The organism is Terrabacter sp. 01T434 (assembly GCF_056398545.1).
On the sequence record NZ_JBFTPP010000006.1, the window covers coordinates 56,943 to 171,166 of the forward strand.

The 114,224-nt window shown below is 70.9% G+C and carries 104 protein-coding genes, 6 tRNA genes and 1 pseudogene (2 of these 111 cut by a window edge); 39 read left to right on the top strand and 72 right to left on the bottom strand.

Annotated elements, in window-relative coordinates; genetic code table 11:
- Window positions 1–1,274 carry the 5' portion of a glutamate-5-semialdehyde dehydrogenase gene (locus tag AC1DIW_RS14110; protein WP_478108942.1) on the bottom strand. 10 nt of this gene lie to the left of the window's left edge, so the window shows 1,274 of its 1,284 coding nt (coding positions 1–1,274); its start codon is at window positions 1,272–1,274; the stop codon falls past the left edge of the window.
- A gap of 190 nt (window positions 1,275–1,464) precedes the next feature.
- On the opposite strand from AC1DIW_RS14110, the gene proB reads away from it, so the two are divergent.
- Window positions 1,465–2,577, top strand: a complete 1,113-nt coding sequence (gene proB / locus AC1DIW_RS14115; RefSeq protein WP_442280312.1) for a glutamate 5-kinase — start codon at window positions 1,465–1,467, stop codon at window positions 2,575–2,577.
- Between the two features lie 120 nt (window positions 2,578–2,697).
- Here the strand turns inward: proB and AC1DIW_RS14120 are convergent, their stop codons facing one another.
- From AC1DIW_RS14120 to AC1DIW_RS14175, 12 genes are all read right to left on the bottom strand, one after another.
- Window positions 2,698–4,356, bottom strand: a complete 1,659-nt coding sequence (locus tag AC1DIW_RS14120; protein WP_478108944.1) for a solute symporter family protein — start codon at window positions 4,354–4,356, stop codon at window positions 2,698–2,700.
- Window positions 4,353–4,640, bottom strand: a complete 288-nt coding sequence (locus AC1DIW_RS14125) for a DUF485 domain-containing protein (RefSeq protein WP_442280399.1) — start codon at window positions 4,638–4,640, stop codon at window positions 4,353–4,355. The genes AC1DIW_RS14120 and AC1DIW_RS14125 overlap by 4 nt, the downstream gene beginning before the upstream one ends.
- Window positions 4,641–4,823: 183 nt before the next feature.
- Window positions 4,824–6,497: a sodium/solute symporter gene (locus tag AC1DIW_RS14130; RefSeq protein WP_478108946.1), complete on the bottom strand. Its 1,674-nt coding sequence runs from the start codon at window positions 6,495–6,497 to the stop codon at window positions 4,824–4,826.
- 16 nt (window positions 6,498–6,513) lie between these two features.
- Window positions 6,514–6,894: a hypothetical protein gene (locus tag AC1DIW_RS14135; RefSeq protein WP_478108947.1), complete on the bottom strand. Its 381-nt coding sequence runs from the start codon at window positions 6,892–6,894 to the stop codon at window positions 6,514–6,516.
- On the bottom strand, window positions 6,891–7,631 hold the full coding sequence (locus AC1DIW_RS14140; protein WP_478109194.1) for a LytR/AlgR family response regulator transcription factor: 741 nt from the start codon (window positions 7,629–7,631) through the stop codon (window positions 6,891–6,893). The genes AC1DIW_RS14135 and AC1DIW_RS14140 overlap by 4 nt, the downstream gene beginning before the upstream one ends.
- 59 nt (window positions 7,632–7,690) lie before the next feature.
- A complete protein-coding gene (locus AC1DIW_RS14145) occupies window positions 7,691–8,815 on the bottom strand; it encodes a sensor histidine kinase (protein WP_442280316.1) in 1,125 nt (374 codons plus the stop codon).
- A 90-nt stretch (window positions 8,816–8,905) separates the two neighbouring features.
- The gene (obgE, locus tag AC1DIW_RS14150) at window positions 8,906–10,438 is read right to left on the bottom strand and encodes a GTPase ObgE (RefSeq protein WP_442280317.1); all 1,533 of its coding nucleotides are present in this window, start codon (window positions 10,436–10,438) and stop codon (window positions 8,906–8,908) included.
- A gap of 131 nt (window positions 10,439–10,569) precedes the next feature.
- Window positions 10,570–10,839, bottom strand: coding sequence for a 50S ribosomal protein L27 (gene rpmA / locus AC1DIW_RS14155; protein WP_030200289.1), 270 nt, complete (start codon window positions 10,837–10,839; stop codon window positions 10,570–10,572).
- Window positions 10,840–10,878: 39 nt separating this feature from the next.
- Window positions 10,879–11,187 carry a 50S ribosomal protein L21 gene (rplU, locus tag AC1DIW_RS14160; protein ID WP_028785644.1) on the bottom strand — a complete coding sequence of 103 codons (309 nt, stop codon included), beginning with the start codon at window positions 11,185–11,187 and terminating at the stop codon, window positions 10,879–10,881.
- 125 nt (window positions 11,188–11,312) lie between these two features.
- Entirely contained in the window at window positions 11,313–14,630 is a 3,318-nt protein-coding gene (locus AC1DIW_RS14165; RefSeq protein WP_478108949.1) for an Rne/Rng family ribonuclease, read from the bottom strand.
- 209 nt (window positions 14,631–14,839) lie between these two features.
- On the bottom strand, window positions 14,840–15,613 hold the full coding sequence (locus AC1DIW_RS14170) for a TIGR03936 family radical SAM-associated protein (RefSeq protein ID WP_442280319.1): 774 nt from the start codon (window positions 15,611–15,613) through the stop codon (window positions 14,840–14,842).
- 69 nt (window positions 15,614–15,682) lie between these two features.
- Window positions 15,683–16,456, bottom strand: coding sequence for a lysophospholipid acyltransferase family protein (locus tag AC1DIW_RS14175; RefSeq protein ID WP_442280320.1), 774 nt, complete (start codon window positions 16,454–16,456; stop codon window positions 15,683–15,685).
- 244 nt (window positions 16,457–16,700) lie between these two features.
- Here AC1DIW_RS14175 and valS point away from each other — a divergent pair, with 244 nt between their 5' ends.
- The 8 genes from valS (at window position 16,701) to AC1DIW_RS14215 (ending at window position 26,072) form a co-directional block, all read left to right on the top strand.
- On the top strand, window positions 16,701–19,367 hold the full coding sequence (gene valS / locus AC1DIW_RS14180) for a valine--tRNA ligase (RefSeq protein ID WP_478108952.1): 2,667 nt from the start codon (window positions 16,701–16,703) through the stop codon (window positions 19,365–19,367).
- 103 nt (window positions 19,368–19,470) lie between these two features.
- Window positions 19,471–20,226, top strand: a complete 756-nt coding sequence (locus AC1DIW_RS14185; RefSeq protein ID WP_478108954.1) for a DUF4129 domain-containing protein — start codon at window positions 19,471–19,473, stop codon at window positions 20,224–20,226.
- The gene (locus AC1DIW_RS14190; RefSeq protein ID WP_442280323.1) at window positions 20,223–20,774 is read left to right on the top strand and encodes a hypothetical protein; all 552 of its coding nucleotides are present in this window, start codon (window positions 20,223–20,225) and stop codon (window positions 20,772–20,774) included. The genes AC1DIW_RS14185 and AC1DIW_RS14190 overlap by 4 nt, the downstream gene beginning before the upstream one ends.
- Window positions 20,775–20,777: 3 nt before the next feature.
- On the top strand, window positions 20,778–21,770 hold the full coding sequence (locus AC1DIW_RS14195) for an AAA family ATPase (protein ID WP_478108956.1): 993 nt from the start codon (window positions 20,778–20,780) through the stop codon (window positions 21,768–21,770).
- A 6-nt stretch (window positions 21,771–21,776) separates the two neighbouring features.
- The gene (locus AC1DIW_RS14200) at window positions 21,777–23,090 is read left to right on the top strand and encodes a DUF58 domain-containing protein (protein WP_478108957.1); all 1,314 of its coding nucleotides are present in this window, start codon (window positions 21,777–21,779) and stop codon (window positions 23,088–23,090) included.
- 2 nt (window positions 23,091–23,092) lie between these two features.
- The gene (locus AC1DIW_RS14205; protein ID WP_478108959.1) at window positions 23,093–23,662 is read left to right on the top strand and encodes a hypothetical protein; all 570 of its coding nucleotides are present in this window, start codon (window positions 23,093–23,095) and stop codon (window positions 23,660–23,662) included.
- Between the two features lie 132 nt (window positions 23,663–23,794).
- Entirely contained in the window at window positions 23,795–24,463 is a 669-nt protein-coding gene (locus AC1DIW_RS14210; RefSeq protein ID WP_478108960.1) for a TetR/AcrR family transcriptional regulator, read from the top strand.
- A gap of 61 nt (window positions 24,464–24,524) precedes the next feature.
- Complete coding sequence (locus AC1DIW_RS14215; RefSeq protein ID WP_478108962.1) at window positions 24,525–26,072, top strand: MFS transporter; 1,548 nt, start codon at window positions 24,525–24,527, stop codon at window positions 26,070–26,072.
- Window positions 26,073–26,108: 36 nt separating this feature from the next.
- Here AC1DIW_RS14215 and AC1DIW_RS14220 read toward each other — a convergent pair whose 3' ends face one another.
- The 9 genes from AC1DIW_RS14220 to tig form a co-directional block, all read right to left on the bottom strand.
- Complete coding sequence (locus AC1DIW_RS14220) at window positions 26,109–26,762, bottom strand: hypothetical protein (RefSeq protein ID WP_478108963.1); 654 nt, start codon at window positions 26,760–26,762, stop codon at window positions 26,109–26,111.
- A 45-nt stretch (window positions 26,763–26,807) separates the two neighbouring features.
- The gene (clpX, locus tag AC1DIW_RS14225) at window positions 26,808–28,085 is read right to left on the bottom strand and encodes an ATP-dependent Clp protease ATP-binding subunit ClpX (protein ID WP_442280330.1); all 1,278 of its coding nucleotides are present in this window, start codon (window positions 28,083–28,085) and stop codon (window positions 26,808–26,810) included.
- Window positions 28,086–28,231: 146 nt separating this feature from the next.
- Window positions 28,232–28,885, bottom strand: coding sequence for a hypothetical protein (locus tag AC1DIW_RS14230; protein WP_442280331.1), 654 nt, complete (start codon window positions 28,883–28,885; stop codon window positions 28,232–28,234).
- A 152-nt stretch (window positions 28,886–29,037) separates the two neighbouring features.
- Window positions 29,038–29,991: a DUF559 domain-containing protein gene (locus AC1DIW_RS14235; RefSeq protein WP_442280332.1), complete on the bottom strand. Its 954-nt coding sequence runs from the start codon at window positions 29,989–29,991 to the stop codon at window positions 29,038–29,040.
- A gap of 161 nt (window positions 29,992–30,152) precedes the next feature.
- On the bottom strand, window positions 30,153–30,407 hold the full coding sequence (locus tag AC1DIW_RS14240; RefSeq protein ID WP_478108965.1) for an acyl-CoA-binding protein: 255 nt from the start codon (window positions 30,405–30,407) through the stop codon (window positions 30,153–30,155).
- Between the two features lie 137 nt (window positions 30,408–30,544).
- Window positions 30,545–31,198: an ATP-dependent Clp protease proteolytic subunit gene (locus AC1DIW_RS14245; RefSeq protein WP_442280334.1), complete on the bottom strand. Its 654-nt coding sequence runs from the start codon at window positions 31,196–31,198 to the stop codon at window positions 30,545–30,547.
- Between the two features lie 30 nt (window positions 31,199–31,228).
- Window positions 31,229–31,831 (bottom strand): ATP-dependent Clp protease proteolytic subunit, encoded by a 603-nt coding sequence (locus AC1DIW_RS14250; protein ID WP_478109196.1) that lies wholly within the window; start codon window positions 31,829–31,831, stop codon window positions 31,229–31,231.
- A 254-nt stretch (window positions 31,832–32,085) separates the two neighbouring features.
- Window positions 32,086–32,385, bottom strand: coding sequence for a hypothetical protein (locus AC1DIW_RS14255; RefSeq protein WP_478108966.1), 300 nt, complete (start codon window positions 32,383–32,385; stop codon window positions 32,086–32,088).
- Between the two features lie 166 nt (window positions 32,386–32,551).
- On the bottom strand, window positions 32,552–33,898 hold the full coding sequence (gene tig, locus AC1DIW_RS14260) for a trigger factor (RefSeq protein ID WP_442280336.1): 1,347 nt from the start codon (window positions 33,896–33,898) through the stop codon (window positions 32,552–32,554).
- 139 nt (window positions 33,899–34,037) lie between these two features.
- On the opposite strand from tig, the gene AC1DIW_RS14265 reads away from it, so the two are divergent.
- Window positions 34,038–34,553 carry a hypothetical protein gene (locus tag AC1DIW_RS14265; protein WP_442280337.1) on the top strand — a complete coding sequence of 172 codons (516 nt, stop codon included), beginning with the start codon at window positions 34,038–34,040 and terminating at the stop codon, window positions 34,551–34,553.
- A 33-nt stretch (window positions 34,554–34,586) separates the two neighbouring features.
- On the opposite strand, the gene AC1DIW_RS14270 is transcribed toward AC1DIW_RS14265, so the two are convergent.
- Window positions 34,587–34,883, bottom strand: coding sequence for a DUF2087 domain-containing protein (locus AC1DIW_RS14270; protein WP_442280338.1), 297 nt, complete (start codon window positions 34,881–34,883; stop codon window positions 34,587–34,589).
- A 128-nt stretch (window positions 34,884–35,011) separates the two neighbouring features.
- On the opposite strand from AC1DIW_RS14270, the gene AC1DIW_RS14275 reads away from it, so the two are divergent.
- Window positions 35,012–35,962, top strand: coding sequence for a DUF1996 domain-containing protein (locus AC1DIW_RS14275; protein WP_478108968.1), 951 nt, complete (start codon window positions 35,012–35,014; stop codon window positions 35,960–35,962).
- Between the two features lie 142 nt (window positions 35,963–36,104).
- On the opposite strand, the gene AC1DIW_RS14280 is transcribed toward AC1DIW_RS14275, so the two are convergent.
- Window positions 36,105–36,175: transfer RNA gene (locus AC1DIW_RS14280), tRNA-Gly, on the bottom strand.
- 108 nt (window positions 36,176–36,283) lie between these two features.
- Here AC1DIW_RS14280 and AC1DIW_RS14285 point away from each other — a divergent pair.
- Window positions 36,284–36,357, top strand: a tRNA-Pro gene (locus AC1DIW_RS14285).
- Window positions 36,358–36,444: 87 nt separating this feature from the next.
- Here AC1DIW_RS14285 and trmB read toward each other — a convergent pair.
- From trmB to AC1DIW_RS14305, 4 genes are all read right to left on the bottom strand, one after another.
- Window positions 36,445–37,206 (bottom strand): tRNA (guanosine(46)-N7)-methyltransferase TrmB, encoded by a 762-nt coding sequence (trmB, locus tag AC1DIW_RS14290; RefSeq protein WP_478108969.1) that lies wholly within the window; start codon window positions 37,204–37,206, stop codon window positions 36,445–36,447.
- 52 nt (window positions 37,207–37,258) lie between these two features.
- The gene (locus tag AC1DIW_RS14295) at window positions 37,259–38,320 is read right to left on the bottom strand and encodes a PP2C family protein-serine/threonine phosphatase (RefSeq protein WP_478108971.1); all 1,062 of its coding nucleotides are present in this window, start codon (window positions 38,318–38,320) and stop codon (window positions 37,259–37,261) included.
- 97 nt (window positions 38,321–38,417) lie between these two features.
- Window positions 38,418–38,900 carry a ribose-5-phosphate isomerase gene (locus AC1DIW_RS14300; RefSeq protein WP_478108973.1) on the bottom strand — a complete coding sequence of 161 codons (483 nt, stop codon included), beginning with the start codon at window positions 38,898–38,900 and terminating at the stop codon, window positions 38,418–38,420.
- A gap of 74 nt (window positions 38,901–38,974) precedes the next feature.
- The gene (locus AC1DIW_RS14305) at window positions 38,975–39,610 is read right to left on the bottom strand and encodes a mycothiol-dependent nitroreductase Rv2466c family protein (RefSeq protein ID WP_442280343.1); all 636 of its coding nucleotides are present in this window, start codon (window positions 39,608–39,610) and stop codon (window positions 38,975–38,977) included.
- A gap of 137 nt (window positions 39,611–39,747) precedes the next feature.
- On the opposite strand from AC1DIW_RS14305, the gene pepN reads away from it, so the two are divergent.
- The 4 genes from pepN (at window position 39,748) to AC1DIW_RS14325 (ending at window position 44,702) form a co-directional block, all read left to right on the top strand.
- Window positions 39,748–42,330, top strand: coding sequence for an aminopeptidase N (gene pepN / locus AC1DIW_RS14310; protein ID WP_478108975.1), 2,583 nt, complete (start codon window positions 39,748–39,750; stop codon window positions 42,328–42,330).
- 209 nt (window positions 42,331–42,539) lie between these two features.
- Window positions 42,540–43,463, top strand: coding sequence for a mechanosensitive ion channel family protein (locus tag AC1DIW_RS14315; protein ID WP_442280345.1), 924 nt, complete (start codon window positions 42,540–42,542; stop codon window positions 43,461–43,463).
- 87 nt (window positions 43,464–43,550) lie between these two features.
- The gene (locus AC1DIW_RS14320; RefSeq protein WP_442280346.1) at window positions 43,551–43,937 is read left to right on the top strand and encodes a globin; all 387 of its coding nucleotides are present in this window, start codon (window positions 43,551–43,553) and stop codon (window positions 43,935–43,937) included.
- A gap of 144 nt (window positions 43,938–44,081) precedes the next feature.
- Complete coding sequence (locus AC1DIW_RS14325; RefSeq protein WP_478108977.1) at window positions 44,082–44,702, top strand: hypothetical protein; 621 nt, start codon at window positions 44,082–44,084, stop codon at window positions 44,700–44,702.
- Between the two features lie 50 nt (window positions 44,703–44,752).
- On the opposite strand, the gene AC1DIW_RS14330 is transcribed toward AC1DIW_RS14325, so the two are convergent.
- Together AC1DIW_RS14330 and AC1DIW_RS14335 are read right to left on the bottom strand one after the other, a co-directional pair.
- Window positions 44,753–45,160 (bottom strand): NUDIX hydrolase, encoded by a 408-nt coding sequence (locus tag AC1DIW_RS14330; RefSeq protein ID WP_478108978.1) that lies wholly within the window; start codon window positions 45,158–45,160, stop codon window positions 44,753–44,755.
- Window positions 45,161–45,214: 54 nt separating this feature from the next.
- Entirely contained in the window at window positions 45,215–46,069 is an 855-nt protein-coding gene (locus AC1DIW_RS14335; protein WP_478108979.1) for an LLM class flavin-dependent oxidoreductase, read from the bottom strand.
- Window positions 46,070–46,177: 108 nt separating this feature from the next.
- Between AC1DIW_RS14335 and AC1DIW_RS14340 the strand changes: the two genes are divergently transcribed.
- The 5 genes from AC1DIW_RS14340 to AC1DIW_RS14360 all read left to right on the top strand — a co-directional run bounded on the left by AC1DIW_RS14340 (window position 46,178) and on the right by AC1DIW_RS14360 (window position 52,534).
- Complete coding sequence (locus AC1DIW_RS14340) at window positions 46,178–47,998, top strand: glycoside hydrolase family 13 protein (RefSeq protein ID WP_478108981.1); 1,821 nt, start codon at window positions 46,178–46,180, stop codon at window positions 47,996–47,998.
- 126 nt (window positions 47,999–48,124) lie between these two features.
- Window positions 48,125–48,475, top strand: a complete 351-nt coding sequence (locus tag AC1DIW_RS14345; RefSeq protein ID WP_478108982.1) for a hypothetical protein — start codon at window positions 48,125–48,127, stop codon at window positions 48,473–48,475.
- Window positions 48,472–51,228 (top strand): hypothetical protein, encoded by a 2,757-nt coding sequence (locus AC1DIW_RS14350; protein ID WP_478108984.1) that lies wholly within the window; start codon window positions 48,472–48,474, stop codon window positions 51,226–51,228. The genes AC1DIW_RS14345 and AC1DIW_RS14350 overlap by 4 nt, the downstream gene beginning before the upstream one ends.
- 26 nt (window positions 51,229–51,254) lie before the next feature.
- Entirely contained in the window at window positions 51,255–51,659 is a 405-nt protein-coding gene (locus tag AC1DIW_RS14355; RefSeq protein WP_478108985.1) for a hypothetical protein, read from the top strand.
- 83 nt (window positions 51,660–51,742) lie between these two features.
- Window positions 51,743–52,534, top strand: a complete 792-nt coding sequence (locus AC1DIW_RS14360) for a glycerophosphodiester phosphodiesterase family protein (protein WP_478108987.1) — start codon at window positions 51,743–51,745, stop codon at window positions 52,532–52,534.
- 62 nt (window positions 52,535–52,596) lie between these two features.
- Here the strand turns inward: AC1DIW_RS14360 and AC1DIW_RS14365 are convergent, their stop codons facing one another.
- Window positions 52,597–53,235, bottom strand: a complete 639-nt coding sequence (locus tag AC1DIW_RS14365; RefSeq protein ID WP_478108988.1) for a DUF8185 domain-containing protein — start codon at window positions 53,233–53,235, stop codon at window positions 52,597–52,599.
- A complete protein-coding gene (locus AC1DIW_RS14370) occupies window positions 53,232–53,747 on the bottom strand; it encodes an acyl-CoA thioesterase (RefSeq protein WP_478108990.1) in 516 nt (171 codons plus the stop codon). The genes AC1DIW_RS14365 and AC1DIW_RS14370 overlap by 4 nt, the downstream gene beginning before the upstream one ends.
- Before the next feature lie 123 nt (window positions 53,748–53,870).
- Here AC1DIW_RS14370 and AC1DIW_RS14375 point away from each other — a divergent pair, with 123 nt between their 5' ends.
- Entirely contained in the window at window positions 53,871–56,024 is a 2,154-nt protein-coding gene (locus tag AC1DIW_RS14375; RefSeq protein ID WP_478108991.1) for a RecQ family ATP-dependent DNA helicase, read from the top strand.
- A gap of 52 nt (window positions 56,025–56,076) precedes the next feature.
- Window positions 56,077–57,045 (top strand): acyl-CoA thioesterase, encoded by a 969-nt coding sequence (locus AC1DIW_RS14380; RefSeq protein ID WP_442280358.1) that lies wholly within the window; start codon window positions 56,077–56,079, stop codon window positions 57,043–57,045.
- A 125-nt stretch (window positions 57,046–57,170) separates the two neighbouring features.
- Here AC1DIW_RS14380 and treZ read toward each other — a convergent pair whose 3' ends face one another.
- From treZ to AC1DIW_RS14405, 5 genes are all read right to left on the bottom strand, one after another.
- Entirely contained in the window at window positions 57,171–58,997 is a 1,827-nt protein-coding gene (gene treZ / locus AC1DIW_RS14385) for a malto-oligosyltrehalose trehalohydrolase (RefSeq protein ID WP_478108993.1), read from the bottom strand.
- On the bottom strand, window positions 58,994–61,420 hold the full coding sequence (gene treY / locus AC1DIW_RS14390; protein ID WP_478108994.1) for a malto-oligosyltrehalose synthase: 2,427 nt from the start codon (window positions 61,418–61,420) through the stop codon (window positions 58,994–58,996). Before treY ends, treZ begins: the two co-directional genes overlap by 4 nt.
- Window positions 61,417–63,588, bottom strand: a complete 2,172-nt coding sequence (gene glgX / locus AC1DIW_RS14395; protein WP_442280361.1) for a glycogen debranching protein GlgX — start codon at window positions 63,586–63,588, stop codon at window positions 61,417–61,419. The genes treY and glgX overlap by 4 nt, the downstream gene beginning before the upstream one ends.
- 283 nt (window positions 63,589–63,871) lie before the next feature.
- Window positions 63,872–64,648, bottom strand: coding sequence for an SDR family oxidoreductase (locus AC1DIW_RS14400; protein ID WP_478108996.1), 777 nt, complete (start codon window positions 64,646–64,648; stop codon window positions 63,872–63,874).
- The gene (locus AC1DIW_RS14405) at window positions 64,648–65,793 is read right to left on the bottom strand and encodes an acyl-CoA dehydrogenase family protein (RefSeq protein ID WP_478108998.1); all 1,146 of its coding nucleotides are present in this window, start codon (window positions 65,791–65,793) and stop codon (window positions 64,648–64,650) included. Before AC1DIW_RS14405 ends, AC1DIW_RS14400 begins: the two co-directional genes overlap by 1 nt.
- 98 nt (window positions 65,794–65,891) lie before the next feature.
- Here AC1DIW_RS14405 and AC1DIW_RS14410 point away from each other — a divergent pair, with 98 nt between their 5' ends.
- Complete coding sequence (locus tag AC1DIW_RS14410) at window positions 65,892–66,518, top strand: TetR/AcrR family transcriptional regulator (protein WP_442280364.1); 627 nt, start codon at window positions 65,892–65,894, stop codon at window positions 66,516–66,518.
- A 65-nt stretch (window positions 66,519–66,583) separates the two neighbouring features.
- Window positions 66,584–66,955: pseudogene (locus tag AC1DIW_RS14415) on the top strand (2'-5' RNA ligase family protein); the annotation flags it as partial.
- Here AC1DIW_RS14415 and yczE read toward each other — a convergent pair.
- Window positions 66,930–67,700, bottom strand: a complete 771-nt coding sequence (gene yczE, locus AC1DIW_RS14420) for a membrane protein YczE (protein WP_478109000.1) — start codon at window positions 67,698–67,700, stop codon at window positions 66,930–66,932. The pseudogene AC1DIW_RS14415 and the gene yczE overlap by 26 nt on opposite strands.
- Window positions 67,701–67,762: 62 nt before the next feature.
- On the opposite strand from yczE, the gene yczR reads away from it, so the two are divergent.
- Together yczR and AC1DIW_RS14430 are read left to right on the top strand one after the other, a co-directional pair.
- Window positions 67,763–69,208 carry a MocR-like transcription factor YczR gene (yczR, locus tag AC1DIW_RS14425; RefSeq protein ID WP_478109002.1) on the top strand — a complete coding sequence of 482 codons (1,446 nt, stop codon included), beginning with the start codon at window positions 67,763–67,765 and terminating at the stop codon, window positions 69,206–69,208.
- A gap of 64 nt (window positions 69,209–69,272) precedes the next feature.
- The gene (locus tag AC1DIW_RS14430; RefSeq protein ID WP_478109003.1) at window positions 69,273–70,313 is read left to right on the top strand and encodes a magnesium transporter CorA family protein; all 1,041 of its coding nucleotides are present in this window, start codon (window positions 69,273–69,275) and stop codon (window positions 70,311–70,313) included.
- Between the two features lie 67 nt (window positions 70,314–70,380).
- Here AC1DIW_RS14430 and ettA read toward each other — a convergent pair whose 3' ends face one another.
- From ettA to AC1DIW_RS14465, 7 genes are all read right to left on the bottom strand, one after another.
- A complete protein-coding gene (gene ettA / locus AC1DIW_RS14435; protein WP_442280368.1) occupies window positions 70,381–72,063 on the bottom strand; it encodes an energy-dependent translational throttle protein EttA in 1,683 nt (560 codons plus the stop codon).
- Window positions 72,064–72,132: 69 nt separating this feature from the next.
- A complete protein-coding gene (locus tag AC1DIW_RS14440) occupies window positions 72,133–72,735 on the bottom strand; it encodes a single-stranded DNA-binding protein (RefSeq protein ID WP_478109005.1) in 603 nt (200 codons plus the stop codon).
- 189 nt (window positions 72,736–72,924) lie between these two features.
- Window positions 72,925–74,634, bottom strand: coding sequence for a GTPase (locus tag AC1DIW_RS14445; protein ID WP_478109007.1), 1,710 nt, complete (start codon window positions 74,632–74,634; stop codon window positions 72,925–72,927).
- Entirely contained in the window at window positions 74,631–76,298 is a 1,668-nt protein-coding gene (locus AC1DIW_RS14450) for a dynamin family protein (RefSeq protein ID WP_478109198.1), read from the bottom strand. Before AC1DIW_RS14450 ends, AC1DIW_RS14445 begins: the two co-directional genes overlap by 4 nt.
- Window positions 76,299–76,392: 94 nt before the next feature.
- A complete protein-coding gene (locus AC1DIW_RS14455; RefSeq protein ID WP_478109008.1) occupies window positions 76,393–78,126 on the bottom strand; it encodes a SulP family inorganic anion transporter in 1,734 nt (577 codons plus the stop codon).
- A 150-nt stretch (window positions 78,127–78,276) separates the two neighbouring features.
- Window positions 78,277–78,349, bottom strand: a tRNA-Arg gene (locus tag AC1DIW_RS14460).
- 54 nt (window positions 78,350–78,403) lie between these two features.
- Window positions 78,404–79,594: a PrsW family intramembrane metalloprotease gene (locus AC1DIW_RS14465; RefSeq protein ID WP_478109010.1), complete on the bottom strand. Its 1,191-nt coding sequence runs from the start codon at window positions 79,592–79,594 to the stop codon at window positions 78,404–78,406.
- Window positions 79,595–79,688: 94 nt separating this feature from the next.
- Between AC1DIW_RS14465 and orn the strand changes: the two genes are divergently transcribed.
- The 3 genes from orn to AC1DIW_RS14480 all read left to right on the top strand — a co-directional run bounded on the left by orn (window position 79,689) and on the right by AC1DIW_RS14480 (window position 81,005).
- Complete coding sequence (gene orn / locus AC1DIW_RS14470; RefSeq protein ID WP_442280373.1) at window positions 79,689–80,330, top strand: oligoribonuclease; 642 nt, start codon at window positions 79,689–79,691, stop codon at window positions 80,328–80,330.
- Window positions 80,331–80,456: 126 nt separating this feature from the next.
- Window positions 80,457–80,532, top strand: a tRNA-His gene (locus AC1DIW_RS14475).
- A 400-nt stretch (window positions 80,533–80,932) separates the two neighbouring features.
- A tRNA-Lys gene (locus tag AC1DIW_RS14480) sits at window positions 80,933–81,005 on the top strand.
- An 89-nt stretch (window positions 81,006–81,094) separates the two neighbouring features.
- Here AC1DIW_RS14480 and AC1DIW_RS14485 read toward each other — a convergent pair.
- The 4 genes from AC1DIW_RS14485 to AC1DIW_RS14500 form a co-directional block, all read right to left on the bottom strand.
- A complete protein-coding gene (locus AC1DIW_RS14485; protein WP_442280374.1) occupies window positions 81,095–81,436 on the bottom strand; it encodes a GroES family chaperonin in 342 nt (113 codons plus the stop codon).
- 41 nt (window positions 81,437–81,477) lie between these two features.
- Entirely contained in the window at window positions 81,478–81,729 is a 252-nt protein-coding gene (locus AC1DIW_RS14490; protein ID WP_478109012.1) for a DUF3618 domain-containing protein, read from the bottom strand.
- Between the two features lie 28 nt (window positions 81,730–81,757).
- Complete coding sequence (gene bcp, locus AC1DIW_RS14495; RefSeq protein WP_442280376.1) at window positions 81,758–82,231, bottom strand: thioredoxin-dependent thiol peroxidase; 474 nt, start codon at window positions 82,229–82,231, stop codon at window positions 81,758–81,760.
- A gap of 91 nt (window positions 82,232–82,322) precedes the next feature.
- Window positions 82,323–82,403, bottom strand: a tRNA-Leu gene (locus AC1DIW_RS14500).
- 109 nt (window positions 82,404–82,512) lie between these two features.
- Between AC1DIW_RS14500 and AC1DIW_RS14505 the strand changes: the two genes are divergently transcribed.
- Window positions 82,513–82,752, top strand: coding sequence for a hypothetical protein (locus AC1DIW_RS14505; RefSeq protein ID WP_478109014.1), 240 nt, complete (start codon window positions 82,513–82,515; stop codon window positions 82,750–82,752).
- Between the two features lie 40 nt (window positions 82,753–82,792).
- A complete protein-coding gene (locus AC1DIW_RS14510) occupies window positions 82,793–83,221 on the top strand; it encodes a RidA family protein (protein ID WP_478109016.1) in 429 nt (142 codons plus the stop codon).
- Here the strand turns inward: AC1DIW_RS14510 and AC1DIW_RS14515 are convergent.
- The 7 genes from AC1DIW_RS14515 to clpS all read right to left on the bottom strand — a co-directional run bounded on the left by AC1DIW_RS14515 (window position 83,208) and on the right by clpS (window position 89,144).
- Complete coding sequence (locus AC1DIW_RS14515) at window positions 83,208–84,773, bottom strand: molybdopterin-dependent oxidoreductase (protein WP_442280379.1); 1,566 nt, start codon at window positions 84,771–84,773, stop codon at window positions 83,208–83,210. The genes AC1DIW_RS14510 and AC1DIW_RS14515 overlap by 14 nt on opposite strands.
- Window positions 84,770–85,390: an RdgB/HAM1 family non-canonical purine NTP pyrophosphatase gene (rdgB, locus tag AC1DIW_RS14520; protein ID WP_442280380.1), complete on the bottom strand. Its 621-nt coding sequence runs from the start codon at window positions 85,388–85,390 to the stop codon at window positions 84,770–84,772. Before rdgB ends, AC1DIW_RS14515 begins: the two co-directional genes overlap by 4 nt.
- Window positions 85,387–86,172, bottom strand: a complete 786-nt coding sequence (rph, locus tag AC1DIW_RS14525; protein ID WP_478109018.1) for a ribonuclease PH — start codon at window positions 86,170–86,172, stop codon at window positions 85,387–85,389. Before rph ends, rdgB begins: the two co-directional genes overlap by 4 nt.
- A gap of 115 nt (window positions 86,173–86,287) precedes the next feature.
- Window positions 86,288–87,157, bottom strand: a complete 870-nt coding sequence (locus tag AC1DIW_RS14530) for an aldo/keto reductase (protein ID WP_442280382.1) — start codon at window positions 87,155–87,157, stop codon at window positions 86,288–86,290.
- Between the two features lie 135 nt (window positions 87,158–87,292).
- Entirely contained in the window at window positions 87,293–88,060 is a 768-nt protein-coding gene (locus AC1DIW_RS14535) for an MBL fold metallo-hydrolase (protein ID WP_442280383.1), read from the bottom strand.
- Between the two features lie 56 nt (window positions 88,061–88,116).
- Window positions 88,117–88,839, bottom strand: coding sequence for a DUF2017 domain-containing protein (locus AC1DIW_RS14540; RefSeq protein ID WP_478109020.1), 723 nt, complete (start codon window positions 88,837–88,839; stop codon window positions 88,117–88,119).
- Window positions 88,839–89,144 (bottom strand): ATP-dependent Clp protease adapter ClpS, encoded by a 306-nt coding sequence (clpS, locus tag AC1DIW_RS14545; protein WP_344255443.1) that lies wholly within the window; start codon window positions 89,142–89,144, stop codon window positions 88,839–88,841. The genes AC1DIW_RS14540 and clpS overlap by 1 nt, the downstream gene beginning before the upstream one ends.
- A 73-nt stretch (window positions 89,145–89,217) precedes the next feature.
- Between clpS and AC1DIW_RS14550 the strand changes: the two genes are divergently transcribed.
- Window positions 89,218–90,531, top strand: coding sequence for a nicotinate phosphoribosyltransferase (locus tag AC1DIW_RS14550; RefSeq protein WP_478109022.1), 1,314 nt, complete (start codon window positions 89,218–89,220; stop codon window positions 90,529–90,531).
- A gap of 3 nt (window positions 90,532–90,534) precedes the next feature.
- Complete coding sequence (locus AC1DIW_RS14555; protein ID WP_442280386.1) at window positions 90,535–91,149, top strand: isochorismatase family protein; 615 nt, start codon at window positions 90,535–90,537, stop codon at window positions 91,147–91,149.
- 53 nt (window positions 91,150–91,202) lie between these two features.
- On the opposite strand, the gene AC1DIW_RS14560 is transcribed toward AC1DIW_RS14555, so the two are convergent.
- The 5 genes from AC1DIW_RS14560 to AC1DIW_RS14580 all read right to left on the bottom strand — a co-directional run bounded on the left by AC1DIW_RS14560 (window position 91,203) and on the right by AC1DIW_RS14580 (window position 95,457).
- Window positions 91,203–91,568, bottom strand: a complete 366-nt coding sequence (locus AC1DIW_RS14560; RefSeq protein ID WP_442280387.1) for a hypothetical protein — start codon at window positions 91,566–91,568, stop codon at window positions 91,203–91,205.
- Between the two features lie 25 nt (window positions 91,569–91,593).
- A complete protein-coding gene (locus AC1DIW_RS14565) occupies window positions 91,594–92,976 on the bottom strand; it encodes a DUF4331 domain-containing protein (protein ID WP_478109024.1) in 1,383 nt (460 codons plus the stop codon).
- A gap of 2 nt (window positions 92,977–92,978) precedes the next feature.
- Window positions 92,979–93,245, bottom strand: a complete 267-nt coding sequence (locus AC1DIW_RS14570) for a hypothetical protein (RefSeq protein WP_478109026.1) — start codon at window positions 93,243–93,245, stop codon at window positions 92,979–92,981.
- A 255-nt stretch (window positions 93,246–93,500) separates the two neighbouring features.
- A complete protein-coding gene (locus AC1DIW_RS14575) occupies window positions 93,501–94,178 on the bottom strand; it encodes an IclR family transcriptional regulator (protein WP_478109027.1) in 678 nt (225 codons plus the stop codon).
- A gap of 4 nt (window positions 94,179–94,182) precedes the next feature.
- The gene (locus AC1DIW_RS14580) at window positions 94,183–95,457 is read right to left on the bottom strand and encodes a homogentisate 1,2-dioxygenase (protein ID WP_442280391.1); all 1,275 of its coding nucleotides are present in this window, start codon (window positions 95,455–95,457) and stop codon (window positions 94,183–94,185) included.
- An 81-nt stretch (window positions 95,458–95,538) separates the two neighbouring features.
- On the opposite strand from AC1DIW_RS14580, the gene AC1DIW_RS14585 reads away from it, so the two are divergent.
- Entirely contained in the window at window positions 95,539–96,408 is an 870-nt protein-coding gene (locus AC1DIW_RS14585) for a hypothetical protein (protein ID WP_478109029.1), read from the top strand.
- Window positions 96,405–97,640, top strand: coding sequence for a fumarylacetoacetase (gene fahA / locus AC1DIW_RS14590; protein WP_478109030.1), 1,236 nt, complete (start codon window positions 96,405–96,407; stop codon window positions 97,638–97,640). The genes AC1DIW_RS14585 and fahA overlap by 4 nt, the downstream gene beginning before the upstream one ends.
- A gap of 22 nt (window positions 97,641–97,662) precedes the next feature.
- On the opposite strand, the gene AC1DIW_RS14595 is transcribed toward fahA, so the two are convergent.
- The 3 genes from AC1DIW_RS14595 to hppD all read right to left on the bottom strand — a co-directional run bounded on the left by AC1DIW_RS14595 (window position 97,663) and on the right by hppD (window position 101,561).
- A complete protein-coding gene (locus tag AC1DIW_RS14595) occupies window positions 97,663–99,225 on the bottom strand; it encodes a DHA2 family efflux MFS transporter permease subunit (protein ID WP_478109032.1) in 1,563 nt (520 codons plus the stop codon).
- A 160-nt stretch (window positions 99,226–99,385) separates the two neighbouring features.
- Entirely contained in the window at window positions 99,386–100,240 is an 855-nt protein-coding gene (locus tag AC1DIW_RS14600; RefSeq protein ID WP_478109033.1) for an RDD family protein, read from the bottom strand.
- An 88-nt stretch (window positions 100,241–100,328) separates the two neighbouring features.
- Window positions 100,329–101,561 (bottom strand): 4-hydroxyphenylpyruvate dioxygenase, encoded by a 1,233-nt coding sequence (hppD, locus tag AC1DIW_RS14605; RefSeq protein ID WP_478109035.1) that lies wholly within the window; start codon window positions 101,559–101,561, stop codon window positions 100,329–100,331.
- 107 nt (window positions 101,562–101,668) lie between these two features.
- On the opposite strand from hppD, the gene AC1DIW_RS14610 reads away from it, so the two are divergent.
- Together AC1DIW_RS14610 and AC1DIW_RS14615 are read left to right on the top strand one after the other, a co-directional pair.
- Entirely contained in the window at window positions 101,669–102,178 is a 510-nt protein-coding gene (locus AC1DIW_RS14610) for an Lrp/AsnC family transcriptional regulator (RefSeq protein WP_442281117.1), read from the top strand.
- Between the two features lie 61 nt (window positions 102,179–102,239).
- Entirely contained in the window at window positions 102,240–103,550 is a 1,311-nt protein-coding gene (locus AC1DIW_RS14615) for an alpha-amylase family glycosyl hydrolase (RefSeq protein WP_478109037.1), read from the top strand.
- 280 nt (window positions 103,551–103,830) lie between these two features.
- Here the strand turns inward: AC1DIW_RS14615 and AC1DIW_RS14620 are convergent, their stop codons facing one another.
- The 8 genes from AC1DIW_RS14620 to AC1DIW_RS14655 form a co-directional block, all read right to left on the bottom strand.
- Complete coding sequence (locus AC1DIW_RS14620; RefSeq protein ID WP_478109038.1) at window positions 103,831–105,681, bottom strand: bifunctional metallophosphatase/5'-nucleotidase; 1,851 nt, start codon at window positions 105,679–105,681, stop codon at window positions 103,831–103,833.
- 135 nt (window positions 105,682–105,816) lie between these two features.
- Window positions 105,817–107,577, bottom strand: coding sequence for a DEAD/DEAH box helicase (locus AC1DIW_RS14625; RefSeq protein ID WP_478109040.1), 1,761 nt, complete (start codon window positions 107,575–107,577; stop codon window positions 105,817–105,819).
- Between the two features lie 138 nt (window positions 107,578–107,715).
- Window positions 107,716–108,684, bottom strand: a complete 969-nt coding sequence (locus tag AC1DIW_RS14630; RefSeq protein ID WP_478109042.1) for a zinc metalloprotease — start codon at window positions 108,682–108,684, stop codon at window positions 107,716–107,718.
- Between the two features lie 139 nt (window positions 108,685–108,823).
- Window positions 108,824–109,147: a DUF3039 domain-containing protein gene (locus AC1DIW_RS14635; protein ID WP_442281122.1), complete on the bottom strand. Its 324-nt coding sequence runs from the start codon at window positions 109,145–109,147 to the stop codon at window positions 108,824–108,826.
- Window positions 109,148–109,156: 9 nt separating this feature from the next.
- On the bottom strand, window positions 109,157–110,074 hold the full coding sequence (locus tag AC1DIW_RS14640; RefSeq protein ID WP_478109043.1) for a glutamate racemase: 918 nt from the start codon (window positions 110,072–110,074) through the stop codon (window positions 109,157–109,159).
- A gap of 1 nt (window position 110,075) precedes the next feature.
- Window positions 110,076–110,636 (bottom strand): YqgE/AlgH family protein, encoded by a 561-nt coding sequence (locus tag AC1DIW_RS14645; RefSeq protein WP_442281124.1) that lies wholly within the window; start codon window positions 110,634–110,636, stop codon window positions 110,076–110,078.
- A gap of 28 nt (window positions 110,637–110,664) precedes the next feature.
- Window positions 110,665–112,896 (bottom strand): DEAD/DEAH box helicase, encoded by a 2,232-nt coding sequence (locus tag AC1DIW_RS14650; protein WP_478109045.1) that lies wholly within the window; start codon window positions 112,894–112,896, stop codon window positions 110,665–110,667.
- A gap of 289 nt (window positions 112,897–113,185) precedes the next feature.
- Entirely contained in the window at window positions 113,186–113,554 is a 369-nt protein-coding gene (locus AC1DIW_RS14655; protein WP_442281126.1) for a VanZ family protein, read from the bottom strand.
- 71 nt (window positions 113,555–113,625) lie between these two features.
- Between AC1DIW_RS14655 and AC1DIW_RS14660 the strand changes: the two genes are divergently transcribed.
- Window positions 113,626–114,224, top strand: the 5' portion of a protein-coding gene (locus AC1DIW_RS14660; protein ID WP_478109046.1) for an SIMPL domain-containing protein. Its footprint extends 19 nt past the window's final position; only the first 599 of its 618 coding nucleotides appear in the window; the start codon lies at window positions 113,626–113,628; its stop codon lies beyond the right edge, outside the window.

Genomic DNA, 114,224 nt, shown 5'->3' on the forward strand with positions numbered 1-114,224 from the left:
TGACCGTCGCCCTCGACGACCCACTTCGTCGTCGTCAGCTCAGGTAGCGCCATCGGGCCCCGGGCGTGCAGCTTCTGGGTCGAGATGCCGATCTCGGCGCCGAAGCCGAACTCGCCACCGTCGGTGAAACGGGTGCTCGCGTTGACCATGACGACTGCGGCGTCGACCTCCGCCGTGAAGCGTCGGGCGACCGCACGGTCCTCGGTGATGATCGCCTCGGTGTGCCCCGTGCCGTAGCGACGGATGCGGCCCATGGCCTCGTCGAGGTCGTCGACCAGCGCCACGCTCATCTCCAGGCCGTGCCACTCCGTCCCGAAGTCCGCCTCGCTCGCGAGGGCGTATGCCGCCCCGGCCGCCTCGGCATACTCCGTGACCTCGGGCGCCACGTGCAGTCGCACACCAGCCCCGGCGAGGTCGGTCAAAGCCTTGGGCAGGAAGTCGGCGGCGACGTCGCGGTGGACGAGCAGCGACTCGGCGGCGTTGCAGACGCTGGGCCGCTGCGTCTTGGCGTTGAGGGTGATCGCCTGCGCCTTGTCGAGGTCGGCCGCGCGGTCGACGTAGACGTGACACACCCCGACGCCGGTCTCGATGACGGGGACGGTGGACTCGCGGACGACGGTCTGGATGAGATCGGCTCCCCCACGCGGGATGACGAGGTCGACGTAGCCACGCGCCGTCATGAGGGCACGAGCAGCATCATGGCCACCACCCTCGAGGAGCGTGACTGCGTCTGCTGGGAGTCCTTGTGCCGCAAGGGATCCGCGCATCGCCTCGACGAGGGCGTGGTTGCTGCTCGCTGCCGCGGAGCCACCGCGAAGGATGACGGCGTTCCCGGACTTGAGGGCGAGGCCTGCGGCGTCGACGGTGACGTTGGGACGCGCCTCGTAGATCATCCCGATGACGCCCATCGGCACCCTCACCTGACGGATCTGCAGGCCGTTGGCGAGCGTGGACCCGCGCACGATCTCCCCGACGGGGTCCGGCAGGGCCGCCACGTCACGCAGCGCCTGCGCCACGGCCGCCACCCGCGCGTCATCGAGCCGCAGGCGGTCCTGCAGGCTCTCGCTCATCCCCTTGGCGCGGCCGCGTTCGAGGTCCTCGCCGTTGGCGGCGATGACCTCGGCGACCGCGGCGTCGACGGCGTCGGCGAGCTGCAGCAGCGCCGCGTCCTTCTCGGCGCGTGACATCAGGGCGAGGCGGCGCGAGGCCACGCGCGCGCGCTCGGCGAGGGTCGTGACGTGCTCGACGACGGCGGGATCGATGGTCTGGGACATGCCTCAAGCGTAGGTCGTGCAGCTCTGACCGGACCGCCCGTTCCCGGGGGCCGGACCGACGGACCGTCACGAACCTTCGGCCATCGGGGCACCGCCGCACGGTCCGGCCGCGGCACAGCCGTTCGTGGCGGTCGGACGGGTCGGATGGACGCCCCTGCGTGAGCCGCGGTCCGTCACTAGAGTTCGAGATGTGTCGCCTCACTCCGTCATCAGCACCGCCCGACGGCTCGTCGTCAAGGTCGGCTCGAGCTCCCTGACGGGCACCGACGGTGGCCTCGACCACGCCCGGCTCGTCGCCCTCGTCGATGCCCTGGCCCACCAGCACCTCGGCGGCACCCAGGTCGTCCTCGTCAGCTCGGGCGCGATCGCGGCCGGCATCCACCCCCTCGGGCTCAGCGCGCGCCCCCGCGACCTGGCGACGCAGCAGGCCGCGGCCTCCGTCGGGCAGGGCGCCCTGCTCGCCGCCTACACCCAGGCCTTCGGTGGCCACGACATCACCGTCGGCCAGGTGCTGCTCACCGCCGACGACGTGACGCGTCGGACCCACTACGCCAATGCCCGGCGCACGCTGGAGCGGCTGCTCGACCTCGGCGTCATGCCCATCGTCAACGAGAACGACACCGTCGCGACGAGCGAGATCCGCTTCGGCGACAACGACCGGCTGGCCGCCCTGGTGGCCCACCTCATCGACGCCGACGCACTCGTGCTGCTCTCCGACGTCGACGCCCTCTACGACGCGCCGCCGAACCGGCCGGGTGCGAAACGCATCCCCGTCGTGCGCGGCCCCCACGACCTCACCGACATCGAGGTCGGCGGCACCGGGTCCAAGGTCGGCACCGGCGGCATGGCGACGAAGATCGAGGCCGCCCGCATCGCCACGGCCGCCGGCGTCGTGACGTCCGTGACGGCCGCCGACAGGGTCGTGGAGGTGCTCGCGGGTCAGGACGTCGGCACCGTCTTCCTGCCCATCGGCGTCCGGGGTCGCTCGCGGCGGCTGTGGCTCGAGCACGCGACCACGGCCCGCGGACGGCTCCTCATCGACGCCGGGGCCGTCACCGCGCTCGTCCACCGGAAGAAGTCACTCCTGCCCGCCGGCATCACGGCAGTCGAGGGCACCTTCCACGACGGGGACCCCGTCGACGTCTGCGGCCCGGACGGGGCGACGGTGGCACGTGGCCTCGTCAACTACAGCTCGAACGAGCTGCCGTCGCTGCTCGGACGGTCGACGAAGGAGCTCGCCCGCGACCTCGGACCCGAGTACGAGCGCGAGGTCATCCATCGCGACGACCTCGTCGTCCTCTGACCGGCGCGACGCGTCCCGGGGTCGCGACGGCATACACCCTGACAGCGCCAGATCGTGACGCGCGAGTGGCCACGCATCCCGTGGGTGCGTGGCCACTCGACGGACGAGGTTCGCTTCGGGTCAGTGATGGGTCGCCGTCTCGGCGCCGTGACCAGTGAGCGAGCGGACCTCCATCTCGGCGTACTTGGCCGCGTTGTACTCCTTGCTCGTGACCGTCCCGATGTAGCCGAGGACGAACCCGAGCGGGATCGAGACGATGCCCGGGTTGTCGAGCGGGAACCAGTGGAAGTCGACGCCCTGGAGCATCGACGGGCTCTTCTTCGTCACCGCGTCGACCGCCTTGCCCGAGACGACCGGGCTGAAGATGATCAGCGTGATGGCGCTGACGAGACCGCCGTAGATGCTCCACAGCGCGCCCCGGGTGTTGAACCGCTTCCAGAAGAGCGAGTAGAGGATCGTCGGCAGGTTCGCGCTCGCCGCGATGGCGAAGGCGAGCGCCACGAGGAAGGCGATGTTCTGCCCCAGGGCGAAGATGCCACCGATGATGGCGATGGCGCCGAGGACGAGCGCAGCGAGCCGTGCGACCTTGACCTCCTCCTCGGGTGTGGCCTTGCCCTTCTTGACGACCGTGTTGTAGATGTCGTGCGAGAGCGAGGCGCTCGCCGTGATCGTCAGGCCGGCGACGACCGCGAGGATCGTCGCGAACGCCACCGCCGAGATGATCCCCAGCAGGATCTCCCCACCGAGCTCGAACGCGAGGAGTGGAGCCGCCGAGTTGACACCGCCGGGTGCGTTCTTGATCTCCTTGGCGCCCACGAGCTCGGCGGCCCCGAAGCCGAGCACGAGGGTGAAGAGGTAGAAGATGCCGATGAGCCAGATCGCCCACACGACCGAACGGCGGGCCTCGCGCGAGGTCGGCACCGTGTAGAAGCGCATGAGCACGTGCGGCAGGCCCGCCGTGCCGAGCACGAGCGCCATCGAGAGCGAGATGAAGTCGACGGGGTTCTTGTACTGCAGTCCCGGCTGGAGCAGGTCCTTGCCGCCTGCGTCCTGCGAGGCCGTCGTGGCGTCGCCGAGCAGCGTCGAGAGGCTGAAGCCGAACTTGCCCAGCACCCAGACCGTCATGATCGCCGCGCCGATGATGAGCAGCACGGCCTTGATGATCTGCACCCAGGTCGTGCCCTTCATGCCGCCGTAGATGACGTAGAAGATCATCAGGATGCCGACGACGACGATGACCAGCCGCTGGCCGAGCGCGCCCTCGATGCCGAGCAGGAGGGCCACGAGACCGCCGGCTCCCGCCATCTGGGCGAGCAGGTAGAAGAACGAGACGACGAGCGTCGAGATCGCTGCCGCGATGCGCACCGGGCGCTGGCGCAGTCGGAAGCTGAGCACGTCGGCCATCGTGTACTTGCCGACGTTGCGGAGCAGCTCCGCGACGAGGAGCAGGGCGACGAGCCAGGCGACGAGGAAGCCGATGGAGTAGAGGAACCCGTCGTAGCCGTTGATGGCGATGGCGCCCGCGATGCCGAGGAACGAGGCCGCCGAGAGATAGTCGCCGGCGATGGCGATGCCGTTCTGGCGACCCGTGAAGGCCCGGCCGCCGGCGTAGTACTCGGCCGCACTCCGGTTGTTGCGCGAGGCCCGGATGACGATCGCGAGGGTGACGACGACGAAGAGGGCGAAGATGCCGATGTTGATCGCCGGGTTGCCCACCGTCGTCGCAGCGGGCGCGACCGTTGGAGCGAGCGACGCGGCCGATGTGAGGAGCGCGCTCACTTCTCCCCTCCCATCTTCCGGGCGAGGGCTTCGGCCTCGGGGTCGAACACGCGGTCGGCCCAGCGGGCGTAGATCATCGTGATGGCAAAGGTGGAGACGAACTGGAGGAGCCCGAGGATCAGGCCCCACGTGATGTTGCCGGCCACCCGCGTCCCCATGAAGTCCTTGGCGAAGACGGACATCAGGACGTAGAGGAAGTACCACGCGAGGAACAGCGCGGTCAGCGGGAAGACGAACTTGCGGAATTTGCTGCGCAGCTGGTCGAACTCGGGCGAGTTCTGCATGACGACGTTCGGATCGTCCACCACGCGCTCTGGAGCCTCTTTGCTCACCGGGCCACCTCCGGGCGGTTGGTCGCTGCCGGCCGCGCGGCCGGCGAGAGCAAAGGTAGGAGTTGTCGCGCGTGCCCGGCAGGGACACCGCCCCCGGCATCGCTCAGTGGCGCCGACCGCTCGCCGTGCGTGGACTCAGTCGCGACGAGCGGTCTGCTCGGAGCGACGAGCGGTCACGTCCGTGCTGGCGTATGCCGCGTGCTGCGCGCCGCCGACCGCGCCCTCCGTCGTGGTTGCCGTCGGGGCTGTCGTCGGGGCTGTCGTCGGGGCCGTCGATGGGCGACGGTCCCATCGTTCGGGGTGGAACGATCCCCGGTTGAGGTCGATGTGCTCCGGCGCGTGCAGCCGGACCATCGTCTGGGCGACGTGCTCGGGGGCGCTCGCGCGGGTGGCGACCGACACGAGCACCATCGTCGCGAACGACAGCGGGACGCTCACGGCCGCCGGTTGCGTCATGACGACGCCGAACCAGCCGCCGGTAGCGATGCCGAACGTCGTCGCCACGACGGCCCCCATCGCCAGGCCACCGCCCACGACGATGCCGGCGATCGCACCCCGCGCCGTGAGGCCTCGCCACCAGATGCCGAGCAGCAGCATCGGGCAGAACGTCGAGGCCGCCACGGCGAACGTCAGTTCCACTGCATGGGCCACGGGCACGCCCGCCGACACGACCGTGAGGACCAGCGAGACCGCGACGACGACGACCGTCGAGAGCCGGAAGGTGCGGATGCCCTGTCGGTGCCCGGCTCCCCAGCGCACGAGGTCCTGGCTCACGACGCCGGCCACCGAGACCACGAGCCCGGTCGACGTCGACAGGAACGCCGCGAAGGCGCCGGCGGCGAGCAGCGCCGTAAGGCCCTCGGCGAGCGGGCCGTCGAAGAGGCGGCTCGGCAGCTCGAGCACGACCGAGTCGGCGCGGCCCGCGGCGACGAGGTCCGAGGCGACGTAGCGACCGATGACGCCGTAGGCGACGGGCAGCAGGTAGAAGGCCGAGAGCAGGACGAGGACCGCCAGTGTCGCTCGCCGTGCGGCTCGGCCGTCCCGGTTGGTGTAGAAGCGCACGACGACATGAGGCAAGCCCATCGTGCCGAAGAAGGTGGCCAGCACGAGCGAGTAGGTCAGGTAGAGCGCATGGTCACCGCGCAGCGGCTCGACCCAGTCGGCGACGAGGACGGCGCCGACGTCGGGGTCCGCACTCCGGTCCCCGAGCGCCCCGAGGAGGAAGAAGAGCGGCGTCAGCAGGGCCAGCAGCTTGAGCCAGTAGTGGAAGGCCTGCACGAGGGTGACGCTCCGCATGCCACCGGGAAGGACGTTGAGGCACACGACGACCGCGACGGCCAGCTGACCCACCCACGACGGGGCCCCGGTGAGGGTGCGCAGGGTCAGGCCGGCACCCTGGAACTGCGGGATGAGGTAGAGCAGGCCGATCGCGACCACGAGCAGGCTCGAGACTCGCCGTGCCCCGGCGGACTCGAGCCGCAGCTGGGCGAAGTCGGGCAGCGTGTAGGCGCCCGACCGCCGGAGCGGCGCAGCGACGAACACGAGCAGCAGAAGGTAGCCCGCGGTCCAGCCGACGGGCAGCCACACCATGTCCACACCGCGGGCCAGGATGAGACCCGCGACCCCGAGGAACGATGCGGCAGAGAGGTACTCGCCGCTGATGGCCGACGCATTGAGCACCGGGCTCACACCGCGCGATGCGACGTAGAAGTCGCTCATCGTGCGCGAGAGCCGCAACCCGAAGGCGCCGACGGCGAGCGATGCGAGGGACACCAGGATGACGGCGACGATGCTGGCCGTGTTGCTCACCGGTCGCGCACCCCGCTCACCTGCCGTCGAGAAGGTCGCTGAAGTCGTCCTCGTTGCGCTCGGACTGGCGCACGTAGAACCAGCCCAGGGCGATGATCTCCGTGAAGGCGACGGCGGTGAGCAGGACCCAGGGCAGCGGAACCGCGACGACGTCGACGTCGGCGATGCCGGGGACGGCCCGGAAGAGCAGCGGCAGCAGCCCGAGCGTCGCGGCCAGGACGAGCAGGACCGCGAGGGCCAGACGGAGCTGGCTGCGCATGAGCGAGGTGATGTAGACCTCCCCGAGGCGTGTCTGCTCGTCGATCTCGGAGGCGATCGAGACGTTCCGGGTGCGCGCGGCGGACGTGCGGGGGCTCGTGACCCGGACCCGGGCGCGAGGCGGGTCCTGGGGTCTCATGAGCCACCGCGTCCGAGTGGTTGGGCACGTCGGACGAGGAGGTCGCGGAGCGCGCGGGTGTGACGGCGGCTCACGACGAGCTCGTGTCCGCCGACGACGACCGTCGTGCGTCCGCTCTCGGTCCGCCACTCGGTGATGTGGCCCAGCGCGACGAGCGAGGACCGGTGGATGCGCACGAACCCCGCGTCGTGCCACTGGTCGGCGAGCGTGGTGAGCGGGACGCGCACGAGGTGGCTCTCGGTGGCCGTGTGGAGACGGGCGTAGTCACCCTGCGCCTCGACGAAGAGCACGTCGGAACGCGGCACGAGCCGGCTCACCCCCGCCAGCTCGACGACGATGCTCTCGTCGGCCGGCGACGCAACGGGCTCTCGGCCGTGGATCTGGCGCACGACGCGGCGCACGGCCTGGTCGAGCCGCTCGTCCCGCACGGGCTTGAGGACGTAGTCGACGACGTTGAGCTCGAAGGCGTCGACAGCATGCTGCTCGTGCGCCGTGACGAAGACGACCGGTGGCTGCGTGGTGAACCGCGACAGCACGCGCGCGAGGTCGAGGCCGTTGAGGCCCGGCATCTGCACGTCCATGAAGATCGCGTCGACCTGCTCGTCGTGGAGCACCCGCAGGGCCGCCTCCCCCGACCGGACCGGCACGACCTGTCTGACGCAATCGTGCCGACCGAGCATCCAGGCCAGCTCGTCGAGAGCCGGAGCCTCATCGTCGACGGCGAGCACTCGCAGCAGTGGTGATTCGGTCGTGGCAGCCGAATCACCATGCGTCTCATGGCTGCTCGCGGAGCCGCTCACACGTGAACCCCCGGCCGGAACTTGGGCAACCGCACGATGACCTTCGTGCCGGCGCCGGGGGCGGTCTCCACGACGAGGCCGTAGTCGTCGCCGAAGGCCGTGCGTAGCCGCTCGTCGACGTTGGCCAGTCCCACCGACTCGCTGCTCGGGTCACCGGCCAGCACGCGCCGAACGCGTTCGGGGTGTTCCCCCACGCCGTTGTCCTCGATCGTCACGAGGCACTCGTGCTCGGCGTCCTGCGCCAGGATGCTGATCTCGCCCTGCCCCTCGCGGCCCTCGATGCCGTGCTGGACGGCATTCTCGACGAGCGGCTGGAGGCACAGGAACGGCACGACGACCGGAAGCACTTCCGGGGCCACCCGCACGGTCACGGTGAGGCGGTCGCCGAAGCGCGCCTTCTCGATGACGAGATAGGCCTCGATGGACCGCAGCTCCTCGGCGAGCGTCGTGAACTCGCCGTGCCGCCGGAAGGAGTAGCGCGTGAACTCGGCGAGGTCGAGGAGCAGCTCGCGCGCCCGTTCGGGGTCGGTGCGGGTGAAGGACGCGATCGCCGTCAGCGAGTTGTAGATGAAGTGCGGGCTGATCTGTGCGCGCAGGGCCCGGACCTCGGCTTCCATGAGGCGGGTGCGCGAGGCGTCGAGCTCGGCGAGATCGAGCTGTCCGGAGACCCAGCGAGCGACCTCGTTCGTGGCCCGGACGAGTCCCGCCGAGGCGCGGCCTGTGAAGACCTGCAGGGTGCCGACGACCTTCTCGTCCACGTCGAGCGGCGCGACGATGGCCTGGCGCACCACGCACGACGGCTCCGCGCAGGCGACGTCGGCGCCGTCGACGACGGTCGTGCGTCCGTGGGCGAGGGTGCCGGCCGAGATCACAGCCGGTTGGTGGGCGTGGTGCGAACGACCACCGTCCCAGGCGAGCAGACCGGTGGTGTCGGTCATCGCCACGGCGGTCGCTCCGAGGAGCGATCGCAGGTGCTTGAGGGACTTCTCGGCAGCGGCCGGCGTCAGGCCCATCCGCAGCGGCGGCGAGGCGAGCAGGGCGGTGTGCAGTGTGCGGTAGGTCGCGCGGTCGGCCTCGGTGCCGAGATGACCGCGACGCAGCAGCGCGCCCCACGAGCTCATGCCGACACCCTATGCGCCGACACCTGCCCGGACCCCAGGTCGATGTATTCGCGCGTCACCGGGGCCGCGCAGATACATCGACCCGGGAAGTCAGGCCTTCTGGTCGTCGTCCTCGTCGGCGGCGACGTGCCACAGGCCAGAGCGGCGCTCGGCGTCGAGCTCCTCCTGCGTCGCGGCCCGAGCCGCGTAGCGGTCCTTCTGCGCCTCTCGCTTCTCGTCACGGGTCGGGCGCGAGGACTCGGACAGGCGCAGGTCGGTGCCGCGTGAGCCGAGCAGCTCCGCTCCGGCCTGCAGCGTGGGCTCCCAGTCGAAGACGACCGCGTCGTCGGTGGCACCGATGACGACGGTGTCTCCGGCGACCGCGCCGACCTTGTAGAGCTCTTCCTCGACACCGAGCCGGCCGAGCCGGTCCGCGAGGTAGCCGACGGCCTCGTCGTTGCTGAAGTCGGTCTGGCGCACCCAGCGCACGGGGCGCGCGCCGGTGACGCGGAAGAAGACGCCGTCGGGACCGTTCTCCTTGGTCACCGTGAAGCCCTGGTCGTCGACGGACCGCGGTCGCAGGACGACCCGCTTGGGCACGGCCTCGCCGATCTCCTTGCGGGCGGCGTCGACGTGGCGGGCCATCGCGAAGCTCAGCTCGCGCAGACCCTCGTGCGCCACGGCGGAGACGATGAAGACCTCGATGCCCCGGGCCTCGAGGTCGGGCTTGACCATCTCGGCCAGCTCGCGGGCCTCGGGGACGTCGGCCTTGTTGAGCACGACGATGCGGGTGCGCTCGGAGAGCGGGCGACCGCCGAGGTCGGCGTCGGGGACGTAGAGCGAGAGCTCGTTCTCGATGACGTCGAGGTCGCTCATCGGGTCACGACCCGGCTCGAGGGTCGCGCAGTCGATGACGTGGACGAGCACCGAGCAGCGCTCGACGTGGCGCAGGAACTCGAGTCCCAGGCCCTTGCCCTCGTGGGCGCCAGGGATGAGCCCGGGCACGTCGGCGACGGTGAAGCGGCTCGACCCCGCGGTCACGACACCGAGGTTGGGCACGAGCGTCGTGAAGGGGTAGTCGGCGATCTTCGGCTTGGCCGCGGACAGCACCGAGACGAGCGAGGACTTGCCCGCGCTCGGGAAGCCGATGAGGGCCACGTCGGCGAGCGACTTCAGCTCGAGCACGACGTCGACGTCCTCGCCGGGCTCGCCGAGGAGGGCGAAGCCGGGCGCCTTGCGGCGGGCGCTCGAGAGGGCCTTGTTGCCGAGGCCGCCTCGGCCACCAGCGGCGATCACGTGCTCGGTGCCCATGCCGACGAGGTCGACGATGATCTGCCCCGAGGCGTCCTTGACGACGGTGCCCTCCGGAACCGCCAGCACGAGGTCGTCACCGTCGGCGCCGTTGCGCTCGTCACCGGCACCGGGTGCGCCATTGCCGGCCTTGCGGTGCGGGTGGCGGTGGTAGTCGAGCAGCGTCGTCGACGACGGGTCGACGCGCAGGATGACCGAGCCTCCCCGCCCCCCGTTGCCACCGTCGGGTCCGCCGAGCGGCTTGAACTTCTCGCGCTTGACGGAGGCGACACCGTGCCCGCCCGCCCCGGCGCTGAGATGCAGCACCACGCGGTCGACGAAGGTCACTGCCATGGGAGGTCACTCTTCCAGATCAGGGTGGGCGGACGGCATACGCAAGATCGCGAATGCCGTGTCGCCCGGAAAGGCGGAAGGGCGGGCCGCACGGGCCCGCCCTTCCGGTGAATCAGTGGTGATCACGTCGATCACTCAGCGGCAGCGGTCTCCGGCTGCTCGATGTTGACGGTCTTGCGGCCGCGCTTGGTGCCGAACTTGACGGCGCCGGCGACGAGGGCGAACAGCGTGTCGTCGCCACCGCGACCCACACCCTCACCCGGGTGGAAGTGCGTGCCGCGCTGACGGACGAGGATCTCGCCCGCGTTGACCTTCTGGCCACCGAAACGCTTGACGCCGAGGAACTGTGCGTTCGAGTCGCGACCGTTGCGGGTCGAGGACGCACCCTTCTTGTGTGCCATGTCAGTCCTTCTCTCGTGAGTCTCTGGGTTCCGGGCAGATCACGCGTTGATGGCGGTGATCTTGACCTGGGTCAGCGGCTGACGGTGGCCCTGACGCTTGCGGTAGCCGGTCTTGTTCTTGTACTTCATGATGACGATCTTGGGGCCCTTGGCGGCCTTGACGACCTCGGCCTTCACCGACACCTTCGACAGCTTGTCGGCGTCGGACGTGACGGTCGTGCCGTCCACGAGGAGCAGCGGCGTGAGCTCGATGGCATCGCCGGGCTGACCCGTCACCTTGTCGACGAGCAGGACATCGCCCACCGACACCTTCTCCTGGCGACCGCCAGCGCGAACAATCGCGTACACAGTGAAACTCACTCTCTCATCAAGGGGTGGTATCGCCACTTTCGGCACCGGCCCGTCAACACGGGCCCGGTGGGCGCACCAAGGACAGAGATTACCGGCTGGAAGCGCCCAGCTCCAAACCGAGGTCAGGCGCCGTCGGCGGGACCGGACTCGCTGCTGGCGCGGGGCGGGCCGGCCGGGGCGACGACCCGTCCACGACGGCGGCGCCCCCGGGCGGCGGGCTGCACCGTCGGATCGACCGGGGACGTCCCGGTGGTGTCGGTGGTCCCAGTGGTCTCGACGGTCGACTCGGGCTGCGTCGCAGCGACTGCGGGTCCCGAGCCCTGGGTGCCGTCTGTGCCGGCGGTGCCATCGGTCGCGGCCGTGACGTCGGACTCGAGCTCCACGTGCACGCCCCCAGCGGTGGCCTGCCTGTTCGCGCGGTCCCCGTCATGGGCGTCGTCACCGGACCAGGGGCCGTTGTCCTCGGGGAAGCCGTGGCCGACGCTGACCTCGCTGCGGGCCTCGCCGTGGACCTCGCCGTTGACCTCGGCGATGGCCTCGGCCGCCGCCTCGCCAGCGGGCTGGCCGGACGCGCTCTTGAGCGCGGCCGCGTGGGCCGCCGCGGCGATCTGTGCCGCGGTCGGACCGTTGCTCTTCGACTCCGGATGGGAGGGCTGCTGGCCGGCCTGCTGGCCGGACTGCTGGCCACCGGCGCCGTTCCCGTTCTGGGCACCGCCGCCCTGGCCGGAGCCCTGGCCCCGGCCGCGACGGCGGCTGCTGCCGCCGGAGTCGCCCTGGCTCTGCTCCTGCGGGTGCGCGCCCTTGTCGACGGGGTCGGTGTGGATGATGAAACCGCGTCCGTTGCAGTGGTCGCAGGTCTCCGAGAAGACCTCGATGAGTCCCGAGCCCACGCGCTTGCGGGTCATCTGGACCAGGCCCAGCGAGGTGACCTCGGCGACCTGGTGCTTGGTCCGGTCGCGGCCGAGGCACTCGAGCAGGCGGCGCACGACGAGCTCGCGGTTGCTCTCGAGCACCATGTCGATGAAGTCGATGACGATGATGCCGCCGATGTCGCGCAGCCGGAGCTGCCGCACGATCTCCTCGGCCGCCTCGATGTTGTTCTTCGTCACCGTCTCCTCGAGGTTGCCGCCCGAGCCCACGAACTTGCCGGTGTTGACGTCGACGACGGTCATCGCCTCGGTGCGGTCGATGACGAGGGAGCCGCCGCTCGGCAGCCAGACCTTGCGGTCCATCGCCTTGGAGAGCTGCTCGTCGACCCGGTGGTGGGTGAAGAGGTCCTCCTCGGCCGTCCACTTGCTGACTCGGTCGGCGAGGTCGGGGGCGACCGAGCTGATGTAGGGGTGGATCTCGTTCCACGCCTGGTCCCCGGCGACGACGAGCTGCTTGAAGTCCTCGTTGAAGACGTCGCGGATGACACGGACCGTGAGGTCGGGCTCACCGTGCAGGAGCATGGGGGCCTGCCCGCCCGTCGCCGAGCCGGCCGCACCGTTCTTCTTCTTGCCCTTGCTCTTGCCCGCCCGTGGGCTGGAGGCCTCCTCAGCCTTGGCCTGGATGTCCTCCCACGTCCGGGTGAGGCGCTCGACGTCGGCGCGCAGCTCCTCCTCGCTCGCCCCCTCCGCGGCGGTGCGGACGATGACGCCGGCGGAGTCCGGCACGACGTCGCGCAGGATCTTCTTGAGGCGGGCGCGCTCGGTGTCGGGCAGCTTGCGGCTGATGCCCGTCATCGAGCTGTTGGGAACGTAGACGAGGTACCGGCCCGGCAAAGAGATCTGCGAGGTGAGACGCGCACCCTTGTGGCCGATCGGGTCCTTCGTCACCTGGACGAGCACGGTCTGACCGGAGCCGAGGGCGTTCTCGATGCGCTTGGGCTGGTTGGTCTCGAGGCCGGCGGCGTCCCAGTTGACCTCACCGGCGTAGAGCACGGCGTTGCGGCCCTTGCCGATGTCGACGAAGGCGGCCTCCATCGAGGGCAGGACGTTCTGGACCCGACCGAGGTAGATGTTGCCGGCCATCGAGACGTTCGTGGCCTGGTCGATGTAGTGCTCGACGAGGACCCCGTCCTCGAGGACGCCCATCTGGGTGCGCCCGTCCTTGTTGCGCACGACCATGACCCGGTCGACGGCCTCGCGGCGGGCGAGGAACTCGGCCTCGGTGATGATCGTGCGACGCCGGCCGGCCTCGCGACCCTCACGACGGCGCTGCTTCTTCGCCTCGAGACGGGTCGACCCCTTGACGGCGACCGGCTCGTCGCTCTGGGTGCGCGGCTGACGCACGCGGGTCGACACGTTGGGGGTGTCGTCGCCGGCCTCGGCGGCGGAGCCGGCGCGGCGGCGCCGACGGCGACGGCGGCTCGAGCCACCCTCGTCGTCGGCCTCACCCTCGGAGTCGGCGTCGATCTCCGCCTCGCGGTCGGCCTCCGCCTCGTCCACGGTCTCGGCGGACCCTCGGCGTGCCCCACGCGAACCTCGGGAGTCGTCGGTGTCGGCCTGCTGGTCCTGGGTCTCGTCCTCGTCGTTGCCGCGCCCACGGCGGCCCTTGCCGCCACGGCGGCGGCGCGAGCGGCGCGGGCTGCCCTCATCGTCGGACTGGGCGTCGGGCTGCTCGTCCGTCTCGGACAGGTCCTCGTCGGTGGCGACGGGCTCCTCGACGTCCTCGGCCGGCTCCTCGACCTCAGGCGGCGGCGTGCCCCGGCGGCGACGGGTCGGCACGGCCTGGCTCGCGTCGGGCGCCTGGAACAACACGCTGAAGCTGGGGACCGCAGCGGTCGGGCGGTCGTCGTCCGAGTCGGAGATGCCGACGGTGGGCAGCTCCTCGGCCTCGTCGAGCGCCTCGACGTCGATGACGGCGGTGCGGTCGACGGTCGCGGCCACGGACCCAGCGGCGGGGTCCTGCTCCGGCTCGGTGGCGACCTCGTCGTCGCCGGTCAGCGCCCCGGCCACGAGCTCCTCGACGGCGGCGCTGGCTCGGTCGGCCTTCGTGGTGCGCGACCCGCGCTTCGCGGCCCGTGGGGCCGCGGCCGAGTCGCCGGAGTCGACCTTCTTGCGGGTGGCCCGCTTGCGGGCCGGACGCTTCGTCTCGGAGGCCTCAGTGGCGCCGGCATCGTTGGTAACGGCCTCGTTGGTGACGGCCTCGTTGGTGACGGCCTGGGCCTCGGCGCCCCCGATGGTGGCGCCGGACGTGTCACCCGAGTCGCCGGCGGAGACGGGTGCCGCGGCTGCTTCCTCGTGCGCGGAGGACACCTCGGCAGCGGCGGCGGGCTCGATGGTGGTGGCCTTCTTCGTCGAGCGACGCGGCGCGCGACGGCGCGGGGCAGGCGCGCTCGCAGCCGTAGGGGCCTCCGCGGTGGGGGCCTGGGCGTCCTGCCCGGCACTCCCGTCATGACCGTGCTCGGCGGGGAACAGCGTCGCGTCGGCGCCGGAGGTGGTGTCGTTGGGTGCCATCAGGCAGCCTCCCGTCAGGTGCGGTGTGACCCACACCCGGCCGGAGCCGCCGACACCGCACGAGTGCGGTTGCAGTCGTCGCGCCGCGTGTGCGACGGAACGGAAGTCGTCTCGCTACACCCGAAAACGGTTCGCGCTGGGCGCGGCCCCGTGATCGAATGCCGTCGGCGTTCTGGTCGGCAACCCTGTCGCCGTCATGACCTGGCAGGTCATTCCAGCGGGTCGGTCACCCTCACGTTTACGGTGTCGAGCGGTCCCTGCGCCAGTCGCGTCACCAGTGGGGGGCGCGGAGGCTGCAGGTCGGCGATCTCACGCAGCGCGGTCAGAATGTCGTCGGGGCGTACAGCCGGTGTGGTGTGCCGTACGACCATGCGAAGTATCGCACAGTCGGCCCCGACTTCGTGAGTCGTGACCGTGTCGGTGAGCGCGTCGCTCGGCGCGAGCACGCGGGCAGAGACGATCGAGCCACGCACGTCGAAGGTGCGCGGACCCGACTTCGTCAACCGGGTCACTTCAGCCGTGTCGCGCGCCAGCAGGGCCGCCACGGCCGCGTCGAGGACTTCCAGCGGCACGCCGGCGAACTCGAGCAGCCAGTCGCTGGCCTCGAGGCGGTCGGCGAGCGCCCCCGGCGGCGCCTCGACGACCTGGAGGATGTCGATCCCCCGGGGCAGGGCCTCATCGAGCGCGACACGCACGGAGTCGGGCTCGACGCGCTGGGTCACCGAGATCTCGAAGTACTCCGCCTCGCTGCCCGTGCCGGTGGCGGCCGCATTGGCATAGCTGATCTTCGGGTGCGGGTGGAAGCCTGCAGAGAAGGCCATCGGCACGTCCGCCCGCCGCAGCGCCCGCTCGAGCGCGCGCTGGAAGTCGCGGCTCGAGGTGAACCTCAGCCGCCCCCGCTTCGTGTAGCGGATCCGGAGCTTCTGGACCGCGGGATCCGGTGCCGGACCCTCGGGGACGCGCTGACGTGCCTGACGAGCCATGCCCGGAAGGCTAGCCCGTGGGGGCTCGCGGCCCCAGCCGGGCCGCAGCCCGACGCAGCGTCGGCGAGGTCAGTCGGTGGAGAAGCCTCGTCGCTCGTCGGCGCGGCGCTGCCGCTCGGCGGTGTCGGCCTCGTCGAGCCGGGTCGCCTCCGCGAGGGTCGGGGCCGTGCCGCCCAGACTGGCCGGGAGGTACTTGAGGTCGGGGCCGGTGAGCGGCTCGTAGGCCGCTCTCGCGACGTCGAGCAGGTCGGCCATGACCGCCTTGTACTGCCCGGTGACCGCCTCGGGGTCGGCGTCGGGCGCGACGGGGATCGGCTCACCCACGTTGATGAGGATCGGCACGTTCGTGCGCCCGAGACGCTTGGGGTGACCCTTCGTCCAGACCCGCTGGGAGCCCCAGATCACGACGGGCAGGATCGGCACGCCCGCCTCGATCGCCATCCGCGCCGCGCCGGTCTTGAAGTCCTTCAGCTCGAAGGAGCGGGAGATCGTCGCCTCGGGGAAGACCCCGACGATCTCGCCGGCCCGCAGCGCCGCAACCGCGGCGGCATACGACGCCGCGCCGGCGGTGCGGTCGACGGGGATGTGGTGCATGCCGCGCATGAGCGGGCCGCTCACCGGGTGGGAGAAGACGCCGTCCTTGGCCATGAAGCGCACGAGCCGGTCGGACTTCTGGGCGGCGAGGCCGGCGTAGGCGAAGTCGAAGTAGCCGGTGTGGTTGATGGTCATCACCGCTCCCCCGGTGCGCGGCACGTTGTCGTCGCCGAGGATGGTGAACTTCAGTCCCTGCATCGCGAAGACCCCACGGGCGACACCGATGACGGACGAGTAGACGGGCTCCATGGGGGACACTCTGCCCTGCGTCGCCACGCTTCGGCACGCCGATGCCGGCAACCCGGCGTGCCGTGGACCAGGGATGACCGTGAGCACGAGCGCTGCGGTGACGCACGCCACGCAGGCGACGGGTGCGACCTGCCCGATTGCGACGTCTGACTCGGGTACCCGGGGCGCCGGCGGAGCCGGCCACCCGGCATACGCCCCGAAAGGCGGTCGAGGGCACCCCGGCGGCCATGGAAGGATTGGGCGCATGACTGACACGCCTGCCACCACGACCTCGCGGATCCCCGAGCGGCCCTCGCTCGACGGGCTCGAGGAGAAGTGGATGCAGGTATGGGCCGAGCAGGGCACCTACTCCTTCGACCGCGAGAAGGCACTCGCCCTCCCGCGCGAGCAGGTCTTCGCCATCGACACCCCGCCGCCGACGGCGAGCGGCAGCCTGCACGTCGGCCACGTCTTCAGCTACACGCACACCGACTGCATGGCCCGCTACAAGCGCATGCAGGGCCTCGAGGTGTTCTACCCGATCGGCTGGGACGACAACGGGCTGCCGACCGAGCGCCGCGTGCAGAACTACTACGGCGTGCGCGGCGACGCGAGCCTGCCCTACGAGGCGGGCTTCACCCCACCCTTCGAGGCGGGCGTGGACGCGAACGGCAAGGCCATCAAGGCGGCCGACCAGCGCCCGATCAGCCGCAAGAACTTCATCGAGCTGTGCGACGTGCTCACCGTCAAGGACGAGGTGACCTTCGAGTCGCTCTTCCGTCGCCTCGGCTTCAGCCTCGACTGGAACATCACCTACCGCACCATCGACGAGCGGTCGCGCGCCGTCGCGCAGCAGGCGTTCCTGCGCAACCTCGAGCGCGGAGAGGCCTACCAGAGCGAGGCCCCGGGCCTCTGGGACGTGACGTTCCAGACCGCCGTCGCGCAGGCCGAGCTCGAGGCGCGCGACTACCCCGGCGCCTACCACCGCGTCGCGTTCCACCGTGACGGCGGCGAGCCCGTGTACATCGAGACGACGCGACCCGAGCTCATCCCGTCGGTCGTGGCGCTCATCGCGCACCCCGACGACGAGCGCTACCAGCCGCTCTTCGGCACGACGGTGACCTCGCCGCTCTTCGGCGTCGAGGTGCCGGTGGTCGCGCACCACGCCGCCGAGATGGACAAGGGCGCCGGCATCGCCATGTGCTGCACGTTCGGCGACCTCACCGACGTCATGTGGTGGCGCGAGCTCCAGCTGCCGATCCGCTCGCTCATCACCCGCAACGGCCGGCTCCAGGCCGAGACGCCAGAGTGGCTCGTCGGTGGCCCGGGCGAGGAGCTATATGCCGGGTCGCTCGCGACCAAGACGACGTTCAGCGCCCGTGAGGCCGTGGTCGCCGCGCTGCGCGAGTCGGGTGACCTCGACGGCGAGCCGCAGAAGACCCAGCGCAAGGCCAACTTCTACGAGAAGGGCGACAAGCCGCTCGAGATCGTCACCTCGCGCCAGTGGTACATCCGCAACGGCGGCCGCGACGAGGCGCTGCGCTCCAAGCTCGTCGGCATGGGCGAGACGGTGGACTTCCACCCGGCCTTCATGCGCTCGCGCTACAAGAACTGGGTCGAGGGCCTCAACGGCGACTGGCTCATCTCGCGCCAGCGCTTCTTCGGCGTGCCCTTCCCGGTCTGGTACCCCGTGACCGCCGACGGCGAGACCGACCACGACCACCCGATCGTGGCTCCGGAGTCTGCGCTGCCCGTCGACCCGCAGATCGACGTGCCGCAGGGCTACGAGGAGAGCCAGCGCGGCGTGCCCGGTGGTTTCGTCGCCGACCCCGACATCATGGACACGTGGGCGACCTCGTCGCTGACGCCTCAGATCGCCGCCGGCTGGCCGGTGCGCGAGGGCGCGGCAGAGGCCGACCGTCTCGGCTCCGACGAGGCGCTCTTCTCGTCCCTCTTCCCCTACGACATGCGCCCGCAGGCACACGACATCATCCGCACCTGGCTCTTCGCCACGGTGACGCGCTCCTACCTCGAGCACGGCGTCGCGCCCTGGAAGCACGCGGCCATCAGCGGCTGGATCCTCGACCCGGACCGCAAGAAGATGAGCAAGTCCAAGGGCAACGCCGAGACGCCCGAGGACGTCGTCAAGGCCAACGGCGCCGATGCCGTGCGCTACTGGGCGGCCTCCGGCCGCCTCGGCACGGACGCCGCGTACGACACCGGTCAGATGAAGGTCGGCCGTCGGCTCGCGATCAAGGTGCTCAACGCCAGCAAGTTCGCCCTCGGCTTCGGTGACGTCTCGGGCGACCTCCGTGCCGCGGTCACGAACCCTCTTGACCTGTCGATGCTCGCGGCGCTCGTCGACGTCGTCGACAAGGCCACCCAGGGTTTCGAGAGCTGGGACTACACTCGCTCGCTCGAGGCCACCGAGACCTTCTTCTGGACCTTCTGCGACGACTACCTCGAGCTCGTCAAGGACCGTGCCTACGGCGGCCAGGGCGACGAGGCGGCCGCGAGCGCCCGGGCGGCGCTCCGCCTCGCCCTCGAGACCCTGCTGCGCCTGCTCGCCCCGTTCATCCCGTACGCGACCGAGGAGGTCTGGTCCTGGTTCGGCCAGGGCTCGGTGCACCGCCAGTCCTGGCCGACGCGCGACGAGCTCCCGGCAGGTGGGGACCCGGCGCTCCTCTCGTCCGTCGGTGCGGCCCTCGCCGGGGTGCGCAAGGTCAAGTCCGAGGCGAAGGTCGGCATGCGCGCCGAGGTGCGCACCATGACCCTCGTCGCCCCCGCCGCGTCCGTCGCGCACGTGCGGGCCGCCGAGTCCGACCTGCGCGCCAGCGGACGCATCAGCGAGCTGGCGTATGCCGAGGGTGACGTCGTCGAGGTCCGCGACGCCGAGCTCGTCCCCGTCGAGAAGGCGCCGAGCAAGGCCTGATCGTCCCGCGGCACCACGGAGCGTTGCCGTCCTGACTTCTCAGGACGGCAACGATCGGACCGCTAGCCGGGTGCCGACGACCCCGCTGGCATAGGGTCTCCGCATGTCGAGACGGGGGCTGCAGACCGCCATCCTCGGTGGTGCCGTCGTCATGGCCGCACTGGTCGTGGCTGCGCTGGGCCAGCCCGTGCCCCTGCTGTCAGGCCCAGCAGAGGTGCAGACGATCCCGCCCCTGCCCACGGTGACCTCCCCGCAGCCGTCGGCGACGACCCCGCTGCCGACGGCGACATCGACGGCGACACCCTTCGACCCCTCGCCCGTGCTCATCGTCCTCGTCCAGGTCATCCTCGTCCTGGCGGCGCTCGCGGTCGTCCTCGCCCTGGCCCAGCTCCTCCGGTCCCTCCTGCGACGACGGCCGCACCTCGAGCTCCACGAGGAGCCTGACTTCGCCATCCCGCTCGTGCCGAGCGAGCTGCTCGAGGCTGCGCGGGAACGGTTGCAGGACCTCGAGTCCGGCGAACCGCGCAACGCCATCGTGGCGGCGTGGCTCGGCCTCGAGACGTCGGCAGCCGCGACCGGACTGCCCCGGCTCGCGGCCGAGACGTCGACCGACTACACCGAGCGGGTCATCGGCGTGTGGCCCGTGGACTCGGAGCGGCTGGGCGACCTCGCGGCGCTCTACCGGGAGGCTCGCTTCTCCGTCCACGAGCTCGGCGAGACCCACCGTGACCGCGCCATCAACGATCTCCGGGTGCTCATCGCCGACCTCGAACAGGTCGCCACCCGGCAGGCGGCCGAACGGGCCCCGCATCCGGTCGAGCCGGCGATCCCCCGCGGCACACGAAGGGAGGGGGCGTGACCAGCTCTCCGGACGGCATACCCCCACGGTCGCGCACCCTCCTGACGGCGCTGCGTCCCTGGCGGCGGCGGCTCGTCGGCCTGCTCCTCACGTGGGTCGTCCTCTCGGCGCTGACGGCCGCGCTCGGCCTCGCCCCGGACGTGCCCGTGCTCCTTGCGATCATCGTCGCCACGGCCCTGCTGCTCTGGCACCTCCTCGACCACACCGCGCCGCAGCACCTCACGGTGTGGCCTCTCGTCGACGGCGACTTCGCGAGCCCCTCGAGGGGCAACGACTTCCGCGTCACCAACCTCGCGGCTCGGCTCGAGGCCGCCGACACCCGCAGGGAGGGGCGCGAGAGCGTCGTGCACGACGTGCACCTGCAGCTGCAGGTGCTCATCCGCGAACGGCTCTACGCCAAGCACGGGATCGTCGCGGAGGAGGAGCCCCGCTGGGCCCAAGGGGCCACGCCGCCCGAGCTGTGGGACCTGCTCGTCGGACTCCCACCGCCAGACCTCTACCGCCCGCAGCGCCTGGACCCCATCCTCCGACGAATCGAGCAGTGGTAACGCATGACCGAGATGAACCTGGCCCGCGTCAGTGAGCTGAGCAGCGCCGTCCTCGACGAGGTCGACCGCGCGGTCGTCGGCAAGCGCGAGACGCTGCGGCTCGTGCTGTCGGGCATCCTCGCCGGCGGGCACGTCCTCATGGAGGACTTCCCCGGACTGGGCAAGACGCTTGCCGCGCGCAGCTTCGCCCAGACGCTCGGACTCGACTTCAAGCGCGCCCAGTTCACCCCCGACCTCCTGCCCGGGGACATCACCGGGTCGTTCGTCTACGACCAGCGCGCGGGCGAGTTCGAGTTCCGGGCCGGTCCGCTCTTCGCCGGCCTGCTCCTCGCCGACGAGATCAACCGCACGCCTCCGAAGACCCAGGCGGCGCTGCTCGAGGCGATGCAGGAGAAGCAGGTGACCGTCGAGGGCCGGACGTTCCAGCTGCCGCGCCCCTTCCACGTCCTCGCGACCGCGAATCCCGTTGAGTACGAAGGGACCTACCCCCTGCCCGAGGCGCAGCTCGACCGCTTCCTCATGCGCATCTCGTTCGGCTACCCGACGCCCGACGAGGAGTGGGAGATCCTGTCGAACCGCATGGCCCGTCAGCGCGAGGAGCAGGAGCTGTCCCCCGTCGTCGACGCCGAGCAGCTGCTCGCCATGCAGGCCGCCGTCGAGGCGACGGCCGTCGACGAGTCGGTCGGCCGCTACTGCGTCGCGCTGGCCGCGGCGAGCCGTGTCCACGGCGACGTCCTCATGGGCGCCTCCCCGCGCGGCTCGCTCGGCCTGCTGCTCTGCGCCCGGGCGTATGCCGTCGTCGACGGCCGCGACTACGTGACCCCCGAGGACGTCAAGGCCGTCGCGGTGCCCGTCCTGGCGCACCGCATCACCGTCAAGCCCGAGCTGTGGATGAGCAACGCGTCCGGGCACAGCATCGTCGAGAGCCTGCTGCGGACCGTCGCGACCCCGTCGGCGCGCGAGCACCTCGCCGCCGGCCCGACCGCGGGCGCCTGACCGACCATGCAGCCGTGGCACCCCCATCGGACCGCGACCCGTCGACTCGGCGGGTGGGAGCCCACGGCTGCCCACCAGCGCGCCATCGTCCTCGCGGCCGCGGGCGCCATCGTCGCGGTCATCGGCCGGCGTGCGGACCTCCTCGTCATCGTCACGCCGCTCGTCGTCGCCGCCATCTGGGGGCACCTCGTGCGGCCGCGGGACGAGGTCACGGGCACGGCACGCCTCGGGGACACGACGCTTCGGGAGGGCGCGGTCACCGGCCTGCAGGTGACCGTCGAGCCGCCCCTGCCGGATCTCCACGGCGTCGTCACCCTGGCCCAGGCACCGTGGGTGGAGCGCAAGCCCTCGAGCGGGATCGCCGAGCTCGAAGGAGGCGCAGCCGCTCTCGGGGTCCGGTCGACCCGCTGGGGCCGCCGCCGGGTGGGCACCGTCAGCATCGCGGTCGCCAGCACCTGGGGAGCCTTCCGCGCCGGTCCGGTCGACCTGCCGGACCTCGACGCCGCCACCCTGCCCGTGCCGGCGTCCTTCGACGCCAGCGCGCCGACCCCGCACCCGCGTGGCATCGTCGGGCTCAACCGCTCGAACCGGCCGGGGTCCGGCTCCGAGTTCAACACGATCCGCCAGTTCCATCCCGGTGACCGGCTGCGCCGCATCCACTGGCCCGTGTCGATGCGCACCGGCACCCTGCACGTCACGTCGACGTTCACCGACGAGGACGCCCACGTCTTCCTGCTCGTCGACTGCTTCAGCGACCTCGGTCCCAGGGAGGGCATCGACGGACGCCCGACGAGCCTCGACGTCACGGTGCGTGCTGCGGCCGCGATCAGCGAGCACTTCCTGCGGAGCAGCGACCGCCTGACGCTCCGCACGGTCGGCGCGGCCGAGGTCCCCACGCTCGGGGTCGGGTCCGGCACGAACCACCTCCGTCGCGTGCTCGACACCCTCGCCGCCATCTCGCCCGCGACGGAGCGCCGTGACACCGGCGACCGCGCCGTCCGGGGCGTCGACCCGAATGCCCTGTGTCTGGTCCTGTCGCCGCTCATCGACCCGACGATGGTGACGATGGCGCACACCCTCGCCGCCCGCGGGATCACCGTCGTCGTCGTCGACACCTTCCCCGAGCACCTCGTCGCCGACCCGACGAACGTCTACCAGGCGCTGGCCTGGCGGATCCGGCTGCTCTCCCGCGACGCCGAGGTCCATGCCCTTCGGCTGCGCGGCGTCCCCGTCGTGCCGTGGCGCGGTCCCGGGTCACTGGACCAGGTGCTGCGCGACATCGCCCGGCGCGCCTCCGCCCCGCGGATGGCGAGGCGGTGACCGTGTCCGATCGTGACCGGCAGCGGGTCCGGGTGCGCCGCGCCGTGCACTTCGGCGCCGGCCCAGAGTGGTCGCTGAGCCAGGTGGGTGCGACGGTCGCGGCGATGGGTGGCGTCGCCGTCTACCTCGGTAGCCTGTCCCTGGCGGTCGGTGGGTTCGACGCCGTGTGGTGGGCGCTCGTCCTGCTGCCGTTGCTCACCATGGCCTGGGCGGGCTCGGCGGCTCCCCTCGTCTACTGGGCACTGCTGCTCTACGGCTGGTTCAACCTCGCCCCGGCAGGGAGCTTCTCCTGGTGGTCGCTGCCGGCGGCCGCAGGGTGCGTCGTGGGGCACGCCGCGACCGCCTTGTCCGCCTCGTCGCCGCCGGCCGGGTCGTTCACCTCGCGGACGGCCCGTCGCTGGGCGCGCCACACCGGCCTGGCCTTCGCTGCGGCCGTGCCCGTCGCCGTGCTCGCCGGACTCCTGGCCGGGCGTCCGCTGGGACTCGTCCCCGCGGCATACGTCATCGGGCTCGGAGGGGTCGCGGTCGGCCTGTGGGTCGTGCGCACGAGCCCGCCCGTCGAGCGGGAGTGAGCCGGGCCGGACGTCCCCGCGGTCGGCAGGGCACGGGCTCGGACACGACGTTTGCCTTTCGCCGGAAGGCGACCTATGGTTTCGATGAAACGAAACAGTTTCGTTTCATCGGGGGCAGGGTCGGGGGTGAGCATGAGCACTACCAGCGCGAGCACGACCAGCGCGAGCACGACCAGCGCGAGCACGACGGACGCAGCGCACGCGAGCCGCCCGCGCGTCGCCGGTGACCGCGAGGTCGAGATCCTCGAGGCGGCGATCGACGTCCTGCGCGAGTCCGGCTACGACCGGCTCACGTTCGACGCCGTCGCCAGCGCCGCCCGGGCGTCCAAGGCGACGCTCTACCGACGCTGGCCGCACAAGCGCGACCTCGTCATCGACGCCGTCGGACTGTTCATCGACTGCCCCGCCGAGCAGGACCCCGACACCGGGAACCTCCGCGGCGACCTGCTCGCCCAGGCCTGCGCCGACGGGGGCCTCGACGACGAGGTCGTCATCGGCACGTGGGGGGCACTCCTTCCCGTCATCCACCGTGAGCCAGAGCTGGCGAACGGCATCCACGAGCGGTTCCTGGCCCCCAAGCTCGAGGCCACCCGCACCATCTTCGAGCACGCCCGACAGCGAGGTGAGATCGGCGCCGACGCCGACCTCGACACCCTGCTGATGATCCTGCCGTCCCTGTCGATCCACGAGGCACTGCTCTCCGGACGTCGACCCGGGCCGGACCGCATCGCCGAGTTCGTGGACAGCGTCGTCCTCCCGGCGTGCGCCGCCACCCTCGCAGCCGCGCCCAGCACCCGCTGAGCCGGACCGCGACCAGGCGTCCACACACCACCATTCCCGCATGCCTTCGAGAGGAACGCCCATGTCTTCGACCACGGTGGAGCAGGTGAACGAGCCCACGGGCGAGTTCACCTCCCACGACACCCCGCCGAAGCGCCTCGGCCTGGCGCTCTTCGTCATCTGCGCCGCGCAGCTCATGATCGTGCTCGACGGCACCATCGTGAACATCGCACTCCCCCACATCGAGACCGACCTCGGCTTCAGCCAGGCCAACCTCCAGTGGGTCATCACGATCTACACGCTCGCCTTCGGTGGCGTGCTGCTCCTCGGCGGCCGCCTCGGCGACCTCTACGGTCGTCGACGCATGTTCGTCTGGGGCATCGTGCTGTTCACGCTCGCCTCGCTCGTTGCCGGCGTCGCGCAGAACGAGACGATGATGCTCGCCGCCCGCGCCGTGCAGGGCCTCGGCGGCGCGCTCGCCGCGCCCAACGCCCTCGCGCTCATCACGACGACCTTCCCGGCCGGCAAGGAGCGCAACCGCGCCATGGGCGTCTTCGCGGCCATGTCGGGCGCCGGAGCCGCCATCGGCCTCATCCTCGGTGGTGCCCTGACGGAGATCGACTGGCGCTGGAACTTCTTCATCAACCTGCCCATCGGCATCGTCGTCGCGTTCCTCGCGCAGCGCATCCTCACCGAGTCCGAGGACGGCCGGGGCTCGCTCGACGTCCCCGGCGCGATCACCTCGATCGTCGGCCTGTCCACGCTCGTCTACGGCCTGACGCATGCCGCGAGCACCTCGTGGGGCGATGCCACGACGATTGCCTACCTCGCCGTCGGTGTCGCGCTGCTCGTCGCGTTCGTCGTCATCGAGACCCGTGTCGCGCACCCGCTCCTGCCGATGCGCATCCCGGGTGACCGCACCCGCGGCACGTCGTACTTCGTCATGCTCATCGTCGGCGCCGGCATGTTCGCGATGTTCTACTTCCTCGGCATCTACATCCAGAGCATCCTCGGCTACTCCCCGCTCAAGACCGGCCTGGCGTTCCTGCCGTTCTCGGTCGGCATCGTCGTCGCGGCGCAGGTCGCGAGCTTCCTCATCGCCAAGGTCGACCCGCGCTGGATCTCGGGCGCCGGCGCGGGCTTCGCGACGCTGGGCATGTGGGGCTTCACGCACCTGACGCCGCAGAGCACGTATGCCTCGGGCCTGCTCCCGTGGATCGTCGTCCTCGCGTTCGGGCTGGGACTGATCTTCGTGCCGCTGACCCTCACGGCGGTGCACGGCGTCGCTCACGAGGACTCCTCGGTCGCCTCGGCCGTGCTCAACACGATGCAGCAGGTCGGTGGCACCCTCGGCCTCGCGACGCTGAGCACGATCTTCGTCAACAACATGGGCGACAAGGTCGCCGAGCTGACCGCGAAGCTGCCCCAGGGCGGCCCCGCGCCGACGAAGGACCAGCTCGCCGCGGCGCAGAAGATGATCGCCGACGAGGCGTTCACCTACGGCGCCAGCAGGGCCTACCTCGTGGCCGCGATCATGATCGCGGTCGGCGGCATCGTCACGCTCGTCGCGCTGCACGTGCGGCACCAGGAGCTCGCGACCGACGGCGCAGCCCCGGCGCACATGGGCTGACCCCCACACCAATCGAGAGAGCAATCCGTCCCCGCGTCAGGCGGGGACGGATTGCTCTTTCGATTCTGCCCAGACGACGGCCCACGGGACGTCCCAGCCGGCGATCGCGAGCCTGCGCTCGACGAAGGCCTGCTTCGGCAGGTCGACGACCCGACCGACCGACGGCTCGTAGACGTCGAGCTCCTGCTCCCCCGTGGGCGGCATGACGAGCACGACGTGCCGCGGAGTCCAGGCGTTGCCGACGTAGAGCAGCGCGGGACGGCCGGCACGCACCCGGGCCTGGAGCCCGGCATACGCACGCTCGAGACCCGCGCGGCCGCGGTGGCGCACCCACGCGACGGTGTAGTCGGCCGCCGGGTCGGCCGCGCCGAACTCGAGCTCGTTCAGCGCTCCCCACGGTGGCGTGCCGAGGGCCCGCGGCCACGGCAGCTGCAGGCGGCGACCGGCGCCCACGAGGGCATTGGTGCGGGACGCGACGACCTGCTCGTACGCCGCGAACCGCTGCGCCTCGGTGCCGTGGTCGGGCCGGTCACCGTCCTGGGCATCCTTGCGTATGCCGTCCCGGATCCACCCCGCGAAGGCGGGGTTGGCGAGCATGCGGGCGACGGTCAGGGACGCCGACCCGCACGTGGTGCTCGTCTGCTGCACGGGCGCGTGATCGCCGGCGACGAGCCGGAAGGGAGCAACCACGACGGGCCTCCGTTCACGCGAGAGTGTGCCGCGCGTCCCTCAGGATCAGGCGGATTCCTTGCGCGGGCGCTTGGCGCGGGGCTCGGCCTCACGGCGGACGATCGTCGGGTTGACGTTGTCGAGGACGACCTCGCGGGTCACGACGACGCGGGCGATCTCGTCGTCGCTGGGCACGTCGAACATGACGGGCAGGAGGACTTCCTCCATGATGGCGCGCAGGCCGCGGGCACCGGTGCCGCGCAGCAGCGCCTGGTCGGCGACCGCCGCGATGGCGTCCTCGGTGAACTCGAGGTCGACGCCGTCGATCTCGAACATCTTCTGGTACTGCTTGACGAGCGCGTTGCGCGGCACCGTGAGGATGTTGACGAGGGCCTGCTGGTCGAGCGGCGCGAGGGTCGTCAGGACGGGCAGTCGGCCGATGAACTCCGGGATGAGGCCGAACTTCAGCAGGTCCTCCGGCATGACGTCCTGGAAGCTGTCGCCGAGGTCCTTCGGGTTGTGCAACGGCTGGCCGAAGCCGAGGCCCTTGCGACCCGATCGCGACTCGATGATCTTCTCGAGACCAGCGAAGGCGCCGCCGACGATGAAGAGCACGTTGGTCGTGTCGATCTGGATGAACTCCTGGTGCGGGTGCTTGCGCCCACCCTGCGGCGGGACCGACGCGGTCGTGCCCTCGAGGATCTTGAGCAGCGCCTGCTGCACGCCCTCACCGGAGACGTCGCGGGTGATCGACGGGTTCTCGCTCTTGCGGGCGATCTTGTCGACCTCGTCGATGTAGATGATGCCGGTCTCGGCCTTCTTGACGTCGTAGTCGGCCGCCTGGATGAGCTTGAGGAGGATGTTCTCGACGTCCTCGCCGACGTAGCCGGCCTCGGTCAGGGCCGTGGCGTCGGCGATGGCGAACGGCACGTTGAGCATCTTGGCCAGGGTCTGGGCGAGGTAGGTCTTGCCCGAGCCGGTGGGGCCGATGAGCAGGATGTTGGACTTCGCGATGTCGATGTGGTCGCCGTCGCGCTTCACGCCCTCACCGGCCTGGATGCGCTTGTAGTGGTTGTAGACGGCGACGGCGAGGGACTTCTTCGCGACGTCCTGCCCGATGACGTAGTTCTCGAGGAAGTCGAAGATCTCGCGCGGCTTCGGCAGGTGGTCGAGGCCCAGCTCGCTGCTCTCGGCGAGCTCTTCCTCGATGATCTCGTTGCAGAGGTCGATGCACTCGTCGCAGATGTACACACCGGGACCGGCGATGAGCTTCTTGACCTGCTTCTGGCTCTTTCCGCAGAAAGAGCACTTGAGGAGGTCTCCGCCTTCTCCGATGCGTGCCACCGATTCGCTCCTGGTTCGTCGGCGCCGAACGCTGGGGTGCACCCGGCCAGCCCCACAGGAGGGCCGACTCCATTAGACGACGAAGGGGGCCACCCTCGCTCGCGCAACGCCGTTTGTCCGCTGATGGCGGACAAACGGCGGCGCGGTCACATATCCGGCATTTTCGTCGAATCGGGCCCTGCCGAACCGTCCTCGCCCGGCCGGCCACGCCGCCTGCCGGCGAGGAGGCCAAGGCCGACCGCCAGCGCGAGACCGCCGACGATCACGACGAGCAGACCCACGAGCGCGATGACGAGCATCGTCGTCAGCGACATCCCACCGCCACCGAGATCGGGGGCGACGCTCCCCACCAATCCCGGCGCAGCCGTACTCGGCGGGGATGCCGTGCCCGCGGCCGCGAGCAGGGCACGTCCGGAGGCTGTCGAGGGATCCTCCAGCCCTTGGCAGGTGTCGAGCACGAGCCGGCCGTCACGCGCCGACGCCGCGAAGACCTGGAGCCGGCCGTGCTCCGGAGCGACCGGGCCGCACGCGTCCTGGGCGATGACGTAGGTCGTGGTCGCCGCCCGGCCCTTGAAGACCTGGGCCACGTCCAGCGCCCAGACGACGTCATGTGGGCTGCTCGAGCCGCCAGGGTCGTCGACGTCCGCGACCGCCCCGGTGACGATGACCGCGTTGCGGCTGACGACCTCGTCCGGTGTCGCGGCGGCGCAGGAGCACGCCGCGGCGACGGATGCCGGCGCGACCACCGAACCGAGCAGCAGACCCAGCACCACGAGGACGCGGGCGACCGGTGACCTCATGCGCTGCAGCGTACGACGCGACAGTCCGCCATCTGGCGCGGTGTCGTGGCGCGAAGGACCCGTCTCACGCAACAAGTGACCAGATGGCGCGGGTCGGCGGTCCGCGCGGCCGCTTGGACGCAACAACCGACCAGATGGCCCCGTGTCTCGGTTCACGCGGGGACCGCGACATCGCCCGGCAGGCTCGGGAAGTGCCGTCGCCACTCGTCCGACAGCCGCGGAACGCGCATGCCGCGAGCCCGCATCACTCCAGTGATCCGACCGAGCGTGCGGGCGGGCGTGCGGTGGACGTCCTTGGAGCGCACGACGACGAGGCGCACGCCGTTGCCGTCCATCCACTCGCGCCGGTCGATGTCGTGGTCCCACTGCTCGTCCGACTCCGCGTGCTGGCGGCCGTCGTACTCGATGACGACCCCGTGGCTCGGATAGGACAGATCGAACCGGAACCGCACCGTGCCGTCTGCCCACCGGACCTTGTGGTTGACCGTGGGCTCGGGCAGACCGGCCAGCACCATGAGGAGGCGGAGCCGGCTCTCCATCGGAGAGTCCACCTCGGCGCGGACCAGCGCTGCCGCTCTCCGCGCGAGCAGGCACCCCCTGCCCCGGCGCGTCCGAGCGGCTTCGAGGAGCTGCTCGACCGTACAGCGCCCCTTGCGCACGAGAGAGTCCCCGAGGACGACGAGATCCACCAGCCCCAGGTGCGTACTCAGATCGAGGAACGTGTCGACGGGTGTCGTGACGAGGACGCCCTGTGTCGTCGTGCCCCGCTGGCCCGCCCGCGGCCGATGGGCCTTGAGGCCGCTGCCGCGCGGCCGCCCGACGCACGTCACGTGGATCAGCCCGTCGTCGGGGACGATCGCGCCCCACAGACGTGCTGCCGTGTGGTGCGACACGACACCCTTCCCGCCTGCGGCGAGCAGCCCGGCCTGAGCGAGCAGCAGCGGCGTGAGCGGCGCTGTCGCCGCCACGTAGACGCCGCGCAGCAGGCGACGGAACCGGCCCGAGCGCAGATCCCACGGTGTGATCCCGTCCGGTGGCGAGAGCACCCGGCGCCCTGTCGACGGATCGGTCGTGGTGCCGACCCGGAACGGCTGTCGTGACGACATGGGTCGATCGTGGCTTGCCGCTCGGCCTCGGGACGGCCGGCATCCACAGGCACGCCCAGGTCCCCCAGCGACCCGGCGCCACGTGGCGACTTGTCGCGCTGGCACCGTCGGACGCACCACGACAACCCGCCAGGTGGCGGTGAACGGCGGACGGAACCGAGTCAGGCGGCGGTCAGGTCGCGGACGATCGCGACGTACTGCTCCTGCGCTGCCTCGGTCGACGTGCCCGACAGCTTGGCCCACGCGTCGTACTTGGCGCGCCCGACGGGGTTCGTGAAGCCGGGGCGCGAGCCGGTCGCGTCACCGGCCGTGGCCTGCTTGAACAGCCCGTAGAGCTTGAGCTTGACGTCGTTCCCCGGGTCGGTCGACAGCCCCTTGACCGCCTCGACCGCCTGCTCGAACTCCGCACTCGCCATGACTGGACCTCCACGCTCGACGCCGTGTTCACGTCCATCCAAGCAGGTGCGCAGAATCGAAAGAGCAGTTCGTCCGCCTCAGCGCCCACGCGGGGCGCCGACCAACGGCGGACGAACTGCTCTTTCGATCGGGAGAGTCAGACCTCGAGGGAGGCCTTGCGCGAGGCGAGGACCTCGTCGATGAGGCCGTAGTCCTTGGCGTCCTCGGACGAGAGGATCTTGTCGCGCTCGATGTCGGTGCGGACCTGCTCGGACGTGCGGCCCGTGTGGTGCGCGAGGGTGTCCTCGAGCCACGTGCGCATGCGGAGCACCTCGTTGGCCTGGATCTCGATGTCCGAGGCCTGGCCGTAGTCGCCGCCCGAGAGCGCCGGCTGGTGGATGAGGATGCGGGCGTTCGGCAGGGCGAAGCGCTTGCCCGGCGCGCCGGCGCCGAGGAGCACCGCCGCGGCCGAGGCGGCCTGGCCGATGACGAAGGTCTGGATGTCGGGCCGAACGAACTGCATCGTGTCGTAGATCGCCGTCATGGCGGTGAACGAGCCACCCGGGCTGTTGATGTACATGAGGATGTCGCGGTCGGGGTCGAGCGACTCCAGCACGAGCAGCTGGGCGATGATGTCGTCGGCCGACGCGTCATCGACCTGCACGCCGAGGAAGATGATGCGGTCCTCGAAGAGCTTGTTGTAGGGGTCGGACCGCTTCATGCCGTACGAGGTGCGCTCCTCGAACTGCGGCAGGATGTAGCGGCTCGACGGTGCGGCGACCGCGAGGCGGTTGGTGGGTTCGATGTTCATGCGTGTCTCCAAGTCCTGTTCAGGCCGCGGTCAGTTCTCGCCCTTGGCATCGGCCTGGCCGACACCCTTGCCCTCGACCGCCTGGTCGGACCGGCTGAAGACGTGGTCGACGAAGCCGTAGTCCTTGGCCTCCTCCGCGCTGAACCAGCGGTCGCGGTCGGAGTCCTTCTCGATCTGCTCGACGGTCTGGCCGGTGTGCTCGGCGATGAGCTGCGCCATCTGCTTCTTGACGTAGAGCATCTGCTCGGCCTGGATCTTGATGTCGGTCGCCGTGCCGCCGATGCCGCCCGAGGGCTGGTGCATCATGACGCGGGCGTGGGGCGTGGCGTAGCGCTTGCCCTGCGTGCCGGCCGAGAGCAGGAACTGGCCCATCGAGGCGGCCATGCCCATCGCGACGGTGGCGACGTCGTTGGGGATCCAGTTCATCGTGTCGAAGATGGCCATGCCGGCAGAGATCGATCCGCCGGGGCTGTTGATGTAGAGCCAGATGTCCTTCTCGGGGTCCTCGGCCGAGAGCAGCAGCAGCTGCGCGGCGATGGCGTTCGCGTTGTCGTCGCGGACGTCGGACCCGAGGAAGATGATCCGCTCCTTGAGCAGGCGGTTGTAGATGTGGTCGTCCAGACCACCCGGCATGCCGTTGCCGTTGGCGGAGGTCTCCGAATTCACCGTGTCTCCATCGTCGAAGTGGTCCAGCCTCTCGCCACGGGAGGTGGCGCCGGCTGGCTCGTCACTGACCCTAACGCCCCACCCCTCGGGCAGATTTCCCGAACCGCGCCGTGTTCGCCGTGAGCGCACAAACCTGAGCCGGTCCGACGCAACCACTCGCGCCCGCACGCGCGGACCCCGCCCTGCGTATGCCGCCGGGCGGGGTCCATGGGAACGCGCGGTCACTCGTTCAGGCCGTTGTCCTGCCCTGCGTCCACGGCGTCGGACTCGGCACCGTTCGTCTCTGGCGCGGCCTCGTCGAAGGAGCCGTTGCCACCTCCCTCGGAACCGGCCTGGTCGAGGGAGCGGTCGCGCGGCTCGGCGACGGGGTTGCTGCCGTCGAGGTTGCCGCGGTCCGCGTCGTCACCCGAGCCCTGGGCCGCAGCGCTGCCGCTGTCGCGGCGGGGGACGTTCGTGCCGTCGGGGTCGGTGCTGTTGATGTCGGTGTCCGCCATGCCGGCGGACTCGTCGGTGCTGCTCATCTCTGGCTCCCTCGTCGAGGTGCGAGCCGCCGGGCGGCGACCGTCCGTCACGTACCCGCGCCACCCGCCCGACAACCCGCAGGTCACCCGACGGTCGGGACCCGGGTACACGTGAGGCCGGCTCCCGCGCGGGAGCCGGCCTCACGGCATTCGTGGTGTCAGACGGTCAGGCGTCGGCCTTCTCGGCCTGCGCGTCGTCGGCAGCCTCGTCGGCGTCGACAGCGGCGTCGGCCTCGTCACCCTCGGTGCCGGGGACGGCCTCGTTGAGGTCGATGACGTTGCCGGCGGTGTCCTTGACGGCGACCTTCTCGAGGACCGTGGCGAGCGCCTTGCGGCGGGCGACCTCGGCGACCATGGCGGGGATCTGACCCTCCTGGTCGAGCGACTGCGCGAACTGGTTGGGGTCCATGCCGTACTGCTGCGAGCTCATGACGAGGAACTCGATGAGCTCCTGCTGCTCGACCTTGACCTCTTCCTTCTCGGCGATGGCGTCGAGCACGAGCTGGGTCTTGAGGCCCTTGCGGGTGCTCTCGCCGACCTCGGCGCGGTGCTCGTCGTCCTCGAGACGACCCTCGCCCTCGAGGTGGCTGTGCACCTCGGCCTCGACGATGCTCTCGGGGATCGGCACCTCGACCTTCTCGAGGATGGCCTCGAGGAGCTTGTCACGGGCCGCAACACCCTGGGCGAACTTGGCGTCGACCTCGGCCTTGGCGGTGAGGTCGGCCTTGAGCTCCTCGAGCGTGTCGAACTCGGAGGCCAGCTGGGCGAACTCGTCGTCGAGCTCGGGGAGCTCGCGCTCCTTGACCGCGGTGACGGTCACGGTGCAGTTGGCGTCCTGGCCCTCCTGGTCGCCACCGGCGAGGGGGGCGGTGAACTGCTTGGTCTCGTCGGCCGTCATGCCGAGGAGGGCCTCGTCGAGACCGTCGAGCATGTTCTTGCTGCCGACCTCGTAGGAGACACCGGTCACCTCGTCGATCTGCTCGCCGTCGATCTCGGCGGACAGGTCGATGGAGACGAAGTCGCCGTCCTGGACGGCACGGTCGACGCCCTTGAGCGTGCCGAAGCGGGCGCGGAGGTCGGTGAGGCGCTGCTCGACCGCCTCGTCCTCGACCTTGGCCTCGTCGACGGTCAGCTCGATGTCGCTGAAGTCGGGCAGCTCGATCTCGGGCCGCTTGTCGACCTCAGCGGTGAAGACGAAGTCCTCGCCGTCGGTCGCGGGCACCTGGAGGTCGGTGATCTCGGGCTGGCCGAGCGGGCGGACCTCGTTCTCCTCGAGGGCCTGGCCGTAGAACGTCGGGAGGGCGTTGTTGACGGCCTCCTCGAGGACGGCCGCGCGGCCGACGCGCTGCTCGATGATGCGAGCGGGGACCTTGCCCTTGCGGAAGCCGGGCACCTGGATGTGCTCACCGATGTGCTTGATGGCCGCATCGAGGCTCGGCTTGAGCTCCTCGAACGGGACCTCGACGGTCATCTTGACCCGGGTCGGGCTGAGGGTCTCGAGCGCACTCTTCACTGCGGGTTACTCCATTGGGGTGGTGCCGACGTGTCGTCGACGGTGAATGGACGGGCCAGCGCACCATGCTATCGGGCGCGCGGCCGATGGCTAAATGCGCGGATCGTCCGCGGACGCCGCCCGCCTATGCTCGGGACCCATGAGCACCTCTCCCGGACCGTTCACCTCCCCCGAGAGCGCTGCCCTGCGGCCGATCCAGATGGTCTCGGTCGCGGTCGGCATGGGGGCCCTGATGCTGAGCGTGGTGCGCATCCTCGTCGACCCGTCCGCGCCGATGCCGTCGCCGTGGGCGGTCGGCATCGTGCTGGCCACGCTCGTCGCCTCGGCCACGCTCATCCGCTACGTCGGGTATGCCGTCCCGGCCCTCCCGCACGGCCTGCCGCGGGAGAACGCCGAGACCACGAGCCTGCGTTACTTCACCTCCACGACGACCCTGCGGGTGGCGCTCGCCGAGGCTCCGGTGCTCGTCGCGTTCGCGTGCTCGTTCGCGTTCACGCCGCACTCGTGGCTGCCGTTGCTCATCGCGCTTCCGGGCGGCCTGGCGCTGTTCTGGGTCCACGGGTGGCCGTCGGCCCGCACGGCGGCCGCGGTCGAGGCCGGCCTCGAGGCCGACGGCGCGGAGAGCTGGCTCAGCGAGACGCTCGGCTTCCGCTGAGCTCGGTCTCGATGGCGTATGCCGTGTGGCCGGTCAGGCGACCGTGCCGCCGCTGCGCCAGTACTGCCCGTCGGCCCGGTCGAGGAAGCCCTCCTCGACGAGGTAGCGACGCAGTGCCGCGACATCGGGGTGGAAGGCACGCAGCCGGTTGTTGACCTGCGTCTCGTCGTAGCGCTCCCCCGGGTCGAACTCCTGCGCGAGCAGGTCGAGCACGACGAGGCGCTTGCGGATCTTGGTGGGGATGCTCGTCAGGGTGCCGTCGGGAGCAAGGAAGGCGCGGAGCACGGCGTCGCGGTCGCGTAGGGCCTCGTGCAGGTCGGGGCGGAACATGCCAGCCACCGTAGGAACGCACGGGTTGCGAGGTCCAGTCGTTTGTGCTGCAGGGACACTGAACGCCACCCCAGTCCCACCCGCCACAAAACGGGTGATATCACACGATGTCCGGTAGCCTCCGCCGCATGAACCATGCAACACCTCCCTCCATCGCACCATCCCGGCGCGTCCTCCTGCCGATCGCCATCGTGGTCGGCCTCATCACGGCACTGCTCCTGCCCGCCGGCGCGGCGTCCGCGCTGGGCAAGGTCAAGTGCGACGTGTCCGGGCAGCCGGCGGTGGCGGTCGGCTCCTACGACCCCATCGTCAACCACAACTCCCCCGGCCCGTCGATGCACGAGCACCAGTTCTTCGGGAACATCGCCTGGCACTCGCTGGCCAACCCCAACGCCGCGAACTACGCCGACCTCGTCGGCAAGGCCACCAACTGCCGCAACGTCCTCGGCCTGTCGTACAGCGCCGACTCGGCCGGGTACTGGACCCCCACCCTGCGCTACGTCTCCGGCCCGAAGGCTGGGCAGCTGATCCCCGCGCAGCAGTTCACCGCCTACTACCGCAGCGCGTCGGGTGACACGTTCGGCGCTGCGCAGCCGATCCCGGCAGACACGCGCCTCATCGGCACCCGCTACAACTGGTCGTGCGGGATGAAGTCCGGCGCCCGCTCCGCGCCGGTCCAGAGCATCCCCGACTGCACCGGCCTGTCGGGCAAGCCGGGGCTGACGCTGACCGCGCACATCGACTTCCCCTCCTGCTGGGACGGCGTCAAGCCGAACCACACGGCGGCCCAGAACGGTGACACCAGGGACAACGCGCACTACGCGTACGCGGTCGCGAAGAAGTGCCCCGCAGGGTTCCCCATCGGTGTGGCCGAGCTGCGCGAGACGATCCAGTTCCCCTATGTGGGCAACGGCACGGACGTGGCGCTGTCCTCGGACAAGATGATGGGCACCAGCGACGGCCGCTCCCTGCACGCTGACTTCTGGCAGACGTGGAGGGACAAGGAGTTCGGCGACTTCCTCAAGACGTGCATCGTCTCCCAGACCGCCGCGTACAGCACCTCCAAGTGCGACCCGTGACCTGACCCGCCCGGAGACCCCTCCACCGCGACACTGACTGAGCCCCGCTCACCTTCGGGTGAGCGGGGCTCAGGACGTCTTGAGGGTTGGATGCCGACCTGCAAAAGCGTTCAGCGCCAAGCTGTTTCGTGCTGACAATCGGAGCGGGCGACGAGAATCGAACTCGCGTGATCAGTTTGGAAGACTGAGGCTCTACCATTGAGCTACGCCCGCAAGGCGCCGGTCGTGCCGGCGACCCGCTGCGCTAGCCTACTGGTTCGCGTCCGGTCCGCTGAAATCGACCCGCCCGCGGGCGCGTTCGCGTCCGGCACCCGGACGCGACGGGGCATGGCGCAGTTTGGTAGCGCGTCCGCTTTGGGAGTGGAAGGTCGCAGGTTCGAATCCTGTTGCCCCGACCGTGTGATGTCCCGGGACATCGAGACGAGCCGGACCTACGCAAGGTAGGTCCGGCTCGTTCGTTGCCGGGCTGCGCCCGGGCGGCGTCAGTCGGTGAGGTCCAGACGGAGCTCGTTGATGGCGCGCCCCACGGCAATCCCCTTGGCCTCGAAGCCATCTCGCGGCCGCCACTGGGGACGGTCGACCCGGTGGGCCTCGAAGCGCGGATGAGCGGCAACCTCGGCCAGCGCGTGCTCGGCGTAGAAGTCCTGGTCGGTGGCGATGAGCACGTGCCCACCGGGCTTGAGGGTGCGGGCGAGCAGGTCGAGGTTCGCGGGACTGACGAACCGCCGCTTCGTGTGCTTCTGCTTGCGCCACGGGTCGGGGAAGAAGAGGTGGACGGCGTCGAACGTGGCGTCGTGTACCCGCTCCTCGAGGAAGAGCACCGCGTCGCCGATCTCGACGCGCAGGTTGGGCACCCCGGCCTCATCGGCGTCGGCGAGCATCCGGGCGAGTCCGGGGGTGTGGACGTCCATGGCGACGATGTCGTGCTCGGGGAAGGCCGCGGCATACGCGATCGCCGCATGCCCGTGCCCGCAGCCGATCTCGAGGACGACGGGCGCCCTTCGCCCGAACGCGGCCGAGGCGTCGAAGGGGCCCTCGGGCAGGGACCGGGACGGCGCGAGGCGCTCGACGCGTTCCCTGGTCAGGGACGACAGCCGCCCACGGCGGACGAACGTGCGCACCCGTGCCGGCGTGACGCCCGGCGGCAGGTCGGGGACGGCGTGCTCCTTGCGGCCCGTCGACGCGGCCGGCGCGCTCGCCGTCCGGATGGGCACGGCATCGGTTGAGTCTGGCTGTTGGCTCACCCCGGCATCGTAGTGAGCGGTGGCGATGGCCGACGCACGCGCCGGCGACGGCTCAGGTGCGCCAGATGGTGACGACGGCGCGGTCGTCGCCGAGGCCGGCCGCGGCCTGGTCGCAGAGCCGCTGGGCGAGCCCCTCGAAGCCGGTGCGGACGAACGACTCGGCCCGGCCGAGCATGCGGTCGATGCCGTCGACCAGGGTCTTGTCGCGGGCCTCGATGACGCCGTCGCTGTAGAGCACGAGCGCGTCACCGCGACGGAGCGTGCCCGTCTCGCGGGGGTAGGTGGCATGGTCGATGACACCGAGCAGCGGCCCCCGCCCACCGGAGAGCATCCGCCACCGGCCGGAACCCGCCGCGAACTGGGCGGCCGCCGGGTGGCCGGCGTACCCGATGGTGAAGTTGCCGGTCTCGAGGTCGACGGCGAGGTGCACGGCCGTGGCGAAGCCCTCGTCCCAGCGCAGCCGCAGCAGGTGGTTGTTGGCGGACTGGAGGAAGCGCCCCTCGCTCATCTCCCCCAGCAGGCCGCCGAGCGCACCGGAGAGCAGCAGCGAACGGGTGCCTGCCTCACGGCCCTTGCCCGACACGTCGACCAGGGCGATCTCGAGGGTGGCGCCATCGGTGGAGCGGCTCGCCACGACGAAGTCACCGGCGAACCCGTCGCCGTAGGCGGACTCGAGGGCGACCTCGGCCCGCCACGAGGGTGGCAGGGGCGGCAGCTCGCCCTGGGCCCGGAGCCGGTCCCGCATGTCGACGAGCATCGACTCGCCGCTGACACCGACGACGCCGACCTGGGCGCGGGCGTGCGAGAGCCACAGCATGAGCGTCATGATGGCGACGGTCACGATCTGCGCGCCGGTGTTCGCGGGCTTCAGCTCGCCGAGGTAGGCGCCGAGGATCGACATGGCGAGGAAGAGGCCGATGTAGACCACGAGCAGCAGACGGGGCTCGAGGAAGAGGCCCGAGAGCACGACGACGAACGCATACACGCCCCACGGCACGTAGTCCGGCCAGAGGACGACCGACACCGTCGCCGCGACGCCCAGGGCGAGGAAGGCGCTGACGAGAACCCACGGTGCTCGGCCCAGCCACGCGCCCAGCTGACGGAGGCGTCGCACCGGTCCGGCAGCGTAGTGAGAGCGCCGAGAGACGACGCTCTCGATCCTGGACACGTGCCTCCTCGCCGTGATGGAGGGGACGGCGGACGCCAAGCAGTCAGCCCGCGGACGAATCCGGCAAAGCCGGCAAGTCCCCCGTGTTCTCGTACGCCGAAACCATACCCAGACGCCGGCTGTGGCGCGCCTCATCGGTGAAGTTCGTCGCGACGAAGGTGTCGACGATCTCCTTGGCGACGTCGTCCGGCGTGAACCGGGCGCCGATGGAGACGACCTGGGCGTTGTTGTGCTCGCGCGCCAGGCGTGCCAGCTCGGCGCTGTAGGCCAGGGCCGCCCGGATGCCCGAGACCTTGTTGGCGGCGATCTGCTCGCCGTTGCCCGAGCCGCCGAGCACGACACCGAGGGATCCCGGGTCGGCCGCGACGGCCTCGGCCGCCCGCAGCACGAAGACCGGGTAGTCGTCCTGCGCGTCGTAGCCGAACGGGCCGTGGTCGACGACGTCGTGGCCGGCGTCGCGCAGGTGGGCGGCGAGGGACTGGTGGAGCTCGTATGCCGCGTGGTCGCCGCCGATGTGGATGCGCATGTCCGTCCTTGGGTGCGTCGGAGTGGTGTCTTGAGGAACCGGGGTGCTGCGGGGTGGAAGGAGCGAGGTCCGTCTCAGGTGAGGATGGGGCCCTGGGTGCGGCTGCGCTTCAGCTCGTAGAAGCCGGGGATGCCGGCGACGAGCACGCAGCCGTCCCAGAGTCGCGCGGCGTCCTCGCCCTTCGGGGCGGGCGTCACGACCGGGCCGAAGAACGCGACGCCGTTGACGGCGATGATCGGCGTGCCGACGTCGGTGCCGACGAGGCTGATCCCGCGCTTGTGGCTGCGGTGCAGCGCCGCGTCGTGCTTCTTGTGGTGGGCCTCCTTGGCGAGCGCCGCGGGCAGGCCGACCTCCTCGAGCGACTCGCGGATGACCTGGTCGAAGTCGGCGATCTTGCGCAGGTGGATGCGGGTGCCCATGGAGTCGTAGAGGGGCTTGATGACGGAGTCTCCGTGCGCCTCGGCGGCGGCGATGATGACGCGGACCGGGGCCCACGCCTCGTCCATGCGCGCCCGGTAGGCGGCGTCGAGGTCGTGCCGGTGCTCGTTGAGCACCGCAAGACTCATGACCGACCACGTCACGTCGAGGTCGCGCAGCGTCTCGACCTCCATCAGCCAGCGCGACGTCATCCACGCCCACGGACAGATCGGGTCGAACCACATCTCGACGGTGTCACCGCTCGTCTTCGGGCTGTCCTTCACATCGACCATGCGGCCCATCATGGCACTGCCCCTGACGCACCGATTGCGGTGGTGGACCGGTGGGGGTTCCGTGCGAGGATGGCCCGCGACGACGCCGTCCACCGACGCACCGTCGCGCCCCCGAACCCTTCCCAGGAGGTCCCTACGTGCCCGGCAAGAACCTCACCCGCGACGAGGCGGCCAGCCGCGCGGGCATCCTGCGCGTCGATGCCTACGACGTCCGCCTCGACCTGACCACGGGCCCGGAGAACTTCCACACCGTCACCACGGTCGCGTTCACCTGCTCCGAGCCCGGCGCCGACACGTTCATCGACCTCATCGCCGACTCCGTCGAGAAGGTGACGCTCAACGGCGTGGACCTCGACCCGGCCGAGGTCTTCGCGGACTCACGCATCGCCCTGCCCGGCCTGGCCGCCGAGAACGAGCTCACCGTCGACGCGACGGGCCGCTACACCAACACCGGCGAGGGACTGCACCGCTTCGTCGACCCCGTCGACAACGAGGTCTACCTCTACACGCAGTTCGAGGTCCCGGACTCCCGGCGCATGTATGCCGTGTTCGAGCAGCCGGACCTCAAGGCGTCCTTCCGCTTCACGGTGACCGCGCCCGCGCACTGGAAGGTGATCAGCAACTCCCCCACGCCCGCCCCCCAGGCCGCCGGCGTGGCGGACGGCGTCGAGCGCGCGACGTGGTCGTTCGAGCCGACGCAGCGCATCTCCTCGTACATCACGGCGCTCATCGCCGGCCCGTACGACGAGGTCCGCGACGAGGTGCAGACGCGCAAGGGTGTCGTGCCGCTCGGTGTCTACTGCCGCAAGTCGCTGACGCAGTACCTCGACGCCGACAACATCTTCGACTGCACGAAGAAGGGCTTCGCGTTCTTCGAGGCGGAGTTCGACCAGCCGTACCCGTTCGAGAAGTACGACCAGATCTTCACGCCCGAGTACAACATGGGTGCGATGGAGAACGCCGGGGCCGTCACCTTCGTCGAGGTCTACGTCTTCCGGTCCAAGGTCTCCGAGGCCAAGATCGAGCGCCGCGCCCTGACGATCCTGCACGAGCTGGCCCACATGTGGTTCGGCAACCTCGTGACGATGAAGTGGTGGGACGACCTCTGGCTCAACGAGTCCTTCGCCGAGTGGGCGTCGACGACGTGCCAGGCCGAGGCCACCGAGTGGACGAGCGCGTGGACGACGTTCGGCACCGCGGAGAAGGCGTGGGCCTACACCCAGGACCAGCTCTCCTCGACCCACCCCATCGCCGCCGACATGCGCCACCTCGAGGACGTCGAGGTCAACTTCGACGGCATCACGTATGCCAAGGGCGCGTCGGTGCTCAAGCAGCTCGTCGCGTACGTCGGTCGTGAGCCGTTCGTCGCCGCGCTGCGCGAGTACTTCCGCAAGCACGCGTGGGGCAACACGACGCTCTCCGACCTGCTCGGCGAGCTCGAGAAGGCCTCCGGCCGCGAGCTGACCGAGTGGAGCAAGCTGTGGCTCGAGACGGCCGGCGTCAACACGCTGCGGCCCGTCTTCGAGGTCGACGCGGACGGTCGCTACAGCTCGTTCGCGATCACGCAGACCGCGACCGAGGAGCACCCGACGCTCCGCCCGCACCGCATCGGCATCGGCCGGTATGCCGTCCGACGCGATGGGGCGGGGGCGGCCGGCGACGTGCTCGAGCGGGTCGGCTACGACGAGGTGGACATCTCCGGGGCGCGCACCGATCTCGCGGAGCTCGTCGGCCAGGAGCAGCCCGACCTGCTGCTGGTCAACGACGACGACCTCGCCTACGGCAAGATCCGCCTCGACGAGCGCTCGCTCGCGACGGCGCTCTCACTGCCCCGCGGCTTCCAGGACTCGCTGCCCCGCTCGCTCGTGCTCGGCGCGACGTGGGACATGACCCGTGACGGCGAGATGCCGGCCCGTGACTTCGTCCGCTTCGTCCTCGAGTCGATGCCGGGCGAGACCGACTCGACCCTGCTGCGCGTCCTCCTCGGTCAGGTCTCGACGGCCGCGCGCCTCTACACGGCACCGGAGCACCGCGCCGAGGTCTCCGCGCTGCTGTCGTCCTCGCTGCGATCGCTGGCCGAGACGGCCGAGGCCGGCAGTGACGCCCAGTTCCAGCTCGTCGAGGCCTGGGCGGGCACGACGTCCGACCCGGCCGACGAGGCGCGGCTGCGGGCCTTGCTGTCGGGCGCCGAGTCCCTCCCGGAGCTGACCGTCGACACGGAGCTGCGGTGGACCTTCATCAAGGCTCTCGCGGCTCTCGGTGCGGCCGATGATGTCGAGATCGCGGCCGAGCTCGACCGGGACCCCACGGCCACCGGCAAGGAGCGAGCCGCCGAGGCGCTCGCCGCACGGCCCACCGCAGAGGCCAAGGCCGACGCCTGGGCCAAGGCCGTCGAGCGCAACGACCTGTCCAACCAGATGGTCGAGGCCATCAGCGCCGGCTTCCGTCGGAGCGCCGACCTGTCGCTGCTCGAGCCCTACGTCGAGAAGTACCACGCGATGCTCGTCGACGCGTGGGCCGAGCGCAGTGTCGCCATCGGCGAGCGCGTCGTGGGCGGCTTCTACCCGTTCTCGCTCGCGAGCCAGCAGCTCAAGGACGCCTCGGACGCCTGGCTCGCCGCCAACGCGGACGAGGCGCCCGGCCTGGTGCGCACCGTCGCCGAAAACCGCGACACGATCGCCCGCGCGCTGGTGGCGCAGGAGCGCGACCGCCGCGGCTGAGCCACGGGTGCGGGGCCGCCTCGCGAGGCGGCCCCGCACCACGGCTCTGCCGGCTCCCGGCTGAGGCCTCACCGACCACCTGACCGACCACCTGACTGAGAACCTGCTGAGAACCTGTGATCGACGCCTTCACGAACCTGACCGCTGTGACCCCCCTGACCTCCACGCCCACACCGACACCGAGTCCGTCTCCCTCGCAGGAGCTGCCCGTGAACCTCTCGATGCCCGACCTCTCCAACCTCACGTGGGCCGGGGTCGGGGACTGGCTCGTGGGCACACCGCTGCTCATCATCACGGTGGTCGTCGTGGGTCTGCTCGCGCGCTTCGTGCTGCACCGGCTCATCAACCGGGTCGTCGCGACGGCGACGTCGCGGCGCGCGGAGCGTCTCGCGAGCATCCCCGGCGCGGGCCGCGCCCTCCAGGCCGTCCGTGGCGCGAACGTGCGACACGTCCAGCGCACCCAGACGATGGGCGCCCTGCTCAAGAGCATCACGACGTTCGTCGTGCTCGGCATCACCGCCCTGACCGTCCTGTCGCTGGTCGGGATCCCGCTCGGGCCGATGCTCGCCTCGGCGAGTGTCGGCGGCGTGGCGCTCGCCTTCGGCGCACAGAGCCTCGTCAAGGACTTCCTGTCCGGGGTCTTCATGATCGTCGAGGACCAGTACGGCGTCGGTGACGTCATCGACACCGGCGAGGTCGTCGGTACGGTCGAGAACGTGTCGCTGCGCGTCACCCAGCTGCGCGATGCCGGCGGCATGACGTGGTACGTCCGCAACGGCGAGATCGTCCGGATCGGCAACAAGACTCAGGGCTGGTCGACGGCCATCGTGGACATCCCCGTCGCCTACGACCAGGACGTCGAGAAGGCGATCTCCGTGATCCGTGACGTCGTGAGCGTCATGGACGACGACGACGCCTTCAAGGACATCCTCCTCGAGGAGCCCAACGTCGTCGGTGTCGAGTCGATCGCCAACGGCGCCATCACGATCCGCATCATCGCCAAGACGATCGCCAACGAGCAGTTCGGCGTCCAGCGCGAGATCCGCGAACGGGTCAAGAGGGCCTTCGACCGTGAAGGCGTGCGCAGCCCACTGCCCGTCATGGCGCCCTACAGCGGGCCCGCCCCGAAGTGACGGGCGAATGGAGCCTGCCCGGTACGCGGCCGTCCGCCGCGGCAGCCGGACGGCGACCGTGAACCCGCCTCTGCGAGACTGACCGACGTGACGTACTACGACGACTTCGGGGGCCACGAGACCTTCGCCAAGCTCGTGCGCGAGTTCTACCGCGGCGTCGCAGAGGACGAGCCGCTGCGCGCCCTCTACCCCGAGCAGGACCTCGGTCCGGCGCAGGAGCGCCTCCGGATGTTCTTCGAGCAGTACTGGGGCGGCCCGACGACGTACTCCGAGCAGCGCGGTCATCCGCGACTGCGGATGCGCCACCTGCCCTTCCAGGTGACGCCCGACATGCGCGACCGATGGCTGCTGCACATGATGAACGCCGTCGACACCCTCGAGCTCTCGCCGGAGAACGACGACCGGCTGCGCGACTACCTGACGCGGGCGGCCTACAGCCTCGTCAACGCGCCGGGTCCCGACGGCACGTTCTGAGGCGCCGATCGGCCCGCTCCCGGTGGGACTCACAGCAACTCACAGCCCGTTCACGGCTGTGGACCCACAGCCGGGGTGTTCTCTGGTCGCAGGAGAACCCACGTCCGGGTGCGTGTGCCCGGTGACCACGACGGAAGGACGCGCATGCTGTCGATCAACGGGAAGCCGCTGAACAAGAAGGTGGCGGGCGTCGCTGCCGTGGGCGCGGCGGCGGCGGTCATCGGGCTCGGCGTCACCCAGGTGGCGCGCGCGGACGACGCGAGCACGACCACACCCACCCCGACGGCGAGCTCGACGCAGGGGGACGCGAACCAGGGCACGACGGGCGGCGGCGCCGGCCACGGCTGGGGCCCCGGGGGCCGCCACGGCGGCAGGGGCGGGGGAATGGGTGCGGGCGTCGACGTGTCAGCGCTCGCCACGAAGCTGGGTGTCGACCAGACCAAGCTCGCCGACGCGCTCAAGGCCGTTCGTGACGAGCTGCGGGCCAGCCACACCCCCGGTCAGGGCAACGCGACGAGGCCCGACCCGGCGACGATGCAGGACCAGCTGGCGACCAAGCTCGCGGGCAAGCTCGGCATCGACGCGGCCAAGGTCAAGGCGGCTTTCGCCGACCTGCGGGCCGCTCACGGGGCCACCGAGCAGAAGGCGTTCGACGACCGGCTCGCGCAGGCCGTCAAGGACGGCAAGCTGACCCAGGCTGAGGCCGACGCCGTCAAGAAGGCGGCCAAGGCCGGCGTCATCGACATGCACGGCGGGCCCCGCTGACGACGGGCACACCCGCTGAAGGGCGTCACCGCGGTCCGGGGTGATGCCCTTCAGCGGAGAGCGAGGTGAGCCCTCAGCGACGGCACGACGTGGTTGCTCAGCAGCGGGGCGAGGTCGGCGGGGAGCTCGTCGTCGAGCCCGAGCCAGCGCTGCTCGGCGATCTCGGCGAGCGGCGCGGGGACGTCGTCGGGCCGCAGCTGCGTGACGTAGACGGTGGCGTCGACCCAGGCGTCCGGTTCGTTGGCCGCGACGTCGTGGAATCGGCCGAGCCGCTCACCGAGTCCCGAGACGTCGAGCCCGACCTCCTCCATGACCTCGCGCACGGCTGCCTCACGGGTGCTCTCCCCGAGGTCGATCTTGCCGCCGGGCAGCATGAAACGCACCGACCCGGCTTTGCGGACCGTGAGCAACTGCCCGTCCCGGACGAGGCAGAAGGCAGCCGTGACAAAGGTCGTCATGCACCAGACGGTAGCGCCACGCCATCGGGGTCCTCGGCCGGGCGGGCCCCGGGGTCATCGCGACGGCGGCGGACCCGCTGCGACGCGGCGGCGCACCTCGGCCAGGCCCTCGCGGCCCTGAGGCACGTCCCACCAGCTCTCGATCCACCACGTCGCCCCGGCCTGCTCCCAGGCGGGAGGCTCCGCCGGCTCGAGGGTGGTGAACGAGCCCCACGAGTCCGCCTCGATGACGACGTCGTAGCCCTCCCAGGGCAGTCCCTGCTCCGCGCGGAGCCTGCGCACCGTGTCGACGACCGCAGCGAAGGCCTCGACCGTCTTGGGTCGACCGTCGGGTGCGTGGATCGCCGGGATCAGACCCTGCCAACGGACGGCCCGCTCGAGCGAACGCTGCCGGCCACCCCCAGGGCTCGGTGCGCCGACGACCCAGACCGGCGGGTGGGGCCGTTGCGGAGTGGGCGGCGGCAGCATGAAGTCGTTGGCTCCGGCGCTGTAGTACCTCCCGGCATACGTGAAGGTGGCGGCGTCACCGAGCAGCCCGGCGTAGATCGCGAGGCTCTCGTCGAGCTTGCGGGCGCGGGCGGCGCGACCCTCGTCGGCCTCGAAGGCGAGCCATCCGGGGTGGAGGGCGCCCAGACCGACCGACATGAACGCACGACCACCGCTGATCCGGTCGACCGAACCGACCCGGGAGGCCAGGTCCCAGGGTCGGTGGCGTGAGGCGGGGGTCAGCAGCGTGCCGAGGCGGATGCGCTCGGTGACCATCGCCGCCGCGCCGAGCTGCACCCACGCCTCGACGCCGTAGAGCGCCTCCCAGCCGAGGACGGCGTCCCATCCGCGCTCCTCGCCGAGACGCCCCAGCTCGGCGAACTCGCGTTCGGTGGCGTACGGGACGACGAAGCCGCTCTTCATCCTCCGTTCCTACCAAGAAGCAGGGACAGTCCGGCCCCGAGCGACACGTTGCAAGAACTTGCAGAATTTTCTTTGAGTTTTCGGTCCGATGAGGAACGATGGTGGCTCGTGACGCCATCAGCAACCCAGACCCTGAACCACCCCGAGCTCGAGTCCGGGCTCGCCGCCGGACACGACGTGGACGTTCGCGAGGACGCGACCCCCGTGCACGCCGCCGACCGGCCCGACGCCGCGTGGTGGCGGCAGGCGGTCATCTACCAGATCTACCCGCGCTCGTGGGCCGACAGCGACGGCGACGGCATCGGCGACCTCCCCGGCATCACCTCGCGCCTGCCGCACCTGCGCGCCCTCGGCGTCGACGCGATCTGGCTCTCGCCCTTCTACACCTCGCCGCAGGCCGACGCCGGCTACGACGTCGCCGACTACCGCGACATCGACCCGATCTTCGGCTCCCTCGACGACGCCGACGCGATGATCGCCCGCGCCCACGAGCTCGACCTCAAGGTCATCGTCGACATGGTGCCCAACCACTCGTCCGACGAGCACGAGTGGTTCAAGGCCGCCCTCGCCGCGGGTCCGGGCTCGGCGGAGCGCGCGCGCTACATGTTCCGCGAGGGCCGTGGCGAGCACGGCGAGCTGCCCCCGAACAACTGGGAGTCCGTCTTCGGCGGGGCCGCGTGGACGCGCGTCAACGAGGCCGACGGCCGCCCGGGCCAGTGGTACCTGCACATCTTCGACACCAAGCAGCCCGACTTCAACTGGGAGCACCCCGAGGTGCGCGCCGAGTTCGAGTCGATCCTGCGCTTCTGGCTCGACCGTGGCGTCGACGGCTTCCGTGTGGACGTCGCGCACGGCCTGATCAAGGAGCAGGGCCTGCCCGACACCGACGACGAGCGCACGACGATGCTCGGGCACGCCGAGCACGAGGGCGAGCACGGGCACGGAATCGCCGAGGAGGCGCCGCGCATCGACCACACGAAGCGCAGCCCGATGTGGGACCAGGACGGTGTCCACGAGGTCTACCGCGCGTGGCGCCAGATCCTCGAGTCCTACGGCACGCCCGACCGCATCCTCTGCGCCGAGGCCTGGGTCGAGCCGCAGGAGCGCGCGGTGGCCTACGTCCGCCCGGACGAGATGCACCAGGCGTTCAACTTCGACTTCCTCACCTCCTCGTGGATCGCCCACGACCTGCGCGCGGTCATCACCTCGTCGCTGCACGCCGCGGACTCCGTCGGCGCGCCGTCGACGTGGGTGCTGTCGAACCACGACGTGGTCCGCCACGCGTCGCGTCTCGGCTTCGCGCCCGGCACGCCGCGGATGAACGGCATCTCGGCGACCGACCCGCAGCCCGACCGCGCGCTCGGCTTGCGCCGGGCCCGCGCGGCGACCGCGCTCATGCTCGCGCTGCCCGGTGGCGCGTACATCTACCAGGGCGAGGAGCTCGGTCTGCCCGACTCGACCGACATGCCGGCCGAGTTCCGCCAGGACCCCACGTTCGCTCGCACCGCCGGCGCCGAGACGGGCCGTGACGGCTGCCGCGTGCCGATCCCGTGGTCGGCCGACGGACCGTCGCTGGGCTTCGGTCCGAGCGCCAGCACGTGGCTCCCGCAGCCCGACGTCTACGCCGACTACGCCGTGGACCGCCAGGAGGGCGTCGCCGGCTCGACGCTCGAGCTCTACCGCGCGCTGCTCGCCGCGCGTCGCGAGCTGTCCCTCGGGACCGGCTCGCTGACGTGGGTCGAGGGGTATGCCGGCGACGTCGTCGCGCTGACCAACGGCTCGTCCCTGCGCGACCGGGTCCTCGTGGTCGCCAACCTCGGCGCCGAGCCCGTCGCCCTGCCGAAGGGCGCCGAGGTCATCGTCACCTCTGCCCCGCTCGAGGACGGCCTCGTGCCGACCGACGTGACGGTCTGGGCCCGCTGGTCCTGATGTCGTGACAGGCGGTCTGCCCGCCCGCACGTGAGGCCCCTGTCCTTCGGGACGGGGGCCTCACGGCATACCCGGGCCTGTGGATGACGGCCGATGCGGTCGGCCCCGCTCTCCTACGGTCGAGGCATGACGCGCTACTCCATCGACACCGAAGGGGTGTCCCGTGAGCGGCTCGCGCTGGCACGCGACCCCGCCGAGCTGCACGACTGCGCGTCACTCGTCGCCGCAGCGACGGCGGGTGCCCTGAGCGCACTGGGCGTCGAGGGTGAGGGCATCCGAGTCGCACTCGAGCGCTTCCGTGCCGTGCACGCGTATGCCCTCGACGCGGTTGCCGACGCGGCGAGTGCCCTCGGCGACCGACTCGACCGGTCGACCCTGGAAGTCCGCGCGGTGGAGCTCTTCGTCACGGCCGGATTCGCGCAGGTGTCGGCGAGCTGGCTTGCGTCGCAGGGCATCTCGGCCTCCGGCTCCGGATGAGTCGCGTCCACGACGTCGGGAGCGCTGCCGCATCGATCGCAGGAGCGGTCGCGCTCCCGCTGCCCGCGGGAGACGTCGAAGGCCTGCGTGGGGCGGCGCGGTCGCTGGACCGGGTCGCCGCGCGGGCTCGTTCGACCCTCACCGTGCGCGGGACGCTGGGCGCGAGACTCGGCGCGGTCTGGACAGGAGACGCGGCGACTGCGGCCGGAGCCGAGGCGGCCGAGCTCGCAAGGCGGTGTCACCCCGTCGTCGACGCCCTCCCCGCGGCCGCACGCGCACTGCTGGCGTATGCCGCCGCACTCGACCACGCGATCGCGCGGGTGCGCTCATTGCAGCGCCAGTGGGATGCGCTCGACGCCGAGCACGTGCTGACCGCCCTTCACCTCGCCGCCCTCCCGGACCCGACGGGGACGATCGGCGTGCTGGGGATGGAGCGTTCCCGCGCGGACCTGGCCGCGGGACGCGCTCGGCTGAGCCGCGCGTACTCGGGCGTCATCGACGAGCTGACGGCAACGGCGCGCCGGTGCGCCGGCGGCATCTCCGGTGTGACCGGCGCGACGTTCCCGCCGGGGAGGACGGTGAGCGCAGCAACAGTGCAGTCCGCCGTCACCGGAGGCCTGTGGTTCGCCGACGGTGTCGTGGCAGCACGGGCGTCGCGAGACGCCGGCCTCGCCGACAGCGTGCTGGTGCGCCGTGCGGTCTCAGCGGGTGGGGGCTCGGCGGGCGGATTGCGGGACGACACGGTCGCGCAGATCGCGACCCGCATCGAGGCACGCGTCGATGACCCGGTGTACGCACAGACCCTGCTCTCGGAGCTCGGTGCCGACGGGCTGGCGCAGCTGCTCCTGGCCGCGGGCGTGACGAGGAGCGGGTCGGGTGCCCACGTCGACACGGTGCGCCGGGTTCTCGGCGCGTTCGGGTCACTCGTCATCACGGCAACGAGCCATCGTCCGCCCCCGGGCACCGACCCCCGGACTCGCTCCCAGCTGGCGTCGGGGGCGGCACTGCTCGCAGACGACCTCGTCGCCGGGGTGGACACGGTCCGTGTCGACCCGTCGGGCAGCGGCCGCGCCGCCGGCGCCTGGCTGCTGGGACAGCTGCTCTCGGGGGCGCGAGCGGCACGTGACGACCGACGGCTACCCGCACGACTCACCCGGCGGGCGGCGGCAGCAGTCGCCTCTGCCGAGGTCGCCGAGACCCGCGACGCGGACTCGGAGATGCGGCACGGCGCGACCGTGTGCCCTGACGGCGCGGAGGCGTTCGCCTCCTGGTTCGACGACGCCGCGCGGACGGGCGACGCCCTGCACGTCCTGCTCGAGAACGTGGGCGACGACCCTGCCGAGCAGGCCGCGCTGCTGGCCGAGCCGTTGCCCGGTCCGGGGGCCACAGGTGGCGCGCTGTCGAACTCGCGAGGTGACCGGCTCACCCTCGGCGAGCACCTCGTTCGACGCTGGATCACCCACGAGGCCAACAGGATCGAGAGCCACCCCGATCTGCGCCTGGCAACCGACGCCGACCTCGTGCGACTGCTGTCGGGTGTCGTCTCGAGCACCGACGCCGGTGCTGCTGAGACCCGTGCGCGCGTCATGCTCGAGCTCTCCCGCACGAGCGCACACGCGATGCTCGAGGCGTCGACGACACGGATCTACGCCCGGTCCACCGCGCCGGTCGAGAACCTCGTCGTCGACTGGTTCTCCGCGATGCGCGAGAACGTCGACCTCGCGCTGACGACACCACTCCAGGCGTCTGGACCGGCTCCGAGGTACTCCGCCGAGACGTCACGCGGCACACAGCCGTGGCTCGACAGTCAGGAGCTGGCGGGGGTCGTCGGCGCGCTGGCGGTCGACACCGGGACGGGGCTGCACGCGAAGGACGCCGGTGCGGCATACGACCGGCTCGTCGACCACGAGCTCGCAGCAGCGCGGACGACTGTCGGGGGTGGTGGCGACGTGCGTCGCGACATCGTGCGCCTCGGGTTCCTCGACCAGGCAGCGTCGGCCGCGCTCGTCGCCGTCGCGCGACGTCAGGACGCCCTCAACCGTTCGGCGTGGCAGGGGCTCGCCGAGGCGGGGCACGCCATCGACGAGATCCGCCGTGGAGGCCCGATGGGGGTGGTGTCGATGGTGCACACCTACGCGCAGGGCGGGACGCTGCGGACCACGAGTGACGACCTCGTCATCGCGCTCGTGCGCTCTGACGTCGAGCTGTCCCAGACCGAACTCGACGACGCTCGGCGTGCGACGCTCGTGTCCCGCGTCGAATCGCTCGCGGGCGGGTGCGCCGACGTGCGATCGACGATCACGGTCGGCGCCGGACGCGCGCCCCTGCTCCCGACGGCCGGCGACCTCCGGGCCGCGCGCCAGGTGGAGATCCGTGCGGCTATGGACGCCCTGCTCGACGACAAGGCGGGCGGCTCCGCCGGCTCGCCCACGGAGCGGCTCGGGCAACGAACTCGTGGCACCGACCGCGCCCACATGGTCGATTCGCCGAGCAGCCGACTGCCCGAGCTGGACCGGCTGCCGCTCGGAAGGTCACGGGGCGTGCACACCGTGCCCGACGAGCGGGCTCTGCGCGTCCTGTTCGACCAATGGACGGCAGGCGCCACACGGCGCGCTCGTCCGCAGTACAACGGCGACTGGTTCGAGCGTCCGGACGGCATCCAGGTGGGTCTGCGATCCGACTCGCGCAGCGGCGGTGCGACGATCGACGTGCACTACCCCGACGACCAGGTATGGAAGGTCCACATCCAGTGACGCTCCAACAGCCCAGACGTTCAGCCGTGGAAGAACTGCTCGTCTCCACGATCTACGACTGGATCGACCTCGGATTCCTTCGCTCCACGGTCCGGAAGATGACCGGCGTCGGTCCCGCTGAGCTCCATGCTGCTGTGATGACGGTCGTGGCGCAGCTCGTGATGGACGGGCTCGTCGCGGCAGGGGACGTCACCAACGAGGGCTTCCGGGCCTGGGACTGTTCTCGCGCTCAAGCCGTCTCTCGTATCGATCGTGAGTGGCGTGCGGAGCCCGACCCCCAGCTCTGGCCGTTCCAGGTGGCCGCGCTCGCCCCGACCCAGGAGGGTGTCACCGTCATCGAGTCAGTCATGGCGCGCGAAGGAGGCGACGGGTCCTGGCGAGAGCGCATGGCGCAGAACCCCTTGGCGATGGCCCACCCCATGGAGGAGTGACTACGTCCGCGACATCCCACGCCGCACGTCGCCCCACTCACCATCCCGAGGTTTGTCTCCGCGCTGCCACTAGCCTCGGCGTCATGGGGACGACACGGGCCTACCTCGAACGGACTCCGGTGGCCTTGGCCCACCGGGGCGGATCGCTCTACGCGCCCAACGTGGGGCTCGAGAACACCATGACCGCCTTCGGCAACGCCGTCGGCCTGGGCTACACCCATCTCGAGACCGACGTCCACGTCACGAGGGACGGGAAGCTGGTCGCGTTCCACGACACCGACCTCGACCGGGTCAGCAACGCGCACGGGCGGATCCGCGACCTGCCGTGGTCCGAGGTGTCGCACGCCGAGGTCGGCGACGGCGGCCACGTGCCGCTGCTCACCGACGTGCTCGACGCCTGGCCCGACGTCAACCTCAACATCGACCTCAAGGCCCCCGGAACGGCCGAGCCCCTGTGGCGCCTCATCGAGGAGCGGGGGCTGCACGACCAGGTCTGTGTCGGCTCGTTCTCCCAGCGCAACATCTCGCAGTTCCGGCGGCTCTCGCACGGAACGGTGGCGACAGCGGCCGCCCAGATCGGCACGGCGTTGGCCCGATTCGGGCCCCGTGCGCTCACCGCGGTCCTCCGCACCCCGGCGGACGTCTTCCAGGTGCCCACGTCGATCCCGTTGCGCGGCAGGCCTGTTCGGGTGGTCACCGAGCGTCTCGTCGAGACCGCGCACCGTTACGGCAAGCAGGTGCACGTCTGGACCATCGACGACGCCGACGAGATGCGGCGCCTGCTCGACGTCGGCATCGACGGCCTCGTCAGCGACCGCATCGACGTGCTCAAGGACGTGCTCGTCGAACGTGGCGTGTGGACCGGCCGCGACTGAGGCGACCCGACCAGGCGCCCGGGCCGGCGCACGCCGCGAGGCGGACGGCATACGCCATCGGTTCAGCGGACGAGGACGTGACCCCGCGAGGTGCTGAGGCGGGTCCACCGGCCGTGGGCCGCGATCGACGCGCCCTCCCCCGCTGCGGTGAAGCCCAGCACGTGCGCGCCGAAGGCGAGGCCGGCGGCGATGGGCGGCACGGTGTCGCTCATCGCACCCCAGGTGCGCCGTCTCAGGGAGTCGACCGCGTGACCACCGGCATTGGCGGGCGTGCCCTCCGCGACCTGCGAGATGCCTTGGAGCGCAATGGATTCGATGACCCGGCCGTCGAGCTGACCCACAGGCTCCCATCCGTCACGCGGCGGCGTGAGTCCGCTCCACGGAGCACGCACGGTGGTCGGGGGGACGCTGAGCACGGCGGTGTTCCCGTCACGCGCCAGACGGTCGTTGACGGACGCGATCGACACGGTCGTGTCCACCGCGGCGGACGGTGCGATCGTGACGACGCGCATCCCTAGCACCGTGCCGTCGCCCAGGAGCCCGGTCCCCTCGATGACCGCGACGGTCGTGACGAGCAGGTCACCGAGCACCTGGAGGCGCACCGCGCCGTCGGGGTTGGCCCGGCTCGCGCGGGCGAGGTAGGTGCCGAGGTCGGCGAGCCCGCGCGGGTCGCCGAAGTCGATGTGCGTGGTGTCGGTCACCGACGCCGCCTCCGGAACGGCGCAGGCTCGCCGAGGTGGGCCCGGACCGACGCACGCTCGTCGGGTCGCATGCGCCGGGGCGCCTCGCTCGCGAAGTCGTAGAGCGCGAGCTCGGTCTCCGCGACGGCGTAGACCGGTCGCTCACCGTCGCCCACGCCGTCGGGGTCGGTCACGATGTAGGCGACGTCGAAACCCGCCCCGCCGATCCGCGAGACCCACATCTGGATCTCCACGGGCGCATGCCGGAAACCCAGGGGGCGGCGGTACTCGATCTCGTGACGCGACACGAGCACGCCCTCGTCGAGCATGGTCTTGTCGCCCGCTCCCCCGCCGTCGAACCAGTCGCGGAAGGCGATGACTCGCGCATCCTCGAGCAGCCGGAGGAACTGCACGTTGTTGATGTGGGCGTACGCGTCCATGTCGGACCAGCGCAACGAGACCTGCGCGGCATACGGCCTCGCCTGTGGTTCGGCCTCGGGAGGGGTGCCGGTCACGTCGCTCGTCTCCGTCATAGGCCCCATCCTTCCAGCCCTGAGCGGCCACGCTCGTCCACATCCCCTCCGTGGACGGCCCGTGCGTCCACAGCCTGCGTATGCCGGTCGGGCCGGTCGGTGCGGCCACGTAGGTTGGGTGCCATGACGTCACCCTCCACCTCGGCCCCCTCCGCACCGTCCGTCGCCGACGTCGACCCAGCCCTCCGCGACCGAGCGACCACCGCGCTCCGTCGGCTCGTCGGCCGAGAGGACGTCGACTTCCGCGACGGCCAGCTCGAGGCGATCAACGAGCTCGTGGCCGGGCGGCGCCGCGTGCTCGTCGTGCAACGTACCGGCTGGGGCAAGTCGGCCGTCTACTTCGTGGCCACCGCCCTCCGGCGGGCCGAGGGCGCGGGTCCCACCGTCATCGTCAGCCCCCTGTTGGCGCTGATGCGCGACCAGATCGCGGCTGCCCAGCGCGCGGGCATCAGGGCCGTCACGCTCAACTCGACGAACGCCGAGGAGTGGGGCGCCGTGTCCGGCGCTCTCGCACGTGGCGAGGTCGACGTGCTGCTCGTCAGCCCCGAACGCCTCAACAACCCGCGCTTCCGCGACGAGCAGCTGCCCGCGCTCGCCGAGACGTGCGGACTGCTCGTCGTCGACGAGGCCCACTGCATCAGCGACTGGGGCCACGACTTCCGACCGGACTACCGGCGCATCCGCGACCTGCTGACGACGCTGCCCGAGCGCACACCGGTCCTGGCGACGACAGCGACGGCCAACGCGCGCGTCGTCACCGACGTCGTCGAGCAGCTGGGGGCTGGCGGCCGCGACGTCCTGACGCTGCGAGGGCCCCTGGCCCGGGCGTCGCTGCGTCTCGGCGTGCTGCCCCTCGCGGCCCCGGAGCAGCGCCTCGCCTGGCTCATCGCCCACCTGGGCGAGCTGCCCGGCTCGGGCATCGTCTACGCGCTCACGGTGGCGGCCGCCGAAGACGTCGCAGCGGCGCTCCGCGAGGCAGGACACCAGGTGGCCGCCTACACCGGACGCACCGAGCCGTCCGAGCGGATCCGGCTCGAGGAGGCGCTGCGCGACAACGAGGTCAAGGCCCTCATCGCGACCTCGGCTCTCGGCATGGGTTTCGACAAGCCCGATCTCGGTTTCGTCCTGCACCTCGGCGCCCCGTCGTCGCCGGTCGCCTACTACCAGCAGGTCGGTCGCGCGGGCCGCGCCACCGAGCGTGCCGACGTGCTGCTCATGCCCGGCCCCGAGGACAAGGACATCTGGCGCTACTTCGCCTCGGCCTCGATGCCCAAGCAGGATCAGGCAGACGCCGTCGTGCGTGCACTGACCGAGTCCCCCAAGGCCCTCTCGACGGTGGCACTGGAGACCATCGTCGACGTGCGCCGCACTCGCCTCGAGCTGCTCCTCAAGGTGCTCGACGTCGACGGCGCCGTCCACCGCGTGCCCGGCGGCTGGACCGCCACCGGCGAGCCGTGGACCTACGACGCCGAGCGCTACGGCCGAGTCACCGAGGCCCGGGAGCTCGAGCAGCAGCTCATGGTCGACTACGAACGCACGGACCGCTGTCGCATGGCCTTCCTCCAGGAGACCCTCGACGACGACTCCGCCGAGCCCTGCGGCCGGTGCGACCGGTGCGTCGGGCCCTGGTTCGACACGACGATCCCCGAGGCCGCGGTCAACACGGCCCGGTCACGCCTCGAGCGACCTGGTGTCGTGCTCGACGCGCGCGCCCAGTGGCCGTCCGGCATGGACCGCCTCGGCGTCCCGTTCAAGGGAAAGATCGCGCCCTCGGTCGCCATGGACGAAGGCCGAGCCGTCGCCCGCCTGAGCGACCTCGGGTGGGGCCAGCGTCTGCGCGAGCTGCTCAGGGGCGAGGACCGGGAGGTCCCGGCCGAGGTCCTGCGAGCGTGCGTCGACGTCCTCGCAGGCTGGGGCTGGCGGGAGCGGCCCGCGGCGATCGTGTCGGTCCCCTCGCGCCGACGGCCGCTGCTCGTCAGCTCGTTGGCCGAAGGCATCGGTCGGCTCGGGCGCCTGCCCTACCTGGGGGCGCTCGACCTCGTCGAGGGCGGTCCCGTCGGCGAGCCGGGCGGTAACAGCGCCTTTCGGCTGGCCAACGTCTGGGGACGACTCGCGGTGGGGCCCGAGCTCGGGAACGCCCTGACTGGCATACCCGGGCCGGTGCTGCTGCTCGACGACGTCAGCGACTCCCGCTGGACCCTGACCGTCTGCGCCGGCCTCCTCCGTGACGCCGGTGCGCCGGCCGTGCTCCCGATGGCGCTGGCCATGGAGGCGTGACACCGGTCGCGGGCTGCGACGGCGACTCGGTCGCTGCCACTAGGGTCGTCCCGTGACTGCAGACGCCCCCTCCGAGCCGCGCCCGCTCCCCCCGCTCGACGACCTCATCGAGGTGCTGACCCTCGAGGACGTCGGCACGGCCCACATCGCCGTCACGGACGTCCAGGGGCGCGACGCCGCCGAGTCGATCGGCGCCGCGTCCGCGCGGGTCTTCGAGGGCCGCAGCCAGAAGATGCCCCATGGCCGCGTGTTCGGTGGACAGGTCCTGGCCCAGTGCGTCATGGCCGCCGGCATCACCGTGCGCGACCTCAACGACGGCGACGGGTCGCGCCCCATCCACTCGCTCCACGGCTACTTCATGCGGCCGGGCGACGACACGCTGCCGATCCGCTTCGCCGTCGAGGAGATGCGCGACGGCAACTCCTTCTCCACCAGGCGCGTGCATGCGGTCCAGAAGGGCGCGCCGATCATGTCGATGACCTGCTCCTTCCAGGAGCGGGCCGGGGGCCTCGACCACCAGAACGCGATGCCGCACGTGCCCGGGCCCGAGGGCCTCGTCTCGCTGGCGGACGCCTTCCGCGGCGTCGACCACCCCGGCGCCCGCCACATCGCAGAGGCGCGCCCCATCGAGCTGCGTCCCGTCGAGAGCAACATGTTCCTCGATGCGGGTCCCGAGCAGGTCGCGGCGAACCACGTGTGGATGCGTGCGGTTGCCCGGCTCCCCGACGATCCCCTCCTGCACGCCGCGGTCCTCGCCTACTCGAGCGACTACTCGCTGCTCGAGCCGGTGCTCCGCCGGCACGGCCTCGTCTGGACCGACCGACGGCTCCGGGTCGCGAGCCTGGACCACTCGATGTGGTTCCACCGCGACGTCCGCGCCGACGAGTGGCTGCTCTACGCCCAGCAGTCGCCGTCCGCCGTGAGCGGCCGAGGCCTGTCGATCGGCGAGATCTTCAGCCAGGACGGCACCCTCGTCGCCACGACGGCCCAGGAGGGCATGGTCCGCGTCAAGCAGTCCTGAGGCGCGACCGTCTGGCGCGGCCCCACATCGTCGTCGGGCCAGAGGCGCGTCTGCACACTCGGCTGGCCCCGTCACCACACGCACACCTCGCGGGGTGGTGTGACGGGGCCGGTCGAGTGGGCGCGTCAGACCGTCGTGCGCAGGACCGCCACGTCGTGGCCGTCGAGTCCGACGCCGTGCGAGTCGACGATCGGGGCCCGACCCCAGGACGCGAGCACGTGCTCGACCTCGCCGTGGAAGGGCACCACCTGCGCGCGACCCGCCAGGTTGGCGACGACATGGACGGAGCCGCGCGACATGATGATCCACTCCGCGTCCTCGTCGAACCGAACCGACGTGGCGCGGAGGTCGCCGGACGCGACGTCGGGCTGTGTCCGGCGCACCTTGATCAGCTCACGGTAGAAGTGCAGCATCTCGTTGTGCCCGGGCGCGCTCGGCTCGCTCCAGTCGAGCACGCTGTGCGCTCGCGTCGCGGGGTCCTGCGGGTCCGGCACGTCCGCCTCGTCCCACCCGTGGGCGGCGAACTCGGCACGCCGGCCCGAGCGGACGGCCTCGGCGAGCCAGTCCTCCTCGAACGAGGTGAAGAAGGCGAACGGGGTGCTGGCGCGCCACTCCTCACCCATGAAGACCATCGCCGTGAAGGGTGAGAGCAGGTAGAGCGCGGCGCCGACGGCTTGACGACCCGGGGAAACCTGATCGCTGATGCGGTCGCCGGTGGCGCGGTTGCCGACCTGGTCATGGGTCTGGAGGTAGGCGAGGAACTGGTGCCCCGACCGCGCCTCCCGGTCGACGCGCGCGCCCCATACGGAACCGCGGAAGGTCGACATGCGGCCGTCGTGCAGGAACGCCTCGGAGAGCGTCTTGGCCAGCACGGAGATGGGACCCCCCTCGGGCCACGCCTCCGTGCCACCGGCGAAGTCGGCGTAGTAGCCCTGCGTCTCCCCCGTCAGCGCGACATGGAGCGCGTGGTGGATGTCGTCGTCCCACTGCGCCGTCATGCCCCGGCCGCCCTCACCGGTCGGCGTCACCATGACGGCGTCGTTGAGGTCACTCTCGGCGATGAGGTCGAGCGGACGCCCGAGCTCCATTGCGAGAGAAGCGGTCTCGTCGGACAGCTGGGCGAGGACGTGGGGCTCGGACTCGTCACGCAGCTCGTGCACGGCGTCCAGACGGAGCGCGTCGACGTGGAAGTCACGGAACCAGCGCAGGGCGTTGTCGATCACCCAGCGGCGCACCTCGTGGCTGCCGTCGGCATCCAGGTTGACGGCCGGCCCCCACGGCGTGGTGTGGGTGTCGGTGAAGTAGGGCCCGAACTCGGCGAGGTAGTTGCCCGTGGGTCCGAGGTGGTTGTAGACGACGTCGAGGCAGACTCCGAGGCCGCGTGCGTGGCACGCGTCGACGAAGCGCTGGAACGCGGCCGGACCGCCGTAGGCCTGCTGGACGGCATACGGCGCGACCCCGTCGTAGCCCCAGCCGTGCGTCCCCCCGAAGGCCGCGACGGGCATGACCTCGACGACGTCGACGCCGAGATCGACGAGGTGCCCCAGGTGGCCGATCGCCGCATCGAAGGTGCCCTCGGGCGTGAACGTGCCGACGTGCATCTCGTAGACGACCCCGCCGAGCACGCCGCGGCCGTCGCGGGTGCCGGGCCAGCTCGCGTCGCTCCAGGCGTACGCCGCCGCGTCATAGGTGCGGCTCGCCCCGTGGACGCCGTGAGGCAGCCAGGCACTGCGCGGGTCGGGACGCGGATCCCCGCCGTTGACGCTGAAGGAGTAGTCCAGCGCGCCCTGGTCGGGGCGCGGCCACGACCACCAGCCGCCGTCCTCGGCGGTCATGGCGTGACGTCGCACAGCCGTCGTCGGCTCGTGCTGGCCCTCGAGCGGCGTGACGAGGATGTCGACCCGGGACGCAGAGGGCGCCCAGACGCGGATGCTTTCGGTCTCGGAGGTCATGACTCGTCCCGTACCCGCACGAGCAGGGCGACCGGCAGACCTGCGCCCACGACGTCCGCGAGAGGAGTCGCTCCACCAACGAACGTCCGCGACGAGATGACGTCGGACCAGCGGCCCTCGGGCAGCTCCACCGTGGCCTCGCCGTAACCGCCGGCATCCGCGAGCCGTCCGGCAAGACGGGTCACCACCGTGACGACCTCGACGGCCTCGCCCGTGCCGCGACCGAACGCCACGGCGTGCTCGGACGTCGTCGCCACGGGGAGGTACGTCGCGTTCTCCCCCGTGAAGAAGTCCGCCCGCTCCCGGCGCGTGCGCAGGGCTGCGCTCGTCACGAGCAGCTTCTCGTCGTGCAGGTCGGCCGGGACGGCACCACCGTCGAGACGTGCGAGGCGACCCCGACGCTCCGCGTAATCGACCGCGCGGCGGTTGTCCGGGTCGACGAGGGAGAGGTCGACGAGGTCCGTGCCCTGGTAGACGTCCGGCACGCCCGGCATCGTCAGCTGGACGAGCTTCTGACCGAGCACGTTCGCCCGCGTCTCGCGTCTCGTCGACCCGACCCAGGACTCGACATGAGCCACGATCTCGGGCGTCGTCACGACTCCGGAGACGAAGCGCTCGACGGCCGACTCGTAGGCCTCGTCGGGCTCGGTCCACCGCGTGTAGAGCTTCGACTCCCGGATCGCCTTGAGGGCGTAGGCCTGCAGGCGGTCCTCGCTGATCGGCCACGCGCCGACGAGGGTCTGCCACAGGAAGTACTCGGTGAGCACGTCGAGCTCCTCGGCTCGCACCGGTGCAGCGAGCTCACGGGCCGTGCGCACCCAGGACGCCCACGCGTCGGGTCGCTCGGCGAGGACGAAGAGCCGCGCCCGGACGTCCTCCGCGCGCTTGGTGTCGTGGGTCGAGAGCGTCGTCATCGACTGCGGCCACGCGCCCAGCAGGTCCTGCGCGAACTCGTGGAACTCTTGGGTCGGCACGCCCACCAGGGTGGGATCGCCGCCCACCTCGTTGAGCCCGACGAGGCGCAGGTAGCGGTAGTACGCCGTGTCCTCGATCGCCTTGGCCATGGCCGGACCGCACGTCTGCTGGAACCGGACGACGAACTCGTCAGCGGCGGCCTGGTCGTCGGGTGACGCCTGCCCCAGCGCGAGGTCGACGACGGCCTCGACGGTCCCACGGTCGAGGGCCCCACGCGCGCTCTCCTCGCCGCGCGACACGGCCGACTGGAGCTCGTCAGCGTCGTGCGGGTGGGGAGGCGTGCCCGGCCGCAGGTAGACGCGATAGCGGTCCATGCCGACGAGCATCGCCTCGATGACCTGACGCGCCGCGTCGGCGTCGAGGTCGGGCCGCGCCCGTGCGACGAGTCGCAGCAGCCGGCTCACCTCGGTGGCGAGCATGACCTGCACGACCCACCGCTTCGACGCCGTGACGATGGCCTCGAGGTCCTGTCGCTCGCCGAGCAGCTCCGTCGAGAGGTCGTCGAGCGGCTGCGCACCGGCCGGGTCGACGAAGAGGCCGCCGACGCGCAGCAGGGCGTCGTATCCGGTCGTCCCGGCCGTCCGCCACCCGTGCGGCAGCTGCTCCGACCCCTCGAGGATCTTCTCGACGACGACCCACGCGTCACCGGTCGCCTCGCCGAGTCGCTCGAGGTAGCCCTCGGGGTCGGCGAGGCCATCGGGGTGGTCGATGCGCAGGCCGTCGATGGCGCCGGAGCGGACGCCGTCGACGAGCAGCGCGTGGGTGGCGTCGAAAACCTCGGGATCCTCGACGCGCACCGCGATGAGGGAGGTGACGTCGAAGAAGCGACGGTAGTTCAGCTCCGAGTCCCCGACCGTCCACGACGCGAGCTGGTAGTGCTGGGCGTCGAGGAGGTCAGCCAGCGGCGTTCCCGGGTCGGTCCCGGGGGCGAGCGGGAAGACGTGGTCGTAGTACTGCACGACCGGCTCACCCTCGTGCTCTCCGACGGAGATCTCGCCCGCTGCGAGCACCTCGTCGAGCGGCGAACCGAGCACAGGCATGAGGATGCGGCCGCCCTGGGCGTCCCAGTCGACGTCGAACCACGTGGCGTATGCCGACTGTCGGCCCTCGCGGAGCACCGACCACAGCGGACGGTTGAGCGAGAGCGGCGTCGGGGTGGTCATGTGGTTCGGCACGACGTCGACGACGACACCGAGGCCGGCTGCGTGGGCGGCCTCGACGAGGCGCGCGAACCCGGCGTCGCCGCCGAGTCCCTCGGCGACCGTCGTGTGGTCGGTGACGTCGTATCCGTGCTTGGAGCCGACAGTCGCCTGCAGGACGGGCGACAGGTAGAGGTGCGTGATCCCCAGTGTCGCAAGGTGATCCACCTGCGCGACCGCGTCGTCGAGGGTGAAGTCCGGCTCGAGCTGGAGACGGAAGGTGGAGACGGGTGCGTTGGCGTACCTCACGCGGTGGCCTCCAGGGTGACGCCGGGGACAACCGGCGAGACCTCCACGCGCGGACACCTCAGGACGACGATGCTGCGCGGCTGGACCTGGATCTGCCACGTCGGGTCGAGCGGGCTGGCGTCGATCTCATGCAGCGCCGTGTCGATGACCGGGAGCCAGTGCGCGCCGTACTCCTCCTCGGGCAGCGTGAACGCGAGCGGCTCGTCGTGCGCGTTGAACATGACGAGGAACGAGTCGTCGAGGATCTGCTGCCCGCGCGGGTCCGGCTCGGGGATCGCCGAGCCGTTGAGGAAGATCATGAGCGACTTGGCCAGGCCGTTGCTCCAGTCCTCCTCGTCCATGTGCTGGGCCTCGGGGGTGAACCAGGCGATGTCGCCGAGCTCGCTCTCGCCGCCGTGGTCGGCGCTGCCCGCGAAGAACCGACGGCGTCGGAAGACCGGGTGCTCCCGACGCAGCTTCACCAGCGACTGCGTGAAGGCGAGGAGCTTCTGGTCGTCCTCGTCGAGGATCCACTGGATCCACGAGATGTCGTTGTCCTGGCAGTAGCCGTTGTTGTTGCCGCTCTGGGTGCGACCGAGCTCGTCGCCGTGGAGCATCATCGGCACGCCCTGCGAGAAGAGCAGGGTGGTGAGGAAGTTGCGCTGCTGACGCAGGCGCAGGTCGCGGATCCCGGGATCGTCCGTCGGGCCCTCGACGCCGCAGTTCCACGAGCGGTTGTGGCTCTCGCCGTCGTTGTTGCCCTCGCCGTTGGCCTCGTTGTGCTTCTCGTTGTAGGACACGAGGTCGCGCAGGGTGAACCCGTCATGGGCGGTGACGAAGTTGATCGAGGCGATCGGCTTGCGGCCGGAGTGCTCGTAGAGGTCGCTGGATCCTGTGAAGCGAGACGCGAACTCGCCGAGGGCGCCACCCTCGCCGCGCCAGAAGTCGCGCACGGTGTCGCGGTACTTCCCGTTCCACTCGGTCCACAGCGGCGGGAAGTTGCCGACCTGGTAGCCACCCTCGCCGACGTCCCACGGCTCGGCGATGAGCTTGACCTGGCTGACGACCGGGTCCTGCTGGATGAGGTCGAAGAAGGCGGACAGCTTGTCGACCTCGTGGAACTGGCGGGCCAGGGTCGCAGCGAGGTCGAACCGGAAGCCGTCGACGTGCATCTCGGTGACCCAGTAGCGCAGCGAGTCCATGATCAGCTGCAGCACGTGCGGGCTGCGCATGAGGAGGCTGTTGCCGGTGCCGGTCGTGTCGTAGTAGTGCGTCAGGTCGTCACTGACGAGGCGGTAGTAGCTGTTGTTGTCGAGCCCGCGGAACGCGAGCGTCGGCCCCATGTGGTTGCCCTCGGCCGTGTGGTTGTAGACGACGTCGAGGATGACCTCGATGTCGGCCGCGTGCAGCTCCTTGACCATGGCCTTGAACTCGAGGACCTGCTGCCCGCGCTGCCCGCCGGCCGCGTACTCGTTGTGCGGCGCGAGGAAGCCGATGGTGTTGTAGCCCCAGTAGTTCGACAGTCCACGGTCGACGAGGGGCGCGTCCTGGACGAACTGGTGCACCGGCATCAGCTCGATGGCGGTGATGCCCAGCTCGCTCAGGTGCTTGATCATGGCGGGGTGGCCGATGCCGGCGTAGGTGCCGCGGATCTCCTCGGGGATCTCCGGGTGGAGCATCGTCAGGCCCTTGACGTGGGCCTCGTAGATGATGCTCTCGTGGTACTCGTGGCGGGGCGGACGGTCGTCGCCCCAGTCGAAGAACGGGTTGATGACGACGGAGTGCATCGTGTGGCGCACGCTGTCGTCGGTGTTGATCTCCGTCGTCGTCGCCGCGTCCTCGTCACCGAAGGTGTACGAGTAGAGCGACTGGTCGTTCTCGGCCTGCCCCTCGATCGCCTTGGCGTACGGGTCGAGCAGGAACTTGCTCGGGTTGCAGCGATGGCCGTGCTCGGGATCGTAGGGCCCGTGCACGCGGAACCCGTAGCGCTGCCCCGGCTGCACGTAGGGGACGTAGCCGTGCCAGACGAAGCCGTCCGTCTCGGGCAGGTCGAGGCGCGTCTCGGCGAGGTCGTCGTCGAGCAGGCACAGCTCGACGCGCTCGGCAGCCTCGGAGAAGACCGCGAAGTTGACCCCGGACCCGTCGTACGTTGCCCCGAGGGGGTAGGGCTTGCCCGGCCAGATCTCCATGAACTGCTACTTTCCGTCGTTCGGTTGCGGCGCGGCGCCGCGGCGCCACTGCGTGGCCACCAGCGGACGACGATGGCCGCAGAGCGCATTCTTCCCTGCCGAGGCCCGTCGAGCGCAAGGCGGCCGTATGCCGGTCGACATGCCCCGAGGGGGGCGTCGACGGCGAACGGCGAGAAGACGCTGCTCAGCCAGGGCGTCCGCGAGTCTTGTACCCGGTCCGGTCGGCGTGGAGACAGCGCCGGTGGGGGCGAGGTCGACCCGGGAGATCGGTCGCGGCCCCTGGCTAGAGGGCCCCGCCCAGCGTCACGCCGCCGTCGATGGTCAACGTCTGCCCGGTGACCCACGAGGCATCGCTGCTCAGCAGGAAGCTGACGGCGCCGGCGACGTCCTCGGGCAGGCCGAGCCGCTTCATCGGGTAGGCGCGGACCACCTTCTCCTCACGTCCCTCGTACAGCGCCTCGGCGAACTTCGTCTTGACGACGGCGGGGGCGACGGCGTTGACACGGACGTCGGGACCGAGCTCGTAGCCCAGCTCGGTCGTCAGGTGGATGAGTGCCGCCTTGGACACGCCGTACCAGCCGATGACGCCGCTGGCGCCCTGACCGGCGACCGAGGCGAGGTTGACCACGGCACCGGGATGGCTCTCGTCGCCCAGCCCGGCGGCGACGGCCTTCTTGATCCACGAGAAGGCGGCGACGACGTTGACGTCGAGCACCTTGCGCGCGATGTCGAGCCCCGAGTCGAGCATCGGGCCGTAGACCGGGTTGATGCCGGTGTTGTTGACGAGCAGGTGCAGCCCGCCGAACGTCTCACGGGCCCTGGCGATGACCTCGTCCTGGTGCGCCTCGTCGGCCGCGTTGCCCGCGATGCCGAGGGCGTTCTCGGTGCCGCCCAGCTGCTCGACGGCCGCCGCCAGCGCCTCGGGCCGCCGGGCGGTGATGACGACCTTCGCACCCTCGGCGACGAGGCGCTCGGCGATGCCGAGGCCGATCCCTCGGCTGGCGCCCGTGATGATCGCGACGGCGCCCTCGTGGCGTCCGCCGTTGCGGGTGGCCCCCATCAGAAGCCGAGGTCCCGGCCGATGAGCTCCTTCATGATCTCGTTCGAGCCGGCCCAGATCTTCGTGACCCGGGCGTCGCGCCAGGCGCGGGCCACGCGGTACTCGTTCATGAAGCCGTAGCCGCCGTGCAGCTGGACGCAGTGGTCGAGCACGTCGTTCTGCACCTGCGAGCTCCACCACTTCGCCTTGGCGGCGTCGACCGCGGACAGCTTGCCCTCGGCGTGGGCGGCGACGCAGTCGTCGACGTAGGCCTCCGCCACCTCGATCTTCGTGACGAGCTCGGCCATGAGGAACTTGTTGTGCTGGAAGGCGCCGATCGGCTGGCCGAAGGCCTTGCGGTCCTTGGCGTACTGGATGGTCTCCTCGAGGATCGCCTTGGCGTGGGCGACGTTGGAGACCGCGGCGCCGACGCGCTCCTGCGGGAGGCGCTGCATCATCGAGATGAACCCCATTCCCTCAGGTCCGAGACGGTTCTCGTCGGGGACACGCACGTTCTCGAAGAAGAGCTCGGCCGTGTCGGACTCGTCCATCCCGACCTTGTCGAGCTTGCGCCCGTTGACGAAGCCCTCCATGCCGCGCTCGACCATGAGCAACGTGATGCCCTTGGCGCCCTTCGACGGGTCGGTCCGGGCCGCCACGATGACGAGGTCGGCCTGGTAGCCGTTGGTGATGAAGGTCTTGGAGCCGTTGAGGACCCAGGCATCACCGTCGCGGACCGCGGTCGTCTTGAGGGCTGCGAGGTCGGAGCCGCCGGAGGGCTCGGTCATCGCGATGGCGCAGATGAGCTGGCCGCTCGCCATGCCGGGCAGCCAGCGCTGCTTCTGCTCCTCGGTGCCGAGGTCGACGATGTAGGGCGGGCACACGTCGGAGTGGATGCCGAAGCAGGAGCTCGTCGCCGCGTTGAAGCGGGACATCTCCTCGGCGACGACGGCGTTGAAGCGGTAGTCGTCGACCCCGGCGCCGCCGAACTCCTCGGGGATGTCGAGGCCGAAGAAGCCCTGCTTGCCGGCCTCGAGCCAGATGTCGCGCGGGATCGACTTGCCCTCGATCATCTCCTGCGCGCGGGGCGCGAGCGTGCGGCTGACGAACTCGCGCGCCGACGCGCGCATCGCCTCGTGGTCCTCGTCGTAGATGTTGCGGGGCATGGCGTCCTCCATCGGGCGTGCTCACGGGTGCGTTGCGCCGGTACCCACCGGTAACTAAGCGCTTGCTTAGTTTCCCTCCCCTGCGGCATGCTGTCAACGTGCCGCAGCCCACCACGACCCCGCCAGCCGCAGGCGCCCGGACGTCCGACCCGGACGCGTCCACGGTCGAGAGACTCCTGCAAGCCGCAGCCCACGCGTTCGCAGACAAGGGCTTCCACGCCACGACGACTCGCGACATCGCGTCCGGGGCCGGACTCTCCCCCGCCGGCGTCTACGTCCACTTCGGCTCCAAGGAGGAGCTGCTCTTCGCCCTGAGCCGCAGTGGGCACGAGTCGGCCCTCCGACTGCTGCGCTCGGCCATCGCGGACGGGGCGACCCCGGCCGAGCAGCTCGTCACCGCCATGGCCCGCTTCACCGAGTGGCACGTCGAGCAGTACCAGGTGGCGCGAGTCGTGCAGTACGAGCACCACCACCTGACCCCCGAGCACCATGCCGAGGTCCTCGCCCTGCGCAAGGAGATGGACTCGCTCGTGCGCGACGTCCTCGACCGCGGCGTCGCCGACGCCACCTTCTCCGTCGACGACAGCGCCGACACCGCACTGGCCCTGCTCTCGATCGTCGTCGACGTGGCCCGCTGGTACTCCCCGACGATCCGGCGCACCCCGGCCGAGATCGGCGCGACGAACGCCGCCCTCGCGCTCCGGCTCGTGGGTGCCGGACGCTGAGCGCGCCACCGGCCGTCAGGGGTCACTCGGTGCTCCAGGTGCCGGTGCCCGAGCTCGAGCCGTTCGTGCGTGCCCGCACCGGGCACTACGACACCGACTACCTCTCGACCGCCCCGGGCTTCGTGCACGCCCACGTCACCGCGCTCGCACCGTTCCTCGACGGAGCCGACCTCACGGCCGAGGTGCTCGACAAGGTCGCCGAGATCGCCTCCACCACCAGGCACTTCGACTTCACCCTGGCGGAGCTCGACACCTTCCCCAACGGCATCGTGCACCTCCTGCCCGAGCCCACGGGCCCCTTCGCCGCCCTCACCACGAGGCTCTGGGCCGCCTTCCCGCAGTGCCCGCCGTATGCCGGCCGGTTCGGTGACGTCGTCCCGCACCTGACGCTCGACGCGCTGGGCGACGACGTCACCGAGGACTCGACGCGCGACCTCGTCGGTCCGCACGTCCCGGCGCACTGTCGGGCCGAACGACTCGACCTCGCGTGGTACGAACCGGGCTCATGCCGGGTCCTTCACTCGTGGCGCCTCGGCGCCTGACGCCTGCCAGGTCGACCGTCAGGCGGGGCAGGAAGAACTGGACGAGCGGGCCGATCGACACGGCATACAGCACGGTGCCGAGGCCGACGGGGCCGCCGAGCAGCCAGCCCACGGACAGCACGACCACCTCGATGGTCGTGCGCACCAGACGGATGGACAGGCCGGTGCGGCGCGCGAAGCCCGTCATGAGTCCGTCACGCGGACCGGGGCCGAGCTGGCTGCCGATGTAGAGCCCGCCGGCGACTCCGTTGAGGACGATGCCGAAGCCGAGCAGCAGGACGCGTGCCCACATCGACTCGGGTGAGGCGATGAGCGCCAGGCCCGCGTCGGCGGCGAGACCGATGACGACGACGTTGGCCACCGTGCCGAGCCCGGGCCACTGCCGCAACGGCACCCAGAGCAGCAGGACGAGGGCGCCGACGATGATCGTGACCTGGCCGAACGTCAGCGGCACGTGCGTCGCGATGCCCGCATGGAAGACGTCCCACGGGTCGAGGCCGAGCGTCGAACGGATCATCATCGCCATCGACACGCCATAGAGGACGAGGCCGGCCATGAGCTGGGCAAGCCGGCGTGGCAGCAGTCCGGCGCGCAGCTGCTGGCGCGGGGTGAGGTTCGCAAGCTGGACATGACGGCGCATGCCGTCCATCATGACGGCGCAGTGGACTGACTTTTAAGGGCCAGTCGTGCGACAGTGGACCGGTGCGCACCGTCTCGGCCCGCTCCCTGGCACTGCTCCTCGGCGCTGACCCGCTCCCCCGGCCGGCCTACCGCAGCCTCGCGGACGGCATCCGACGCCTCGTCTCCGACGGGAGGCTCCTCGTCGGCACGCGCCTGCCGAGCGAGCGCACGCTGACGACCGAGCTCGGCCTCAGCCGGACCACCGTCGGCGCGGCGCTCGACGCGCTACGCGACGAGGGTTTCATCGCGACTCGTCGAGGCTCGGGCAGCGTCGTCTGCCTGCCGACGGGTCCGTCAGGACTGGCGCTCTCGCAGGCCGGCCTCATCCCCACCGACGTCCCGCCCGACGTCATCGACCTCACGTATGCCGCCCTCCCTGCCGCCGCCGGGGTCACCGCGGCCTACGAGCGGGCGCTCGCGGAGCTCCCCCGGTTCCTCGCGACGGCGGGCTACGACCCGCGCGGCCTCCCCGAGACCCGGGCAGCGGTCGCACGGTGGTTCGACGGACGGGGGCTTGCCACCTCGCCGGACCAGGTGGTCATCACCTCGGGCGCGCACAGCGGCCTGTCGGCTGTGCTGCGCGCCCACCTCGACGTCGGGGACCGCGTCCTCGTCGAGAGTCCCACCTACCCGAATGCCGTTGTGGGAGTGCGACGCTCCGCCTACCGCGCGGTGCCGACCCAGTTGACCGCGACCGGGTGGGACGTCGACGCGATCGAGGTCGGCCTGCGTCAGAGCGGCGCCCGGGCGGCATACCTCATCCCCGACCACCAGAACCCGACCGGGCTCGTCATGGACACCCCGACACGTGAGGCGCTCGCACAGGTGCTCGCCCGGACGAAGGCGATGCCCGTCGTCGACGAGACGTTCGTCGAGCTCGGACTCGACACGTCAGCCACCGCCACGCGTCCGGCTCCCTTCGCCGCCTCGTCACGCGGGGCCCACACCCTCGGCAGCGCCGGCAAGACGTGGTGGGGCGGCCTGCGCGTCGGGTGGGTACGGGCCCCCGAGGGCCGCGCGGAGTCCGTCATCGAGGCGCGCCACAGTCTTGACCTCGGCACCGCGATCCTCGAGCAGCTCGTCGTCACCGACCTGCTCCGCCAGGGCGAGGCACTCCTGGCCGAACGGCGTCGGGAGGCTCGTGCGCGCCGCGACGCCCTCGTCGTGGCGCTCCGGCAGCACGTGCCCGACTGGCGCTTCACCGTGCCCACCGGCGGTCTGAACCTCTGGTGCGAGCTGCCCGAGGCCCGCGGCGACGAGCTGGCCCGGGTCGCCGAGTCCGCCGGCGTGCGACTGGCCCGCGGCAGCCAGTTCGGGGTCGAGGGTGGCTTCACCCGGTGGGTCCGGGTGCCCTTCTGCGTCGCCCCCGACGAGGCTGACGAGGTGGGGCGCCGCCTCGCGAACGCCTGGCAGCTCGCGCTGGGCGAGCGCCCCACAGCCCACGACGTCACCCCCCTCATCGCCTGATCCCGAACCCGGCGCACCCGCCCACGTCTCACTCTCGAGGGAGATCGACTGAGAGACTGGGCGAGTGGGCAACAACGCAGCCGGACGCATCACCTCCTGCCGGTGGGAGCACGGCAAGGTCGTCGACGAGGGCTTCCCCCTCGAGGACGTGTCCGAGCTCCTCGAGCGTGAGAACTCGCTCATCTGGGTCGACCTGTGCGAGCCGGACCATACCGGGCTGCGCGCCCTGTCCGCAGAGCTCGGGCTCGACCCGCACGCCGTCGAGGACGCCGTCTCCGCCGGCGAGCGACCGAAGGCGACCCGGCACGCCAAGCACACCTTCATCACCGTCTACGCCACACGGCTCGAGCCCGGCGGCACCGCCACGGACGCACGCGACCCCGAGCCCCCGGGGCCGGAGTCCCGCCTGCGCACGGCACGGATCTCGGCCTTCGTGCTCCCCGGGGGCATCATCACCGTCCGCGGCAGCGACGACGTCGACATGCAGCAGGTGCTCGACCGGTGGAACGACGACCCCGAGCTGCTCGACCTCGGCGTCGGAGCGCTCGTGCACGGGCTGCTCGACACCGTGGTCGACGGGCACTTCGAGGCGATCCAGCAGCTCGACGACGCGATCGAGGACCTCGAAGACCTGCTCTTCGACGAGAGCAGCCGGACGCACGCCGTCCAGGTGCGCACCTACCGGCTGCGCAAGGAGCTCGTCGAGCTGCGACGTGTCGTGCTGCCGATGCGCGACGTCGTCAACGCGGTGCTCCGGCACCGGGGCGAGCTCGACCAGCGGCACACCGAGCTCGACGGCTTCTACGACGACCTCTACGACCACGTCCTCCGCGCCGCCGAGTGGACCGAGTCGCTGCGCGACATGGTGACGACGATCTTCGAGACCAACCTGTCGCTGCAGGACGCCCGGCTCAACACGGTCATGAAGAAGCTCACCGGCTGGGCCGCGATCATCGCCGTCCCGACCGCGGTGACGGGATGGTTCGGCCAGAACGTGCCCTACCCCGGCTTCGGGCGCCCCTGGGGTGTGCTCTTCAGTGCGGCTGTCATCGCCGGCGTGGCCGTCACGCTCTACGGCGTCTTCCGGCGCAAGGGCTGGATCTGACGCCAGAGGGCCGGGATGCGGGTGCATCCCGGCCCTCTCGTCGACGGCGTCGCCGTCGCTCGCGCGATCAGTCGCGCGTCAGCTTGCGGTAGGTGACGCGGTGCGGTCGGGCTGCCTCCGGACCCAGGCGCTCGACCTTGTTGGCCTCGTAGGACTCGAAGTTGCCCTCGAACCAGTACCAGTTGGCGGGATTCTCCTCGGTGCCCTCGTAGGCGAGGATGTGCGTCGCGACCCGGTCGAGGAACCACCGGTCGTGGGTGATGACGACCGCGCAGCCCGAGAACTCGAGCAGCGCGTTCTCGAGCGAGCCGAGGGTCTCGACGTCGAGGTCGTTGGTCGGCTCGTCGAGGAGCAGGAGGTTGCCGCCCTGCTTGAGGGTGAGCGCGAGGTTGAGACGGTTGCGCTCACCACCGGACAGGACGCCGGAGAGCTTCTGCTGGTCGGGGCCCTTGAAGCCGAACTGCGACACGTAGGCCCGCGACGGGATCTCGACGTTGCCGACCTTCATGTGGTCGAGGCCGTCGGACACGATCTCCCAGAGGTTCTTCTTGGGGTCGAGGCCTTCACGGCCCTGGTCGACGTAGGAGATCTTGACGGTCTCGCCGATCTTCACCTCGCCGCCGTCGGGCTCCTCGAAGCCGACGATGGTCTTGAAGAGGGTCGACTTGCCGACACCGTTGGGGCCGATGACGCCGACGATGCCGTTGCGGGGCAGTGAGAACGACAGGTTGTCGATGAGGACCCGGTCGCCGAAGCCCTTCTTGAGGTTCTTGACCTCGATGACCGTCGAGCCGAGGCGCGGGCCCGGCGGGATCTGCAGCTCCTCGAAGTCGAGCTTGCGCGTGCGCTCGGCCTCGGCCGCCATCTCCTCGTAGCGGGCCAGTCGAGCCTTGCTCTTGACCTGACGGCCCTTGGCGTTGCTGCGGACCCACTCGAGCTCGGTCTTGAGCCGCTTGGCCAGCTTGGCGTCCTTCTTGCCCTGGATCGTGAGGCGCTCGGACTTCTTCTCGAGGTAGGTCGAGTAGTTGCCCTCGTAGGGGTAGAGCCGACCGCGGTCGACCTCGGCGATCCACTGCGCGACGTTGTCGAGGAAGTAGCGGTCGTGGGTGACGGCGATGACAGCACCGGGGTAGGTCTCGAGGTGCTGCTCCAGCCAGAGCACCGACTCGGCGTCGAGGTGGTTCGTCGGCTCGTCGAGCAGGAGCAGGTCGGGCTTCTGCAGGAGCAGCTTGCACAGCGCGACGCGGCGACGCTCACCACCGGACAGGTTGGTCACGGGCGAGTCCGGCGGCGGGCAGCGAAGGGCGTCCATGGCCTGCTCGAGCTGGCTGTCGAGGTCCCACGCGTCGGCGTGGTCGATGTCCTCCTGCAGCTTGCCCATCTCGGTGAGCAGGGCGTCGTAGTCGGCGTCGGGGTCGGCCATCAGGGCGGAGATCTCGTTGTAGCGGTCGAGCTTGGCCTTGATCTCGCCGGCGCCCTCCTCGACGTTGCCGAGGACGGTCTTGTCCTCGTTGAGCGGCGGCTCCTGGAGCAGGATGCCCACGCTCGCGCCCGGGGCCAGGCGGGCCTCACCGTTGCTCGGCTGGTCGAGTCCCGCCATGATCTTGAGGATCGTCGACTTGCCGGCGCCGTTGGGGCCGACCATGCCGATCTTCGCGCCGGGGTAGAAGGACATCGAGACGTCATCGAGGATGACCTTCTCGTTGTGTGCCTTGCGCGCACGGGTCATGGTGTAGATGTACTCGGCCATGCGCAGAAGGCTATCTGTCGGCGAGCGCGGCACCGAATCGGTGTCCGCGCCCGCTGACCGCCACCACCGTCAGGCCGTGAGCCGCTCGACCACCTCGTAGTCGTCGGTCTCGGGATCCCCCGTCGCGAGGACGTCGTCGATGTTCGCGGCCGTTGCGCCATCCGACTCGGCGTCGTAGTCGTCGTCGACCACTCCGTCTGCGTCGACGTGGGCCGGGCGCACGTCCGACGGTCCCGACTCCCCCTCGGCCATCGCGCGAACCGAGGCCTGGACGTCGGGGTCGGCGGTGCGGTCCTGACCGAGTGCTGCCGCCCGGCTGACGCGCTCGAACGTGGCCCGCCCCCAGGACATGTCGTGGCCGATGTGGGCGGCGTCGATCTGCGGCGATGTGCGCGGTGTGCCGTCGTTGCTCAGGTACGGCTTGATCGAGATGTGCCCCGTGACGATGACGGGCTGCCCCTTGCGCAGGGCTGACGCGACGTTGGCCGCGAGGGCGTTGAACGCGATGACGTCGTAGAAGCTCGTGTCGCCGTCGACGAACTTGCCGTCAGGGGTGCGGCGGTAGGGCGTCGTCGCGACGCGGAAGGTGGTGTAGGTGCTGCCGTTGCGGGCCTGTCGCTCGACGGGCTCGCTCACGACGTTGCCGTGCACAGTGATGCTGGTCTCGTTCATCGGTGCTCCTCAGAGGGTTCGGCAGGCGACCTCGCGCCGCCTGGAACCACCTTCGGACCCGGTCGTCCTGACCGACAGCGCCGCTCGGCCACCTGTGGACACGGAGACCTTCCGCCACGGGGGTGTGGACGAGCGCCCCGGCGGACCGCTCCGCCTCCCTCGCTCCCCCCAGGCCTCGTTCGGCAGGCGTCAGCCGGTCGCGGCCTCGAGGTGCTCGCGGGTCTCGCGGTGACGCGCGAGGACCTCGTCGACCGGGACGAGGATGTGCTCGTCGGTCACGAGCGCCACGGACTCGGTGAGACGCTTCCCCACGACAGTCCTGCGGTGACGGGCACCGACGCGCGCCCACCACCGCGACAGGATCCCGAGCCCGATGCCGACGAGGACACCGACGACGACCAGGACGAGCGGCAGCGGCAGGATGCCGACCGACGGGGTCTCGGGATGCGGGAGCTGCAAGAACGCGGAGGCCCACAGGACGGAATACCAGATCAGCCCGGCGAGGGCCACGACGCCGAACGCCCACTGCAGGACGTTGACCATGAACCACCAGACCGGGCGCCGCGCGCGCAAGGACGTGCCGATGACGGCTCGGTCGAGCGCGTCGGTCAGGGCGCCGTCGCCACGGTCGACAGCGTCCTCTGTGGCCTGGGCCCAACGCACCGGCAGACCGTGCGACGCCTCGCGCACGAAGTGACGGGTGGCGAGGTCGACGGCCGACACGGTCGAGACGGTCGGCGCCGGAATCGACGACCGCCCCAGCAGGGCCCGCACGTCGGCTCCCTCGATCTCCACGGGGATGGGTGGTCGGCCGCCGGTGCGGTCGAGGCGCAGTCGGCGGAGCGGGTCGGCGGCGAAGCCCTTGGTCCAGCGGGCGAACAGCCAGCCGGTGTGCGCGAACGCCTCCCGACGGTAGTCGCGCTCGACGGCATCCAGCACGATCGGGACTCCGGCTGCACGGGCCAGCGAGGCATCCAGCTCGTCACGGGGCACCTCGGCCACCTCGACCTCGGCGTCGGCGACCCCGGACCGCAGCCTCGTTGCAGCACCGATGATGTCCGCCTTCAGGCGCTGGCGCGAAGCTGCATGTCCCGCAACGGCATTGGCCAGACGCTGCGTGAACTCAGGTATGCCTTGGCCGGTGACGGTCGACGTCGCGAGGACTTTGGCGTCGGCCACGCCGTCTACGACGAGCAGTTTCGCAAGGTCTCCGGTGACGGTCTTCACCGCCTCGGCGGTCAGCCGGTCCGACTGGTTGAGCACCGCCAGCGTGACGGCGTCGTGCTGTGAGAGCAGACTGACGAACTCGTCGTGGAGTCGGGCGTCGGCGTACTTCTGGGGATCGGTCACCCAGACGAAGACGTCGACGAGCTCGAGCACCCGCTCCGCCTCCTGGCGGTGGTCGAGCTCGCGCGAGTCGAAGTCGGGCAGGTCGAGCAGCACCATCCCATCGAGCGATCCCACGACCTGTGTCGGCGCGGCCACCGCATCGGCGGCGCCCTTCCCCGGACCGGAGGCGGTGTCGACGACGTGGCGGGCGGCGACGCCGAGCCAGTCCAGCAGCTCGGACGCGTCGGGGTCACCCCACACACCGGCGGTCGGGCGCGACGTCGTCGGTCGGCGCGCGCCGATGGTCGCGACGTCGGCCCCGACGAGGGCGTTGAAGAGTGAGGACTTGCCGCTGCCCGTGGCCCCCGCGAGGGCCACGACCGTGTGGTCGCCGCCGATCCCGGAACGCTCGACGGCCTTGTCGACGACCCTCCGCGCGACCGCGACTCCGGAGGGGTCGAGCTCGTCAGCGCCCGACACGAGCGCCAACGACAACTCGGTGGTGCGGGTGCCGAGCTCGGCGGCCGAGACCGCCCGCACGGTGGCACGTCCCATCCTGATCGGGCTCATCGCGCGCCCCTCACGGCTGCGGCAGCCGTGGTCAGGCGCTCGGTCTGGTCGGTGTCGACCTGCAATGTCGTGACAGCTCCTTGGTAGCGGGCGAGCTCGGCGGCATACAGGTCGTCGACGCGACCGGTCAGCTGTTCGCGCGCCTTCCGGGCCAGCTCTCGAACGGCCTGGTCGCCGAACACGGCCTCGAGCAGCTTCTGACCGACGACGGCGGTGCCTCCGGCGATGCCGACCTCGGCCCCGGTGATGCCGGCGGTGCTCGCGAACGTCACGAGCATGAGGACGACACCGAGCCCGTTGACGCCGTAGGCCATGATCCGTGCGGTCGTGCGACGGTCCCGACCCTCGTCGCGGACCATCTGGAGGATGTCGCCCTGCCAGTCGCGCACGAGGCGCTGGATGCGCCGGTCGACGTCGGTGCCGGAACGCCCGAGCGTCGGGTCGGCCGTGAGCAGCTGGTCGCCGCCCGGCAGGGTGCGCCAGACCCGCGCGATCGAGCTCGCGGCCAGCTCGGCGCGGTTGACGACGAGCGACTCGACCCCGGACTGGAGCGCCTCCCCGAGGTCATCGGCACGCGCCGGCTCACCCTTGAGGAGGGACGTGAAGCGGTCCCGGACCCGGGAGACGGTCGACTCGACCTGACGGAAGAACTCACCGGTGCCGACGAACTCCTGCCACCGGGCCAGCACCTCACCGCGCAGGAGCGTGCCGTCGAGCATCCCCTCGCGCACGTGGCGCCTCGCCTCGTCGTAGGAGGCCGCGGCTGCGGCCACGAGTGCCCGGCCCGCTGCGGTCTGCTCCTTCGAGGCCTCGGCCAGCGCCTGGGTCAGGGCGTCCAGGGAGACGAGGGCACCCTGGAGTGTCTGCCGCACGACGTCGGCCCGTGCCTGGGCGTCGCCCGCGAGCGCCGCGAGCCAGCCGCGCAGGCGAGCGGTCTGCTCGGGGGGCAGGAGCCCGTCCGCGAGCTCGGACTCGACCACCGTGAAGATCGGCGCCTGGTCGAGGCCCTGCTCGCGCAACATGGACGCGAAGTGCGTGCGGATCTCGTCGACGGCTTTCGGAGGCACCCGGTCGAGGACGATGGCCACGGCCGTGCCGCGCTCGGACGCCTCGCGCAGCAGCTGCCACGGCACCGCGTCGGCGTAGCGCGCTGCCGTCGTGACGAACACCCAGAGGTCGGCGGCGGAGAGCAGCTGCGTCGCGAGGTCGCGGTTCGTCTCGACCACGCTGTCGATGTCCGGGGCGTCGATCAGGGCCAGACCGGCGGCGACCTCGTCGGTCGAGACGAGACGCACCGCGCCCGGACCGTCGGACGACGAGTGTCTGCCGGTGATGCGGGCCAGACCCGGCAGGACGCGCGATCCGGAGAACCACGCGGCGTCGGACGGGTGGTGGATGAGCACCGGCGAGCGCGTCGTCGGCCGCAGCACGCCGGGCAGCGTCACCTCGCGTCCGACGACGGAGTTGACGAGGGTCGACTTGCCCGCGCCCGTCGACCCGCCGACGACCGCGAGCAGGGGCGCGTCGAGAGACGTCAGCCGCGGGACGACGTAGTCGTCGAGCTGGTTCAGGAGGCGGGTGCGCTCGAGCCGGGCGGTCGCGGCGCTGGGCAGGTCGAGGGGGAACGAGGTGTCCGAGACGGTCGAACGCAGGGCCTGCACCATCGAGAGGAGCCGCTCGTTGTCTCCGGAGTCAGCCGCCACGCGGGCCATCTTCTCCTGTCAGCCGGAACAGACCAAACCGAGACGTTCCTGCCCCTCACGGGTCGGGCAGCGCGTCGGGTCGAGCGGCCGGTGGTTGCGCGCGTTCGCGCAGCTCGGCCTGCACGGCCCGGGAGATGTTGCCGTGGACGTGGTCGGCTCCGAGTCGATCCAGCACCCCGTCGACCTCGAGCGTGGCCCGCACGGAGGCCTTGAGCCGGGCCAGACGCAGCACGACGGCCGAGTCGTGGGCGAGGTCGAGCACGTCGCCCATCTTGGCCGACCCCTGGGAGTCGACGAAGTCGATGCCGCCGCAGTCGAGCACGATGCCGAAGACCCCCGGCTCCGAGTGGATGACCTCCCTGATCCGGTCCTCGAGGGCGTCGGAGGTGGCGAAGAAGAGGCCGCCGTCCATCCGGATCACCGCGATGCCGGGCACGACCTCGCCGTCCGGGTGGTCGCTGAGGTCGCGGTAGACGTCGGTGCCGGGCTCGCGCGCGAGGGTCGGGATGTGCGGCCTCGTCGCGACCTTGACGAGCCAGAAGATCGAGAGCGCCACGCCGATGAGGACACCGGCCAGCACGCCGAAGACGAGGGCACCCAGCAGGGCGGCGAGCGCCACCCCGAAGTCGAACCGCTTGACCCGGAGGAGCCGCCTCATCTCCGGGAGGTCCATCATGCCCATGACGACGGCCTCGATGATGATCGCGGCGAGCACGGGCTTCGGCAGGCCGGAGAAGAGCGGCGCCAGCAACAGCAGGGTCAGCAGGACGCCGAACCCGGTGGTGAGCGAGGCCAGCCCCGACCTGGCCCCGGAGTGGTCGTTGAGCGAGCTTGCCGACAGGCTCGTCGAGACCGGCATCCCCTGGAGGAGTCCGGCCCCCGCATTGGCGACTCCCTGAGCCACCGACTCCTGGTCGACGTCGATCTGGTAGCGGTGCCTGGCGGCGAAGGCACGGGCGTCGCCGGCGGTCTGTGAGAAGCCGATGAGCACGAGCGCGAAGGCAGCGACGGCCCCGACTCCGACGTGGTCCCACATCAGGGTCAGGTCGGGCACGACGACGGTCGGCAGGCCTCGCGGCACGTCTCCGACGAGTGCCACGCCGCGGTCGCCGAGACCCAGCAGCCACGAGGCCAGCAGGCCGCCGACCACCAGCACGAGAGCCCCGGGCACCTGCGGCGCGACGACCCGCAACCCGAAGACGACGGCGAGCGAGAGGACGCCGACCACGACCGTCGTGCCGTGCGCTGCTCCGAGGGGCGTCAGCCACGACCACAGCTCCTGGATCGGGTTGCTGCCCGAGACCGTCGTGCCGGTGAGCTTGGGCAGCTCACCGATGACGACGTCGAGCGCAGCCCCGAAGAGGAAGCCGGTGACGACGGCGCGCGAGAGGAACTGCGCGATCCACCCCATCCTGAGCACCGCGACGACCAGGTACAGCAGTCCCGATGCGAGCGTGATCCCGGCGACGAACGACGCGACGGCCTTCTCGTCGACGATGCCGGCGGCGAGGACGGCGCTCGCGGCCACGGCCGCCAGTCCGGAGCTCGGCCCGACGGAGATCTGCCGGCTCGTGCCGAAGATCGCGTAGAGAATCGCGCCGGCCGCCGCGGCATACAAGCCGTTCTGCAGCGGGATCCCGGCGATGCCGGCATAGCCGAGGTTCTTGGGGACGACCAGCGCGAGCACGGTCACCCCGGCGATGAGGTCGCCACGCAACCAGCTGCGGTCATAGGTGCGCAGCCAGCCGATGATGGGGACCCGGCTCGTTCCCGTGGTCCGACCCGTCATCTGACCGCCGCCCCTCCCGTCAGGGGCACGCGGCGGCGGCGCCTGGAGGGACGAGTGCGCTCGTGCGGCTGACGGTTCCCATGATGGCAGCGGACGCCGCGGCGTCGCGGGGGTTTCGACCGGGCACGCCCCGGGGCCGAACGAGAACGGCGCCCCCGGCAGGACTCGAACCTGCGACCAAGAGATTAGAAGGCTCTTGCTCTATCCGCTGAGCTACAGGGGCCGTCGCCCCAACCGGGGCCGTCCAATGATAGGCACCCCGGGCCGGGACGGCCGGTCAGGTCACGGGCGAGCCGACGAAGCCACGACGATGGGCCGTGATCGCCTCGAGCAGGACCATCTCCCGTTCCGAGGCCCCGTCCTCGGCCGTCCCGTGGACCAGCCGGGATCGCAGCAGCGCGAGGTCGCTGGCGCTGTCCTGGAACGCGTCCATCGAGCGCCTCGCCGGGCGGCCGCCGTTCTGCCCGGCCCAGGCCCGCGCCGCGCGGCGCAGCCGGAGGTTGGAGAGCATCGCGACCTCGGCGTGGGTGAGCCACCCGGCGTCCGCATACGGCGACAGGTACCGCCCGATGAGGCGACCCTCACGACGACGGAGCCAGATGAGGAATCCGATGAAGGCGAGGAAGAGCGGCACCTGGTAGGTCACGTACGCCGCGAAGAAGCCGTCCATGCCGGCCAGGGCCGAGAGGTTCCAGGCGCCGTGGAGCAGCATCGCGCACACCCATCCGGTGAGGATCGCCACGACGCGCACGACCGGCCGCCGCGCGGTCACGGCGATGCCGATGCCGATGCCGGTGAGGGAGGTGAAGAGCGGGTGCCCGAAGGGGCCCATGAGCCCGCGGACGAGGAACGTCGACGTGAGCCCCTCGCTGCCGTACTCGTTGTAGGCCTGCCCGAGGTAGAGGATGTTCTCGCTGAACGCGAAGCCCGCCCCGATGAGGCCGGCGTAGACGATGCCGTCGATGATGCCGTCGAACTCGCGGCGACGGAACAGGTAGATGAGCAGGATGCCGAGTCCCTTGAGGGTCTCCTCGGTGATCGGCGCCAGGTAGACCGCGCCCGTCTCGAGCGGGTCGCTCCACCGCGCCTCGACGAGGATCTTGAGCCCGAACGTGTTGAGGAAGAAGGCGCCGACGACGGCGACCAGGGCTCCCCACAAGAAGGCGAAGACGATGTAGCGCACCGGCTCGGCCTCGTAGCGGTCGAGCCAGAGGAACGTCGGCACGATGACGAGGAGCGGGATGACCGCCATCAGGACGGACGTGGTGAGCGTCTGCGTCGTCAGCCGCTCCCCGAGGATGCCGAGCAGGATGAGCAGGCACACGAGGAAGAGGGAGGCCGCGACGCCGATCGTCAGCGCCGTGCGAAGCATCGGTCGCCGGGTCGGGTTGCGCACCGAACTCCATTGCTGCGTCGGCCCGCCCGGGCTTGCGCCCGGCCCTGGTGTCGTCACGTCCCCTGAAGTCATGAGGGCAGGCTAGTGCAGCGACGCTCCCCCGCACCCGGACGCACGCCCGCGCGACGCGAGGGGTCCGGTCGCCCTCAGCCTCTATGGTGGAGCGGTGAGCGACACCAACCACCGAGCCATCGCCGACCGGATCATCTGGATCGACTGCGAGATGACGGGCCTGTCCCTGAAGTCCGACGCCCTGGTGGAGGTGGCTGCCCTCGTCACGGACTTCGAGCTCAACCAGCTCGGCGACGGCATCGACGTCGTCGTCAAGCCACCGGCCGAGGCCCTCGAGCAGATGGACGACTTCGTCCGTGACATGCACACCACCTCCGGCCTCATCAACGAGCTCGACTCGGGCGTGACGCTGCAGGAGGCCGAGCACATCGTCCTCGACTACGTCCGTACGTTCGTCCCCGAGCCGCGCAAGGCCCCGCTCGGTGGCAACACCGTGGCCACCGACCGGGGGTTCCTCTCGCGGGACATGCCCGTGCTCGAGTCCTACCTGCACTACCGGATCATCGATGTCAGCTCGATCAAGGAGCTGTCGCGCCGCTGGTATCCCCGCGTCTACTTCAACGCGCCCAAGAAGTCCGGAGGCCACCGGGCCCTGGCCGACATCCGCGAGTCGATCGCCGAGCTGCGCTACTACCGCCAGGCCGTCTTCGTCCCGCAGCCGGGCCCCGACAGCGCCACCGCGAAGGCTCTGGCGACGCCCCACGTCATCGAGCACGGAGCCGCCGACCCCGCCTGACGGCATACGACCACCGAGGGCGTATGCCGTCCGTCGGGGTGGTCACGAGCACCTCGCGAGAGCCTGTAGCATTGTCGACGCCGTGACACGGCGCCGAGCCCTCGGGCCCGGCTCGTGTTGTGCATGGTGGGTGTAGCTCAGCTGGTAGAGCACCTGGTTGTGGTCCAGGTGGCCGCGGGTTCAAGTCCCGTCACTCACCCCATGGTCCTGCCCGGCAGGACGATCCCGTGGCCCGGTGCCCCTCACGAGGGGCACCGGGCCACGGTCGTGTCCAGGTCCGGTGCGACCGCTCTCAGTGCGGCCTCGGCCTGCGGCATGCCGCACAATGGACCCATGCTCATGGGGAACAAGAAGGCCCAGCGGATCACGGTCGGCGTCATCATCGGCGTCATCGTGCTCGGCCTCGCGCTGACCCTCCTGTCGACCGCGAGCGCCACGTCGTAGTCCCGCCCAAGCGCTCGGCGCCTCAGCGGCAGCGCACCTGAATCCGCTCTGACGAGCGGCGATCCGGTGCCCCGCGAGACCCCAGGGCCTGACTCCGGACGGGCCGCGACGGCCGATTTTGTCCCGACGCGGGGCGGCTGCTAACGTTTCCCCTCGTTGCGCCGCTAGCTCAATTGGCAGAGCAAGTGACTCTTAATCACTGGGTTCGGGGTTCGAGTCCCTGGCGGCGCACTTCAAGACCCCCGTTCGGATCACTCCGGACGGGGGTCTTCTCGTTCGCCGGCAGTCGCGCACCTACCGGCGCACGCCAGCCGCGGACCTCAGAGGTAGAGCCCGGTCTGCCCGTCCTCGACGCGCTGGGCGGCGACGGCGTGGATGTCGCGTTCGCGCAGCAGCACGTAGCCCTTGCCCTGCAGCTCCACCTCCGCGCGCTCCTCGGGGTCGAAGAGCACGCGGTCGCCGAGCTGCACCTGGCGCACGGTGGGGCCGGTGGCGACGACCTCGGCCCAGGCGAGGCGCTTTCCGACGGAGGCCGTCGAGGGGATGAGGATGCCCCCGCCGGAGCGCCGCTCGCCCTCCGTCTCGAGCGAGACGAGGACGCGGTCGTGCAGCATCCGGATGGGCAGCAGCTCGGCCGCCGACGCGGACTCCTTCTTCGCCATGGTGGTCGCGTGAGGTGAGCAGTCAGGTGGTGCAGTCCGGCTCAGCGGCGGCGGCGGAGCAGGCCGACGGCGACCACGACGACGACCACGGCCGCGACGACGGCGGCGACGCGCTCGACGCGCAGCTCGCCGTCCTCGGTGTGCGTCGCCGCATCGAGACGGAGCCTGAGGCCCTGGAGCTGCCGTTGGGCGATGACCTGGGGCTGGGCGCGGTAGGCCAACTCGTTGACGGTGCCCTCGAGGCGCGTGCGGGCGGCCTGGATGTCCTGCTCGATGCGTGCGGTGTCGCTCATCTGGTTTTCCTTTCGGGAGGTGCGGACTCTAGTCGGCGATGCCGAGGTCGCGACGGAGCTTGGCCACGTGGCCGGTCGCCTTGACGTTGTAGAAGGCGTGGCTCACCTTGCCCTCCTCGTCGACGACGAAGGTGGACCGGATGACGCCCTCGACGGTCTTGCCGTAGAGCTTCTTCTCTCCCCAGGCGCCGTATGCCGTGTGGACCGCGAGGTCCTCGTCGCTGAGCAGCGGGATGGTCAGGTGGTCGCGCTCGCGGAACTTCGCCAGCTTGGCAGGCTTGTCCTTGGAGATCCCGACGACCTCGTAGCCGTCCTTCTTCAGCGAGTCGAGCGACTCGCTGAAGTCGCAGGCCTGCTTGGTGCAGCCGGGGGTCATGGCGGCCGGGTAGAAGTAGACGATGACCTTGCGGCCGGCGAAGTCAGCGAGGCTGACGGTCTGGCCGGCGTCGTCGGTCAGGCTGAAGGCGGGCGCCTGCTGTCCCGGCTCTAGTCGTGCGGTCACGATCTGCTCCTTCGTCGTCTCGTCCAGCGGGCTCGTACCCGTTCCGGCCGTGGCCGGGCGGTGCTGCCGGGTGCTGCCGGGTGCTGCCGGGTGCGGACGGCGGGACTCGAACCCGCACACCTAGGGCACAGGAACCTAAATCCTGCGTGTCTACCAGTTCCACCACGTCCGCTCGCGGGGTGCGCGCCCCCACTGTAGTTGCCACCCCGGCGTATCACGGCCCGCGCCTCCGGCTCCGACCTGGAGAGGTTCTCGACGAAACGTGCAGCAGGAGGTGTCTCGTGGACGAACCGAACGGCACGAGCGGACCGGCGCTCGACACGACGACGTGCCCGGAGTGCGGCGCCGTGGCCGAGGTGACGGAGCGAGCCGTGCTCGAGAGCACCGCGGGCCCTGTCGAGCACGTGCGGGTCGTGTGCCTCGACCGGCACTGGTTCCTCCTGCCCGCGGAGTCGGTGACCAGCGCCACCGCGGCCGGCCGGAGCTGTCCCGTCCCGGCGGGCTCGCGCGCGAAGCGCTGAACCCCGGCCCCGTCTCCCCGGGCACGACTAGCCTGCGGCCATGAGGCAGAACGTCGGGACGGGCAGCGCCTGGGAGGGCGTCGTCGGCTACTCACGAGCCGTCCGCGTCGGCGACACCGTCCACGTGGCCGGAACCACCGCGATCCGCGAGGGCAGGGTCGTCGCAGCGGGTGACGCCTACGAGCAGGCGCGTGTGGCGCTGGAGATCGTCGTCGAGGCGCTCGCCACGTGCGGCGCGTCACCCGCCGACGTCGTGCGGACGCGGATGTTCGTCACCGACATCCGCGACTGGGAGGCGGTCGGCCGGGCGCACGGCGAGGTCTTTGCCGACGTGCGGCCCGCGTCGACCATGGTCCAGGTCACCGCTCTCATCGACCCCGACCTGCTCGTCGAGATCGAGGCGGACGCCGTCGTGGGCTCCGCCGCGGCCGTCGCAGCCGACGAACCCTCGGGCGTCACTCCACCCTGACGTTGACGACGTGGATGCCGGTGGCGCCGTCAGGGGCGGGCGGCGCCTCGAGCGGGGACTGCACCTGGCCCTTGGCGTCGTAGGCACGCACGCGGACGTCGTGGCTGCCGGGAGTCGCGTCCCACTCGTAGACCCACTGCCGCCACGTGTCGATGCTCGCGTCCGCGGCGAGGCGCGCCTCGGTCCACGGCTGCTGGTCGACCTGCACCTCCACCTTGGAGATGCCCGTGTGCTGCGCCCACGCGACCCCGGCGACGGCGACGGTACCCGCCTTGACGACGGCACCGGCCTGCGGGACGTCGATGCGCGACGCGGTCTTGATCGGCCCGGTCGCCGACCATCCGCGTGGCGTCCAGTAGGCCACGTCGGCGGCATACGTCGTGACCTTGAGCTCGGTCACCCACTTGGTGGCCGAGACGTAGCCGTAGAGCCCGGGCACGACGACCCGGACGGGGAAGCCGTGCTCGAAGGGCAGCGGCTCGCCGTTCATCCGGATCGCGAGCAGGGCGTTGCGGTCGTCGGTGAGGGCGCCGAGAGGTGTCGAGGCGGTGAAGCCGTCGATGCTCGTCTGCAGCACCATGTCGGCGCCTGCCTTGGGCCCGGCCATGGCGAGGAGCTCGCGCACCGGCCACCCGGTCCACACGGCGTTGCCGACGAGGTCGCCGCCGACCTCGTTGGAGACGCAGGTCAGCGTGACGAGCGCCTCCTGCATCTGCTTGCCCTGCAACGTCTTCCAGTCGATCTCGACCTCACGGTCGACCATGCCGGTGACCTTGAGCTTCCACTCGTTGGCGTCGATGCGCGGGACGACGATGGCGGTGTCTATGCGGTAGAAGTCGGCGTTCGGGACGATGTAGGGGGTCAGGCCCGGCAGCCTCAGGTCGGCGCCGGCGGGGATGGCCAGCTTCGTGCCCTTGAGCGGAGTGCTCTTCAGGGCGTCACGCGACACCGTCGCTGCCGCGGAGCCGCCCCCGAGCAGACTGCCGGCGTATGCCGCCACCGCACCGACCGCTCCCCCGATGAGCCAGCGCCGGCCGGGGTTGGGGGCGCCCGATGCGCTTGTCGACGGTGTCGCGGCGCGACTGAGGAACCACAGGCCGGCGGCGGTGCCGAGGATCGTCGGCAGGACGTCCGCCGGGCCCGCACCTGGGCGGCTGAGCACCGCTGCCGCCCCGACGAGGCCGACGACGGCGAAGACGACGAGCCCCGCGACGAGACGACGGCTGGCCAGGACGCCGATGGCGGCACACGCCAGCGCCAGCATGAGGACGGTCCCGACGAGCAGGGCCCGCTTGTCGTTGGTGCCGAACGTCGTGACGGCGAAGTCCTTGAGCCACGGCGGCGTCCGGTCGATGAAGGCTCCCCCGACCGCCGCGATCGGCGCCGGCTGTCCCGAGGACTGGCCCACGGCCGTGAGCACTGACGCCGCGAGCGTCGCGAGCCCGACCGTGAGCAGCCCGGCCACCACCCCGTCGAGGGCCCCCCACCACAGCGGACGAACCGGCTGCTGCGGGGCGGTCCCAGGACGGGTGGCCGGGCTGGTCGTGGTCATGGCCTCAGGTGCTCCTTCAGGTGTGGCACGAGTGCGCGGAAGGCGAGTGCCCGGTGCGAGACCTGGTTCTTCTCGTCCGCGTCGTACTCCGCCAGTGTGCGTTCGTTGCCGAGCGACTGGTCGGATGGGACGAAGATGGGGTCGTAGCCGAAGCCTCCCGTGCCCCTGGCCTCACGGGCCACCGTGCCGGGGAAGCGTCCCAGCTCGGCCGCCGACCGCCCGTCGGGCAGGACGATCGCGGCGGCGCAGACGAACGCCGCGGCGCGGTGCTCGTCGCGGACGTCGCCGAGCTGCGCGAGGAGCAGCTCGAGGTTGGCCCGGTCGCCCCCGCCCCCGGACCACCGGGCGCTGAAGATGCCGGGGGCACCTCCGAGCACGTCGACGGCCAGACCCGAGTCGTCGGCCAGGGCGGGCAGTCCCGTGACGTGGGCAGCGGACGCGGCCTTGAGGATCGCGTTCTGCTCGAACGTCACGCCGTCCTCGACGACGTCGGGCGCCTCGGGGTAGCCGTCGAGGCCGATGATCTCGAGCCCGAGGTCCGCGCTGACGTCGGCGAGGATCTCTCGCAGCTCCTCGACCTTGTTGCTGTTGCGGGTGGCGAGGACGACCTTCGTCACGCGACCACCCCGCCGTCCGTGGTCTCCTGCGACGCTCGAGTCGACGTCGGGACCGACGCCGACAGCGCGGCCTGCTGGCGGTCGGTCAGGTCGGCGCAGCCCTTCGTCGCGAGGTCGAGCAGCTGGCCGAGGAGGTCGCGGTCGAACGGCTCACCCTCCGCGGTGCCCTGGACCTCGATGAAGCGGCCGTCACCGGTCATGACGACGTTCATGTCGGTCTCGGCCGTCGAGTCCTCCGGGTAGTCGAGGTCGAGGACGGCGCGGCCCCCGACGATGCCGACGGAGATGGCGGCGACCGAGCCGGTGAGGGGCTGGGCCTTCCTGCCGATGAGGCCCTGCGAGCGGGCGTGCTCGATCGCGTCGGCGAGGGCCACGAAGGCGCCGGTGATGGCGGCCGTTCGGGTGCCGCCGTCGGCCTGCAGCACGTCGCAGTCGAGGACGATGGTGTTCTCGCCCAGGGCCTTGGTGTCGATGACGGCTCGCAGGCTGCGGCCGATGAGCCGGCTGATCTCGTGGGTGCGGCCGCCGATGCGGCCCTTGACGCTCTCGCGGTCGGAGCGGGTGTTGGTCGCCCGGGGCAGCATGGCGTACTCGGCGGTGACCCAGCCGGTGCCCTTGCCCTTGAGCCAGCGCGGCACGCCCTCGGTGAAGGACGCGGCGCACAGCACGCGCGTGCGCCCGAACTCGATGAGGACGCTGCCTTCCGCGTGGTCGAGCCAGTTGCGGGTGATCCGCACCTCGCGCGTCTGGTCGGGGGCACGGCCGTCATGTCGGTCAGTCATGCCCTCGAGGCTAGCCATGACTCCACGTTAGGCCTCAATCGCGGGGGCGGGGACGGGCCCGGACGCCTCGTTCGCGAAGCGTAAGGACCCGTCCCACAGTGCCTCCGGCGGCTCGTCAGTCGACGGTCTCGGCGGAGAGCCGCGCCACCTCGTCGGCGGACAGCTCGAGGTCGAGCGCCTGCACCGAGTCCTCGATGCTCTCCGGACGCGAGGCGCCGGGGATCGGCACGACCACGGGCGCGAGCGCGAGCTCCCACGCGAGCGCCACCCGCTGCGGGCTCACGTCGTGCGACCTCGCCACCTCTGCGAAGGCGTCGTGCCGGCTGCCGAGGTCCCCGGCCTTACTGATGCCGCCGAGCGGGCTCCACGGCAGGAAGGCGATGCCGAGCTCGGCGCACAGGTCGAGCTCGGCCCGGCTGCTGCGGAAGGCCGGCGAGAACTGGTTCTGCACCGACACGAGCCGGCCACCGAGCACCTCCTGCGCCTCGCGGATCTGGTCGGGGTTCGCGTTCGAGATGCCGGCCATCTCGATGACGCCCTCGTCGAGCAGGTCGCGGATTGCACCGACCGACTCGGCGTAGGGCACGTCGGGGTCGGGACGGTGGAACTGGTAGAGCCCGATGGCATCGCCGCCGAGCCGCTGGAGCGACGCCCTCGCTGCCTCCTTGAGGTGCTCCGGGCGCCCGTCGAGGGTCCACGACCCGTCGCCGGGGCGCAGGTGCCCGCCCTTGGTCGCGACGAGGACGTCCGACGAGCTGCCCGACCACGACGACAGGGCCTTGGCGATGAGGGACTCGTTGTGCCCCACCTCGTCGGCGTCACGGTGGTAGGCGTCAGCCGTGTCGATGAGGGTGACGCCGGCGTCGAGCGCGGCGTGGATGGTCCGGATCGAGCGGTCCTCGTCGGGCCGGCCCTCGATCGACATGGGCATGCCCCCGAGCCCGATCGCGCTGACCTTCCTCGATCCGATGGTTCGCTGCTGCAACGGTGCCTCCTTGGTTCGGTCATGGTGGTGGGCGGCGCACCCGCCACGTGACGAGTCGCGAACCGCACCGTGACGTTCCATACCCGGGTGCTCTCCTCCGACACCGGCCTCGGGCAACCGTCGGGGACTGTCCCGTCAGAGACAGTAGGTGGCGTCAGCCTGGGCGAGCTCGACGTCGCCCGGCCACACCGCCGCGGCCTGCTCGCGGCACACCTCGGGGTCGTTCCAGGCCGGGATGTGCGTCAGCATGAGGCGCCGCACTCCCCCGGCTCGCACGGCCGCCTCGGCCGCGCGACGGCCCGACAGGTGGATGTCGGGCACGGTGTCACGCCCGTCGACGAACGCCGCGTCGGCGAGCACGAGGTGGGCGCCCGTCATGAGCTCGTCGAGCTCGTCGCAGATGTCGGTGTCACCGGTGTAGGCCAGGACTCGGCCACCTGCCTCCACGCGGAAGCCGTAGGCCTCGACCGGATGGTTCACGCGGACCGGGGTGATGGTGAACGGTCCGACCGTCACGGGGTCGCGGTGGCGCAGGTCGCGGAAGTCGAAGACGCCGAGGACGTCCTCGGCCTCTCCGCTGCCGTAGGCACGGGCGAGGTGCGCGCCGGTGCCGGGTGGACCCCACACGGGCATCGTCGCTCGCCCGGGGCCGCCGGGGACGTAGCGCATCATGACGTAGAGACCGCACATGTCGATGCAGTGGTCGACGTGCAGGTGGCTGAGCAGGACGGCGTCGACGGCATACGGCTGGATGTGGCGCTGCAAGGCGCCCAGTGCGCCGTTGCCGAGGTCGAGCACGATGCTCCACGTGCGTCCCTCGTGCTCGGCACGCACGAGATAGGACGAGGCGGGCGAGCCCGGCCCGGCGAAGGATCCGGAGCACCCGACGATCGTGACGTCCACGCAACGAGCCTAGGTGCCCACACCGACGCCGGCCCGGCGACCGCGGGTCGGATGCGTCACACCGGGCCGTCCCGTGGACCGCCCTCGTCGGGGAGGTCCTCGAGGTCGTCGTCGTCCTCGTCATCGTCGTATGCCGTCACGACGTCGCGGAGGTCGGTGCCCATGAGCGCCTGGGTCAGGGTCTCCTGCAGCCAGGTGAGGAAGTCGTACCACGCCATGGCATAGCCCAGCGGGTCCTCGTCGTCGATGTCCTCCATCGCGGCGTGCAGCGCCTCGGCGTCCTCCTCGGTGCGCATGCCCATGCGCTCGCCGAGCAGGAGGCGGACGTCGGTGAGGGCCATGAGGAACGCCGGCGCCTGCGACTCGTCGAGCACGACGCGGTCGCCGGCGGCCTGCTCGACGCACTCGATCGCGACGTCGAGGTTGCCGCTCTTGCGCTGGCGCAACCCCTCCTCGGTGAGCCGGCGGAACTCGGCCGCGATCTGGTCGTCGCCACGGTGCGCGGTCGGCAGCAGCCGGTCCAACGCGGGGTCACGGTCGGCGAACGATGACGAGTCCGCTTCTGCGGCAGAGTCGTTCGCACCGGAAGCCGCTTGGTCGGCGGCACTCAGGGACAGGCCCATCGAGGCGACGAGGTCGTCGAACGCGTCACCGGTCGGCTCGATCTCCGGGGAGAGGAGCAGTCGCGTCTGCTGCATGAGTCCCTGGAGCACGAGGCGCTCGGTCGACTCGAGGACACCGACGTAGCGGCCGTGCTCCCGCAGGAAGGCGCGCGCCATCAGCTGTCCTTCTCGAAGGTGGCCCAGAGGCCGTAGCCCTGGAGGGCCTCGGCGTCGCGCTCCATGGACTCGCGCGGACCGTTGGACACGACGGCGCGGCCCTTGACGTGGACGTCCATCATCAGCTTCTCGGCCTTGGCCCGCGCGTAGCCGAAGTAGGTCTCGAAGACCCACGTCACGTAGGTCATGAGGTTGACGGGGTCGTTCCAGACGATCGTCACCCACGGCACGTCGGGTGCGACGACCTCGTCGGTGGAGGTCACCTCCTGCTCGACGGGAGCGAGGGAGAGGGTGGCTGCGGTCACAGGGCCACCCTAGGTCCACCGGGGTGCGCGGGGCAGACCGTCCCCGGCGACCGTTCGCGCCTAGGGTGGGCTCGTGAGCCCGACGAGCCCCCGCGCCCCGAGCACGGCGCTGCTGACCGACCACTACGAGCTGACGATGCTGCAGGCCGCGCTCGCCTCGGGCGAGGCCCGCCGCCGTTGCGTCTTCGAGGCGTTCGCCCGGCGGCTGCCCGACGGACGACGCTACGGCGTCATCGCAGGGACGGGCCGGGTGCTCGAGGCGCTCGAGCAGTTCCGCTTCGGCGACGACGAGCTCCGCTTCCTCTCGGACCAGAAGGTCGTCGACCGGGCGACCGTCGACTGGCTCGAGGGGTATCGCTTCTCGGGTGACGTCAGCGGCTACGCGGAAGGCGAGTGCTACTTCCCGCAGTCGCCGGTCCTCGTCGTCGAGTCGACCTTCGCGGAGGGCGTGATCCTCGAGACGCTCGTCCTGTCGATCCTCAACCACGACACGGCGATCGCGTCGGCCGCCTCGCGCATGACGACGGCCGCCGTGGGCAGGCCGTGCATCGAGATGGGGTCCCGGCGCACGCACGAGGAGTCGGCCGTCGCCGCCGCGCGCGCCGCCTACGTCGCAGGGTTCGAGGCGACGAGCAACCTCGAGGCCGGACGCCGCTACGGCGTCCCGACGACGGGCACCGCGGCCCACGCCTTCACCCTCCTGTACGACTCGGAGAAGGAGGCCTTCACCGCCCAGGTCGACTCGCTCGGCAAGGGCACGACCCTCCTCGTCGACACCTATGACGTGAGGACTGCGGTCGCGCTCGCGATGGAGATCGCCGGGCCCGAGCTGGGGGCGGTCCGGCTCGACTCCGGTGACCTGCTCATCCAGGCCACCGAGGTCCGCGCCCAGCTCGACGAGGCCGGCAACACCGACACACGCATCATCGTGACGTCCGACCTCGACGAGTACGCCATCGCCGGTCTCGCGGCCGGTCCGGTCAGCGGCTACGGCGTCGGCACCGCGCTCGTGACCGGCTCGGGCGCGCCCACGGCATCGATGGTCTACAAGCTCGTCCAGCGCGAGGACGCGTCGGGGCACATGCAGGGCGTGGCGAAGAAGAGCAAGGACAAGACCTCGGTCGGCGGCCGCAAGTGGGCGATGCGCCGGCTCAGCGACTCCGGCGTTGCGCAGGCGGAGGTCATCGGCATCGGCGAGCACCCGCGCGACGACGGCAACGACCGACCGCTCATGATCGACCTCGTCCGTGCCGGTGCGGTCGTCGACCACCAGGACATCCATGAGGCACGCGCGCGGCACGAGGCGTCGCGCGCCGAGCTCCCCAGAGCGGCCGCCCAGCTGTCGCGCGGCGAGCCCGTGATCCCCACCATCTACGAGGAGGACTGAGCCATGGCCAGATCCACGCGCCGCGACGGGGGACGGGCCCTGATCATCGTCGACGTTCAGAACGACTTCTGCGAGGGTGGCTCCCTGGCCGTGCGTGGCGGCGCCGACGTGGCCCGCCGGATCGGCGACCACGTCAACGCCCACGTGGCCGACTACGACCACGTCGTTGCGACGGCCGACTGGCACATCGACCCGGGCGAGCACTTCTCGGCCACTCCCGACTACGTCGACTCGTGGCCGGTCCACTGTGTCGCCGACAGCGACGGCGCCGACTTCCACCCTCACCTCGTCGGCGCGTTCGACAACATCGAGGCGGTCTTCCGCAAGGGCGAGCACGCGGCTGCCTACAGCGGATTCGAAGGCCGCTCCGCCGACGACGAAGGCGTGGCGTTGGCGACCTGGCTCACGGAGCGTGACATCTCCCGCGTCGACGTCGTCGGCATCGCCACCGACCACTGCGTCAGGGCAACCGCCGTCGACGCCCGACGCGAGGGCTTCGAGACGACGGTGCTGCTCGACCTCACGGCGGGGGTGGCTCGCGCGACGACCGACCAGGCGCTCGCCGAGCTCACCGAGGCGGGCGTGCGCCTGCTGGGCGCACCCACGGTCGAAGGCTGACGGCATACGCCAAATCCCTTGTGCGGCAAGGCCGCCCGCAACTCGGCATCAACTCATGGGTGATCATCAGGCCACGTGGCTCGGGTCACCGTTCCCCCGGCCACGGCCACGGTCAGGACGACCGGACCGTCAGGCAACGGGAACAGCTCGTGCTCGCCCTCGCGGACGGCCGGATAGACGAGCGCGTACGACAGACCGGCACCGGTCGGGCGAGCCACCACGGCCACGTGGGGGTGCGCCCCGTGGGGGTGGTGGTCGCCGTGGTCGTTCGGTGGATCCGCCGTCGCTCCGGCAGGACGGATCCCGACCTCGAGGCCCTCGGTGGACGCGGGCATGGAAACCACCACGGCCCCGATGTCGTCGCCGATGTCGAGCAGGACCGGCCCCTGCCCGGAATGGGGATTCTCAGCGGTGGGCATGGACCTCCTCCCGTTCGGGGTCGAGTCAGGCGGCCGGCGTGCCGGGCTTGCTCTGGAACCCGCCGGCGGGGTTGGGCATGTAGGGGAACGTGGGGAGCAGCGCCAGGTTGGTGTTGGTCGTGCCGTCCTGGAGGAGTGCGGCGGCCGCGTCGGGGGTGAACGAGTGGTCGACGAGCGGGATCGTCGCCCCGGCGACGGCCCGGAGCTCGATGGCCACGACGTTGTCGACGAGGCGTCGCCCGTTGGGGAAGCCGGCCGGGTCGCCGGCGATGAGACCGATCGGGTTCGGGTGCGCGGTCGGCCTGACGGCGAGGTTGAGACGCAGCAGGTCCGCCTGCGTCGGGCCGGTGAAGTTCTGGAACCCGGGGACGACCCCGGCCGGGATGCCCGTCAGCAGGATCGCGACCAGGTCCGCTCGGTCCTTCTTGTAGGCGGCGAGGTGCGGGAAGACGCCGGGGTAGAGCGCGGGCAGCAGTCGCGCGAGCTCGGGTCGCGCGACATACTTCGCGAACTGCCCGTCGTTGTGCGGGAACACGGTGTTCCAGCGGTCCTTGTCGGCCATGGGGGTGATGACCTCGTTGAAAAGCGGGTTGCCCAGCCGGGAGACCTGGCCGAAGGGGCCGTGTCCCGTGTAGCGGCCTTGCGCGTCCTCCCACATGAGGGCCTTCTGCCGACTGGCGGTGGCCCACACTCCGATGACGGACGAGGCCTTCATCGGGTCGCTGGGAAGGTCGCCGTTGCGGCTCACGTCGGAGATCGGCACCTGGATCGCGATGGTGTGCACGTTGAGGCCCTGCAGCCCGTTCACCCCCGCGGCGCTGGGCAGCGGGATGAGGTGCAGGTTCTGGAAGGGACGCAGGGCACCGAGATCGAAGACGCTGCCCAGGTCGACGTAGAAGGCATCCCCGCGCTGCCCGGCGAAGACGGTGCGGCTGCCCTGGATCGGGTGGACCGCCGCCGGCGTGAAGACGGCGCCGTAGTGCGGGGTGCTTCGGGTGCCGACGTTGACCGGCGGGCAGGCCAGGTTCGTGGCCAGACGCTGCGGCGCCTTCCCGCGCGCGATCCGCGTGACGGAGTAGAACTGCGGGCGGTTCCAGTTCGGGTCGTCGATCGAGGTGAGCGGGCCGGTGTTGTAGAGGAAGGTGTCGGCGTGGAGCACCTTCGTGGTGAACCGGAACTGGTACGTCACGTCGGCACGGGCGTCGCCCCGGTTGCTCACGTGGATCTCGTAGAGGACGTCGTCACCGAACTCGTAGAAGTTCGGGCCGCCCTGCGGGTTCTGGAAGGGAATGAAGTTCGCGATGAGGGTGACGGTGCGCAGCTTGTCGGGGCTGACGAAGGCGTAGACGTCGGTGTTGTCGGCGACGGGGTCCTTGGAGATCTCCGGTGCTTCCCGGTGCGAGGACATCGTCATCGCCCCGCTGCGCGCGTCAGGCGTCGGACGAGGTCGTGGTCCTGGACGACGACCTCGTCGTGGCCGACGTACAACACGACCGTGCCGGCCGCGGCATCGCGCACGTGGGCGACGAGCGGTTGGGTGCTGGCCGACGTGGACGCTGACGAGGACGCGGACGAGGAGGACGCCGCCCGGCTGCTGGGGGCTGCGGCCACGACCGCGGTGGTGACGGCGCCGGACCCGGCGACGGCCAGGAACGATCGGCGGGAGGCTTGGGACATGACCTGCTCCTTCTGACGGGAACCGCACTCTGGCAGGTGGCGGCCATCCGTCGGATGCGCAGACGAGGTCGCGACCGCAATCGACGCTACGCCGCCGGAGGCGCCGCGGTCGGTGGTTTCGCAGGCACCGCTGAGATCCGGGGGTCGCAAACCGGTCGGGTCGGACCAATGGGCGCCCCGAGCCGTCAAGCCGGTCTGGTCGTAGGTCGACCCGGTCGCCAGGCGTGGCGGACGAGGCGTGGTCTCAGCGTGGCTTCAGCGCAGAACCCCGCGGAGCGCCCGCGCCGCGCGCTCCAACCGGGGGCCGACGGCGCCCACGTCGAGGGGCTCGAGGGAGACGACGCCGACCGATGCCTCCACCCCACCGGGCGTGGGCTCGGCGCGGGTCGACAGGGACAGCGCGAGTCCGTGGGCTCCGGCCTGCAGCTCGCCGTCAGTGCCCACCACACCGGTCTCCCCCGCTCGACCGGCGAGGATCGCCCGCCCGGCCGCGCCCTGGTCGAGCGCGTGCCGCGCGCCGGATCGGTAGGCGACGTGGACGTCGGTCCAGGACGGTTCGACGACGACGAGGGCGAGCGCCTCGTCACCCTCGGCGATCGTCAGGTGCGCCGTCGCGCCGACGGCGTCGGCGAGCTCGCGCAGCACGGGCCGCGCCTCGCTGCGCACGATCGGCGTGACGGCAGAGGCAAGGCGGCTGATGCCGAGCGCGAGACGGACCCGCCCGTCGGTCGCCCGCGAGACGAGGTGGTGCTCCTCGAGCGTCGTGACGAAGCGGTAGACGACGGGTCGCCCGACCCCGAGCCGGGCCGCGAGCTCGGTGATCGTCAGGCCGGTCGACTCCCCACCCTCGGCGAGGGTCTCGAGCACGCGGATGCCCCGGTCGAGCGTCTGGGAGGACTCTCCACGCGGAGCCGCGGCCGCAGGACCGGGCACCCGGTCAGCCCTCGGAGTGCGCGCCGCCGGCCGAGGCCGACCGCCCTGCACTCTTGGACCACGACATCGCGTAGAGCCCGTCGTCGACGGCGAGCCCACCCTCGCCGAGTTCGAGCGGGCGGAACGTGTCGACCATGACGGCGAGCTCGTCGAAGCTCTCGATGCCGATCGAGCCCTCCGTGGCACCGGGCTGGGGCCCGTGCGCGTGGCCTCCGGGATGCACCGAGATCGACCCCTTGCCGATGCCCGAGCCCTTGCGGGCCTCGTAGTCACCGTCGACGTAGAACATGATCTCGTCGCTGTCGACGTTGGAGTGGTAGTACGGCACGGGGATGGCGAGGGGGTGGTAGTCGACCTTGCGCGGCACGAAGTTGCAGATGACGAAGTTCCAGCCCTCGAAGACCTGGTGCACCGGTGGCGGCTGGTGGATGCGGCCCGTGATGGGCTCGAAGTCACGCACGTTGAAGACGTACGGGTAGAGGCAGCCGTCCCAGCCGACGACGTCGAGCGGGTGGAAGGGCAGCGTGTGGATCGTGCCGACGACCCCGCCGGGCCCGTTGCCGCGGTGCTTGATGTAGACGTCGGTCTGCTCGTCGGGGGCCGCGCCGACGTCCTCGGCGAGGAGTGGTCCCTCCGGCTGCCGGAGGTCGCGCTCGCAGTAGGGCGCGTGCTCGAGGAGCTGGCCGTACTTGCTGAGGTAGCGCTTCGGTGGCGCGATGTGGCTGTTGGCCTCGATGCAGTAGGCGCGCAGTGGCTCGTCGTCGGAGGCCGCGGGGATCCAGCGGTGCGTCGTCGCCCGGGGGATGATGACGTAGTCGCCCTCCCCCACCTCGAAGGCGCCGAAGACCGTCTCGACGCGTGCGGCGCCGCGCTCGACGTAGACGCACTCGTCGCCGATGCCGTTGCGGTACCACGGGCTCGCTTGTGCGGCAACGGCATACGAGATGCGCACGTCGCCGTTGCCGAGGACGAGGCGGCGACCCGTCACGACGTCGGTCTGCGCGACGGAGCCGGCATCGAAGAGGTCGTGCAGCTTGAGGTGGCGCGGCGTCAGCGGGTGGTTCGGCGTCGTCGACTGGTCGGGCAGCTCCCACACCGCGGCGCCGATCGTCGTCGACGGGATGTTGCGGTGGTAGAGCAGCGAGCTGTCGGAGCTGAAGCCCTCCTCGCCCATGAGCTCCTCGTAGTAGAGCTCGCCCGGCGCTGTCCCCTCCCCCGGCCGCCGGTGCTGGGTGTGCCGTTTGGGCGGGATGCTTCCGACCGCCTGGTAGTGGGCCATGGGCGAGCCTCTCCGTCCGACCGCGTCCGATGAGCGGACGCTGATGTATCGCTATTGCAACAGTGGAGTACGCTCCCGGTCATGTCAAGGACGCCCTTCGCGCCGCTCTTCGACCGCCTCGTCGACGACGCCGCGGTGTTCCCGCCGGGCCTGGCCCCGCTCGACGTGGCCGTCCGTGAGCACCTCGACCGGCGCGTGGGGCCGTATGCCGCCCACATCGGTCCGCTGCTCGTGCCCGCCGCGTCGGCGGCCGAGCTCACGACCCTCGCAGCAGCCGACCCGCGGACGCTGCAGACACCGCTCGAGGTCAGTCTCGTCGTGCGGCCCGGGAGCCCGACGGAACCACTCGTCGACGCCCTCACGTCCCTGCGTGACGACGACAGGGTCCTCGTCACGGCCGCCGAGCTCGGCTGGTCGGACGACTGGCGGCAGGTCCTCCGCGCCGGGGTCCCCGTCGTCGTCGAGGTCGGCCTCGGTGAGGAGCAGGCGCGTGGACTCGACGACATCGCAGCCGCCGTCGACGAGGAGCACGACGTCACGGTGAAGTTCCGCACCGGCGCGACGCCGACGTGGGGCTGGCCGGACGAGCGGGTGCTCGGCGGCTTCCTCGACGCCGTCGTCCTGCACGGCCTGAGCTTCAAGCTGACGGGCGGACTGCACCACGCCGTCCGGGGTCGCCGCGGCGGTGAGCAGATGCACGGCCTGCTCAACGTCCTGCTCGCCACCCACGAGGCGCTGCACGGGGCGGAGGCCCACGAGCTCGCCGGCGAGCTCGGGCGTCGCGACACCGAGGTGCTCGTCACCGCCGTCGCCTCCCTGGGCACCGACGACGCCGAGCGCGTCCGCACGAGCTTCACGGCCTACGGCTGCTGTGGTGTGCTCGACCCCCTGACCGAGCTCGAGGCCCTCGGGCTCATCCCTGCGACCGACACGACGGAGGAGCACCGGTGACCACCTGGCTCGACGTGCCCGACGACCACCTCTTCGGCATCGACAACCTGCCCTACGGCGTCTTCAGCACCGCCGACGACCCCACCCGTCGGGTCGGCGTGCGCATCGGTGACGACGTGCTCGACGCCGGGGCGGTGGCTGCCGTCGGTCGCGACGCCGGACTCGTCGGCGACGGGCCCGACCTCGCGACCGCGTGGCAGACGCCGAGCCTCAACGCCTTCCTGGCGCTCGGCCGTCCGGCCTGGACGACGGCGCGGGCCTGGCTCACCGAGATCCTCCGCGACGAGGTGCACCGTGACGGGGTCACCCCCCACCTGCACCCGCTGGACGAGGTCGTGCTTCACCTGCCGATCGAGGTCGCCGACTACGTCGACTTCTACGCGAGCGAGGACCACGCGAGCAACGTCGGGCAGATCTTCCGCCCCGACAACGCCGCCCTTCCGCCGAACTGGAAGCACCTGCCGATCGGCTACCACGGCCGCGCGGGCACCGTCGTCGTCACGGGCACCGACGTCGTGCGTCCCAACGGCCAGCGCAAGGGCCCGAACGACCCCCTGCCGCTCTTCGGCCCGAGCATCCGCCTCGACATCGAGGCCGAGCTCGGCTACGTCGTGGGGGGCGCGACCGCCCTCGGCTCCCGTGTCTCGGTCGACGAGGCTGGCGACCACCTCTTCGGCGTCGTCATCCTCAACGACTGGAGCGCCCGCGACATCCAGGCGTGGGAGTACGTCCCGCTCGGACCGTTCCTCGGCAAGTCCTTCGCGACGTCGGTCTCGGCCTGGGTGACCCCCCTCGAGGCCCTCACGTCGGCGCGCGTTCCCCTTCCGGGACAGTCGGATCCGGAGATCCTGCCCTACCTGCGCGGGGACGTGTTCGGTCTCGACGTCCACGTCGAGGTGGCCCTCAACGGCACCGTCGTCTCCCGCCCCGAGCACTCCGGGATGTACTGGTCGCCGGCCCAGATGCTGGCGCACCTCACCGTCAACGGCGCCTCGGTCCGCGACGGCGACCTCTTCGGGTCGGGGACGATCAGCGGCCCGACCCGCGAGACCCGTGGCAGCCTGCTCGAGCTGACGTGGAACGGCACCGAGCCGCTGACGCTCGCGGACGGCACGACCCGTGGCTTCCTCGAGGACGGCGACGTCGTGACGATGACGGCCTGGGCGCCGGGTCCCGCCCGTGCGCGCATCGGTCTCGGTGAGGTCACCGGAACCATCCGCCCTGCCCCCTGAGCCTCGCGCCGACGTCTGGCACTCAGTGGACGATGGCCGCTGACGTCTCGGGCTGGTCGTCGAGGAAGTGCGAGTGCTCGTGCTTGCGCGGCAGGAAGGCGGCCGGGATCAAGGTGAGGGCGAGCAGGACCGCGGCGACGAGGAAGGTGCTGCCGAAGGCGTCGGCCGCGTCGGCCAGCCCCTTCTGGACGGCGACCTGACCACCGACGGAGTTGACGAGCGCCGGGTTGTGCAGTGCCGCGATGGCCGGACCCGCCAGGGCGGAGGCGCTGAGGTAGTTCGTGAAGACCACCGAGATGACGGCCACACCGATCGAGCTCGCGATCTGCTGCGAGATGTTGAGCAGCGTCGAACCGCGGGCCACCTGGTGGCTCTGCAAGGTCTTGAGCGCCGAGGTCATGAGCGGCATCATCGTGCCGCCCATGCCCAGGCCCATGACGAAGAGCACCGGGATCATGAAGCCCCAGTACGGCGTGTCGGTGCCCACCTGCGTCAGCGCGAACATGCCGCCGGTCATGAGCACCAGCCCGAAGGGCACGATGCGCCCCACGGGGATCCTGTCGGAGAGGGCACCCGCGATCGGCATCGTCACCATGGCGCCCAGGCCCTGCGGCACCATGAGGAAGGCCGCGTGGAGGGTGTCGAGCCCCCGGACCTGCTGGTAGTAGGTCGGAATCAGGAGCAGGCCGCCGAAGAAGGCGGCGGCGAACATGAACATGGTGATCGTCGCGGTGCTGAGGCGACGGTTGCGGAAGAGCCGCAGGTCGAGGAGCGGGTGCTTGGGGCGGAAGCTGTAGAAGACGAAGGTCACGATCATGACGAGCCCGATGCACAGCGGCACGAGCACCTTCTTCGCCATCACGGTCCCCTCCCCCGGGATGGAGCTGATGCCGTAGAGGAAGAGGGCCAGGCCGGGTGACATCAGCAGCATTCCCACGAAGTCGAACGACTCGGACGGCTCGGGCGCGTCGGAGGGCAGCGCCCACAACGCGTACAGCACCGCGACGGTGCCGATCGGCACGTTGATGAGGAAGATCCAGTGCCAGGACGCGACCTCGATCAGCCAGCCGCCGAGGATCGGCCCGAAGATCGGACCGAGCAGCATGGGCACGCCGAGGATCGCCATAAGCCTGCCCATCCGAGCCGGCCCGGCGGCCCGGGTCATGATGGTCATGCCGAGGGGCATGAGCATGCCGCCGCCCAGGCCCTGCAGGACGCGGAAACCGATGAGCATCTCGATGGACCCGGCGGTCGCGCACAGGGCCGAACCCGAGGTGAAGAGGACGACGGCCAGGATGTAGAGCCGCTTGGTGCCGAACCGGTCGGCTGCCCAGCCTGTCAGCGGGATGACCGTCGCGAGGGCGAGGGTGTAGGCCGTGACCGACCACGCGACCGTGGAGTACGCCAGGGCCTTCCCCGGGCTCTCGGCGAACACGGTCTGGAAGGTCGGCAGGGCGATGTTGACGACCGTGATGTCGAGGATGGACATGATGGCCCCGAGCACGACCACGCCGGCGATCTTGAGGACCGGCCCGTCGATCTTGTCGGGGTAGTCGGTCAGTGCAGGAGCGGCAGGAGTGGACACGATGACTCCGGTTCGGACGGTGGTACGTGGACAGCTGTGAGGCCGTGGCCGCAGGCTGCCCGGGTAGCTTTCATTGTCGCGCCGACCACCGACGGCAGCGCAAGGGACTTATGCCGCCCGTATCGCTTCCTCGTGCCATCCGGCCCTGCCGGGGTGTCCGTCAGTGCTGCTTGCGCGGCTGCTTGCCCTCGACGACCTGCGTGCCGGCGACCTTGTCGTGCAGCGCCTGGCGCTTGTCGTCCCAGAGCGGCCACAGACCGTCGAGCAGGAAGATGATGAAGTAGATGCCGCTGATGAACGGCACGAGCTGGATCGCGGAGAGCAGGCGTCGACGGATGGCCGTGACGACGTCGAGGGGGCCCGCGGCGTCAGCACGACGGACACTGATGCCGAGGACCATCTTGCCGGGAGTCTGCGCGGTCGTCGTCCAGAAGGCGATGCAGTAGAGCGTCGAGAAGACCCACGTGACCAGACCGGCCTTGACGGCCTCGCCGGCGATCTGGTTGATGAGCGAGGTCATCGCCGCCTGGTCCTGGGTCGCGGCAGCGTCGACGGCCCGCTGGATGGAGGTCAGGTAGTCGGGCACGAACGCGCGGATGAGCAGGTAGGAGGCGATCCCGAGGATGATGCCGTCGATGAGCCAGGCGGCGAAACGCTTGCCCCACGGCGCGAGCGGTATGCCGTCGGCCGTGGTGCGGATGTTGTGCATCCACTGCGCGTTGGCCGGGGCCTGCTGGTAGTAGCCCTGCGGCGCCTGCTGCTGGGGGATCTGCGGCGCCTGGGGCTGGTTCTGCCAGCCGCTCCCCTGCGGCATCGGCGTCGTGGCCGTCGGCGCGCCCGTGCGGTCGGCGGGCACCTGCCCAGGTCCGCCCTGCGGGGGTCGACCGATGGTGCTCTGCGCGATGGTCGGCGACTTCTTCGGGGCGGTGTGGTTGGTCCACGACACGCCGTCCCAGTAGCGGAGCATGTCGGCGTTGCTGGGGTCGTCGTACCACCCGGAGGGCTGCTGGCTCATGCTCCAACTGTGCCACGACGGCGCTCGACCGCGGGCCCGGCATGCCGGGCCCGCGGTCGATGGGTCGCTGGTCGCACCAGCGACCGCCTCAGAGGTTGCCGCGCTTGTCCTGCTCGCGCTCGATCGCCTCGAAGAGCGCCTTGAAGTTGCCCTTGCCGAAACCGAGCGAGCCGTGCCGCTCGATGAGCTCGAAGAAGACCGTCGGCCGGTCGCCCAGCGGCTTGGTGAAGATCTGCAGGAGGTAGCCGTCCTCGTCGCGGTCGACGAGGATCTTGCGCTTCTGCAGCTCCTCGATCGGCACGCGGACGTTGCCGATCCGCTCGCGCAGCTCGGCGTCCTCGTAGTAGCTGTCCGGGGTGTCGAGGAACTCGACGCCGTTGGCGCGCAGGGCGTCGACCGAGGCGAGGATGTCGTTCGTCGCGACGGCGAGGTGCTGGGCGCCGGCGCCGCGGTAGAACTCGAGGTACTCGTCGATCTGGCTCTTCTTCTTCGCGATGGCCGGCTCGTTGAGCGGGAACTTCACGCGGTGGTTGCCGTTGGCGACGACCTTGCTCATGAGCGCCGAGTAGTCGGTGGCGATGTCGTCACCGATGAACTCAGCCATGTTCACGAAGCCCATGACCTTGTTGTAGAAGGTGACCCACTCGTCCATGTGGCCCAGCTCGACGTTGCCGACGATGTGGTCGAGGGCCTGGAAGAGACGCTTGGGCTGGCCGTCGCGCTTCTCGTAGGAGGAGCTCGTGGCGAGGTAGCCGGGAAGGTAGGGTCCGGCATACGTCTGACCGTTCACGTGACGCTGCACGAGCGTGTGGCGGGTCTCGCCGTACGTCGCGATCGCCGCGGTGCGCACCGTGCCGTGCTCGTCGGTGTGGTCGGTCGGCTCCTCGAGCACCGTGGCGCCGGCCTTGCGGGCCTGGGCGACGCACCGGTCGACGTCAGGCACCTCGAGGGCGATGTCGACGACGCCGTCGCCGTGCCGGCGGTGGTGGTCGGCGAGCGAGCTGTCGGGGTCGACGGCGCCCATGATCACGAAGCGGATGGAGCCGCTCTTCAGGACGAAGGACTTGTGGTCCCGGTTGCCGTTCTCGGGGCCCGAGTAGGCGACGAGCTCCATGCCCCAGGCGCTCTGGTAGTAGTGCGCGCTCTGGGTGGCGTTGCCCGCGACGAAGACGATCGCGTCCCATCCGGTGACGGGAAAGACGTCGGTGTTCTCGTCGTACTCGACGAGACCGACGAGCTGCTTGAGCTGGTCGAGGTCGAGGTCGGCCTCGCGCTCCTGGTCGGTGAGGTCGGCGGCCGCAGAGGGCATCGTGTCGGTCATGGACCGAGAGTGGCCGAGTGCACGTGGGTGTGCAAGAGCAGTCGCCACTGGTGAACACAGTGCACAAAGTGTTGCCCGTATGCCGTGTCATGCTGGACACTCTGACCATGACGTCAGCCGTGGGCCCAGCACCGCGACCGCCGGTCGACCACCTGGACTGCCGCATCCTGCTCCTGCTGCTCACCGAGCCGGGCATCGGCGTGCTCGGCGCCTCGCGCCGGCTCGGCGTGGCCCGCGGCACGGTGCAGGCCCGCCTCGACCGCCTGCAGCGCACCGGGGTGCTGCGGTCCATGGCGCCCGACGTCGACCCCGCGGCGCTGGGCTACCCCGTCACGGCGTTCTGCACGCTCGAGATCCGACAGGGCCGCGGGGGCCACTCCCCCGTCGTCGAGCACCTGGCCGCGATCCCCGAGGTGCTCGAGGCCCACACCATCACCGGTTCGGGCGACGTGCTCATCCGCATCGTCGGCCGCGACAACGCCGACCTGCAACGCGTCATCGACCAGGTCGTCGACGACGCGCACGTCACCCGGGCCTCGACCGTCATCTCCCTCGCCACCCGCCTCGACCACCGCACCGTCCCACTCGTCGAGCACCTCCTCGACGCCACCTCGTGACGGGGTAGGACCGCACCATCCGCTCGACCTCGCCCACCGCCCCCTGCGACCAGGAGCTCCCGTGACCGCCAACCCGTACGCCCCACGGCCCGCCGTCGAGCTGACCCACCCCGAGTGGAGCCGCAGCGCGACGATCTACCAGATCAACCAGCGCCACTTCACGCCCGAGGGCACCTTCCGCGCCGCCGAGGCGCACCTGCCGCGCATCCGCGACCTCGGCATCGACATCGTCTGGCTCATGCCGGTGCACCCGATCGGCGAGGAGAACCGCAAGGGCGTGCTCGGCAGCCCGTATGCCGTCAAGGACTACCTCGGCGTCAACCCGGAGTTCGGCACCCTGGAGGACCTGCGCCACTTCGTCGACACCGCCCACGACCTCGGCCTGCACGTCATCCTCGACTGGGTCGCCAACCACACGGCGTGGGACAACCGTCTCGTCGAGGAGCACCCCGAGTGGTACGCCCGTGACTGGAAGGGCGACTTCCGCCCGACCCCGTGGTGGGACTGGGACGACATCATCGACCTCGACTACGACAACCCCGGCCTGCGTCGCTACATGACCGACGCCATGAAGTACTGGGTGGGCGATGTCGGATTCGACGGGTTCCGTTGCGACGTGGCCGGATTCGTGCCCGTGGACTTCTGGGACAACGTCCGTCGCGAGCTCGACGAGATCAAGCCGGTCTTCATGCTCGCCGAGTGGGAGTCGCGCGACCTGCACGTGCGCGCCTTCGACATGACGTACGGCTGGAGCTGGAACGAGACGCTGCACAAGATCGCGCACGGCAAGGCCGACGTCGAGGCGCTCAAGGTCTACTACGCCTGGAACGACCGCTTCTACCAACGCGACGCCTACCGCATGCTCTTCGTCAGCAACCACGACAAGAACGCCTGGGAGGGGACGGAGTACGAGCAGTTCGGCGACGCGCTCGTGCCCGCGATCGTGCTGTCCGTCATCAGCGAGGGCGTGCCCCTCGTCTACAACGGGCAGGAGGCCGGCAGCGACAAGCGGCTCGTCTTCTTCGACAAGGACGAGATCGAGTGGCGCGAGGACGAGCAGGGCGAGCTCTACCGCACCCTGTTCGCGCTCAAGAAGCAGCACCCCGCACTGTGGAACGGCGCCGCCGGTGGCCGCATGGTGCGCGTCCCCAACTCGGCCGAGTCCGCGGTGCTGAGCTTCGTCCGGGCCGTCGGTGACGACCGGGTCCTCGGGGCCTTCAACTTCAGCGACGAGGACCTGACGGTCACGCTCGGAGACGGTCCGCAGGTCGGTTCGTGGCGCGACGCCTTCACCGGCGAGACCCTCGAGCTGGCGCGGGGACAGGAGTACCACCTGCCGGCGTGGGGCTACCAGGTCCTCGTCGGCGCCTGAGCGCCTCCCGCCCGATCGAAAGAGCATTCCGTCCGCGCGGACGGAATGCTCTTTCGATCGGGCGGCGGAGAGGGGTCACGGATCAGGACACGGTCACTCGAAATCGACCACGCACACGGCCCGGATCCGCGAGGATGGAGGTGCGTACCCGTCGGTGCTCCCCTGTCCCGGCGGGTACGTCTGCGCCCCGGCCGACGTCCCACCCACCGTCGGCTCGGGGTCGGGTGTCCCGTTCTCCTCCCACGTGGCGGGACACAGCACGTGTCCGGCAACGCGGAGGTCAGGGCGTGACGGTGATCGGGCTCCCGTTGCTGACGAGCTTCCAGTCGAGGCTCGAGAAGGTCGCCGGGTCGATGACCTTGTTGGCCGTCGCCCAGTCGATGAGCAGCTGACGGATCTCGATCTGGCGGTTGTAGACGACCGGGGCGGTCGCGACGCCGGGGAAGCCGCCGCCCCCGGACTGGCGGTAGTTGTTGATCGCCACGACGAAGCGGGCGTCCGACGCGACGGGGGTGCCGGCATACGCGAGGCCCACGATGCGGGAGCCGACGGCCTTGGCGAGGTCGATGTCGTAGGTGAGGTCGGCGTCGAGCCCACCCATGATGTCGTAGTTGTAGTCGGGGGTGCCGTTCGCGCCGGTGATGGTGTCGGCGGCGACCGGGCCCGTCGTCGTGCAGGGCTGGAAGTACTCGGCGCTCTTCTCGAGGTACGCCTTGACCTGGGCCCCGGTCAGCACGATCCCGAGCAGGGTGTTGTCGTAGATGTAGAGGCCGGCCACGTCACGGATCGTCACGTCGCCGGCCGGGATCGCGGCGAGCTTGTTGAACGGCGCGGCGATCGACAGCACGGGGAGGGACGCCTCGGGGGTGCCGGCGATGGCCTTCTTGACCGCGTCGGCCTGGACGTAGTTGATGAAGTCGATCGCGGCGGTGTCCTCGTAGCGCGACGTGGCCGCCGACATGGCCGTCGTGCACGTCCCGATGACGCCGTTGACGTAGGCGAGGACCTTCTGGTGGGCGGCGGCGACGGCGCGAGTCACAGCGGGGTCCTCGGGTGCGACGTTGGAGTTGTAGAGGGTCGCCTCGGAGTGCACGACCTGCCACTGTCCACGGACCTTCTGCAGGTCGAGCGACATGCGGGTGACGCGCATGCCCCAGTAGTACGGCTCGGAGAGCAGCACCTGCTTGCCGGTCTGCTGGTTCGTCACGTAGCGCTGCGGGATCTCGAGGTGGGCGTGGCCGACGAGCACGGCGTCGATGCCGGGGACCTGTTCGGCGAGGAGCGCGCTCGCGTTCTCGACGTAGGGCAGCGCGTCGCCCCACGAGGACTTGCCGCTGTCGCCGGAGTGGCACGCCACGAGAACGACGTCGGCGCCGGCCGCCTTGAGGCGGGGCACCATGACCTTGGCCTGCTCGATGATGCCGGGGAACTTCACCTTGCCCTCGACGTTCGCCTTGTCCCAGATCGCGACGCCTGGCGTGACCAGGCCGAGGACGCCGACCTTGATCGGCTTGCTGCCCTCCACCTCGACTGTCCTGATGACCCACGGCTTGAAGACGGGGGCGCCGGTGTTCCAGTCGACCGAGTTGGCCGACAGCAGCGGGAAGTCCAGCTGCTTCTCGAAGGCCCGCAGCGTGTCGAGGCCGTAGTTGTACTCGTGGTTGCCGAGGGCCGCGGCGTCGTAGCCGACCTGGTTCATGGCGGCGGCCATCGGGTGCTCCGCACCACCGGTGATCGGGTCGATCTTGGCGTAGTAGTACGCGAGAGGAGTGCCCTGGATCGTGTCACCGGCGTCGATCGTCAGGGTGCGCTGGGCGCCGACCTCGGCGCGGATCGCCTTGATGATGGACGACGCCTTGGCGACACCGATGTCGTTGTGCACCTTGTCGTCGTACTCGGCGTTCTTGAAGTAGTCCCAGTTGTAGACGTTGCCGTGGAGGTCCGTCGTGCCGAGTACGGTCAGTCGCACGACCTTGCCGTTGGTGCCCTGCCCGGGCGCGGCGGGGGCCGGCGAGGCAGCCCGCACCGTGGCGAGTCCGGCACCCCCGACCGCCGCGAGCGCCAGCAGCTGGCGGCGGGTGGTCGAGGAGCCGAGGAGGTCAGGCGTCGTGGAGGTGTGGTCGGTGCTCATGTCGTCCTTCGTCTGTTCGGTGCTCGATCGGAGCAGTCCCGTGTCCAGGTGCGCGGCTCGCCCCCGAGGCGCAAGGAGACCCTAGCCCGACATCTGGCCCCAAAAGGGGCGAGCCGTCGACCGGATCGTGAACCGTCAGCGACGTCCGACGAGCCAGAGCCGGATCTTGTCGATGCGCTCCGAGACCTGGTCCGACGACGCGGCCGCGAGGTCGGGGCCGCCGCACACCCGACGCAGGTCCATGTGGACGTTGGCGTGCGGCAGGCCCTTCTGCCGGGCGTAGGTCGAGACGAGCTTGTTGAGCTCCTTGCGCTGCGCGGCCAGGGCCCGGTGTGCGGCGACGGGCATCGGCGCGGAGGCCCCCTGCGGCGCCTTCTTGACCTGGCGGCTCTGCCGCTCGCGGAGCAGCGCCGACACCTGGTCGGGCTCGAGCAGGCCCGGGAGCCCGAGGTACTCCTCCTCGTCCTCGGAGCCGATCTGGGCGTGCATGCCCCACTGCTGCTTGTCGAAGAGCACGTGGTCGAAGTGGGCGTCGGACTCGAGTGCCTCGAAGGCCCCCTCGTCGAGGGCGCCGCTCGCCTTGTCGGCGCGGTTGGCCTCGTCGAGCAGGCTCTGCTCCTCGGCCCACATCTGGCCGATGTCGTCAGGGTCGGGCTTGCGGTCGAGGGCGTGGTCGCGCTGCTCCTCGAGCCGCGAGGCGTGGTCGAGGACGACGGGGACGGACGGCAGGAAGACCGACGCGGTCTCACCGCGCCGACGGGCCCGGACGAAGCGGCCGACGGCCTGGGCGAAGAAGAGGGGCGTCGAGGTCGACGTCGCGTAGACGCCGACCGCCAGCCGCGGCACGTCGACACCCTCGGACACCATGCGCACGGCGACCATCCACCGCTCGTCGCTCGCCCCGAAGTCCTCGATGCGCTTGCTCGCGCCGAGGTCGTCGGAGAGCACGACCGTGGGGGCCTCGCCGGTCAGCGTGCGGAGGATCGCTGCATACGCCCTCGCCTGGGTCTGGTTCGACGCGATGACGAGCCCGCCCGCGTCCTCGACGTGGCGACGCACCTCGGTCAGGCGGCGGTCGGCGGCCGCGAGCACGGCCGGGATCCACTCCCCCTTGGGGTCGAGGGCCGTGCGCCACGCGTGCGCGACGAAGTCCTTCGTCATCGGCTCGCCGAGTCGGGCCTCGAGCTCGTCGCCCGCCTTGGTGCGCCAGCGCATGCTGCCGCCGTAGGCCATGAAGAGCACCGGGCGCACGACGCCGTCGCGCAGCGCCTCGGCGTAGCCGTACGTGTAGTCGCTCGAGCTGACGAGCGTGCCCTCGGCGTCGAGCTCGTAGGTGACGAACGGGATGGGTGAGGTGTCCGAGCGGAACGGCGTGCCCGTCAACGACAGGCGCCGGGTCGCGGGCTCGAAGGCCTCGCGTATGCCGTCACCCCAGCTCTTCGCGTCACCGCCGTGGTGGACCTCGTCGAGGATGACGAGCGTCGAGCGCGACGTCGTCAGCTCGCGGTGCAGCGAGGGCCGCGACGCCACCTGGGCGTACGTGACCGCGACGCCGTGGTAGTCGTCGCTGTGCCGACCGATGCTGTTGCTGAACTTCGGGTCGAGACTGATGCCGACCCGGGCAGCGGCGTCGGCCCACTGGGTCTTGAGGTGCTCGGTGGGGGCCACGACGGTGACCCGCTGGACGATGCCGGCGGTCAGCAGCTCGGTGGCGACGCGCAGGGCATACGTCGTCTTGCCGGCGCCCGGCGTCGCGACCGCGAGGAAGTCACGCGGCGCCTTGCCGAGGTAGAGGTCGAGGGCCTCCTGCTGCCACGCTCGCAGCTTGCTGGCGGTACCCCAGGCGGCCCGCTCCGGGAAAGCGGGTGGGAGGTGGAAAGCGGCGCCGGAACTCATAGAGGGATCACCGTAACGAATCTCCGGCGGCGACATGCCGAGGCCCCGCCCTGCGGACGGGGCCTCGAGCTGGGTGGTATGCCGTTCAGTCACCCTCGCGACCCGGTGCGGTGGCGGGTGTGGCAGGGGCGCTGGCGGTCACCGGCCGGCGCGGTAGGCCGTCCACTGGGCCTGCATGCGCGAGACCTGACCGGCCGTGAAGGTCGTCATGCACGCGTCGTAGGTGTAGTCCATGAAGTTCTTGATCGGGTCGAGACCCGGGCTGGTGCACGTGTCGCGGCCGGTGGGGCACTGGTAGGCCGCGCTGGCCTCGGCGGGGGTGTCGTCGACGTAGTCGCCGTTGCCCTTACAGCCGCCCTGGAAGGTGTGGTAGAGCCCGACCCAGTGGCCGACCTCGTGCGTGGCCGTGTCGCCCTGGTTGTAGTTCGTGGCGCTGCCGCCGGGCAGCGACCCGGTGAGGATCACGACCCCGTCCATGGCGTCGTACGTGCTCTTCGGGAACGTCGCCCAGCCGAGCAGGCCCTGCCCGATGTTGGCCGAGTAGAGGTTGAGGTCGGCCATCGTGCCCTTGCGGAGCGTCGTCTTCATGCTCTTCTCGGCGGCCGAGCCTGGCGTCACGGTGTACCAGGACGGGTTGCTCGTCGAGTCGGACCCGGCGAGGCTGAAGCTGAGACCGGTGCCGGAGTAGGCGCGGTTGAGGACGGTGACCTGGCTGCTGATCGCGCTGCTGCTGACGGCGCCCTGGCCGCCGTCGGTGATGGTGTGCCAGTAGACCTTGACCGTCGCGGGGGCGAAGGTGCCGCCGGTGACGGGCTTGCCGTTCCGGGCCTGCTGGACGAGCTTGCCGGATGAGTCACGGGTCAGGCCCTTGGCCTCGAGGGCCTTCGTGAGGGCCGCCTCGTTGGCGCGCACCTGCGCGTCGATCAGCTCGTGCGGGTCCTTCGCCGCGCTGTGGGCACCTCGGGCTCCGACCGCGCCGACGGCCTGTGGGTCGACGCACGCGGGGCTGTCGTGGCCGTCGAGCACGGGTGCGGCCTGGGCCGGTGCGCCGAGTGACGCCGCGGCCAGTGCGAGGGGTGCCGCGAGCATCAGGGAGCGAAGCTTCATGGGGTGACCTTTCTCGTCCGACACGACGCCCGGTCAGGCATCGATCCCAGCGACTGTAGGCAGGCGACAGTCAGCGGCGGAGCAGGGGCGAGTAAAGAACCCTTCAGGAAGTGCTGCGCGACGGTGTCGGACGAGTAGGTCAGGACTGCCCGTCGCCGCCGGACTTGTCCCCGTCGCCGCCGTCCTGCGGGTCGCGCAGGCCGTCGTAGATCTCCTTGCAGACCGGGCACACGGGGAACTTCTGCGGGTCGCGGCCCGGGACCCAGATCTTGCCGCAGAGGGCCACGACGGGCTCACCGGACAGGGCGCTCTCGAGGATCTTCTCCTTGCGCACGTAGTGCGAGAAGCGCTCGTGGTCACCCGGCTCCTGGAGCTCTTCACGGACCTCCTCGCGCTCGATCGTGGCCGTGCTCGTGCCGCGCAGAGGCTCCGGCTCGAACGGGTCAGGAGGCATCGTGCTCATGCCGGAAGTCTACGGCTGGGGTCGACCGGCCGGAACGACGCCGGCTTGCTGCTCCCTGACGCCGTTTCGACGGCTCGTTCCGGCCGGTCGAACCGGGGGCGGCGCGGCGAGCAGGCGTCGACCTGCGGGGTAGGACCCCCACGACGTCGGGAGCGCGCCGGCTCGACCACTGAGGAGCACGGCCTCGACGCCGCCCTCGGGGGCGGCGGTCGGGTCGGGCTCGAGGCCGATGCGGCGCAGGGTCTGGCGGGCGACCGCGACCGGAGAGTCGTGGATCGTCACCTCGCGCCCCAGGGCGGCGACGATGCGGTCGACGACGAGCCCGTAGTGGGTGCAGCCGAGCACGAGGGAGCGCACTCCCCTGGGGGTCCGCGACACGGCATACGCGATGCACGCGTCGATGTCCGCGCGGTCCCCGGACTCGATGGCCTCGGCGAGGCCGAGCGCCGCCACGGGATACGTCTCGACGTCGGCGGCGAAGGCGTCGACGAGGCCACGGAGGTAGTCGCTCGACGTCGTCGCCGCGGTCGACCAGATGGCGACCGGCCCTCCGGCCGCGGCCGCCGGACGGATGGCCGGGACCGTGCCGATGACGGGCACGTCCGGCTCGAGCTCGGCACGCAGGACGCCGAGGCCGTGGACCGAGGCGGTGTTGCACGCGACGACGATGGCGGCCGGTTCGTGCGGGAGGGTGGCGCGCGCCGAGGCGAGGATGAGCCGCTGCACCTCGTCCGGGGTGCGCGGGCCGTAGGGCATGTTGTCCGGGTCGAGCGACAGGACGAGACCGAGGTCGGGGCGCAGCGCGTGGAGGGCATCGGCATACCCCAGGAGCCCGAGTCCGCTGTCGACGAAGGCAATTCGCCTCGTCGACCCTGACGTCTCGGGAGCCTCCGTGGGGTCGGGCAGCACGATCTCTGGCACGTCCATGTCAGTTCATCGACGGGTCGTCGGGGAAGTTGGCGACGTACGCGAGGCTGTCGCGCTGGCGCCGGAGCACCTCTCGCCACAGTCCCTCGGGATCGGGCGTGAAGGCGTCACGCACCTCGGCGTCGACGACGTACCAGTCGCCACGCAGCACCTCGTTCTCGAGCTGGCCCGCCTCCCAGCCGGAGTAGCCGGCGAAGATCCGCAAACCCGCGAGCTCCGCGGCGACCACCGGGGTCGGCACGTCGAGGTCGACGAGCCCGATCGAGCCGAAGAGCCGCTTGACGCCGAGCGGCTCGGGCTCGTCGCCCGGGACCGTGACGAGACCCAGCGCCGACGACGTCGACACCGGACCGCCCTGGAAGAGCACGTGGGGAGCCGTGACGACGCGTTGCCACCCGGGCAGCACCGAGTCCACCTCGGCGGACAGCGGCTTGTTGAGCACGACGCCCTGAGCGCCGTCGTCGTCGTGGTGGAGCATGAGGATGACGGACCGATGGAACACGTCACCCCCGACGGACGGCGTCGCCACGAGGAGGCGGCCGGTGTGGAACGTCGAGCGCACGGGCCCAGCCTTCCACACCGGGGACCGCTCAGAAGCGAGCGCCCCGACGGCCGCCGCGCTCGTCGTCGCCCCAGCGGGAGACGAGGCCGTCACCGCGGTCGTTGCGGTGACCGCGTCGGTCGTCCCGTCGGTCGTCCCGACCGCCACCGTGGTGCGGGCGCGAGCCGCCACGCTGGCCCTGGCGCGGGCCGCGCGGACCGGCGGGCCCCCGGCGGTGCTGCTTCGGTCCTGCGATGAGGCGCTGGAAGTCGTCCTCGGCGATGGCGACGCCGCTCGGGGTGGTGGCACCGGTGGCCGCGAGGGTCGCGTCGCCGGGCGTGGCCCGGACCGGCGAGATCTCGAGCCCGGCGTCCTTGAGCTGACGCTCCATCGTCTTGCGCTGGTGCGGCAGCGCAAGGGTCACGACAGTGCCCTTGTCACCGGCGCGGGCCGTGCGGCCCGAGCGGTGCAGGTAGTCCTTGTGGTCGGCCGGCGGGTCGACCTGCAGGACGACCGAGACGTCGTCGACGTGGATGCCGCGGGCGGCGACGTCCGTGGCGACGAGCACCGGGAGGGTGCCGTCACGGAACGCGCCGAGGACGCGGTTGCGCTGGCCCTGGTTGAGGCCGCCGTGGAGCGCGGCCGCCATGACGCCCTGCTCGCGCAGCTGGAGCGCGATGCGGTCGGCGCCCAGCTTGGTGCGGCAGAACACGACGGTGCGACCCTCACGGTTCGCGACCTCGGCCGTGATGACCTTCTTGTGCTGCGGGTCGATGAGCAGGACGTGGTGGTCCATGCCCTCGACGGACGCGGTCGCGTCGTTCGTCGAGTGCGTCACCGGGTCGGTGAGGTACTTCTCGACGATCGCGTCGATGCCGCGGTCGAGCGTCGCCGAGAAGAGCAGGCGCTGGCCGTCGGCCGGGATCTTGTCGAGGCTCGTGGTGATCTCGGCCATGAAGCCCATCTCGGCCATGTGGTCGGCCTCGTCGAGGACGGTGATCGAGATGTCGTCCATCTCGACGGCGCCGCGCTCGAGGAGGTCGTTGAGGCGGCCGGGCGTCGCGATGAGGATGTCGACGCCCTTGTTGAGGGCGTTGATCTGGGTCGTGTAGCTGAGGCCACCGGCGACGAGCTTGTGGCGCAGGCCGGCGACGTGCACGAGCGGCTCGAGCGCGTCGGAGATCTGCATCGCGAGCTCACGCGTGGGCGTGAGGATCAGGGCATGCGGCTTGCGCGGCCGGCGCGGGGCCTGGCCCTCGAGCAGTCGCGTGATGAGCGGCAGCCCGAACGCGAGCGTCTTGCCGGAGCCGGTCTGGCCACGGCCGAGGACGTCGCGCCCCGCGAGGGCGTCGGGGATGGTCGCGGTCTGGATGGGGAACGGGGAGGTGATGCCCTCGCGGGCGAGGCGCTCGACGATCCGCTCGGGCAGGCCGAGGGCGGCGAAGCCGTTGTCGGCCGCGACGTCGACGGGACCGTCGGAGACGTCGGCGCGGGTCGACTTGGTCCAGCTGTCGGCGTCCATGCGCTCGGCCTCGGCGTCCTCGAAGCTCACGGGAGCCGGGCTGGCGAAGCGGTCGGCACCGCGGTCGCCACGGTCGTTGCGGCGGTCGAACGACGGACGGTCGTCACGACGCTGGAAACCACGGTCACCACGGTCGTCACGACGCTGGAAGCCGCCACGGTCGCCACTACGGTCATCACGGCGGTCGAACGACGGACGGTCGTCGCGACGCTGGTAGCCGCCACGGTCGCCACTACGGTCATCACGGCGGTCGAACGACGGACGGTCGTCGCGACGCTGGAAACCACGGTCACCACGGTCGTCACGACGCTGGTACCCACCGCGGTCGCCGCCACGGTCATCACGGCGGTCGAACGACGGACGGTCGTCGCGACGCTGGAAACCACGGTCACCACGGTCGTCACGACGCTGGTACCCACCGCGGTCGCCGCCACGGTCATCGCGGCGGTCGAACGACGGACGGTCGTCGCGACGCTGGAAACCACGGTCACCACGGTCGTCACGACGCTGGTAGCCACCGCGGTCGCCACGGTCATCGCGCCGGTCCGAGGAGCGGTGCTCGTCACGCGGGGCGCGCCACTCGCGCCCACCGACGTGGGAGGAGCCCGACGAGGCCGGGCGGGAGGACTTGGGGCCGGAGAAGGAACCAGTGGACTTGGGTCCACCCTGCCCGCGGTGCGGCTTCTTGGTCGCTGCGGACTTCTTCTCGGCAGACCAGCGGGCCTTCTTGGGCGCGCCGGAGGAGGTGTGCTTGGGCATTGCGTATTCAACTCTCTTGACTCGAGCAGACTTCGCCTCGAGCCGTGAGTCACACCACGACCATGCAGACGAGCCTCAGGCGCAGGAATGTCTGCGCCCCATGTGTACCGGTGCCCGGCATCTGTGCCGTCCGGTGTTCGGATCCGCTCCGCGTCGGTGCCGGGCCGCGCCGTCTGCGCGATCTGCCGGTGGGGTGTCACCCCGTCGGACGAGCCTGCCCGCCGGGCATCCCCGGCGCCATCTCTTCCGTCGTGATCCGAGGAGACCTCGGAGTCGGATGCCGCCCAGTCTACCAGCGGCGCTGCCGTGCCCTGACCACCAGCACGGCGGCGCCGAGCGCGACGCCGACGAGGTCGACCACGGCGTCCCACACGTCGCCCGAGCGTCCGGGGAGCAGGAAGTGCTGGACGAGCTCACTCACCGGAGCGTGCACCGCGAAGACCAGGACCGCGGTCCGCACGGACCCGAGGGCGCGCCCCACGGCATACGTGGGCACGGCGAAGACGAGGAGGTGGACGACCTTGTCGGTCCAGCTGACCGGGCCCTCGACGGTGACGACGGGCCAGTAGAGCACGAGCAGCTGCACGACGACGGCTGCGACGGCCAGACCGACCACGACCCGGGAGCGGGGGGCGGAACGTGGCGAGAGGGTCGTCATGGCATCGCAGTCTAGGTAGGTTGCGACGAGAGCCCGGAAACCCCTCCGCGGGCCGTGACGAGAGGAACCCCATGGGCAAGCGCACGGTCACCGTCATCGGCAGCGGCCGGGCCGCCGTGTCCCCCGACGTCGTCCGGCTCGACCTGCGGGTCGGTCACGACGCCGGTGACGTCGCGGCGGCGCTCTCCGGGGCGTCCGAGGGCATCACCAAGGTGGGGGCGGTCGTGCGCGACCACGACGTCGCCGACGCCGACATCCGCACCCTCGATGCGGGCGTCAACCAGCGCTGGGACAACACCGGCACGGCGATCGGCTTCACGGCGCAGCAGCGCCTCGCCGTGACGGTGCGCCGCCTCGAGTCGGTCGGCGAGATCCTCGAAGCAGCCGCGTCCGCGGTCGGCAACGCGCTCCTCGTCGACCAGGTGCGGCTCGACGTGTCCGACCGGAGCGAGGGGCTGCGGCGCGCGCGCGACGCCGCCTTCGCGGACGCGCGCGACAAGGCGGAGCAGTATGCGGCGCTCTCCGGCTCGCAGCTCGGCGCAGTCCTCGGCGTGGCCGAGGCCGGCGCCGTCGCGCCCGTCGCGTACAAGGCGATGGCTGCGTCCCGTGATCTCGCGGGCGGGATGCCGGTCGAGGGCGGCGACCTCGACCTCGGCGCCACCGTCACCGT

Coding starts and splice junctions, on each gene's coding strand:
- AC1DIW_RS14125 (WP_442280399.1), bottom strand. CDS start 4,640: ATGCAGAACTCGCCCGAGTTCGACCAGCTGCGCAGCAAATTCCGCAAG.
- AC1DIW_RS14135 (WP_478108947.1), bottom strand. CDS start 6,894: ATGAGACCCCAGGACCCGCCTCGCGCCCGGGTCCGGGTCACGAGCCCC.
- AC1DIW_RS14145 (WP_442280316.1), bottom strand. CDS start 8,815: ATGAGCTCGTGGGGCGCGCTGCTGCGTCGCGGTCATCTCGGCACCGAG.
- obgE (WP_442280317.1), bottom strand. CDS start 10,438: ATGGCAGTGACCTTCGTCGACCGCGTGGTGCTGCATCTCAGCGCCGGG.
- rpmA (WP_030200289.1), bottom strand. CDS start 10,839: ATGGCACACAAGAAGGGTGCGTCCTCGACCCGCAACGGTCGCGACTCG.
- AC1DIW_RS14165 (WP_478108949.1), bottom strand. CDS start 14,630: ATGGCACCCAACGACACCACCTCCGGCGCCGACGCGACGCTGTTCCCC.
- AC1DIW_RS14170 (WP_442280319.1), bottom strand. CDS start 15,613: ATGGCTCGTCAGGCACGTCAGCGCGTCCCCGAGGGTCCGGCACCGGAT.
- AC1DIW_RS14175 (WP_442280320.1), bottom strand. CDS start 16,456: ATGGAGCCCGTCTACTCGTCCGTCATCGGTGTCGCCCGTGGGGTCTTC.
- valS (WP_478108952.1), top strand. CDS start 16,701: ATGACTGACACGCCTGCCACCACGACCTCGCGGATCCCCGAGCGGCCC.
- AC1DIW_RS14185 (WP_478108954.1), top strand. CDS start 19,471: ATGTCGAGACGGGGGCTGCAGACCGCCATCCTCGGTGGTGCCGTCGTC.
- AC1DIW_RS14195 (WP_478108956.1), top strand. CDS start 20,778: ATGACCGAGATGAACCTGGCCCGCGTCAGTGAGCTGAGCAGCGCCGTC.
- AC1DIW_RS14200 (WP_478108957.1), top strand. CDS start 21,777: ATGCAGCCGTGGCACCCCCATCGGACCGCGACCCGTCGACTCGGCGGG.
- AC1DIW_RS14210 (WP_478108960.1), top strand. CDS start 23,795: ATGAGCACTACCAGCGCGAGCACGACCAGCGCGAGCACGACCAGCGCG.
- AC1DIW_RS14215 (WP_478108962.1), top strand. CDS start 24,525: ATGTCTTCGACCACGGTGGAGCAGGTGAACGAGCCCACGGGCGAGTTC.
- AC1DIW_RS14230 (WP_442280331.1), bottom strand. CDS start 28,885: ATGAGGTCACCGGTCGCCCGCGTCCTCGTGGTGCTGGGTCTGCTGCTC.
- AC1DIW_RS14235 (WP_442280332.1), bottom strand. CDS start 29,991: ATGTCGTCACGACAGCCGTTCCGGGTCGGCACCACGACCGATCCGTCG.
- AC1DIW_RS14240 (WP_478108965.1), bottom strand. CDS start 30,407: ATGGCGAGTGCGGAGTTCGAGCAGGCGGTCGAGGCGGTCAAGGGGCTG.
- AC1DIW_RS14245 (WP_442280334.1), bottom strand. CDS start 31,198: ATGAACATCGAACCCACCAACCGCCTCGCGGTCGCCGCACCGTCGAGC.
- AC1DIW_RS14250 (WP_478109196.1), bottom strand. CDS start 31,831: ATGCCGGGTGGTCTGGACGACCACATCTACAACCGCCTGCTCAAGGAG.
- AC1DIW_RS14255 (WP_478108966.1), bottom strand. CDS start 32,385: ATGAGCAGCACCGACGAGTCCGCCGGCATGGCGGACACCGACATCAAC.
- AC1DIW_RS14265 (WP_442280337.1), top strand. CDS start 34,038: ATGAGCACCTCTCCCGGACCGTTCACCTCCCCCGAGAGCGCTGCCCTG.
- AC1DIW_RS14270 (WP_442280338.1), bottom strand. CDS start 34,883: ATGTTCCGCCCCGACCTGCACGAGGCCCTACGCGACCGCGACGCCGTG.
- AC1DIW_RS14275 (WP_478108968.1), top strand. CDS start 35,012: ATGAACCATGCAACACCTCCCTCCATCGCACCATCCCGGCGCGTCCTC.
- AC1DIW_RS14300 (WP_478108973.1), bottom strand. CDS start 38,900: ATGCGCATCCACATCGGCGGCGACCACGCGGCATACGAGCTCCACCAG.
- AC1DIW_RS14305 (WP_442280343.1), bottom strand. CDS start 39,610: ATGGTCGATGTGAAGGACAGCCCGAAGACGAGCGGTGACACCGTCGAG.
- AC1DIW_RS14325 (WP_478108977.1), top strand. CDS start 44,082: ATGCTGTCGATCAACGGGAAGCCGCTGAACAAGAAGGTGGCGGGCGTC.
- AC1DIW_RS14330 (WP_478108978.1), bottom strand. CDS start 45,160: ATGACGACCTTTGTCACGGCTGCCTTCTGCCTCGTCCGGGACGGGCAG.
- AC1DIW_RS14335 (WP_478108979.1), bottom strand. CDS start 46,069: ATGAAGAGCGGCTTCGTCGTCCCGTACGCCACCGAACGCGAGTTCGCC.
- AC1DIW_RS14345 (WP_478108982.1), top strand. CDS start 48,125: ATGACGCGCTACTCCATCGACACCGAAGGGGTGTCCCGTGAGCGGCTC.
- AC1DIW_RS14350 (WP_478108984.1), top strand. CDS start 48,472: ATGAGTCGCGTCCACGACGTCGGGAGCGCTGCCGCATCGATCGCAGGA.
- AC1DIW_RS14360 (WP_478108987.1), top strand. CDS start 51,743: ATGGGGACGACACGGGCCTACCTCGAACGGACTCCGGTGGCCTTGGCC.
- AC1DIW_RS14370 (WP_478108990.1), bottom strand. CDS start 53,747: ATGACGGAGACGAGCGACGTGACCGGCACCCCTCCCGAGGCCGAACCA.
- AC1DIW_RS14375 (WP_478108991.1), top strand. CDS start 53,871: ATGACGTCACCCTCCACCTCGGCCCCCTCCGCACCGTCCGTCGCCGAC.
- treZ (WP_478108993.1), bottom strand. CDS start 58,997: ATGACCTCCGAGACCGAAAGCATCCGCGTCTGGGCGCCCTCTGCGTCC.
- glgX (WP_442280361.1), bottom strand. CDS start 63,588: ATGGAGATCTGGCCGGGCAAGCCCTACCCCCTCGGGGCAACGTACGAC.
- AC1DIW_RS14400 (WP_478108996.1), bottom strand. CDS start 64,648: ATGGGGGCCACCCGCAACGGCGGACGCCACGAGGGCGCCGTCGCGATC.
- AC1DIW_RS14405 (WP_478108998.1), bottom strand. CDS start 65,793: ATGCCCCGCAACATCTACGACGAGGACCACGAGGCGATGCGCGCGTCG.
- yczE (WP_478109000.1), bottom strand. CDS start 67,700: ATGCGCCGTCATGTCCAGCTTGCGAACCTCACCCCGCGCCAGCAGCTG.
- ettA (WP_442280368.1), bottom strand. CDS start 72,063: ATGGCCGAGTACATCTACACCATGACCCGTGCGCGCAAGGCACACAAC.
- AC1DIW_RS14440 (WP_478109005.1), bottom strand. CDS start 72,735: ATGAACGAGACCAGCATCACTGTGCACGGCAACGTCGTGAGCGAGCCC.
- AC1DIW_RS14445 (WP_478109007.1), bottom strand. CDS start 74,634: ATGAGCCCGATCAGGATGGGACGTGCCACCGTGCGGGCGGTCTCGGCC.
- AC1DIW_RS14450 (WP_478109198.1), bottom strand. CDS start 76,298: ATGGTGCAGGCCCTGCGTTCGACCGTCTCGGACACCTCGTTCCCCCTC.
- AC1DIW_RS14455 (WP_478109008.1), bottom strand. CDS start 78,126: ATGACGGGTCGGACCACGGGAACGAGCCGGGTCCCCATCATCGGCTGG.
- AC1DIW_RS14465 (WP_478109010.1), bottom strand. CDS start 79,594: ATGACTTCAGGGGACGTGACGACACCAGGGCCGGGCGCAAGCCCGGGC.
- AC1DIW_RS14485 (WP_442280374.1), bottom strand. CDS start 81,436: ATGGCGAAGAAGGAGTCCGCGTCGGCGGCCGAGCTGCTGCCCATCCGG.
- AC1DIW_RS14490 (WP_478109012.1), bottom strand. CDS start 81,729: ATGAGCGACACCGCACGCATCGAGCAGGACATCCAGGCCGCCCGCACG.
- AC1DIW_RS14510 (WP_478109016.1), top strand. CDS start 82,793: ATGAGGCAGAACGTCGGGACGGGCAGCGCCTGGGAGGGCGTCGTCGGC.
- AC1DIW_RS14515 (WP_442280379.1), bottom strand. CDS start 84,773: ATGACCACGACCAGCCCGGCCACCCGTCCTGGGACCGCCCCGCAGCAG.
- rph (WP_478109018.1), bottom strand. CDS start 86,172: ATGACTGACCGACATGACGGCCGTGCCCCCGACCAGACGCGCGAGGTG.
- AC1DIW_RS14540 (WP_478109020.1), bottom strand. CDS start 88,839: ATGGCGCGCGCCTTCCTGCGGGAGCACGGCCGCTACGTCGGTGTCCTC.
- AC1DIW_RS14555 (WP_442280386.1), top strand. CDS start 90,535: ATGGCCAGATCCACGCGCCGCGACGGGGGACGGGCCCTGATCATCGTC.
- AC1DIW_RS14560 (WP_442280387.1), bottom strand. CDS start 91,568: ATGCCCACCGCTGAGAATCCCCATTCCGGGCAGGGGCCGGTCCTGCTC.
- AC1DIW_RS14565 (WP_478109024.1), bottom strand. CDS start 92,976: ATGTCCTCGCACCGGGAAGCACCGGAGATCTCCAAGGACCCCGTCGCC.
- AC1DIW_RS14570 (WP_478109026.1), bottom strand. CDS start 93,245: ATGTCCCAAGCCTCCCGCCGATCGTTCCTGGCCGTCGCCGGGTCCGGC.
- AC1DIW_RS14580 (WP_442280391.1), bottom strand. CDS start 95,457: ATGGCCCACTACCAGGCGGTCGGAAGCATCCCGCCCAAACGGCACACC.
- AC1DIW_RS14585 (WP_478109029.1), top strand. CDS start 95,539: ATGTCAAGGACGCCCTTCGCGCCGCTCTTCGACCGCCTCGTCGACGAC.
- AC1DIW_RS14600 (WP_478109033.1), bottom strand. CDS start 100,240: ATGAGCCAGCAGCCCTCCGGGTGGTACGACGACCCCAGCAACGCCGAC.
- hppD (WP_478109035.1), bottom strand. CDS start 101,561: ATGACCGACACGATGCCCTCTGCGGCCGCCGACCTCACCGACCAGGAG.
- AC1DIW_RS14610 (WP_442281117.1), top strand. CDS start 101,669: ATGACGTCAGCCGTGGGCCCAGCACCGCGACCGCCGGTCGACCACCTG.
- AC1DIW_RS14620 (WP_478109038.1), bottom strand. CDS start 105,681: ATGAGCACCGACCACACCTCCACGACGCCTGACCTCCTCGGCTCCTCG.
- AC1DIW_RS14625 (WP_478109040.1), bottom strand. CDS start 107,577: ATGAGTTCCGGCGCCGCTTTCCACCTCCCACCCGCTTTCCCGGAGCGG.
- AC1DIW_RS14630 (WP_478109042.1), bottom strand. CDS start 108,684: ATGAAGCTTCGCTCCCTGATGCTCGCGGCACCCCTCGCACTGGCCGCG.
- AC1DIW_RS14635 (WP_442281122.1), bottom strand. CDS start 109,147: ATGAGCACGATGCCTCCTGACCCGTTCGAGCCGGAGCCTCTGCGCGGC.
- AC1DIW_RS14640 (WP_478109043.1), bottom strand. CDS start 110,074: ATGGACGTGCCAGAGATCGTGCTGCCCGACCCCACGGAGGCTCCCGAG.
- AC1DIW_RS14650 (WP_478109045.1), bottom strand. CDS start 112,896: ATGCCCAAGCACACCTCCTCCGGCGCGCCCAAGAAGGCCCGCTGGTCT.
- AC1DIW_RS14655 (WP_442281126.1), bottom strand. CDS start 113,554: ATGACGACCCTCTCGCCACGTTCCGCCCCCCGCTCCCGGGTCGTGGTC.